The sequence below is a fragment of the Mesorhizobium sp. M2A.F.Ca.ET.046.03.2.1 genome (assembly GCF_003952425.1).
Lineage (GTDB): Bacteria > Pseudomonadota > Alphaproteobacteria > Rhizobiales > Rhizobiaceae > Mesorhizobium.
The window spans coordinates 1,541,204-1,650,989 of the sequence record NZ_CP034449.1 but is presented as its reverse complement, the minus strand read 5'-3'; the positions used below and the strand labels follow the sequence as shown (position 1 = coordinate 1,650,989).

119 protein-coding genes, 3 tRNA genes and 2 pseudogenes (2 of these 124 cut by a window edge) are annotated in these 109,786 nt (G+C 63.5%); 40 read left to right on the top strand and 84 right to left on the bottom strand.

What is annotated here, in order from left to right; genetic code table 11:
- Positions 1-73, bottom strand: partial view of a helix-turn-helix domain-containing protein gene (locus tag EJ072_RS07925; RefSeq protein WP_126079220.1) — the start only. 572 nt of this gene lie to the left of the window's left edge; only the first 73 of its 645 coding nucleotides appear in the window; it begins with the start codon at positions 71-73; its stop codon lies beyond the left edge, outside the window.
- A gap of 484 nt (positions 74-557) precedes the next feature.
- On the opposite strand from EJ072_RS07925, the gene EJ072_RS07920 reads away from it, so the two are divergent.
- Entirely contained in the window at positions 558-1,541 is a 984-nt protein-coding gene (locus EJ072_RS07920) for a zinc-dependent alcohol dehydrogenase family protein (RefSeq protein ID WP_126079219.1), read from the top strand.
- A gap of 150 nt (positions 1,542-1,691) precedes the next feature.
- On the opposite strand, the gene EJ072_RS07915 is transcribed toward EJ072_RS07920, so the two are convergent.
- The 4 genes from EJ072_RS07915 to EJ072_RS07900 form a co-directional block, all read right to left on the bottom strand.
- Entirely contained in the window at positions 1,692-2,078 is a 387-nt protein-coding gene (locus tag EJ072_RS07915) for a hypothetical protein (protein ID WP_126079218.1), read from the bottom strand.
- A gap of 80 nt (positions 2,079-2,158) precedes the next feature.
- Complete coding sequence (gene trxC / locus EJ072_RS07910; protein ID WP_126079217.1) at positions 2,159-2,608, bottom strand: thioredoxin TrxC; 450 nt, start codon at positions 2,606-2,608, stop codon at positions 2,159-2,161.
- A complete protein-coding gene (locus EJ072_RS07905; RefSeq protein ID WP_126079216.1) occupies positions 2,605-4,476 on the bottom strand; it encodes a heavy metal translocating P-type ATPase in 1,872 nt (623 codons plus the stop codon). Before EJ072_RS07905 ends, trxC begins: the two co-directional genes overlap by 4 nt.
- A gap of 8 nt (positions 4,477-4,484) precedes the next feature.
- Entirely contained in the window at positions 4,485-4,871 is a 387-nt protein-coding gene (locus tag EJ072_RS07900; protein ID WP_126079215.1) for a DUF302 domain-containing protein, read from the bottom strand.
- A gap of 141 nt (positions 4,872-5,012) precedes the next feature.
- Between EJ072_RS07900 and EJ072_RS07895 the strand changes: the two genes are divergently transcribed.
- The gene (locus tag EJ072_RS07895; RefSeq protein WP_126079214.1) at positions 5,013-7,694 is read left to right on the top strand and encodes a bifunctional acetate--CoA ligase family protein/GNAT family N-acetyltransferase; all 2,682 of its coding nucleotides are present in this window, start codon (positions 5,013-5,015) and stop codon (positions 7,692-7,694) included.
- Positions 7,695-7,808: 114 nt separating this feature from the next.
- Here the strand turns inward: EJ072_RS07895 and EJ072_RS07890 are convergent, their stop codons facing one another.
- A complete protein-coding gene (locus EJ072_RS07890; RefSeq protein WP_126079213.1) occupies positions 7,809-9,368 on the bottom strand; it encodes a bifunctional aminoglycoside phosphotransferase/ATP-binding protein in 1,560 nt (519 codons plus the stop codon).
- A 64-nt stretch (positions 9,369-9,432) separates the two neighbouring features.
- Positions 9,433-9,831 carry a cytochrome c gene (locus tag EJ072_RS07885; protein ID WP_126079212.1) on the bottom strand — a complete coding sequence of 133 codons (399 nt, stop codon included), beginning with the start codon at positions 9,829-9,831 and terminating at the stop codon, positions 9,433-9,435.
- Positions 9,832-10,006: 175 nt separating this feature from the next.
- Here EJ072_RS07885 and EJ072_RS07880 point away from each other — a divergent pair, with 175 nt between their 5' ends.
- Both EJ072_RS07880 and EJ072_RS07875 read left to right on the top strand, forming a co-directional pair.
- Positions 10,007-10,828 (top strand): universal stress protein, encoded by an 822-nt coding sequence (locus tag EJ072_RS07880; protein ID WP_348639280.1) that lies wholly within the window; start codon positions 10,007-10,009, stop codon positions 10,826-10,828.
- A gap of 353 nt (positions 10,829-11,181) precedes the next feature.
- Complete coding sequence (locus tag EJ072_RS07875; RefSeq protein ID WP_126079210.1) at positions 11,182-11,742, top strand: sigma-70 family RNA polymerase sigma factor; 561 nt, start codon at positions 11,182-11,184, stop codon at positions 11,740-11,742.
- A gap of 6 nt (positions 11,743-11,748) precedes the next feature.
- Here the strand turns inward: EJ072_RS07875 and EJ072_RS35885 are convergent, their stop codons facing one another.
- The 12 genes from EJ072_RS35885 to EJ072_RS07820 form a co-directional block, all read right to left on the bottom strand.
- A complete protein-coding gene (locus EJ072_RS35885; RefSeq protein ID WP_189343250.1) occupies positions 11,749-11,916 on the bottom strand; it encodes a hypothetical protein in 168 nt (55 codons plus the stop codon).
- 136 nt (positions 11,917-12,052) lie between these two features.
- On the bottom strand, positions 12,053-12,238 hold the full coding sequence (locus EJ072_RS07870) for a hypothetical protein (RefSeq protein ID WP_126079209.1): 186 nt from the start codon (positions 12,236-12,238) through the stop codon (positions 12,053-12,055).
- Positions 12,239-12,381: 143 nt separating this feature from the next.
- Positions 12,382-12,600: a hypothetical protein gene (locus tag EJ072_RS07865; protein WP_126079208.1), complete on the bottom strand. Its 219-nt coding sequence runs from the start codon at positions 12,598-12,600 to the stop codon at positions 12,382-12,384.
- Between the two features lie 59 nt (positions 12,601-12,659).
- Complete coding sequence (locus EJ072_RS07860; protein WP_245467251.1) at positions 12,660-13,574, bottom strand: class I SAM-dependent methyltransferase; 915 nt, start codon at positions 13,572-13,574, stop codon at positions 12,660-12,662.
- On the bottom strand, positions 13,571-14,563 hold the full coding sequence (locus EJ072_RS07855; protein WP_126079207.1) for a GNAT family N-acetyltransferase: 993 nt from the start codon (positions 14,561-14,563) through the stop codon (positions 13,571-13,573). The genes EJ072_RS07860 and EJ072_RS07855 overlap by 4 nt, the downstream gene beginning before the upstream one ends.
- Positions 14,563-15,624, bottom strand: coding sequence for a glycosyltransferase family 4 protein (locus EJ072_RS07850; protein ID WP_126079206.1), 1,062 nt, complete (start codon positions 15,622-15,624; stop codon positions 14,563-14,565). The genes EJ072_RS07855 and EJ072_RS07850 overlap by 1 nt, the downstream gene beginning before the upstream one ends.
- Before the next feature lie 15 nt (positions 15,625-15,639).
- Positions 15,640-16,575 carry a beta-xylosidase gene (locus EJ072_RS07845; RefSeq protein ID WP_126079205.1) on the bottom strand — a complete coding sequence of 312 codons (936 nt, stop codon included), beginning with the start codon at positions 16,573-16,575 and terminating at the stop codon, positions 15,640-15,642.
- Complete coding sequence (locus EJ072_RS07840; RefSeq protein ID WP_126079204.1) at positions 16,568-17,329, bottom strand: TIGR04290 family methyltransferase; 762 nt, start codon at positions 17,327-17,329, stop codon at positions 16,568-16,570. The genes EJ072_RS07845 and EJ072_RS07840 overlap by 8 nt, the downstream gene beginning before the upstream one ends.
- Positions 17,330-17,331: 2 nt before the next feature.
- Complete coding sequence (locus EJ072_RS07835) at positions 17,332-18,135, bottom strand: sugar phosphate nucleotidyltransferase (RefSeq protein ID WP_126079203.1); 804 nt, start codon at positions 18,133-18,135, stop codon at positions 17,332-17,334.
- Positions 18,135-19,235: a glycosyltransferase gene (locus tag EJ072_RS07830; RefSeq protein WP_126079202.1), complete on the bottom strand. Its 1,101-nt coding sequence runs from the start codon at positions 19,233-19,235 to the stop codon at positions 18,135-18,137. Before EJ072_RS07830 ends, EJ072_RS07835 begins: the two co-directional genes overlap by 1 nt.
- A 15-nt stretch (positions 19,236-19,250) precedes the next feature.
- Positions 19,251-19,847, bottom strand: coding sequence for a histidine phosphatase family protein (locus EJ072_RS07825; RefSeq protein WP_126079201.1), 597 nt, complete (start codon positions 19,845-19,847; stop codon positions 19,251-19,253).
- Positions 19,844-20,947: an inositol-3-phosphate synthase gene (locus EJ072_RS07820; protein WP_126079200.1), complete on the bottom strand. Its 1,104-nt coding sequence runs from the start codon at positions 20,945-20,947 to the stop codon at positions 19,844-19,846. The genes EJ072_RS07825 and EJ072_RS07820 overlap by 4 nt, the downstream gene beginning before the upstream one ends.
- A 154-nt stretch (positions 20,948-21,101) precedes the next feature.
- Here EJ072_RS07820 and EJ072_RS07815 point away from each other — a divergent pair, with 154 nt between their 5' ends.
- Entirely contained in the window at positions 21,102-22,835 is a 1,734-nt protein-coding gene (locus EJ072_RS07815) for a hypothetical protein (RefSeq protein ID WP_126079199.1), read from the top strand.
- Positions 22,836-22,852: 17 nt separating this feature from the next.
- Here EJ072_RS07815 and EJ072_RS07810 read toward each other — a convergent pair whose 3' ends face one another.
- From EJ072_RS07810 to EJ072_RS07770, 9 genes are all read right to left on the bottom strand, one after another.
- Complete coding sequence (locus EJ072_RS07810; protein ID WP_126079198.1) at positions 22,853-23,038, bottom strand: hypothetical protein; 186 nt, start codon at positions 23,036-23,038, stop codon at positions 22,853-22,855.
- An 80-nt stretch (positions 23,039-23,118) separates the two neighbouring features.
- Entirely contained in the window at positions 23,119-24,153 is a 1,035-nt protein-coding gene (locus tag EJ072_RS07805) for a UDP-glucuronic acid decarboxylase family protein (RefSeq protein ID WP_126083543.1), read from the bottom strand.
- A gap of 23 nt (positions 24,154-24,176) precedes the next feature.
- Positions 24,177-25,286 carry a glycosyltransferase gene (locus tag EJ072_RS07800; RefSeq protein WP_126079197.1) on the bottom strand — a complete coding sequence of 370 codons (1,110 nt, stop codon included), beginning with the start codon at positions 25,284-25,286 and terminating at the stop codon, positions 24,177-24,179.
- The gene (locus EJ072_RS07795; protein ID WP_126079196.1) at positions 25,283-26,377 is read right to left on the bottom strand and encodes a glycosyltransferase; all 1,095 of its coding nucleotides are present in this window, start codon (positions 26,375-26,377) and stop codon (positions 25,283-25,285) included. The genes EJ072_RS07800 and EJ072_RS07795 overlap by 4 nt, the downstream gene beginning before the upstream one ends.
- The gene (locus tag EJ072_RS07790) at positions 26,374-27,504 is read right to left on the bottom strand and encodes a glycosyltransferase (protein WP_126079195.1); all 1,131 of its coding nucleotides are present in this window, start codon (positions 27,502-27,504) and stop codon (positions 26,374-26,376) included. Before EJ072_RS07790 ends, EJ072_RS07795 begins: the two co-directional genes overlap by 4 nt.
- Before the next feature lie 2 nt (positions 27,505-27,506).
- On the bottom strand, positions 27,507-28,607 hold the full coding sequence (locus EJ072_RS07785) for a glycosyltransferase family 4 protein (protein WP_126079194.1): 1,101 nt from the start codon (positions 28,605-28,607) through the stop codon (positions 27,507-27,509).
- On the bottom strand, positions 28,592-29,884 hold the full coding sequence (locus EJ072_RS07780; RefSeq protein WP_126079193.1) for a TIGR04295 family B12-binding domain-containing radical SAM protein: 1,293 nt from the start codon (positions 29,882-29,884) through the stop codon (positions 28,592-28,594). The genes EJ072_RS07785 and EJ072_RS07780 overlap by 16 nt, the downstream gene beginning before the upstream one ends.
- The gene (locus EJ072_RS07775) at positions 29,881-30,954 is read right to left on the bottom strand and encodes an NAD-dependent epimerase/dehydratase family protein (RefSeq protein ID WP_126079192.1); all 1,074 of its coding nucleotides are present in this window, start codon (positions 30,952-30,954) and stop codon (positions 29,881-29,883) included. Before EJ072_RS07775 ends, EJ072_RS07780 begins: the two co-directional genes overlap by 4 nt.
- On the bottom strand, positions 30,951-32,057 hold the full coding sequence (locus EJ072_RS07770; RefSeq protein WP_126079191.1) for an SDR family NAD(P)-dependent oxidoreductase: 1,107 nt from the start codon (positions 32,055-32,057) through the stop codon (positions 30,951-30,953). Before EJ072_RS07770 ends, EJ072_RS07775 begins: the two co-directional genes overlap by 4 nt.
- Positions 32,058-32,246: 189 nt before the next feature.
- On the opposite strand from EJ072_RS07770, the gene EJ072_RS07765 reads away from it, so the two are divergent.
- Entirely contained in the window at positions 32,247-32,519 is a 273-nt protein-coding gene (locus EJ072_RS07765) for a hypothetical protein (RefSeq protein ID WP_042647258.1), read from the top strand.
- Positions 32,520-32,718: 199 nt separating this feature from the next.
- Here the strand turns inward: EJ072_RS07765 and EJ072_RS07760 are convergent, their stop codons facing one another.
- The 3 genes from EJ072_RS07760 to EJ072_RS07750 all read right to left on the bottom strand — a co-directional run bounded on the left by EJ072_RS07760 (position 32,719) and on the right by EJ072_RS07750 (position 35,052).
- Positions 32,719-32,958 carry a hypothetical protein gene (locus EJ072_RS07760; protein ID WP_126079190.1) on the bottom strand — a complete coding sequence of 80 codons (240 nt, stop codon included), beginning with the start codon at positions 32,956-32,958 and terminating at the stop codon, positions 32,719-32,721.
- Positions 32,959-32,999: 41 nt separating this feature from the next.
- Positions 33,000-34,178 (bottom strand): zinc-dependent alcohol dehydrogenase, encoded by a 1,179-nt coding sequence (locus tag EJ072_RS07755; RefSeq protein WP_126062618.1) that lies wholly within the window; start codon positions 34,176-34,178, stop codon positions 33,000-33,002.
- Positions 34,179-34,266: 88 nt separating this feature from the next.
- Positions 34,267-35,052: an SDR family NAD(P)-dependent oxidoreductase gene (locus EJ072_RS07750; protein WP_126079189.1), complete on the bottom strand. Its 786-nt coding sequence runs from the start codon at positions 35,050-35,052 to the stop codon at positions 34,267-34,269.
- A gap of 84 nt (positions 35,053-35,136) precedes the next feature.
- Between EJ072_RS07750 and EJ072_RS07745 the strand changes: the two genes are divergently transcribed.
- Complete coding sequence (locus EJ072_RS07745) at positions 35,137-35,406, top strand: hypothetical protein (RefSeq protein ID WP_245467250.1); 270 nt, start codon at positions 35,137-35,139, stop codon at positions 35,404-35,406.
- Positions 35,407-35,647: 241 nt separating this feature from the next.
- Here EJ072_RS07745 and EJ072_RS07740 read toward each other — a convergent pair whose 3' ends face one another.
- Positions 35,648-35,965, bottom strand: a complete 318-nt coding sequence (locus EJ072_RS07740) for a hypothetical protein (protein WP_126079188.1) — start codon at positions 35,963-35,965, stop codon at positions 35,648-35,650.
- A gap of 128 nt (positions 35,966-36,093) precedes the next feature.
- Between EJ072_RS07740 and EJ072_RS07735 the strand changes: the two genes are divergently transcribed.
- Complete coding sequence (locus tag EJ072_RS07735) at positions 36,094-36,588, top strand: hypothetical protein (RefSeq protein WP_126079187.1); 495 nt, start codon at positions 36,094-36,096, stop codon at positions 36,586-36,588.
- Positions 36,589-36,885: 297 nt separating this feature from the next.
- Positions 36,886-37,248, top strand: coding sequence for a response regulator (locus tag EJ072_RS07730; protein WP_126079186.1), 363 nt, complete (start codon positions 36,886-36,888; stop codon positions 37,246-37,248).
- Positions 37,249-37,280: 32 nt separating this feature from the next.
- Here EJ072_RS07730 and EJ072_RS07725 read toward each other — a convergent pair whose 3' ends face one another.
- Genes EJ072_RS07725 through EJ072_RS07715 form a run of 3 tightly spaced genes read right to left on the bottom strand, consistent with a single transcriptional unit; the run spans position 37,281 to position 42,278 of the window.
- Positions 37,281-37,670 (bottom strand): response regulator, encoded by a 390-nt coding sequence (locus EJ072_RS07725; RefSeq protein WP_126079185.1) that lies wholly within the window; start codon positions 37,668-37,670, stop codon positions 37,281-37,283.
- 23 nt (positions 37,671-37,693) lie between these two features.
- Positions 37,694-41,269 carry a CheR family methyltransferase gene (locus EJ072_RS07720; protein ID WP_126079184.1) on the bottom strand — a complete coding sequence of 1,192 codons (3,576 nt, stop codon included), beginning with the start codon at positions 41,267-41,269 and terminating at the stop codon, positions 37,694-37,696.
- A complete protein-coding gene (locus EJ072_RS07715; RefSeq protein ID WP_245467249.1) occupies positions 41,223-42,278 on the bottom strand; it encodes a chemotaxis protein CheB in 1,056 nt (351 codons plus the stop codon). The genes EJ072_RS07720 and EJ072_RS07715 overlap by 47 nt, the downstream gene beginning before the upstream one ends.
- A 336-nt stretch (positions 42,279-42,614) precedes the next feature.
- On the opposite strand from EJ072_RS07715, the gene EJ072_RS07710 reads away from it, so the two are divergent.
- Entirely contained in the window at positions 42,615-43,046 is a 432-nt protein-coding gene (locus EJ072_RS07710) for a hypothetical protein (protein WP_126079182.1), read from the top strand.
- A 37-nt stretch (positions 43,047-43,083) separates the two neighbouring features.
- Here the strand turns inward: EJ072_RS07710 and EJ072_RS07705 are convergent, their stop codons facing one another.
- Positions 43,084-43,659: a response regulator gene (locus EJ072_RS07705; RefSeq protein WP_245467248.1), complete on the bottom strand. Its 576-nt coding sequence runs from the start codon at positions 43,657-43,659 to the stop codon at positions 43,084-43,086.
- Positions 43,660-43,919: 260 nt separating this feature from the next.
- On the opposite strand from EJ072_RS07705, the gene EJ072_RS07700 reads away from it, so the two are divergent.
- Entirely contained in the window at positions 43,920-44,114 is a 195-nt protein-coding gene (locus EJ072_RS07700; RefSeq protein WP_126079180.1) for a hypothetical protein, read from the top strand.
- Between the two features lie 8 nt (positions 44,115-44,122).
- Complete coding sequence (locus EJ072_RS07695; protein ID WP_126079179.1) at positions 44,123-44,725, top strand: diguanylate cyclase; 603 nt, start codon at positions 44,123-44,125, stop codon at positions 44,723-44,725.
- Positions 44,726-44,885: 160 nt separating this feature from the next.
- On the opposite strand, the gene EJ072_RS07690 is transcribed toward EJ072_RS07695, so the two are convergent.
- Positions 44,886-45,089 (bottom strand): DUF2934 domain-containing protein, encoded by a 204-nt coding sequence (locus tag EJ072_RS07690; protein WP_126079178.1) that lies wholly within the window; start codon positions 45,087-45,089, stop codon positions 44,886-44,888.
- A gap of 148 nt (positions 45,090-45,237) precedes the next feature.
- On the opposite strand from EJ072_RS07690, the gene EJ072_RS07685 reads away from it, so the two are divergent.
- Both EJ072_RS07685 and EJ072_RS35880 read left to right on the top strand, forming a co-directional pair.
- Positions 45,238-45,552, top strand: a complete 315-nt coding sequence (locus EJ072_RS07685) for a hypothetical protein (protein ID WP_126079177.1) — start codon at positions 45,238-45,240, stop codon at positions 45,550-45,552.
- Between the two features lie 341 nt (positions 45,553-45,893).
- Positions 45,894-46,061 (top strand): hypothetical protein, encoded by a 168-nt coding sequence (locus EJ072_RS35880; RefSeq protein WP_189341784.1) that lies wholly within the window; start codon positions 45,894-45,896, stop codon positions 46,059-46,061.
- An 86-nt stretch (positions 46,062-46,147) separates the two neighbouring features.
- Here EJ072_RS35880 and EJ072_RS07680 read toward each other — a convergent pair whose 3' ends face one another.
- From EJ072_RS07680 to EJ072_RS07665, 4 genes are all read right to left on the bottom strand, one after another.
- Entirely contained in the window at positions 46,148-46,456 is a 309-nt protein-coding gene (locus tag EJ072_RS07680; protein WP_126079176.1) for a hypothetical protein, read from the bottom strand.
- A 163-nt stretch (positions 46,457-46,619) separates the two neighbouring features.
- On the bottom strand, positions 46,620-46,823 hold the full coding sequence (locus EJ072_RS07675; protein ID WP_126079175.1) for a hypothetical protein: 204 nt from the start codon (positions 46,821-46,823) through the stop codon (positions 46,620-46,622).
- A gap of 53 nt (positions 46,824-46,876) precedes the next feature.
- Positions 46,877-48,868 carry a protein-L-isoaspartate(D-aspartate) O-methyltransferase gene (locus EJ072_RS07670; protein WP_126079174.1) on the bottom strand — a complete coding sequence of 664 codons (1,992 nt, stop codon included), beginning with the start codon at positions 48,866-48,868 and terminating at the stop codon, positions 46,877-46,879.
- A 12-nt stretch (positions 48,869-48,880) separates the two neighbouring features.
- Positions 48,881-50,641 (bottom strand): thiamine pyrophosphate-dependent enzyme, encoded by a 1,761-nt coding sequence (locus tag EJ072_RS07665; protein ID WP_126079173.1) that lies wholly within the window; start codon positions 50,639-50,641, stop codon positions 48,881-48,883.
- Positions 50,642-50,782: 141 nt separating this feature from the next.
- Here EJ072_RS07665 and EJ072_RS07660 point away from each other — a divergent pair, with 141 nt between their 5' ends.
- The 4 genes from EJ072_RS07660 to EJ072_RS07645 all read left to right on the top strand — a co-directional run bounded on the left by EJ072_RS07660 (position 50,783) and on the right by EJ072_RS07645 (position 55,062).
- Positions 50,783-51,679: an alpha/beta hydrolase gene (locus EJ072_RS07660; RefSeq protein ID WP_126079172.1), complete on the top strand. Its 897-nt coding sequence runs from the start codon at positions 50,783-50,785 to the stop codon at positions 51,677-51,679.
- A 234-nt stretch (positions 51,680-51,913) separates the two neighbouring features.
- A complete protein-coding gene (locus EJ072_RS07655) occupies positions 51,914-52,102 on the top strand; it encodes a hypothetical protein (protein WP_126079171.1) in 189 nt (62 codons plus the stop codon).
- Positions 52,103-52,452: 350 nt separating this feature from the next.
- Positions 52,453-54,567 carry a catalase gene (locus EJ072_RS07650; protein ID WP_126079170.1) on the top strand — a complete coding sequence of 705 codons (2,115 nt, stop codon included), beginning with the start codon at positions 52,453-52,455 and terminating at the stop codon, positions 54,565-54,567.
- A gap of 231 nt (positions 54,568-54,798) precedes the next feature.
- Positions 54,799-55,062, top strand: coding sequence for a hypothetical protein (locus tag EJ072_RS07645; protein WP_126079169.1), 264 nt, complete (start codon positions 54,799-54,801; stop codon positions 55,060-55,062).
- A 27-nt stretch (positions 55,063-55,089) separates the two neighbouring features.
- Here EJ072_RS07645 and EJ072_RS07640 read toward each other — a convergent pair whose 3' ends face one another.
- From EJ072_RS07640 to EJ072_RS07630, 3 genes are read right to left on the bottom strand one after another with little or no spacing between them, the layout of a single operon-like run.
- Entirely contained in the window at positions 55,090-55,302 is a 213-nt protein-coding gene (locus EJ072_RS07640; RefSeq protein ID WP_126079168.1) for a hypothetical protein, read from the bottom strand.
- A gap of 59 nt (positions 55,303-55,361) precedes the next feature.
- Positions 55,362-55,961, bottom strand: a complete 600-nt coding sequence (locus EJ072_RS07635; RefSeq protein ID WP_126079167.1) for a hypothetical protein — start codon at positions 55,959-55,961, stop codon at positions 55,362-55,364.
- Positions 55,962-55,975: 14 nt separating this feature from the next.
- A complete protein-coding gene (locus EJ072_RS07630) occupies positions 55,976-56,704 on the bottom strand; it encodes a DUF4142 domain-containing protein (protein WP_126079166.1) in 729 nt (242 codons plus the stop codon).
- Between the two features lie 230 nt (positions 56,705-56,934).
- Between EJ072_RS07630 and EJ072_RS07625 the strand changes: the two genes are divergently transcribed.
- The 3 genes from EJ072_RS07625 (at position 56,935) to EJ072_RS07615 (ending at position 59,252) form a co-directional block, all read left to right on the top strand.
- Positions 56,935-57,327, top strand: coding sequence for a hypothetical protein (locus EJ072_RS07625; RefSeq protein ID WP_126079165.1), 393 nt, complete (start codon positions 56,935-56,937; stop codon positions 57,325-57,327).
- Complete coding sequence (locus EJ072_RS07620) at positions 57,324-57,920, top strand: isochorismatase family cysteine hydrolase (protein ID WP_245463192.1); 597 nt, start codon at positions 57,324-57,326, stop codon at positions 57,918-57,920. The genes EJ072_RS07625 and EJ072_RS07620 overlap by 4 nt, the downstream gene beginning before the upstream one ends.
- Before the next feature lie 396 nt (positions 57,921-58,316).
- On the top strand, positions 58,317-59,252 hold the full coding sequence (locus tag EJ072_RS07615; RefSeq protein WP_126079164.1) for a hypothetical protein: 936 nt from the start codon (positions 58,317-58,319) through the stop codon (positions 59,250-59,252).
- 176 nt (positions 59,253-59,428) lie between these two features.
- Here EJ072_RS07615 and EJ072_RS07610 read toward each other — a convergent pair whose 3' ends face one another.
- Both EJ072_RS07610 and EJ072_RS07605 read right to left on the bottom strand, forming a co-directional pair.
- Positions 59,429-60,517 (bottom strand): HWE histidine kinase domain-containing protein, encoded by a 1,089-nt coding sequence (locus EJ072_RS07610; RefSeq protein ID WP_126079163.1) that lies wholly within the window; start codon positions 60,515-60,517, stop codon positions 59,429-59,431.
- On the bottom strand, positions 60,517-61,260 hold the full coding sequence (locus EJ072_RS07605) for a Crp/Fnr family transcriptional regulator (RefSeq protein ID WP_126079162.1): 744 nt from the start codon (positions 61,258-61,260) through the stop codon (positions 60,517-60,519). Before EJ072_RS07605 ends, EJ072_RS07610 begins: the two co-directional genes overlap by 1 nt.
- 107 nt (positions 61,261-61,367) lie before the next feature.
- Between EJ072_RS07605 and EJ072_RS07600 the strand changes: the two genes are divergently transcribed.
- Together EJ072_RS07600 and EJ072_RS35875 are read left to right on the top strand one after the other, a co-directional pair.
- Positions 61,368-61,757, top strand: coding sequence for a response regulator (locus tag EJ072_RS07600; RefSeq protein WP_126062591.1), 390 nt, complete (start codon positions 61,368-61,370; stop codon positions 61,755-61,757).
- Between the two features lie 603 nt (positions 61,758-62,360).
- Positions 62,361-62,510, top strand: a complete 150-nt coding sequence (locus EJ072_RS35875) for a hypothetical protein (protein ID WP_189343249.1) — start codon at positions 62,361-62,363, stop codon at positions 62,508-62,510.
- 113 nt (positions 62,511-62,623) lie between these two features.
- Here EJ072_RS35875 and EJ072_RS07595 read toward each other — a convergent pair whose 3' ends face one another.
- Positions 62,624-62,884: a hypothetical protein gene (locus tag EJ072_RS07595; RefSeq protein ID WP_126079161.1), complete on the bottom strand. Its 261-nt coding sequence runs from the start codon at positions 62,882-62,884 to the stop codon at positions 62,624-62,626.
- A gap of 79 nt (positions 62,885-62,963) precedes the next feature.
- Positions 62,964-63,146, bottom strand: coding sequence for a DUF982 domain-containing protein (locus EJ072_RS07590; protein WP_245467247.1), 183 nt, complete (start codon positions 63,144-63,146; stop codon positions 62,964-62,966).
- A gap of 337 nt (positions 63,147-63,483) precedes the next feature.
- Here EJ072_RS07590 and EJ072_RS35870 point away from each other — a divergent pair, with 337 nt between their 5' ends.
- From EJ072_RS35870 to EJ072_RS07580, 3 genes are all read left to right on the top strand, one after another.
- Positions 63,484-63,645 (top strand): hypothetical protein, encoded by a 162-nt coding sequence (locus EJ072_RS35870; protein ID WP_189341621.1) that lies wholly within the window; start codon positions 63,484-63,486, stop codon positions 63,643-63,645.
- Positions 63,646-63,758: 113 nt separating this feature from the next.
- Positions 63,759-64,565, top strand: a complete 807-nt coding sequence (locus tag EJ072_RS07585) for a hypothetical protein (protein WP_126079160.1) — start codon at positions 63,759-63,761, stop codon at positions 64,563-64,565.
- Positions 64,558-65,307, top strand: coding sequence for a metallophosphoesterase (locus EJ072_RS07580; protein ID WP_126079159.1), 750 nt, complete (start codon positions 64,558-64,560; stop codon positions 65,305-65,307). Before EJ072_RS07585 ends, EJ072_RS07580 begins: the two co-directional genes overlap by 8 nt.
- A gap of 116 nt (positions 65,308-65,423) precedes the next feature.
- Here the strand turns inward: EJ072_RS07580 and EJ072_RS07570 are convergent, their stop codons facing one another.
- The gene (locus EJ072_RS07570; RefSeq protein WP_126062585.1) at positions 65,424-65,705 is read right to left on the bottom strand and encodes a hypothetical protein; all 282 of its coding nucleotides are present in this window, start codon (positions 65,703-65,705) and stop codon (positions 65,424-65,426) included.
- A 136-nt stretch (positions 65,706-65,841) separates the two neighbouring features.
- On the opposite strand from EJ072_RS07570, the gene EJ072_RS07565 reads away from it, so the two are divergent.
- The gene (locus EJ072_RS07565) at positions 65,842-67,053 is read left to right on the top strand and encodes an FAD-binding oxidoreductase (protein WP_126079158.1); all 1,212 of its coding nucleotides are present in this window, start codon (positions 65,842-65,844) and stop codon (positions 67,051-67,053) included.
- A gap of 130 nt (positions 67,054-67,183) precedes the next feature.
- Here EJ072_RS07565 and EJ072_RS07560 read toward each other — a convergent pair whose 3' ends face one another.
- The 3 genes and pseudogenes from EJ072_RS07560 to EJ072_RS07550 form a co-directional block, all read right to left on the bottom strand.
- Complete coding sequence (locus tag EJ072_RS07560; RefSeq protein ID WP_126079157.1) at positions 67,184-68,194, bottom strand: ATP-dependent DNA ligase; 1,011 nt, start codon at positions 68,192-68,194, stop codon at positions 67,184-67,186.
- Positions 68,188-68,619 (bottom strand): GFA family protein, encoded by a 432-nt coding sequence (locus EJ072_RS07555; protein WP_126083540.1) that lies wholly within the window; start codon positions 68,617-68,619, stop codon positions 68,188-68,190. The genes EJ072_RS07560 and EJ072_RS07555 overlap by 7 nt, the downstream gene beginning before the upstream one ends.
- Positions 68,620-68,666: 47 nt before the next feature.
- Positions 68,667-69,109 (bottom strand): annotated as a pseudogene (locus EJ072_RS07550) (PPC domain-containing DNA-binding protein).
- Positions 69,110-69,353: 244 nt separating this feature from the next.
- Here EJ072_RS07550 and EJ072_RS07545 point away from each other — a divergent pair.
- The 3 genes from EJ072_RS07545 to EJ072_RS07535 are packed head-to-tail and all read left to right on the top strand — an operon-like array spanning position 69,354 to position 73,226.
- Positions 69,354-69,920, top strand: a complete 567-nt coding sequence (locus EJ072_RS07545; RefSeq protein ID WP_189343248.1) for a (2Fe-2S)-binding protein — start codon at positions 69,354-69,356, stop codon at positions 69,918-69,920.
- Between the two features lies 1 nt (position 69,921).
- Positions 69,922-70,944, top strand: coding sequence for a xanthine dehydrogenase family protein subunit M (locus EJ072_RS07540; RefSeq protein WP_126079155.1), 1,023 nt, complete (start codon positions 69,922-69,924; stop codon positions 70,942-70,944).
- A 2-nt stretch (positions 70,945-70,946) separates the two neighbouring features.
- Positions 70,947-73,226, top strand: coding sequence for a xanthine dehydrogenase family protein molybdopterin-binding subunit (locus EJ072_RS07535; protein WP_126079154.1), 2,280 nt, complete (start codon positions 70,947-70,949; stop codon positions 73,224-73,226).
- Between the two features lie 230 nt (positions 73,227-73,456).
- On the opposite strand, the gene EJ072_RS07530 is transcribed toward EJ072_RS07535, so the two are convergent.
- Positions 73,457-74,080, bottom strand: coding sequence for an NAD(P)H-dependent oxidoreductase (locus EJ072_RS07530; RefSeq protein WP_126079153.1), 624 nt, complete (start codon positions 74,078-74,080; stop codon positions 73,457-73,459).
- Here EJ072_RS07530 and EJ072_RS35865 point away from each other — a divergent pair.
- On the top strand, positions 74,049-74,249 hold the full coding sequence (locus tag EJ072_RS35865; protein ID WP_189343390.1) for a hypothetical protein: 201 nt from the start codon (positions 74,049-74,051) through the stop codon (positions 74,247-74,249). The genes EJ072_RS07530 and EJ072_RS35865 overlap by 32 nt on opposite strands.
- 473 nt (positions 74,250-74,722) lie before the next feature.
- Here EJ072_RS35865 and EJ072_RS07525 read toward each other — a convergent pair whose 3' ends face one another.
- On the bottom strand, positions 74,723-75,202 hold the full coding sequence (locus EJ072_RS07525; RefSeq protein ID WP_126079152.1) for a MaoC family dehydratase: 480 nt from the start codon (positions 75,200-75,202) through the stop codon (positions 74,723-74,725).
- Positions 75,199-76,215, bottom strand: a complete 1,017-nt coding sequence (locus EJ072_RS07520; RefSeq protein ID WP_126079151.1) for an aldo/keto reductase — start codon at positions 76,213-76,215, stop codon at positions 75,199-75,201. Before EJ072_RS07520 ends, EJ072_RS07525 begins: the two co-directional genes overlap by 4 nt.
- Positions 76,216-76,374: 159 nt before the next feature.
- Here EJ072_RS07520 and EJ072_RS07515 point away from each other — a divergent pair, with 159 nt between their 5' ends.
- Genes EJ072_RS07515 through EJ072_RS07500 form a run of 4 tightly spaced genes read left to right on the top strand, consistent with a single transcriptional unit; the run spans position 76,375 to position 80,344 of the window.
- A complete protein-coding gene (locus EJ072_RS07515; protein ID WP_126079150.1) occupies positions 76,375-77,520 on the top strand; it encodes an acyl-CoA dehydrogenase family protein in 1,146 nt (381 codons plus the stop codon).
- Complete coding sequence (locus EJ072_RS07510; RefSeq protein ID WP_126079149.1) at positions 77,517-78,299, top strand: 3-ketoacyl-ACP reductase; 783 nt, start codon at positions 77,517-77,519, stop codon at positions 78,297-78,299. Before EJ072_RS07515 ends, EJ072_RS07510 begins: the two co-directional genes overlap by 4 nt.
- Before the next feature lie 27 nt (positions 78,300-78,326).
- Complete coding sequence (locus EJ072_RS07505; protein ID WP_126079148.1) at positions 78,327-79,475, top strand: dihydrodipicolinate synthase family protein; 1,149 nt, start codon at positions 78,327-78,329, stop codon at positions 79,473-79,475.
- An 8-nt stretch (positions 79,476-79,483) separates the two neighbouring features.
- A complete protein-coding gene (locus tag EJ072_RS07500; RefSeq protein WP_126079147.1) occupies positions 79,484-80,344 on the top strand; it encodes a sugar phosphate isomerase/epimerase family protein in 861 nt (286 codons plus the stop codon).
- Between the two features lie 124 nt (positions 80,345-80,468).
- On the opposite strand, the gene EJ072_RS07495 is transcribed toward EJ072_RS07500, so the two are convergent.
- Together EJ072_RS07495 and EJ072_RS36360 are read right to left on the bottom strand one after the other, a co-directional pair.
- Positions 80,469-81,239, bottom strand: a complete 771-nt coding sequence (locus EJ072_RS07495; protein WP_126079146.1) for an enoyl-CoA hydratase/isomerase family protein — start codon at positions 81,237-81,239, stop codon at positions 80,469-80,471.
- Positions 81,236-82,807, bottom strand: coding sequence for an acyl CoA:acetate/3-ketoacid CoA transferase (locus EJ072_RS36360; RefSeq protein ID WP_126079145.1), 1,572 nt, complete (start codon positions 82,805-82,807; stop codon positions 81,236-81,238). The genes EJ072_RS07495 and EJ072_RS36360 overlap by 4 nt, the downstream gene beginning before the upstream one ends.
- Before the next feature lie 113 nt (positions 82,808-82,920).
- On the opposite strand from EJ072_RS36360, the gene EJ072_RS07485 reads away from it, so the two are divergent.
- Positions 82,921-83,742, top strand: a complete 822-nt coding sequence (locus EJ072_RS07485) for an aldo/keto reductase (protein ID WP_126079144.1) — start codon at positions 82,921-82,923, stop codon at positions 83,740-83,742.
- Positions 83,743-83,788: 46 nt separating this feature from the next.
- On the opposite strand, the gene EJ072_RS07480 is transcribed toward EJ072_RS07485, so the two are convergent.
- The 7 genes from EJ072_RS07480 to EJ072_RS07450 all read right to left on the bottom strand — a co-directional run bounded on the left by EJ072_RS07480 (position 83,789) and on the right by EJ072_RS07450 (position 92,611).
- Entirely contained in the window at positions 83,789-85,393 is a 1,605-nt protein-coding gene (locus tag EJ072_RS07480; RefSeq protein WP_126079143.1) for a GMC family oxidoreductase N-terminal domain-containing protein, read from the bottom strand.
- Positions 85,393-86,889: an aldehyde dehydrogenase family protein gene (locus EJ072_RS07475; protein WP_126079142.1), complete on the bottom strand. Its 1,497-nt coding sequence runs from the start codon at positions 86,887-86,889 to the stop codon at positions 85,393-85,395. The genes EJ072_RS07480 and EJ072_RS07475 overlap by 1 nt, the downstream gene beginning before the upstream one ends.
- Positions 86,890-86,955: 66 nt before the next feature.
- Positions 86,956-87,987, bottom strand: a complete 1,032-nt coding sequence (locus EJ072_RS07470) for an alcohol dehydrogenase catalytic domain-containing protein (RefSeq protein ID WP_126079141.1) — start codon at positions 87,985-87,987, stop codon at positions 86,956-86,958.
- Positions 87,988-87,995: 8 nt separating this feature from the next.
- Entirely contained in the window at positions 87,996-88,937 is a 942-nt protein-coding gene (locus EJ072_RS07465) for an ABC transporter permease (protein ID WP_126079140.1), read from the bottom strand.
- 9 nt (positions 88,938-88,946) lie between these two features.
- Positions 88,947-90,452, bottom strand: coding sequence for a sugar ABC transporter ATP-binding protein (locus EJ072_RS07460; protein WP_126079139.1), 1,506 nt, complete (start codon positions 90,450-90,452; stop codon positions 88,947-88,949).
- Between the two features lie 7 nt (positions 90,453-90,459).
- Entirely contained in the window at positions 90,460-91,425 is a 966-nt protein-coding gene (locus EJ072_RS07455; protein ID WP_126079138.1) for an ABC transporter permease, read from the bottom strand.
- 73 nt (positions 91,426-91,498) lie between these two features.
- Positions 91,499-92,611, bottom strand: a complete 1,113-nt coding sequence (locus tag EJ072_RS07450; protein WP_126079137.1) for a sugar ABC transporter substrate-binding protein — start codon at positions 92,609-92,611, stop codon at positions 91,499-91,501.
- Positions 92,612-92,802: 191 nt separating this feature from the next.
- On the opposite strand from EJ072_RS07450, the gene EJ072_RS07445 reads away from it, so the two are divergent.
- Positions 92,803-93,513 (top strand): TetR/AcrR family transcriptional regulator, encoded by a 711-nt coding sequence (locus EJ072_RS07445; RefSeq protein WP_126079136.1) that lies wholly within the window; start codon positions 92,803-92,805, stop codon positions 93,511-93,513.
- Positions 93,514-94,026: 513 nt separating this feature from the next.
- Here the strand turns inward: EJ072_RS07445 and EJ072_RS07440 are convergent.
- The 11 genes and pseudogenes from EJ072_RS07440 to EJ072_RS35860 all read right to left on the bottom strand — a co-directional run bounded on the left by EJ072_RS07440 (position 94,027) and on the right by EJ072_RS35860 (position 101,593).
- A pseudogene (locus EJ072_RS07440) lies at positions 94,027-95,336 on the bottom strand (integrase arm-type DNA-binding domain-containing protein).
- A 214-nt stretch (positions 95,337-95,550) separates the two neighbouring features.
- A tRNA-Phe gene (locus EJ072_RS07435) sits at positions 95,551-95,626 on the bottom strand.
- 345 nt (positions 95,627-95,971) lie between these two features.
- The gene (gene yacG, locus EJ072_RS07430; RefSeq protein WP_126079135.1) at positions 95,972-96,181 is read right to left on the bottom strand and encodes a DNA gyrase inhibitor YacG; all 210 of its coding nucleotides are present in this window, start codon (positions 96,179-96,181) and stop codon (positions 95,972-95,974) included.
- Entirely contained in the window at positions 96,178-96,804 is a 627-nt protein-coding gene (locus EJ072_RS07425; RefSeq protein WP_126079134.1) for a Maf-like protein, read from the bottom strand. The genes yacG and EJ072_RS07425 overlap by 4 nt, the downstream gene beginning before the upstream one ends.
- A gap of 19 nt (positions 96,805-96,823) precedes the next feature.
- Positions 96,824-97,042 (bottom strand): translation initiation factor IF-1, encoded by a 219-nt coding sequence (infA, locus tag EJ072_RS07420; protein WP_006200926.1) that lies wholly within the window; start codon positions 97,040-97,042, stop codon positions 96,824-96,826.
- Between the two features lie 87 nt (positions 97,043-97,129).
- A complete protein-coding gene (locus EJ072_RS07415) occupies positions 97,130-97,579 on the bottom strand; it encodes a low molecular weight phosphatase family protein (RefSeq protein ID WP_281059477.1) in 450 nt (149 codons plus the stop codon).
- A gap of 100 nt (positions 97,580-97,679) precedes the next feature.
- Positions 97,680-98,165, bottom strand: coding sequence for a UPF0262 family protein (locus EJ072_RS07410; RefSeq protein WP_126079133.1), 486 nt, complete (start codon positions 98,163-98,165; stop codon positions 97,680-97,682).
- 2 nt (positions 98,166-98,167) lie between these two features.
- Positions 98,168-99,460, bottom strand: a complete 1,293-nt coding sequence (gene hisD, locus EJ072_RS07405; protein WP_126079132.1) for a histidinol dehydrogenase — start codon at positions 99,458-99,460, stop codon at positions 98,168-98,170.
- Between the two features lie 2 nt (positions 99,461-99,462).
- Positions 99,463-99,894 (bottom strand): DUF2948 family protein, encoded by a 432-nt coding sequence (locus EJ072_RS07400; RefSeq protein WP_126079131.1) that lies wholly within the window; start codon positions 99,892-99,894, stop codon positions 99,463-99,465.
- 91 nt (positions 99,895-99,985) lie between these two features.
- On the bottom strand, positions 99,986-101,278 hold the full coding sequence (murA, locus tag EJ072_RS07395) for a UDP-N-acetylglucosamine 1-carboxyvinyltransferase (RefSeq protein ID WP_126079130.1): 1,293 nt from the start codon (positions 101,276-101,278) through the stop codon (positions 99,986-99,988).
- Between the two features lie 138 nt (positions 101,279-101,416).
- Complete coding sequence (locus tag EJ072_RS35860) at positions 101,417-101,593, bottom strand: hypothetical protein (RefSeq protein WP_189343246.1); 177 nt, start codon at positions 101,591-101,593, stop codon at positions 101,417-101,419.
- A 222-nt stretch (positions 101,594-101,815) separates the two neighbouring features.
- Between EJ072_RS35860 and EJ072_RS07390 the strand changes: the two genes are divergently transcribed.
- Positions 101,816-101,890 (top strand) — tRNA-Thr (locus EJ072_RS07390).
- A 78-nt stretch (positions 101,891-101,968) separates the two neighbouring features.
- Positions 101,969-102,042: transfer RNA gene (locus tag EJ072_RS07385), tRNA-Cys, on the top strand.
- 66 nt (positions 102,043-102,108) lie between these two features.
- Here EJ072_RS07385 and EJ072_RS07380 read toward each other — a convergent pair.
- Both EJ072_RS07380 and EJ072_RS07375 read right to left on the bottom strand, forming a co-directional pair.
- Positions 102,109-102,855 (bottom strand): GGDEF domain-containing protein, encoded by a 747-nt coding sequence (locus EJ072_RS07380; protein WP_245467245.1) that lies wholly within the window; start codon positions 102,853-102,855, stop codon positions 102,109-102,111.
- Positions 102,856-103,119: 264 nt separating this feature from the next.
- Entirely contained in the window at positions 103,120-103,830 is a 711-nt protein-coding gene (locus EJ072_RS07375; RefSeq protein ID WP_245467244.1) for a thermonuclease family protein, read from the bottom strand.
- A gap of 204 nt (positions 103,831-104,034) precedes the next feature.
- Here EJ072_RS07375 and EJ072_RS07370 point away from each other — a divergent pair, with 204 nt between their 5' ends.
- On the top strand, positions 104,035-104,571 hold the full coding sequence (locus tag EJ072_RS07370; RefSeq protein ID WP_126079128.1) for a hypothetical protein: 537 nt from the start codon (positions 104,035-104,037) through the stop codon (positions 104,569-104,571).
- Between the two features lie 26 nt (positions 104,572-104,597).
- Here EJ072_RS07370 and EJ072_RS07365 read toward each other — a convergent pair whose 3' ends face one another.
- The 7 genes in view from EJ072_RS07365 to EJ072_RS07335 are tightly spaced (at most 59 nt apart) and all read right to left on the bottom strand, a layout consistent with a single transcriptional unit that may run on beyond the window.
- The gene (locus EJ072_RS07365) at positions 104,598-105,149 is read right to left on the bottom strand and encodes a hypothetical protein (protein ID WP_126079127.1); all 552 of its coding nucleotides are present in this window, start codon (positions 105,147-105,149) and stop codon (positions 104,598-104,600) included.
- Positions 105,146-105,721, bottom strand: a complete 576-nt coding sequence (locus tag EJ072_RS07360; RefSeq protein ID WP_126079126.1) for a L,D-transpeptidase — start codon at positions 105,719-105,721, stop codon at positions 105,146-105,148. The genes EJ072_RS07365 and EJ072_RS07360 overlap by 4 nt, the downstream gene beginning before the upstream one ends.
- Entirely contained in the window at positions 105,708-106,871 is a 1,164-nt protein-coding gene (locus EJ072_RS07355) for an AAA family ATPase (RefSeq protein ID WP_126079125.1), read from the bottom strand. Before EJ072_RS07355 ends, EJ072_RS07360 begins: the two co-directional genes overlap by 14 nt.
- Positions 106,868-107,455, bottom strand: a complete 588-nt coding sequence (locus EJ072_RS07350) for a TadE/TadG family type IV pilus assembly protein (protein ID WP_245467243.1) — start codon at positions 107,453-107,455, stop codon at positions 106,868-106,870. The genes EJ072_RS07355 and EJ072_RS07350 overlap by 4 nt, the downstream gene beginning before the upstream one ends.
- Positions 107,456-107,496: 41 nt before the next feature.
- The gene (locus EJ072_RS07345) at positions 107,497-107,994 is read right to left on the bottom strand and encodes a TadE/TadG family type IV pilus assembly protein (protein WP_189343245.1); all 498 of its coding nucleotides are present in this window, start codon (positions 107,992-107,994) and stop codon (positions 107,497-107,499) included.
- Between the two features lie 4 nt (positions 107,995-107,998).
- Positions 107,999-109,501 (bottom strand): pilus assembly protein TadG-related protein, encoded by a 1,503-nt coding sequence (locus EJ072_RS07340; protein WP_189343244.1) that lies wholly within the window; start codon positions 109,499-109,501, stop codon positions 107,999-108,001.
- A gap of 59 nt (positions 109,502-109,560) precedes the next feature.
- A protein-coding gene (locus tag EJ072_RS07335; protein ID WP_126079121.1) for a hypothetical protein crosses the window boundary here: on the bottom strand, positions 109,561-109,786 show its 3' portion. The gene runs 80 nt beyond the window's last position; 226 of the gene's 306 nt are visible here — the last part of the coding sequence; the start codon falls outside the window, past its right edge; it ends in the stop codon at positions 109,561-109,563.

Genomic DNA, 109,786 nt, shown 5'->3' with positions numbered 1-109,786 from the left:
CGAAGGCTGGCGCGGGGCTCTGATGGGGAAGATAGGACGGCAGGTCGATCTTGGCGGAGGCTTGAGCGTACATGGATGTGGTCCCAGTGAATTTGTGACAACAGCAATCGCCCAAATCCAGCCATGCCGAAATTCGGTTATGTCCCTACGGGAAACTACTTAGTGCGATCCCAGATCACCCTGCCGAGCCAGACATGTCGAGCAGGCCGCCTGGCACGTCCGCCAACTGGGTCCGCGATTGACCACGATCAAGGCCGGCATGACTTGACTCGGCATTGTTTGGCCGGAGCAACCAGGGGAAACCGACCATGAACTCCGAGATGATTGAAATCTGGACCGGGATACTCGGCCTTGCCTATCTTGCCGCGCAGGCCTTTATTTCGAGATGCTCCGTGCCAGGAAGCACGTCCGAGCAAGGCACGGTCATGCCCGGCCGTATCCGGACAGGATAAGGCGCTCGCGATAGGAAAGGATGCCGGACCAGCGCGGTTTCATTCTTTCGTGCCGTGGGAAAGCCGGTCCGTTCCAGTCTGTCTTCCGAGAAACGGGGAAGCGTGATGAAGGCAATGGTGCTGGAAAAGCCCGGTACGCTCCTGAATCTCGTCGACCGTCCGGATCCCTTGCCGGGGGCGGGCGAGATCAGGCTCAAGGTGGTGGCATGCGCGGTATGTCGCACCGACCTGCACGTCGTGGACGGTGACTTGCCATCGCCAAAGCTGCCGCTCGTGCCGGGCCACGAAATCGTCGGCATCGTCGATCTTGTCGGTGAAGGCGTATCGCGAGCCCGGCTTGGGCAGAGGGTAGGCGTTCCGTGGCTGGGGCACACGTGCGGACATTGTCCCTATTGCAACGCCGGCGCCGAAAACCTCTGCGACCAGCCGCTCTTCACCGGCTACACGCGCGACGGCGGCTTCGCCAGTCATGTCGTTGCCGACGAGCATTTCGCCTTCGAGCTCGATGCCGCCGCGGATCCGGTGTCGCTGGCGCCGCTCCTGTGCGCTGGTCTGATCGGCTGGCGCTGTCTCAAGAAGGCCGGCGATGGCCGCCGGCTGGGCATCTTTGGCTTCGGCGCCGCCGCGCATATCATCACGCAGGTCGCAATCTGGCAGGGACGTGAGATCTTTGCCTTCACGCGGCCTGGCGACATCCAGGCACAGGAATTCGCGCGCTCATTGGGCGTTGCCTGGGCAGGGGCGTCCGATGAATTGCCTTCGGTCGAACTTGACGCCGCGATCATTTTCGCGCCGGTCGGCGAACTGGTGCCGGCCGCGTTGCGGGCTGTCCGCAAGGGCGGCCGGGTGGTCTGCGGCGGCATCCATATGAGCGACATTCCATCGATGCCCTACAGGCTTCTGTGGGAAGAACGGGAATTGGTGTCGGTCGCCAACCTGACCCGCCGGGACCCCGAGGAGTTCTTTCCGATCGCGAGGGACGCCCGGGTGCGCACGCACACAAAGGTCTATCCGCTGGAGCGGGCGAACCAGGCGCTGGATGATTTGCGCATGGGCAGGCTGAGTGGCGCCGCCGTCCTTAAGCCTTGACGGTCCTGGACCGCGCGTTCGCCTAGCCGTGGCATCTGCTTTAGCCGGTTCGTCCCTGGCCGGCAGAGTCGGTCAGGGGCGGGTCGGGATGGCCGATGAAAACAGGCACGCAGCGCGACATTCTTCTCCCGGACGGCTTGCCGAGCTGCGCTATGGCTGCTCGACCCGGGCCACCTGGTAGGTGTGCATGGCCCCGTTGCGCTTGATCGAGACGTACTCGCCAGTGAGGAAGCGCTCCTCGCCGAGATGAAAGCCGACCTCGTCGTCACGATCGCTTTCGGCGTAATCGAAATACCATTGGCCACCCGGCTTGCGCCGCAGGCGGCCGACAAGATCGTCCTCGCCGGTGCGGAAGCGGCGGACGCGGCAGAAGCCCTTGTGCGATTTCCACTCCTCCGCGTCCAGCCGTCCCTCATTGGTGAGCGGTGCGAGCACATCGTAGCCTTCCTCGCGGTCTCCTTCCGGATGACCTTTTTCGCGTGCGAGAAGCAGGCGGATGTTCCTGAATTTCGGGGTGAGGTCGTGCAAGCTGGTCATGGCAGACTCCTTCGAGGCCATTCCTATCGCGGCGATCGGAGGTGACCTTGATCAAGGTCAAACGGGCATCGGCTCGCGGCTCAACTGGTGCCTGTCGGCACATGACCGCGAACCCAATTGACGATCTGGCCGGCACTCATCGCCCCCGATACGCGCGCGATTTCCCGCTGGCGGTGAAACAGGATCACGGTGGGGATACCGCGAATGCCCAGCCTCGCCGCGATGGCCTGCTCCTTGTCGGAATTCAGCTTGACCAGCCGGATGCGAGGCTCCAGCGCCTTGGCGGCGGCCTCATAGGCCGGCGCCATCATCTTGCAGGGACCGCACCACGGAGCCCAGACGTCGACCAGGACGGGCAGGCTGCCGCGCCCGATCTGACGGTCGAAGTTCGCTGCGTCGATGTCCTGCGGGACCCCGGAAAACAGCCGGGCGCCGCATTTTCCGCATTGCGCTTCGGCGCTGTTTCGGTTCGGCGGCAGGCGGTTGACCACGCCGCATTTGGTGCAAACCACCAGATTCTCCTGCGTCATGACGTTCTCCCATTTCGATCGTGGCCGAGACGCCCGTCGCCAAGGGCCCGCAGCGCATTGACGATGACGGCGACGTCTATGCCCTCTTGCAGCAGTGCTCCCGCCACCGGCGTTATATGCCCCATGGCGGCCGCGATCATCGCCGCGCCCGAGAGCCCCAGCCCGACGACGATGCTCTGCAGGGCGATCCCGCGCGTGCGCCTGGCGATACGCAATGCTTCCGCGACAGGTTCCAGCCTGTCGGTCAGCACGACCACGTCCGCCGCCTCGGACGAAGCTGTCCCGCCGCGGGCTCCCATGGCAATGCCTACGGTCGCCGCGGCAAGGGCAGGCGCATCGTTGATGCCGTCGCCGACCATCATCGTCGGCGCCGCAGCCTTTTCGGCCTCGACTGTCCCAACCTTGTCGGCCGGCGTGGCGTTGGCGAAGACGGCATCAAGATCGAGCGAAGCGGAGACCTTTTCGGCCGCCGCGCCGTCATCGCCAGTCAGCATGACTATCCGGGTGACGCCTGCCGAACGCAAAGCCTCGACAGTGCCGGGCGCATCCTCGCGTATGGCGTCTCCGAATGTGAAAACAGCGGCAAGCCGGCCATCGATGGCCACAAACACCCTGAGCACCTGCGTGTCGCGATACCGGCTCTCTCCGCTCTCCGCCCAGTTGGGCAATGGCCCGTTTCCAAGAACCAGCGGCCTCGATCCGGCCACGACCGACATCCCATCCACCTGACCTTCAAGGCCTTCTCCCCGATGCTCGCGGACATCACAGGGTTGGGAAAGCAAAAGGTTCCCATGGCGGGCAATGCGGACAATCGAATCCGCAAGAACGTGGTGCGAAGCCTGTTCAAGCGAGGCGAGCAGCCGCAGCGGTTCATCGGTTCCCTGGCCTGGAGCGACGTCGATCTCGATCAACTCGGCGCCGCCGAGCGTCAGGGTCCCCGTCTTGTCGAAGATCGCGGTGCGTATCTGGGCAAGCGCCTCCAGCGCCGCGCTGCCCTTCATGAGGATGCCGGCGCGGGCGGCACGCGACACACCGCCGATGAATGCGACGGGCGCCGCGAGGATCAGCGGGCAGGGCGTCGCGACCACCAGGACGGCGAGAGCGCGGATCGGATCACCGGAAAGATACCAGGCGATGGCGGCGATCAGCAGCGTGGCCGGAAGCAAGAGCAGGGCAAAACGGTCGGCAATGCGTATGAGCGGCGCCTTGGCGGTTTGCGCGGCGGCGACCATGCGCACGATCGCGGCGTAGGTGCTTTTGTCAGCGATAGCCGAGGCCCGCATGACAAAGACCTCGCCGACATTGACGGTGCCGCTGCGCAATGCGTCGCCGGCGCCGCGCCGCTCCGGCAGGGGCTCTCCGGTGACCGTCGACTCATCGACCTGGGCCGAGGCGTCGATCAGGACGCCGTCCACGGGCAGCAATTCGCCGGCGCGCACCAGAAGCTCGTCGCCGACCGCCACCTGGTCGATCGCGACAGTTTCGGTGCCATGTGCGGATTTCCGGTGCGCCACACGCGGCGCCCTGTCGGTCAGAGCCCTGAGATTCCGCTCCGCCCGGCCGCGTGCCAGATCTTCAAGCACGGTGCCACCGGCATACATGATGGCGACGACCACCGCCGCCAAGGCCTGCCCAAGCAGCAGCGCCGCCGACATCGAAACCAGCGCGATCGTGTCGACGCCGACCCGGCCGATCCAGAAATCTCGCAGGATCGAGATGGCAAGCGCCGCCACGACGGGCAGCGTTGCCGCTGTCCAGATCGTATCGGGCGAGGCGATGTCGATACCGTTTCGCCAGACGCCCAGTCCGAGCGCCAGGCCGAGAACGGCTATGATCAGCAGCGCGCGCCGCAGCACGGATTCGTTCATGACGGCTGTCAAAGCTCGTCGATCATTTCCCGCAGCAAAAGCCGGACATCCTTTGCCGTCGCGGCAAGTTGCGGGTTGTCGATCGCTCCCATCGCCACCATCGGATCGACCGCCGCCACCTCGGTCTTGCCGGGGGCGGTCTCGGTCGCGATCACGTTACAGGGCAGCATCGCGCCGATCTTGTCCTCGGCCTGCAGCGCGCGCCATGCGAAATGCGGATTGCAGGCACCGAGGATCATATATGGCTTGAAGTCGACGCCCAGCTTGACCTTCATCGTGTGCTGGACATCGATCCTCGTCAGGATGCCGAAGCCCTTGCCGGCAAGCTTTCTGGTGACGTGTTCGATCGCCGCCGCGAACGGCATGTCGAGGCTCTTGCTGAAGTAATAGCTCATCGGATCCTCCTTCCATGGCGATCTTCGCCAGCAGCGACAGCTTGAGGGCAGTAGCTAGCCGCCGGGGTCGGATGGCGCTTTGATCCAGCGCAATGAATGCTAGCCGCCTTCGGTGAATGTGGCGGCAAGGAGTTCTCCAGGATGACAATCCGAAATCTTGAATACGCGGTCTCACCGAAATCCGTCGTTGTCGTCGGCGCGACCGAGCGCGTTGGCTCGGTCGGCCGCGTTGTCTTCGACAACATCGTCGGCGGCGGCTTCGAGGGGGAGATCTGGCCGGTCAATCCCAAACATGCGCAGGTGGTCGGCCACCGCTGCTACGGCAGGGTCGCCGATCTGCCGGGGGTTCCCGATCTGGCCGTGATCGTGACCCCTCCCGAGACTGTGCCCGATATCGTGCGGGAACTGGGCGAGAAGGGGACGCGCGCCGCCGTCGTCATCACCGCGGGGCTCAATCACGCCAATGGTCTGCGCCAGGCGATGCTCGATTCGGCCAAGCCCTCGCTCATGCGCATCATTGGCCCGAACACCGTCGGGCTGATGGTTCCCCCGGCGAAGCTCAACGCCGGTTTCGCCCATATGGCGGCGCGGCCCGGGAACATTGCGCTGATCTCGCAGTCCGGCGCCATCGCCACGTCGCTGATCGACTGGGCGGCCGAGAACAATGTCGGCTTTTCCCGGATCATTTCCCTCGGCGACATGGCGGACGTCGATGTCGGCGACTGCCTCGACATGCTGGCGGGCGATTTCCACACGCGAGCAATCGTGATGTATCTCGAAACCATACCCAATCCGCGCAAGTTCATGTCGGCCGCGCGGGCGGCGGCGCGCCTCAAGCCGGTTATCGCGATCAAGCCCGGGCGGCACGAGCAGGCGGCCAGGGCGGCCGCGACGCATACCGGAGCGCTTTCGGGCGCCGACAGGGTGGTCGACGCCGCCTTGCGCAGGGCAGGCGTGCTGCGTGTCGATGATCTCGCCGAGCTGCTCGATGCCGCCGAGACTGTCGCCCGTCACGCTCCCCTCGAGCGGGCGCGGGTCGGCATCGTCACCAATGGCGGCGGGGCCGGCGTGCTTGCCGTCGACAAGATCGTCGATCGTGGAGGCGAGCTGGCCGAACTTGCGCCCTCGACGATCGAGCGGCTCGACCGGGCGCTGCCGCCGACCTGGTCGCATGCGAACCCGGTCGACATCGTCGGTGACGCCGCGCCGGAGCGCTACGGGGCGGCGCTCGAAGCCCTGGCGGCGGATCCGGGGACGGACGTTATCCTGGTCATGAATTGCCCCACCGGGCTCGGTTCCTCGCCGGACGCGGCCAGGAAGGTCGCCGAGCTTGGCGACGACGGCGAGATCGGCGGAAAACCGCTTCTCGCGTGCTGGCTTGGCGAGCATACCGCGCGCCAAGGCCGGCGCGTCCTGACGGAAGCCGGCATCGCGAGCTTCGAGACGCCGGAGGACGCGGCGATCGCGGCGTCCTATCTCGGCGAATGGTCGCGCGCTCAGCGGGCGCTGCTGCGGACTCCCCCGAGCCGGGGTGGCGATCAGGCCGATGGCAAGGCATCGGCGCACGCCATCTTACGGAAGGTGGCCGCCGAAGGGCGACGCATGCTGACGGAGCCGGAAGCAAAAGCGGCGATAGAAGCCTACGGAATCCCCGTGCCGCGAACCATCGTCGCCGGATCCGTCGTGGAAGTGGCCCAGGCCGCCGGCGAGCTTCTCGAAAGCTCTGAAGCAGTGGTCGTCAAATTGCTGTCGAAGGTGGTCTCGCACAAGTCGGATGTCGGCGGCGTGGTCCTCGACATCGCGACCGCGGAGAAGGCCGCGGAGGCCGCCCGGTCGATCGAGACGCGCCTGCGCACGCGGTCGCCGCAGGTGAAGGCGGACGGCTACACGGTGCAAGCCATGGTCGCGCGCAAGCATGCTCAGGAACTCATACTGGGCATGAACCTCGACCCGATGTTCGGCCCGGTCATTCTGTTCGGCGCCGGCGGCACGGCGGTCGAGGTCGTGAACGATACCGCGATCGCCCTGCCGCCGCTTGACGACGTGCTGGCCGGAGACGCGATCGACGCGACCAGGATAGGCCGCCTGCTTGCCGGCTATCGCGATCGCAAGCCGGCCAACCGAGGCGCGATCATCGCCGCGCTGAACGGCCTGTCGCAAATGATCGTCGACTTCCCCTGCCTCGTCTCCCTCGACATCAACCCGCTGCTGGCCGATGCCGAAGGCGTGGTTGCGCTCGATGCGCGTATCGAGATCGACCCGCGACGGGTGGATGAGCCGGCGCCGAACCCGGCGCTTGCCATAAGGCCCTATCCGTCGGGATGGAGCCGCGATCTCCAGTCGGACGGCATGACCTTTCACATCCGGCCGATCATGCCGGCGGACGTGGCGCTTTATCCCGCGTTCCTGGCGAAGATTTCTCCCGACGACCTCAGACTGCGCTTCCTGTCGCTGCGGAAGAACTTCCCGGACCAGATGCTGAAGCGGCTCACACAGCTCGACTACGAGCGCGACATCGCCTTCGTCGCTCTTGAAAAGGACACGGGAGCGCTGGCGGGAATCGGCCGGCTTTCCTGCGATCCGGATCACAGGAGCGGTGAATATGCGCTGCTCGTGCAATCGGACCTGCAAGGCCATGGCCTGGGATGGGATCTGCTGAAACAGGTCATCGACTATGCGAAGGCCGAACGCATCGGCCGCATCGAAGGCACGATCCTCAACGAAAATCGCAAGATGCTCACAATGTGCCTGGAGTTCGGCTTCTCGATCGCGCACCACCCGAGCGAGCCCGGCCTGTCGGTGGCGACGCTGGAAGTCCGCTAGAGCGTTTCACTGTTTCACGAACACGGCGAAAGGCTCTATCTCCTTGTTTTGACGCAATTCCCGACGGAAGACCGCGGACGCTTTTCCCGGAATTGCTCCAAACGGGTGACGGCTTTATGATCCGGTCTTCCTGAAGCCGGCCGCGGATGAAACGGCGCCCTCGACCGAGGCCACCATCTCGGCCGTGATTTCGGTCACCTTGCGGTTGGCCTCGATCTTGCGCCAGGACATCGGACCGGCATCGCGCTGCAATTGCCGCGAAAGGATGTCGATCGTGGCATCGGAGGGGCTGCCCTTGCGCTCGCTGACCCGACGCCAAAGCACCGACGGATCTGCCGCCAGCCAAAATCCCGCAAACGGAACGTTTGTCCCGGTCGCTGCGCGCTCGATCCTGTCGCGATCCTCCGGCCTGTCGAAGACCGCGTCGGCGACGACGCAGCCGCCTTCGGCAAGAATAAGCTCCGCGAGCCAGGCTATCTGGCGGTAGACGCGTTCCGATACGCCGGGCCGGTAGGCCTTGGCCGGCAGCCTCGTTTCGGCCGCCACGCCATGCATGGCCTTGCGGATGCGGTCGCTCTCGACGATCCGGGCGCCGGGCGGCGCGCCGATCTGAGCGGCGAGGGCCTCGGCGACCGTCGTCTTGCCCGAGCCGCTCAATCCGCCGATTGCGACGAGCCGAGGCGGCGTTTCGGCCAGCAGGGTTTGCGCGAGTTGGAAATAGGACCGCGCTTCGGCAACCAGCCTTGCGGAGTCCTGGCTGCCTTCCTCGACCTGCGTCGCGGTCACGTGAGCGCGCACCGCCGCCCGCACCGCCATGAGGAAAGGCAGGAGCACGAAGCCGTCCTCGTCATCGGCATCGTCGAGATAGCGGTTCATCACCAGATTGGCGAATTGCGGAAAACCGCGATGCCACAGATCCATCAGCAGGAATGCGAGATCGTAGAGGACATCGACGGTGGCGATCTGATCATTGAACTCGATGCAATCGAACAGGCGAGGCTCGCCATCGAAGACGCAGATGTTGCGCAGATGCAGGTCGCCATGGCAGCGGCGGACCTTGCCTGCCGCCTCTCGCCGGTCGAGAAGGCCGGCACGGCGGGCGAGGGCGTCGCGAAACGCTGCGTTGAGCGTTTCGATTTCCTTTCCGTTGAACACGTGGCTTGTCGCAAAGCCGGCCGCATTGATTTCGAGAACGCCGCCGATATTCGCCGACCCGCTGCCGGCATGGATCACTTCGGCGCCGCGGTGATAGTGCGCGATCATGCGGGCCACGCCCGTCATCAGCGCGGGTGTCAGTTCCCCCGCCGCGGCCATGCGATCCAGGAGCTTGGACTGGTCGAAGCGGACCATCTCGATGACGGCGTCGACCAGTTCTCCCGGCTCGTCTAGGGCAAGCCGGTCTCCCGCGCGCGCGACGCGGTGGACATCGAGATAGAGGCCGGGCGCTGTCATGGAGTTCAGCTCCACTTCCCTCTCGCACGCGGCGAGCCGCAACGCCGGCGTCGAAAAGTCGACATAGGGCAGCTTGACCGCCCGCTTCATCTTGAATGCGCGCCGCCCGACGAGGAAGATCCGGGAAATATGTGTTTCGATCGTCTCGACCGGACCAACCTCGCCATGGCTGGCAGGGTTCTTCAGCATCTCGACCACGACATCCTGGTTCTCGGTGATCATAAGTGCGTCCTTGACTTGGTTGCGTCATCCCTCGGCCTTGCCGAGTGAAGCTCTATGAGCCTCCCTAGCGTTGGAGCGTCTGGACATAACCTGTGAGGTTTTGGATGCGTTCCGTGGTTACGGCCTCCCCGCCATAGGGACCGTACTTCTTCACGTCGTCAGGCAGGAACTGATTGCCCCACACCGGCATGTCGCGCTCACCATGCGCCGGGACGAGACCGCGACCGTCGATCGTGGCGTAGACCCGCCAGTAGGGAAATTCCCCGCCATTGCGCTTCGTCAGCGTCGTCAGATCGGCGGGGCGCTTGCGCAGCTCATCGGCCAAGGGCCCGTCGCCCTTGCCTTCCACGCCGTGGCAGACCGCGCAGGAATTCAGATATTCCTGCTGTCCATTGCTCATCTGCTGCGCCGCCGCGGCGCTCAGCGTCAGCGCGAAAAGACCAATCGTCGTCCGGAATCTCATTGATCTGCCTCCAGCCATCGGTGTCAGGCTAAACCATGCGACGCGCACGCACGTTGACCGGGATCAATCTTGCGAGGGGGCCATTTGATTCAGCGCAAGGAAGGATTCCAACCGACTCGCTAAGGCTGCATTCCGTGTTTTCGAACAAGGAGCGGCCCCCATGCCATTCAAGACATTGCTCACGGTTACCGGGCCCGATTACGGAAACGATGATCTGAGGCTCTCGGCCGGTCTGTGCGAGGAAATCGACGCGCATCTTTCCCTGCTCGTCGTGGTCATTGCGGCGCCTCCGTCTGGCGGAGAATACGCAGCAGTGGTCTCGCCGGCCTGGCTCGCGGAGCGCGAAGCCGAAATGGAAACCCTGGAGAAGCGCAGTTCGGTGGTATCCAGGATGCTGTCGGAAGGCCCCGTATCGGCCGACCTCGGCAGCGAATACCCGGAGCAGTCCTGGACGGATGAGATCATCGGTCGGCGGGCCCGCTATGCCGACCTGACCATCGTCGGACCGGAGATGCTCGCAAGCGGCTTGCTTAAGGATAAGGTCCTTGCGGGCAGCCTGTTCTCGTCCGGGAAGCCTATCCTGCTGGTCCCTCAGGGAGCGCGCGCGACGTTGAAACCGAAACGCGTCCTTGTCGCCTGGGACGCCAGCCTGGAAGCCTCGCGCGCCGTGCGGGAGGCGCTCGATATCCTGTCATCCGCCGACGAGGTCCGCGTCGCCATGATCGATCCGATCGAAGACGAACGGCATCATGGAGCGGAGCCGGGAGCGGATCTGGCGGCCTATCTCTCCCGGCATGGCGCGAAGGTCGCGGTCGATCGCCTGCCGAGTTCGGGCCATTCTGTCGCCGACATTCTTCGCCAGCATGCCACCGACACCGGGGCCGAGCTCGTGGTCATGGGGGCTTACGGTCATTCCCGGCTGCGCGAGCGGATATTCGGCGGCGTGACCAAGTCCATGATCGAGGACCCGGGGCTGGCGGTTCTTATGGCGCGTTGAAGGCGCATTCGCCGATAGGCCAGATCTCGAGGCTGGTCTGCGCGAGCCCGGAAAGCTCAATCTCGGCAACATTCAACCGCCTATCGTTCTCGTCGTGACCCAGCAGTGGAACAGGCGCGGACAAGGCGCTCAGCTTTGCCTTTCAACTGTCGAAAGATGTCATTGCCGTCCGTGTGGCGCGCATGTCGAGTGACCGCCCCATTGCGGTGCTGCTCCCTGGAGCCCTTGGCCAAAAGTTTTCGGCCGAGCGACGGAAAACAGGAACGTTCCTTTTTCTCAGGCATTCTCCCTAGTCCGCATCTCATCCACTCCTGTTTGCTGGGCCCGGAAAATTGTTACCCAGAGAGCATAATTTGTCCAACCCTGACGCCGGTGAGGTCTCCGTCGTCGATCTTATTCCTGCCTTGCGGGCTTTTGCGCGGACGTTCTGTCGGGTGCCCGACGACGCCGACGATCTCGTGCAGGAGACACTGACCAAGGGGCTTGCCAACCTGGACAAGTTCGAGCCGGGCACGCGGCTGAAGTCCTGGCTCTTCACGATCATGCGCAACACGCATTACACGCGTGTCAAGGCAGCGGCCAGGGAGGCGCCCGGGCTGCTTGACTGCGCCTCCACCCGGCCGATCTCGGAGCCGTCGCAGGATTGGTCCGTCCAAAGCAAGGAAGTGCATCGAGCCATCCAGAAACTGCCGTCCCATCAGCGTGAGGTGCTGGTGCTGATCGGCGTGCTGGGCGTAAGCTACGAAGAAACTGCTGAGATATGCGGTTGCGCTGTCGGCACCGTCAAAAGCCGTCTCAATCGTGCCCGTGCCGGTGTTCTGGAGTTCCTCGGGGAAAGCTCGCCGCAGGCGCTGATCGAGCGACGACGCCAATTTTCGGACGACCATTGGGATACTGAAGGCGCAAGACGCTAAAGCAGCCTACCGGCGCTGAGTTGCTTTCAGGACTTTCGCCTCTCTCATCAGCGAGGCCCAATTCAGACCGAGCAGGGAAACAAGTTCAAGCGCCTGCGTTTCGGTGATGCCCGTCGTTGCGACCAGCCGCCGAATGAGTTCGTCCACTTCCGGAGTTCTGCCATCCTGCGCCATCGGGATGACTCCTAACCGGCTACAACGATTCACTTATGTTAATGTTCCACCGATCTTGCTGGCACGACGACCGCAGGCACTGCCAATGCCCTTCGGCCCGGTCTCGGAGGAATGCCGCATCCTCGCCGCGACGTCGTCAACCGCGCTCGGCCGTCATATCGCCTTTGCGCTTTTCGATCAGCGCGTTCTGCAGTTCGAGTGCAAGCCTGGTCTGCCGGTCAGGGACCTTCTCCCGCTCGATGGCGGTCAACAGGGACGCGATCTCCTGGTCCAGGCTCTGGATTGCCTGGGCGCATAGATCGCGCTGGCTCCGGCGAGACATCGCATTCTCTTAACAATAGAGGCCCCTTCAGATCTCACTGAGGCATACCCGACCAGCCTTTGCAAGGCGCTCGACGCAAGCTGTGGGATTTCGGCATCGCAGTCTTCGGATTTCGGGGCAAAAGGCGATCCGCGAGCATGCACTCATTCCTTCGGCAGACGGTTCGCCGCGTGATCCTGGTACTGATCGGATTTGATCCGGTTGCCGTCGAGGCCGCGTTGCTCCGTATGCTGCTTCTTGTCCCGGTTGGACAGAACCTCGTTCTCGCCGACCATGTCCTTTGCGAGTGTCGTCTTCGCTCCGGTTCCGGAGCCCTTGCCCTGGCTGCCGCGGCCCATATGCTTCTTACCGCTGGTTGCCATTGTTCTTCTCCTGGACTGCCCGCGTGAAACTGTTCGGCGACCGAACTGCCGCGCGCGCGTTATGTTCCGCCGGCAACGCGGATAAGGAAGACCGTGCCGTCCCAACTGCCGAAAGGCATTTCGCCATCGACCAAGACGTCCATGCCAAACGCATGGGCAAGACGGTTGATATCGCGGGAATCGATGTCTGGCGACGCCCGATACGAATAGTTGAGGATTGCCGCCATCCCTTCTGGCCGCAGCACGCGCGAGATCTCGCCGAAATGCCGCTCGGCGACACCGGCGAGCACCAGGTACGGAAAACTGTCGAGAGCCAGCACGCCGTCGAAGCTTTGATCGGCAAAGTCACCGAGATCCAGGCCCGAGGTCAGGCGGAATTCCACATTGGCGACGCCGGCGCATCGCCGGCGCGCGAGGGCGATCATCCGGGGCGAGATATCGATGCCGACGATACGTCCCGCCATGGCGCCAAGCGCATGTTCGAGGCGCCCGATGCCGCAGCCGATGTCCAATATGCGGTTGCGGGTGCCGAGCATGCCTTGCCGTTCCAGCCACAAGGCAATCTCGCCGGTTGTGGCCGAGAGGCTGTCCTCGTCGCCCAGCGACGACAGTTGCACGCTGGCGGCCGGAGATATGGCGGCCGCCCGATCGAATCCGCCGGCCAGCCGCTCGACGGTGATGGCGGCCGTTTCGCCGTTGACGCGGTCATGCGACACGCAGGCAGCGACCCTGCGGACGGCGTCGAAGGCGTCGGCCTTGTCACGCAGCATCGTGGCGATGCCTTCCAGCCAGCGTCGCCGGGGCACATGGCTCGGGCGCATGTCCAGGGCGACATCCGCCAGTTGCGCCGCGCTGGTCGTCTTGTCGACACAGACGGCCAGTTTGGCCAGCGCGTTGTCGACCGAAAGGCCGTCCGCCATGTAATCCTCAATCAGGCGCCTGGCGATCGCACCGGTTTGCCTCGCGGGGGTCACGGCGGCGCGCTCCGCATCCACACCTTTTGCGCTGTCCAGCGGTCGTTCGCGCCCCAGCCATATTTGTAGCCTTCACGGCCGCGCAGGAAATCGAACTCGCGCGCGCCTTCGTTGGCGGCTTCCGCGATGGCATGGCCGATCAGAATCGCGCCGGGGCTTTCCTCGGCATAGGCTGGATCGAAACCGCCGAGATAGGCATAGGCCCTGTCGCGGTGATGAAATCCGTAATAGGCACCGACGACGGCATCGCCGATCTCGATCGTCAGGCATCGCGCCAGGCCGTTATCGGCAAGCCGCGGCAGTGCCCTGCGATGAAATTCCACCGCCAGGTCGGACAGCACGCCCCCGCCATGACCGGCCCAGCGCGCGCCATGCAGCCGGATCAGCCGGTCGAGAAATATCTGCGGATCGGACTCGCCGCGCCTGACGACAACGGCTCCCCTTCGCCGGGCGGCTCGCTCGGCGCGGCGCAACTGACGTCTTCGTCTCGCCGGAACAGAATAGGCCAGGGTTCGATCGCCATCGAGCGGCAGCACGGGACAGGCGGCCTGCGCCATCGACCGGCGCTCTTGCGCATTCGGCAGCTCAAGGCTCAGCGACACGGCATCGGCCGGGAGGTCGGGCAGGATCCATTGCGACCATTCGAGCGAGAGCACCGCGTCGGCAATGGCGGCGCCAGCCTTCGCTTCCAGTTCCGGCACGCACAAGATGTCGAGGTAGTCGCTTAGAGAAATGCCGATGGGCAGCAGGCGCTGACCGCGATCATGCCTTTCGACATAGAGCGGCGCCAGGCCGGCGAGGGCGTCTCCACTCCACACTGCAATGGCCGCAAGGTCGCCGGGCGCGAATGTCCGCCACCACGGAATGAGCCAGGCAGGAGACTGGAACGGCGTGGCCGAGATGCTCCGCCGCCAGAGCCGCCACCAATGCGGCTCCAGGTCCTCGAATGCTCTCGCGTCACGAATGATCTCGGTGCGCAGACCGCCCATCAGCCGGTTCCCAGCAAGGCGCGACGGGTGCCAAGCTTCGCCAGCGCTTCGTAGGCATCCATGTAGGATGCGGTCATGCGCTCAAGCGAGAAGCGGCGACGCGCCTCCGCACGGCATGCCTCGTGGTCCAGGGCTCCGGAAGCGATAATGGCCTTCGCCGTCTCCTCGACGTCATTGACCAGGAACCCGGTCCTGCCGTGCTGGACGACATCGGGAAGGGCGCCGTTCGGGAACGCGACGACCGGTGTGCCGCAGGCGAGCGCCTCCATCGCGACAAGCGAGCTTGTTTCGGGAGCAAGGCTGGGAATGACCAGGCAGCGTGCGGTGTTGAGCAGCCGCCGCTTGGCGCAGAAGCCGAGTGGCCCGAGGAAACGCCGCTGGCGATCGAGCCGAGGGCGGACCTCGTCGGCGAAATAGCGCAGATGGGTTTCGTAGGGATAGACCTGACCGGCGATCGCCAGAGGCATGCCAGCGCGCTTGGCTGCCTCTATCGCGAGATGGATGCCCTTTTCGGGACAGATGCGGCTGAGCACCAGCGCGAAATTGCGCCGCGACCGAAGCTCGTTCAGCGCATGGACATCGACGCCGTTCGGGATAGGCCGTGCAAGTCTCGATCCTGCCGGCGCCGTCCTGTGCTGCGCCGGCGAGACCGCATGCAGCCACAAGTCCTCGCGTGACGGCGCCAGCACCTCGGGCGGGTACCAGCCGAGTGGCAGGTGCAATGTCACCAGGGTGGGACCGTCGTCAGGCAGATAGGCATCGAAATCGATCCCGTGGAGGTGAACGACGTCGATCGGCCAGCGCGCCCGGGCGGTCGCGATCGCATCGCGATGCGCCTGATGAGCTCGGTCCTTCGCCGCCTCATCGAGCACTCCCGCCTCGGCTGGTGTTTCCACCAGGACGCCGGCCGTGCTTGAGCCGTGGCAGGCGACGACAACCGAACGGTGGCCTTTTTCAACCAGCGCCCGATCCAGCGCCGACAGCACCTGCTCGGCCCCGCCGACCGCATCCGGCCCGACGGGCGCGAGAGGGTAGGCGACGTTGAGGACAGTCAGTGTCATCGTTGATCTGGGGCCTCACCAAGCCGCCGACACGCGCTGCGTCGGCGCCATCTCGTCGCCGATCGCGGGAGCATAGCGGCGGATCATCTCCGCGCAGAACTCGGCGAATTCCTCGGGGATCTGGGGTGGGCTGGTGTGGTGAGGCTGCAGGCCCCGATGTTCCGGCGTGAAGCAGAAGGTGACGGTGACGTTGAAGTCGGCCAGCGCTTCCATCTGGCGGTCGAACCAGTCCAGCGCATTCGGCCGAAAACTGTCGGCCCAAGACAGGCCGGTGCGCAGGTGGGTGACACCCAGACGTTCCATCCAGGCAACAGCGTCGTCCAACCGGTGATCCTCATAGTGGAACCACTGCACCAGGCCCATTTGCGGAGTGTGGCGCACGAATTCCTCGAGCGCCGGCTTGGGCGTGCCGTCCTCGCGAAGCAGGCCCATGTAGAAGTGCCTGTAATAGGACGAACCTTCCGCCTCCCGATGGCGCGTCGTCGCTTCCCAGGAGCGCGGCAGATCGTAGAGGCTGTACCACTGAACGCGCGGCGCAAGTCCGAGCAAAAGCTCCGCTGTCCGGCGCAAGCCCCAGACTTGCACCTCCTCGGCGCCAAAGGTCGACACACCGACCTCGCTGACCCAAACCGGAATGTCGGCGACCGTCGCGATCTCTCCGAGCTTGTGCGGCCACTCGTGGATTTGCCAGAGGTTCCAGTCGAGCGGGAAGCCATGCACGGCGACCGCGTCGACATGGTCGAGCACGCCGAACTCCTTCATGCGTGTCATGAACCCGGCATCGATCGGCGAAATGCCGCCCAGCACCTTTGTGATGGCAGGATTTTCCCGGCCGATGGCATCGGCCGCCAGGGTCGCCATTGTGGCAAAACGGCTCCAGTCGGGGTCGAGCTCAGGGTCCCAGTGCGATTTGTTGTTGGGCTCGTTCCAGATCATGGCGGCTTCAATCATGGGTCTCTCCTTTCGAAGGATAGACGGCGGCGCTGCCGGCCGGTTCGCCGGACGCGCGGCAGAAATAGACCTCGTCTTCCGGGTGGAGCAGGATCTCGAACCCGGCGCTGCGCAGCATCGCTTCGGTGCAGGCGCGGTTTGGAATCCACCAGTTGGTCGGGTCGTCCGCATAGCGATGCTCGATGAAGTGCAGCTTCGGAAACTCGGGCTGATCGAAGAGGTCGCGTGTCCAGAAATGGTAGTTCTGCTCAAGCGGCAGGACTTCGTTGCTGCCCCGCTGCATCGACTGGAAGATCATCAGGTCGCTCGCGACATGGCCGCGGATCAGGTCGAGCGCCAGCAACGGGTGGCGCAGGTGGTAAAGCACGCCCATGAACAGCACGATGTCGAAGCGCTCGCCGAGCGAGGCGACGTCGTAGACCGACAGTTCCCGGAACTCGATCTCGCAGTCGGCGATCTCGGCGGCGAAACGCGCCTGGGCGAGATAGGCTTGGTCGAAGTCGATTCCCAGCACGCGATCGGCGCCACGTTTCTTCATTTCGATCGAGTAAAAGCCGGCATTGCAGCCGATATCGAGCACCGACTTGCCCGAAAGATCTGTCGGAATGGCATCCGCGAATTTGCGCCATTTGATCAGCGGATAGTTGCCGAGGAAATGATCGGGAGCAGTCTCCACGCCCGCGAGCTCCATATTGTGGAACCACGGCCCCAATGCGTCGATGCGGCGGCGTATTTCCGTGCTGGAATGCAGCATGGCTAAGCTCCTTCGCCTGGAACGGTTGGCACTGCCGGACAGTCCTGCGATGCGAATGTCGGCAGGGTCCCGTCATCGATGGCGTCGTTGCTTTCGAGCAGCCTGAGCGCCGTGCGATAGCCGTTGAAGGTACCGACATCGACATAGGCCGTCCCCGCCTTGACGCCGTAAGCTTCGCCTCCGCCTGCGAGATAAGCGTTGACCAGCGTGCCGAAATACTCGTCGACGCCGTCGCGCTGGCGCCACAGGGCCGCCAGTTGATGAAAGATACGGCCCGGCATCTTGAAGGCGCCCCAGACCCAGTTTGTCGCGGCGTCAGCTTGCTTGACCTGGATCTGCTCGACCCGCCCGTTCTCGTCGAGGACGACGGCGTCGAACAGTTCCGGGCGATCGACCGGAAACATCAGGAAGGACAGCCGGTCGTCGGCCAGACGGCAGAAGCCGTCTTCAGGGAACCAGATCGTGTCCGGCAGGCCGATCAGGACCGTTTCGTCCGGCGTCACGAGCGGCGCGGCGCGGAAGATCGCGTCGCAGAGTCCGATCGGAGACGGCTGCGCCACGAAGATCGCCGCGGCGTCGCCATAGCCGGCGGCGTAATATTCGAGGATGTCCGACTTGCCGGAACCGATGATGAAGCAGATGCGGTCGACGCCGTTGCGCACCATGCGCCGCACCAGATATTCGCTCACCGCGCAAGGGCGTTCGGTCTGGCCGTCCAGGCGGCTGCCGACCGGCAGCAGCTCCTTGGAGAAACCCAGCGGCTGAATGCGGCTGCCACGACCGGCGGCAGGCACGATGCCAAACATCAGACAGCTTCCTCCATTGTGCCCCTCGACGTGGATGCAAAAGCGTCGTTCAGGATGCGGTCGAGTTCGGCGGCGCGATGCGCTGAGGTATGCTCGTCGAGGACACGCTCCCGGGCGCGGCGGCCGAGCGTTGCGATCTCATTGTCGGACAGGCCAAGCGCGGCAACGACGTCGCCGGTGCTGTGCGCCAACAGAATCTCGCTGCCGGGCGTGAAGAAACTGTCGAGGCCGGCCCAGTCGTCGGAGATGATCGCGGCGCCGCACGCAGCCGCCTCGAACAGACGGCCTGACGGGCACCAGCCCTGTCGCGCCATCGCTTCGCGGGTGACGTTGAGCGTCAGGCGCGAGGAGGAAAAGAAGGCCGGGTGGTCGGCGGGGGGCAGGTGCCTGACGAAATAGATGTTGCTGCTCCAGGGGAAGTCCTGCGGGTACTGCGCCCCGCCTATGACGAAACGGCGGTTCGGCAGTCGGGCCGCTGGAGCGACGAGCAGCCTTTCCACGGCCGCCTGCCGGTCCGCGGCATAGGTGCCGAGATAGGACAGGTCGCATGCGAACTCGGGCCTTGGCTGCGCCGGCCGGTGCCGGTCAGGATCGACATGGCCGTAGAGCGGCAGGACATGACGGGCGCCAAGAATGCTCTTCAGTGTGTCGATCGCCGGCCCTCCGGTATAGCTCAGGACCAGATCGAAATCGCGCAACCCCTTCGGCTCGAAATAGGCCGGGTAATCACCTCGCTCGATGCTCGCCAGCGTCACCGGTGTATCGAGATCGTAAAAGACCTTCAGGCCGCGGCAGCTGTCATTCGCGATCCGCGAGGCCTCGACGGCATCGGGACAATAGGAGGTGACGATGACGACGTCGGCTTCCCGTATCGCAGCCTCGGCCTCCTGGCGGATGTCCTCCCAGTCTGCGTAGAGAACGATATTCCCGCCCTTGAGCCGGTCGATGTCCCTGGCGCCGGCATAGTAGGGCGTATCGCGCTCGAAGAAGCTGATCGACCAGCCAAGCGGCGCCAGAGCGCCGATCAGTCCGCGCCAGAGCGTGGCGTGTCCGTTGCCCCACGAGGATGTGACGGTGAGGCCGAAAATGACCATGCGCATCGGTTGCCGCTCCCGTCAGGCGATTTCATTCAAACGGACCAGCTTCGACCCCCAGTCGCCGTGGACGACCGTTGTGATGGAGGCCGGCGCGATGTCGAAGCGGAAGCAATCGCCGAGCGGGAGGCCGAGGATCGCGCAGACAGCCGCCTTGATGACATCGGCATGGCTGACAAGCGCGATGCACTGACCCTGTCCATTCTCGCGCAGCGCGTCCATCAGGCCGATCATCCTGTGCTGCACGTCCAGCATGGTCTCGCCGCTCGGCGTGCGGGCGCTCTGGCGCTGGTCGTTCCAAAGCCGCCAGCTTGCGTCACCGTTGAGTTCCTCGAAGGTCTTGCCGGACCATTCGCCGAAGTCGATCTCGTCGAGTTCCTTGCAGATCGCGATCTTCTCAATCTCGCAAGCGATGGCGATCGGCTTCGCTGTTTCCAGCGTGCGCTCGCGCGGACTGCTCAAGATCGCGGCGAGCGGTTCGCGTGCCATGCGGCGAGCCAGATGCAACGCCTGCGCCTGGCCGGCTTCGCCCAGGCGAACGCCCTCGAGCCGCCCGGCCAGGTACGAGCCGACATGATCATGCGCCGCGTGGCGGATGAGAAAGAAGGTGGTGGTCATTCGGCGGCGTCCAGCATCGGCTCGTCATTGCCGGCGATGAAGGCGAGCGTGCGCAGGCGCGCCTCTGCGTCGGTGAACTGCTCCGGCGGCGACTTCATGAAGTAGCTGCTGGGGCCTGTGAGCGCGCCGGCAATACCGCGGTCGAGGGCAAGCTTCGCGCAGCGGACGGCGTCGATGACGACGCCTGCCGAATTGGGCGAATCCCAAACCTCCAGCTTGAGTTCGGCATTGAGCGGCACGCCGCCGAAGGTGGTGCCTTCGACGCGGATATAGGCCCATTTGCGGTCGGTCAGCCACGGGACATGGTCGCTGGGTCCGACATGGATGTTCCCGGCCTCGAGCGGGACGTCGATCTGGCTGGTGACGGACTGCGTCTTCGAGATCTTCTTCGATTCCAGCCGCTCGCGCTCGAGCATGTTGAGGAAGTCGGTGTTGCCGCCGAAGTTGAGCTGGTAGGTGCGATCGATGCGCACGCCGCGCTCGCGGAACAGATTGGCGAGCAGCCGGTGCACGATGGTTGCGCCGACCTGGCTCTTGATGTCGTCGCCGACCAGGGGAAGGCCGCGCTCCTCGAAGCGTTGGCGCCATTCCGGCCGCGAAGCGATGAAGACAGGGATGCAATTGACGAAGGCGCAGCCTGCATCGAGCGCGCATTCCGCGTAGAAATGGGCGGCCGCTTCGGAGCCCACCGGAAGATAGCATATCAGAATCTCGGCCCCGCTCTCCCGGAGTCGAGCGATCACGTCGGCAACCGGCTCGCCAGACTCCGGAATCTGGTCCCGGAGATATTTGCCGATGCCGTCGAGCGTCGGGCCGCGATCCACGCGGACCCCAGTCGGTGCAACGTCGGCGAAACGGAAAGTGTTGTTGGGCGCGGTGTAGATCGCTTCCGCCACATCGCGCCCAACCTTGTTTTCCGCAACATCGAAGGCGCAGACCACCTCGATATCGTCAACATGGTAGCCGCCGAGATCGGCATGCATCAGTCCGGGGATCGGCTCGTTGCCGTTGGCGTGGCGATAGTAGGAGAGACCTTGCACAAGCGATGATGCGCAATTGCCTACGCCGACGATGCCGATACGAACCTTCTTCGATGTCACGAAACCACGGCCTCTTTGGTTGGAGGTAAGTTCCTCGGCGCCGAACCGGGAGCGGCCGCGAATGTTCCTTCGCGCCGCGAAAAATTGCCGAGCCCGATTGCGGATCAAACAGGCGCCGCTTCGCGTTGGCGACCAGACAGCAGGCAGGAGCCGTATGATCGTCTTCGGCGACCACAAGCGAACGCATAGCGCAGAGCAGCTCAGGGAAGCTGTCCTGGCCGAGGCTGAAGCGATTGGCGATCTGCCTGCCGGCATCGAACGTCACGCTGCTCTGGTCGATCTTTTCGTTACCGCCTCGGAACTCTTCCAGGGCCTTGCCGACGCGGAATTCGACACCAGAGGTGCCGACGGCAGTTCGGCGAGGCAGAAGCTGGGTTCTGAAATCCTCGTCGAGCTGTCGCGGGAAGTGCTGCGGTCCTGGCAGCAGGGATTTGCCCGAAAAGGATCGCTCGATGCGTCGCTGCTGGCGAAGCTCGCCGCCATCGACTGCGGCAGCAAAATAACCACCGGGCCGGCCGAAGGCTATGCGCTGTACGCCCTCTATCCGGAAACCTATCTGCTTGCGGCGCTGCGGTCCGGTCTCGACGCAAACACCTGCGTCATCGGCATCCGCAGCATCGGGCTCGGCCTCGCGGCGATGGTCGCCGCCGCCCTGCATGCGCCGCCGCCAATCAGCGTGCGGCCGATCGGCCATCCGTTTAGCCGGCACATGAGCGCGGCGCCAGAACTTCTGGGCTCTTGGCGCGACAGACCGCGAGCCGAATTTGCCATCGTCGATGAAGGCCCGGGCCTCTCCGGCAGCTCCCTTTATGCCGTCATTGTCTGGCTGCGCCGGCAGGGCATCGACCAGGAGCGCATTCATCTCTTCCCGAGCCATCGCGGCGGGCCGGGCGCGCAGGCTGATGCCGAGACCGTCGCTGCCTTGTCGCAGTGCCAAAGCCATGTCGCGGACTTCGAAGATGTCTTTGACGGCGCGGTTGCCCCCGGGCTACGGGACTGGATAGGACATCTGCTCGGCAAGGCCGATGTTGAGCTTCAGGAAATCTCCGGCGGCGCGTGGCGGGAACATCTATCTGCGCCGGCAGACGCCTGGCCGCCTGCATTCCCGGCATTCGAGCGGCGCAAATTCATCGCTTCGGCCGGCGGCGAACGCTGGCTGATCAAGTTCGCGGGCCTTGGCGAGACAGGACAGCGCAAGCTTGGTACGGCCAAGGTACTCCACGAAGCTGGCTTTGGCGCTCAGCCTGCCGGACTCTGCCACGGTTTTCTGGTCGAGCGCTGGATCGATGCCGACAGGCTGGACCGGGAAGGGCCGGCAAGGGATCTGCTGATCGATTGGCTTGGGCGTTACCTCGGCTGGCGCGCCGCCAAGCTGCAGACCGACAAGACAGGCGCGTCGCTGGACCAGCTCGCAGGCATGTCGGTGCAAAACTGCGAGGAAGCGCTGGGGGAGAGGTTCGCGCACGCCTTGCAGAGCTGGTTTGCCGGCCAGCCGTCACCGGGTCCGACGCGCCGGGTCGAGATCGACGGACGGCTGCATGCGTGGGAATTTCTGGTCCGCCCGCACGGGAGCCTGCTCAAGACAGATGCGTTCGATCATTGCCGATCGCACGATCTTATCGGCTGCCAGGGCATAGAATGGGACATCGCCGGGGCAAGGGTCGAACATGACCTGTCCGCCGCCGAGCTTTCGAAGCTCGTGGGCTGCATCGAGCAGGCGACATTGATCGACAGAGCTTTGGTCGACTATTTGGAGCCCTGCTATCTCGCGTTTCAGCTTGGCCTCTGGACGATTGCAGGGCAGTCGACTGACGAGGAAGAGCGGATGCGGTCGACGCGCGCAGTTGAACGTTACAAAGACGGACTTGTCCGGCTTCTGGTCTGTTGAAAGCCAAGCCCGCTGGGTCAGTCGAGCCTGCGCAGCATATCGGCTTCCTGCTCCAGGATGCTTGCCACTTCTTCCCGTCGCAGATGCGTCATCATCAGGCTGACGCAACACTCGAGATAGGTGATGGAAGCTCTTCGCAGGAACGCGGCGGTTTCCGCCGCCGCCATCTGGTCGATGTCGTTGACTGATCGCTTCGGCTTCACAGCTCGTCCTCCATCGCGGTTGTCATGCCCAACCGCGATGTCGGGTGGTTGTTCCGCCCCGGTGAAAAGATGCCGCTGCTTTAGAGCTGCAGGTTCTGCAGCTTTCCCCCACCCGCCCTGTCGATTGCAGTGACGGGCGCGATCGCCAGATCGTCCACCCCTGAAAAGTAGACGATCGTCTGCAGCAGGCCTTGCCTGAGAGGCACCTCGGGCGACCAGCCGAGAAGCGCCTTTGCGCGGCCTATGTCGGGGCGCCGGCGGCGCGGGTCGTCCTCAGGCAGAGGCAGGAATTTCACGGGCGATCTGGTGCCGGTCAGCTCGCGCACCAGTCTTGCCAGCTCAAGGATCGAAAACTCCCCGGGATTGCCGAGATTGACTGGCTGGCGTGGATTGGGGTCGACATCCATCAGGCGGCGCAAGCCCTCGACCAGATCGGTGACATAGCAGAAGGAGCGGGTCTGCCGGCCATCGCCGAAGATCGTCAGCGGCCGCTTCTCGATCGCCTGCATGACCAGATTGGAGACGATACGGCCGTCGGCGGGGTCCATCCTCGGCCCATAGGTGTTGAAGATGCGCGCGACGCGAATATCCGCCATCTCGGCGCGCTGATAATCGAAGCAGAGCGTTTCGGCGGCGCGCTTGCCCTCGTCGTAACAGGCTCGCGGTCCGGTGCAGTTGACGTGGCCGACATAGTCCTCGCGCTGCGGATGCTGTTCCGGATCGCCATAGACTTCGCTGGTCGATGCTTGCAGGAAGCGGGCGCCGCTGCCGGCGGCGAGCTCCAAAAGGTTGAGAGTCCCGATCACACAGGTCCGCGTCGTGTGGATCGGGTCGGCCTGATAGCGAGGCGGCGATGCCGCGCAGGCCAGGTTAAAAACGCGATCGACAGGTTCACCGAGTTCCAGAGGGGTGCAAACGTCCTGCTCGATCAGTCGAAAGCGCGCCTGGCCAACCAGCGAACTGATATTCTCCATTCTGCCGGTGAGGAAATTGTCGACGCAGATCACGCGATAGCCGTCATGCAGCAGCGCCTCGCATAAATGCGAACCGAGGAAACCGGCACCGCCGGCAACAAGCGCGGTCCTTCTTTGTTCAGCCCTTTTAGATCGCCGCATATCGATGGTCTCCTGTCTGCCGCTCATGCCGCACTTTCGACGTCAAGATCGACCGCCGGACGCATCCCCACAGACGGCGTCAGCGCCGAAACGAATTCACGTGCCCTTGCCATGGCGGTATGTCTTGAAAGCACCGCCTCGCGCGCCCGTCTGGCCATGTCGAGCCTTGCCCGCTCGGATTTGGCGCTGAGGATCTCCTCGACATCTGCGGCAAAAGCTGCCGTCTCGATCGCCGGTCCCGGGAAGAAATCGTCGAGCCCGGGCCAGCGGTCGCTTATGATCGGCGTGCCGCAGGCAGCGGCTTCGAAAAGCCGCACGCTGGGCGACCATCCGGCCGCGATCATCGACGCCCGCGTAAGGTTCAGCGTATAGCGCTGGCGGCTGTAGAAGGCGGCATGTCCAGAAGGCGGCAGGTGCTCGATCCGCTCGACATTGTCCGGCCAGGCGATATCGGAGGGATATTGCGAGCCGGCGACGACGAAGCGGCGGTCGGGCAGGCGTCGCGCAGGCTCCAGAAGCAGCGCTTCCAATGAGGGCTGGCGATCGGCGCTGTAGGTGCCAAGATAGCCAAGGTCCCATTCGATGGCGTGTCTGGTGCGACGATGTCGCGTCGGATCGACGGAGCAGTAGAGCGCCTCCGCCCGGCGCGCGCCGAACTCGGACTCCAGCCGCTCCAGCGTCGGTCCGCCGGTGAAGGAGAAGTAGACGTCGAAATAGGGAATCTGCCTGCGGGCAAGATAGTCGCAATCGTCATCGGCAACCCGCGCCAGCGTCACCGGTGTGTCGATGTCATAAAAGCAGAACTGCCCCGTGCAGAGCGAAGCAAGATCGTCGATGATCACCCTGCCTTCCGGCACGAAGGAGCCTATCACCACTGCATCGGCGCGCTGCAGCTCCCGCCGGTGGTTTCGGCGCAGCTCCGAGACTGTCTCGTAGTAGCGCAAGTCGCAGAAATCGGGATCGCGCAGGTCCCGATGATGCGCGTACCAGGAGACGTCGCGTTCGAGGAAGGTGACGCGATGGCCGAGATCGTTGAGCGCGCGCAGCAATCCGCGGAAAGTCGTCGCATGGCCGTTGCCCCAGGACGAAGACAGGGAGAGCCCAAGGAAAACGATGTCGAGCGGTTTCGTCATTCCGCAGCCTCCATTGCGCGGCGCTCGAAATGCGCCTTGAAGATGTCGTCCACCAGCCGAGCCCTCAGCGTGTAGGTATGCTCGGCCCGAACGCGCCGCAGCGCTGCCGCGCCGATCGCCTCCGCCCGCTGTGGCGTCAGCGTGCGCATGATCTCGGCGACATCGGCCCCGTCGCGGGCGACCAGGATCTCTTCGCCGGGGGTCAGGAAAAATTCGATGCCGAGCCAGGCGTCGGTCAGAAGGCACGCGCCGGCCCCCGCCGCCTCGAAGACACGGGTCGCGGGCGAAAACCCGTTGGCCGCCATGCTGTCGCGGCTGATGTTGAGCACGGCCTTCGGCGTGACGTTGAAGGCGTTGTGATCGTTGGTGCCGACATGCCCCAGCCATGAGACATTCGGGGGCAGGGACTTGTCGTCCCAGCCGGAACCGCCCAGCAGGAAGCGCTGGCTGCCGAGCCTGCGGGCCGGGTCGAGGAAGAAGGCGTCGACGCGCGCCTCACGGTCGGGCAGCCGATTGCCGAGGAAGGCCAGGTCGCAGGCAAAGCGCGGATTTGCGGCGACCGGATGATGCGTCTCAGGATCGAGCGCGTTGTAGATCGGCACGCATTCCGCGGCGCCGAGCGCACGATAATCCCAGACGACCGGGTCGCCGCCGCCGTAAGTCAGCACGATGCCGATCCTCTTCAGTGCCTCATGCAACGGGTGTTCGGCGTCGTTGCGCAACTCGCTCAGGGTCGCCGGCGCGTCGACATCCCAGAAAACGGTCAGCGCGTCCGGGCGGGCATTGTCGAGGACTGCCCGCAGCAGCGCATCGTCTTCGAAGCCGACGCCGCTTGCCTTGACGACAACGTCTGCCTGCGCGGCGCGCGAGGCGACCTGCATCAGCGCATGCGGAGTCGGCTCGTAGACCACGACGCTGCACCAGTCCGGAGCTTCGATGTCGCGATGCTTCTGCCGGTCGTAGACGTCGGGCTCATAGAAGACGATGTCATAGCCGCTCTGCGACAGTGCCTTGAGCAGGCCGCGGTAATAGGTGGCGGCGCCGTTCCAGTAGGACGACAGAAGGCTCGATCCGTAAAAGGCAATCTTCATGCGGCCGCCTCCCTTGCAGGCTTGATTTCAGCCGCCGCGCGATTGCCGCATGCGGCGAGGATGTCGAACAGCTCGTCGCCGCGATGCCGGCATGTGTGCCGCGCCTGGATGGTCTCCAGGCCCGATGCGGCCAGCGCGTCCGCTAGCTGGCGATCGTTCAGCACGTCGCGGAGGTGGTCTCGCATCTCGGCGCCGTTTCGGGCGAAGAGGAAATCCGTTCCGGAGCGGAACAGGCCTTCGACATCCGACCATGGCGCAGACACAAGCGGAATGCCGCAGGCCAGCGCCTCGAACATGCGAATGGTGGGAATGCCCGGCAGGCTCTCCCGGTAGGGCCGGCGTGGGATGTGCATGGTGACGCGATGCCGGGCGAAGGCCTTCGGCACGTCGGCATTGGCGATCCAGCCTTCATAGCGCAAGCCGGTATCCGCGAGGGCCGTCAGCGCATCCGGCGGATAGCGCACGCCGTGCACGGTTCCCGACGGCGCGAGGGCGTGCGCGGGCTCGATCAGGAACTCGGCGATCTCGGCGCTGCGTTCGTCGTCGCCCCAATTGCCGATCCAGACGAGATCAGACTCACGGTCGATCTCGGGCAGCGGCTTGAACAGCCGTTCGTCCGCCGCCTCATGCCAGGTGAAGACCCGTCTGCCCCAGCCGGCACGAAGATAGCTCTCCCGCAGCACTTCGCCGAAGACCAGAACCCCGTCATAATGCTCGAGCTGAAGCACCGCGATCGCCTGCGTCGCCGATACGGCGCGATGATGGGTGTCATGGAACAGCAGCGTGAAATCGCCACCCCGGCCCCGAATGCGGCCGATGCGAGCGACGAGCTCAGGGTCAGTCCATTCATGAACGATGACGATATCTGCGCCGGCGAGCCAGGACTCATGCTGGAAACCCGCGTCGTAGGTCACCGCCATCAATTCCGGAAAATCCTTGCGGAAGCGCTCGACGGCGAAGGGGCCTTGCTGGGCGAGCAGGTTCGATCGGCTCCAGCCGTCGGCGGGCTCCAGCGCGATCACCTCATGGCCGCGCGCCACAAGCTCGCGCATGATGCCGCGCTGGAAGTGCGCGTTGCCGTGGTTCCAGTCGGAAACCGCCGAATGGGTGTAGAACAGAAAACGCATGGTCAACGCCCCGCTGCGGTCAGCGCCGCCCGATTGTAGATGTCGCGCATCATCCTCACTTGCTTGCCCAGCGAGAATTTGCGTGCCTGCCGCGCGGCGCGCCTGCCGAGCTTGCGCCGCAAGCTTTCGTCACGGGACAGGCTCTCGATGCAGCCGGCCAGCGCGTGTGGATCACGCGAGTTGAAGAACATGGCCGCGCCGTCCCAGATCTCGCGGTAGGTCGCGATATCGGCGAGCACCAGCGGCGTGGCCGAGAGCGCTGCCTCCAGGGCGGCCAGCCCGAAGGGCTCGTAGATGGAAGTTGACACGAAGATGCCGGCCCGCCTCATGCGGCGCCGAACCTCGCGGTGGTCGATTGAACCGAGAGAGACGCAGTGGTCGAAACGGGCGCGCTGTCCGTCGGGGCCGGCGAGCGGACCGGCGGCCTGAACGGGCCAGGCGCAGAGCGCGGCGGCGGCGTCGAGCGATGCCGCGTTCTTGCCCTCGTCCCACCAGCGCGCGGCAGCGAAGACAAAACGCTCGCGCCGTCCCGGCCTCGGGCCGGGCAGGGCGCCATTATGGACGACGCCCAAGCCTGCGATCGCGCCGTAGCAGGCTTGGAGCATCTCGGCATGGCTTCGGCTCGGAGCGATAACGACATCGGCGCGATCGAATCCGGCCCTGTTGCGATCTCGCTGCCAGGACCAGGCGTCCGCCGGCGCCTGCCCACGCACCGCGTGCAGCCAGGTGGCCACGCATGAATGCGAGACCGCGACGATGGGACATGTCAGATCAAGTCCGGCGGCTTGCGCCGGCGCATTGAGATGGACGAGATCGATCGCATAGGTCTTGGCAAGGCTTCGCAATTCGCCCGGCAAGCGGTCGAGATCTTTTTCATCGCGCGTCATCCAGTCCGGCGGGCTTTTCAGCCAAACCAGCGTGGCGAAAGACTGCGCCTCACGCGCCTGCTCCGGGGAAGGCTCCGGCCCCAGCCCGGCAAGCACGATGCTGTCGCCGCCGGCCGCCAGCTCGCGAGCCAGGTCGAGCGAGTAGCGCCACACCCCGCCGACGGCGTCGGTCGTCATCAGGATGCGCCGCGGACGATGGATCAGTGATTGCAGCATGAGGACTCCAACTCGGCCAGCGCATGCGGGCGCTGGTCCTGGATGTCGCTGAACGAGCGGAAGGAGGCGAGGTAGTGCTCATGCGCGCGCTCCCAGGCGAGGTCGTCGGGTTCGCCCCAGAGTTCGCGATAGCTGGGCGAGCTCGGATAGGGGTAGAGCGGCACGGGCTCGTTCGCCCAGACGCCATGATCGATGAGGTGCTTGCGCCAATAATCCACCAGCGCCGGGTCGTCCTCAACCACGCCGATCAGATTGGCCTGGACGAAAGGCACGTTGCGGCGGGCGTCGATAAGAAGCGCTGCGAGGTCCTCAGTGTCGAGGCGGCAGCGCTTGGCCAGCATCGCGCGGCCCTCGACGGTCAGGCTTTCAAGGCCTGCTTCGATCGAGACGCAGCCTGCCGCGCCGAGCAGCTCGAGCAGTTCCGGCTTCCACAGATCGATGCGCGTCTGGACGCCGAATTGAACGTCGCGATCGACCAGCGCTTCCAGCAGCGCCTTCTGCGGCAGGAAGATTTCGTCGATGAAATAGATGTAGCCGACGCCTTGCGCGATCAGCCCGTCGATCTCGGCGACGATGGCATCGTGCTTTCTGCGCCGATAGGCATCGCGAAAATCGATCTTGGCGCAGAAGCTGCAATTGTAGGGACAGCCGCGCGAGGCCTCCACCTCGGCGCCGGCGCCCTTCTGGACGGTATCGAACCTGTGGTGGTGGTGGCCATGCGCCGCGATCCAGTCGGACGGCCAGGTGAGCGCCAGGTGATCGACGAACGGGCTGACATGAACGCCGCCATTGCAGGCGAGACCGTCGCCCTGGAGGCTGGCCGTATGCGCGACCTTGCTCCAGTCGCTTTGCCGCGCGAGTTCAGCCACGACCTCCTCGCATTCGCCGCGCACGACGACATCGACGCCGAGCTTGCGCAAGGTGGGCGCCGGCGTCGCCGAGCCGTGCGGTCCGACCGCCACCGTGCGGCCGCCGCGCCCGGCGAGATGGTTGAGGAATTCTCCGGGAACACGCAGTTCCGGCGGCGCGCAGCGCCAGAACAGATAGGTCGGGGCGGTGGTCACCACCGTCATGTCCGGCGCGAATGACGCCACCTGCTCGGCCAGCGCCGCGTTGTCGAGGGCCTGCAATTGTCCGTCCAGCATCAGGACGTCGTGTCCATCGGCCTCCAACATCGCTTTGGAATAGCCGAGCTCCAGCGGCAGATGCGGCTGGCGGCAGCCGAAATAGATGCTGTGCTCATACGTCCAGAACGGATTGACCAGGGCTACCTTCATGCGACGTACCTCGTGGCTTCGGGGCGCGATTGGAGCCGATGCCGCAGCAGCCAGTTGGCGAGATCGCAGACGCCTTCGCGCCATAGGACATGCGCTTGCCAGCCGATCGTGGCTTGCAGCTTGCGCGTATCGGCGACGAAGTAGGGCTGATCGCCGGTGCGCTCGTGGTCGTGGCGGATCGCGATGTCGCTGCCGGTCATGTCGGCGATCTCCGCCAGCAGCAGGCGCAGGCTGACCGCGTTGCGCGGGCCGCCGCCCAGATTGAACGCCTGGCCTTTCAGGTCCTCGATCCTGGCGAGCACGCCGCGATAGGCGGCCACGGCATCGGACACATGCAGGATGTCGCGCACCTGCCGGCCGTCGCCGTAAACGGTGATCGGCCGGCCCGACAGCGCGCTGAGAAGAAAATGCGCGACCCAGCCCTGGTCCTCGGTGCCGAACTGGCGCGGCCCGTAGATGCAGCTCATACGCAGCACCGCCGTCGGCAAGCCATAGGACTTGGAATAGTCGAGCACATACTGATCCGCCGCGCCCTTCGAGCAGCCATAGGGCGTGCAGAAATCAAGGCCGACCTTCTCAGCGACGCCGCTCGTACGCACCTCCTCGTCGAGCGGTTCATAGTGATCGTCGGCTTGCCGAACCGCGATCTGGGGCAGGCTGCCATAGACTTTGTTGGTGCTGGCGAAGACCACGGGAGCTCCGGTGCCGCGGGCCGCTTCCAGCACGTTGAACGTCCCCTTGAGGTTTATGTCGAAGTCTTCAGCAGGATCGCTCAGGCTGGTCGTCACGGCTGTTTGAGCGGCCAGATGGAAAATCGCTTTGGCCGGCGCCAGTGCGGTGGCCAACGCGCTCAGATCGCGAATGTCGACGATTTCGACGATCAGCCGCTCGCCATGCTTTTGCGCCAGCCAATCGAGATTCTGCTCGACGCCTGGACGGCTGAGATTGTCGACGACCAGCACTGTCTCTCCATCGGAAAGCAGGCTGTCGGCCAGGTTGGAGCCGATGAAGCCGCTGCCCCCGATAACGGCCACGGGCGCCTGTCGGGCGGGGCGGTGCGTCTGGGTCATGAGACCAATCCTCGCTCTTCCAGCTCGCGCCGCATGTCGGCGCCCCGGTCGATGACGACGCTGTTGCGAACCCAGGCGGCGAATTCGCCGAGCGAATTTTCCAGTCGATGCTTCGGCTCGAAGCCGAGCAGCTCGCGCGCCTTGGCAATGTCGGCGAAGCAGTTGCGGATATCGCCGGAGCGCGCCTTGCCCAGGATTTCAGGCGGGCGCTTGGGAATACCCATCGCCCTGGCAAGCAGGCGAGCCACTTCGCTGATCGAATAGGCGTGGCCGCTGCCGATATTGATGGCATGGCCGGCGGCCTGGCGCTGTTCCAGAGCAAGCCGGAAAGCGGTGGCGACGTCGCGCACATGCACGAAGTCACGCTTCTGCTCGCCGTCCTCGAAGATCGTCGGCCGCTTGCCGCTGGCGAGACGCGAGGCGAAGTTGGCGAGAACGCCGGTATAGGGATTGGAAAGCGCCTGTCCGGCGCCGAAGACGTTGAAGAGGCGCAGCGCCACCGCATCGATGTCATAGGCCTGGCCGAAGATCAGCACCGCGCGCTCCTGCGCGTATTTGGTCAGCGCGTAGATCGAGGCGAGATCCGGCCGCTTCTCCTCGTCCGTGGGAATCGGCGACAGGGCCTCGCCCGATGCCGATCTGAGATCCCACAGGCCGTCCTTGATGTCAGCGTGCTTGCGTCGGGCATTATCCATCCGCTCGCCGTCCGCAGTCCGGTAGAGGCCTTCGCCATAGATGCTCATGGAGGATGCCACGACGATCCGTTCGACCGGATGCTTGATGAGTGCCTCGAGCAGCACCGCCGTGCCGAGGTCGTTGGTGCCGACATAGCGGGCGATCTCGTACATGGACTGGCCGACGCCGACCTCGGCCGCCAGGTGGATGACCGCGTCGATATCCGAAACCGCCTCGGCGACCGCATCGCGATCGCGCACGTCGCCCTTGATCAGCTCGGCTCCGGTCGGAAGGTTGATGGCTTCGGCGCCGTGTACCTGGTCGACAAGTGCATCGAGCAGGCGCACGCGATAACCATGGTCGGCGAGTTCCTGGGCGACGTGGCGGCCGATGAAGCCGCAACCTCCCGTAACCAATACTCGTTTCACGATGACTCCCTTGCGGATTTTGCTTCGGCGCCCCGAACTGCGCGGTAAAAGGTTTGTTCCCTGCATCAACAAAGTTCCCGCCGCGGGAGGTCACGCAGCTCGGACAAGGGCTGTGCAACCCGGTGGAACATTGCCCTTTGGCTGCTGTTAGGGCCGCTCACCAATCCCCGCTGCGAGAAAGGGAAATCCATGTCCGAGGCCAAGACGACCACCAATCACGACGAGATCCGGAAATGGGTGGAAGAACGCGATGGTCAGCCGGCCGTCGTTCGCACGAAAGGCAAGGGCGGCATTCTGCGCATCGATTTCGGCGAGCCCGAAGACACGCTGGAACCGATCGAGTGGGACGAATTCTTCCGCATTTTCGACGAGAACGACCTAGCCTTCCTGCATCAGGATGAAGCCGGCGGCGGAGGAACGAGCCGCTTCAACAAATTCGTCGAGCGCAGCCAGAAGGACTAGAGCAATTCCAGGAAAAGTGTCAGCGGTTTTCCGTTCGGAATTGCGTCAAAACAAAGAGATAGAGCGGCTCGCCGTTTCCGTGAAACGGCGAAACGCTCTAGTGGGTCGAGAAGCTGGCGTCGTGGCGCCGTTGGAGGGAGAGGAGGCCCTGCAACGGCGCCGCGGCAGGCGGTCAGGCTGCCGCATTTGTTCGTGCCGCTCAATCGAGCGGCTTGTCCGTCGGCCTGGGTGTCTGCCCGGTCTGGCGCCGTCGACCGGCGTTGCGGTTTGCAACAGGATTGTCGAGCGGCGAGGTCGAGGGCTCCCGTGCGCCTGAGGTCTTTGGGGCAGTCGGTCTCGCGCCCGCATCGCGGTCCTGCGCATCGCGATGCGGATGCGGAAGCCCCCCGGGATCGGGCGATTTCACCGCAGGCTTGGACGTGTCTTTCGGTTCAGCCATTTTCGAACCTTTCCTCGTTCAGCCGTTCGCTATCCGCGCGATCAGCCGTGCGGGCGCATCACCACCTTGATGCAGCCGTCCTGCTTGTCGCGGAATGTCTTGTAGAGATCCGGTCCTTCCTCCAGGCCCGCGCGGTGGGTGATGACGAAGGACGGGTCGATCTCGCCGCTTAGCACCTTCTGCAGCAGCGGCTCGAGATAGCGGTGAGTATGGGTCTGGCCCATGCGGAAAGTCAGCCCCTTGTTCATCGCCGCGCCGAACGGAATGTGATCCACCAGGCCGATATAGACGCCGGGCACCGAGATCGTGCCGCCCTTGCGGCAGCAATAGATCGCCTCGCGCAGCACATGCGGCCGGTCGGTGCCGAGATAGACGGTGGCCTTGGCCTTATCGAGCATGGAATCGGACGTTGCGGTGGCATCGGCCTCGGTGCCGACGCAGTCTATGCAACTGTCAGGGCCGCGACCGTCGGTCATGGCCATCAGGGCATCGTAAATATCGGAATTGCTGAAATCGAGCGTCTCGGCCTTGCCGTAATCACGCGCCATGGCGAGCCGTTCCGGCACTTTGTCGATGGCAATGACACGGCCCGCGCCGAGCATCCAGGCGCTCTGGATGGCGAACTGCCCGACCGGCCCGCAGCCCCAGATGGCGACAGTGTCGCCTTCCTGGATCCCGGCGTTCTCGGCCGCCATGTAGCCGGTGGGAAAGATATCGGACAGGAACAGCACCTGCTCGTCATCCATGCCGTCAGGCACCTTGATCGGGCCGACATCGGCAAAGGGCACGCGCAGATACTCGGCCTGTCCTCCCCAATAGCCGCCGACCAGATGCGAATAGCCGAACAGGCCCGCTGGCGACTGGCCCATCACCTTGGCGGCCTGCTCGGCGTTGGGGTTCGAGCGGTCGCAGAGCGAGAACAGGCCGTTCTGGCAGAACCAGCACTCGCCGCAGGAGATGTTGAAGGGAACGACGACGCGATCGCCCTTCTTGAACTTCGTGTGAGCGCGGCCGACTTCCACCACTTCCCCCATGGTCTCGTGGCCCAGCACGTCGCCCGATTTCATCGTCGGCATGTAGCCGTCCATCAGATGCAGGTCCGAGCCGCATATGGCGCAGCACGTGACCTTGATGATGATGTCGCGATCGTTCTCGATCGCCGGGTCGGCGACCTGGTCGCAACGAATGTCGCCTTTGCCATGCCAGGTCAGGGCTTTCATCGGTTGTTCCTTTGGGTTGTCGATGCTTAGCGGGCTACGAACCGAACTGGCGCTGGGCGGGAATGTTCCCGGATCAGAGCCCGCGTTTTCAGCCATTCTTCGCCGAACCCGGTTCGGCCATGTTGCGGTGCTGTTCGGCCAGCATGCCGGCCGGTGTGACATGGGCGGCGGCGGCCTGCATCTTGTTCTTCCAGCCGCTGACCACTTGCTCCTCGCCGGCCATCAAGGCGTCGTAGCCGTCCCTGGCCACATCGGCGGGATTGTCCTTCTCTTGCACCCCGATCTCGGTATCCATCATGTCGGCGCGCTCGAAGAAGCGCGTCTGCGTGGCGCCCGGCATCAGCACGGTGACGCTCACGCCGCTGTCCTTCAGCTCGTGACGCAGCGCGATGGCGAAGGAATCGATGAAGGCCTTGGTGCCGTTGTAGACCGCCTGGAACGTGCCTGGCGTGAAGCCGGCGATCGAGCCTGTGAACAGGATCCGGCCGCGACCGCGTCCGACCATCTTGCGGCCGAGCCGATGGGCCAAATAGACCGTGCCGGTGATGTTGGTGTCGATGACGCGGCGTGCCTCGTTCCAATCCTGGTCGATAAAGCCCCGGCCCAGGCCGCGCCCCGCGTTGAGGAACAGGAGATCGATGTCGCGGTCGCCGATCTCGGCGATCAATTTGTCGGCGCCATTCTCGCGTGCAAGGTCGGCCTCCACCGCATCGACCGAGACGCCGTGCGATCGGAGCGCCTCCGCGGCCTGCTCGATGGCCGGCTCATCGGCGACGATGACCAGATCGTAGCCGTCCTTGGCGCAGAGTTTCGCGAGCTCCCTGCCGATGCCGCTCGAGGCACCGGTGACCACCGCCAGTTTCCCGTTTCCCATTCGATCCTCCTGAGTGGTTCGGCCGAACATCCGGTTGGACCGAATGTTCCTTGGGATCGGAGGATTCCGCACGATGAAACTGCAATGCCTTCGGCCGAGGGAACCGCGTGGGCGCTCTGGCTGTTGGATCGGCAAGGAGCAATCGCCATGGGACTCTTTTCCGACCTGAACAAGAAGCTGACCGAAAACCTCTATGCCCATGGCAGCTATCTGAGCGATCCGAGCGCCGACCTGCCGCGGCGGGTGGAGGAGACGGTCGATCTGCTGATGGCCTTCGTGAAACCCGAGGCGCGGGAAACAGTGAAGCTGCAGATCCTCGGTATCATCCACGAGCATATCTTTGACGAGGAGTGACTCCGGCGATCGCTCGATCCACCGGAGACATAACCGTCAGGATGCGGTCATTCCGAACGGCGGGATCCGCGCTGCTTCTCGGCGTCGCGCAGCAGCCGCACAATGGCATCCACTGGAGAGGGGGCGGTCGCAGGCTGTGCTTTCCAGCGCCAAAGATGGCGAAACAGACTTCTCAAGCTGGGCATCGCAATAACCTCCTGCGTTATCAAACCTGGGACGGCGAATGATGTTCCTTCCATGGCTAGTGCAGGGCCGCGGCGAGCAGAAAGGCGACCGCGGCCAGGACAACCAGCGCCACGATGACCAGGACCGGCCCGTTCCTGCTCGGCTCGAGGTGTGGCGCGTTCTCCGGCGGTCGCATCGCGTTGGCAAAGCTCGACTGGTTGGTGAAGTTCGGTTTGCGCGGCTCGGCCGGCGCGGCGGACGTCGAGACAGCACCGGCTTCGGCGTCTGCTTCCTGCGGTGCCGCCGCCGGGTCGAATCCGGGTGTCTTGTCCTGCGTCCTGCCGGCCTGGATTTCGCCGCGGGCCTCGGCCGGTGTGCGTGGGTTGGGTGACATTCGGCGCCTCCTTTGTTCCCAAACCTTCATCCGGCCCCGCTGTTCCAACCGCGCCTTCTTGAAACTCGGAGGGAACTTTCCGGAGCAGGGCAGCTTTGTATTCTCAACACCAAGAGAAAGAGGCAGGAATGCAAGTTCTCGACACAGCGATACATGCCAGTCCCGGAACTGTGACGGTCGAATTTGTCGGCGAGGGCGGCGAAAACATCGCTGTCACGATGGTCGTGTCCAATCCGTTGCTTGACCACGGCGCCCTTGTTGATCGCGCCAAAGAGTTGATGGTTCAGTGCGCGGCTTTCGGCGGCCTGCCTGCACAAGACCGCTCGCAGGGGAACGCAGATGGCGGCCGGCCCGGCATCCAGCGGCAAAGCGATACAGGTGAGGGTCCCTACACATTCGAATATCGCGAGGGTGGCAATGTGAGGCGGCTCGAAGGCGTGGACTTGCCCAACCTGGAAGCCGTTCATGACGAAGCGTTGCGGTCGGCGATCGATCTGCTCGACGATGCGGCCGAACCCTTTCAGGACGGCTGGGCGGTTCGGGTTCGTGGCGGCGACGGCGCTGTCGTCGTGTCCGTCGATTTCGAAGAAGCAAGGCAGGAAAGGGCAACCGCCGCCATGTGAGGGAGGCGGCATCTGTGAAAGGTAATATGATGCGTTCCCTCATGTCACTGCATGCGCTTGCGAGTTCACGAGGCGACGGGCTGAGACCTGAGTTCCTTCGCCTGCTTGATGCCCGCGCGGCCTTGTCCCACCCCGACGTGATTGAACTTCAGCAGGAGACGGGGTTGAACCAGGCCGGTCCAAATCCTGTTGGGGAGCTCGAAACCGCTCCGAAGCAAAGCGTGGTGCGTTTCCCTGGCCGGCGGAGTACGATCAGTCGTGCGTCCGGCAGAAATGCGCCTGTCATAGGAGGTCGCCATGGCAACGCCCTTGGCACTGATCATTGAAGACGAATATCTGATTGCGTCGGACGTGGCGAATGGCCTGAAGGAGCGAGGTTTCGAGGCGGCCTGCGTGGCGTCCGAGCGGGCAGCCGCGACTTGGCTGGACGATCACAGGCCGGACCTTGCCATTATCGATATCCAACTGCTCGATGGCCAGCGCGGTGTCACCGCCGCCCGCCTCAAGGAAGCGGGCGTGCCTTTCGTCGTCCATTCGGGCTACGATCCGGAGTTCCAGTCGCCGATCTTCCACGGCGCGCCTTATGTGCCCAAGCCGGCGCCGATCCGGCATCTGGTCGAACTGGCGAGCCAATTGGTAGGGGATCGCACCGAGCAATAGATCAGGCCAATTCAACGAGCCCAAGCTGGACTTCAGCCCGACGCGGCATCACCTTTGCGGAACCGCGACACCGCCTCGATCAGCATCTTGTAGTCGACGGGCTTGGCTAGCTTCTGCGCGTCCCTGAATTGATCGGGGAAGACGGTGACGCTGTCATATCCGGTGAGAAAAATGAAAGGCACGCCGCCACGCGCCAGATGCTCGGCCAAAGGAAAGCTTCGCTCGCCGCGAAGATTCACGTCCAGCACGGCACCATCCAGGGCGATACTGTCCGCTTGATCCAGCGCTTGTTGAACCGTGGGCACCGGTCCGACCACGGTGCATCCGGCACCGCTCAACTGGTCGGCCAAGTCCTGCGCAAGCATGAACACGTCCTCAACCACCAGGACTTTAAGGTCGGACAAGAGTGTATTCGTGTTCATTCCCGGTACCCAGCGCGAGGATGTCAGCGGTCCGTGGCGGGTGCCAACGGTATCTGGATGTCGCACTCAAGCCCGGAGGGCTCGAACCGCAGGTCGACCTTCCCCCCAAGCTCATACTCTAAACTTTGCTTTATAAAGCTTGTTCCGAAATTCAGTCGCGTCGGCTCGTCTACGGCAGGCCCGCCGATTTCCTTCCATCGGATTGACAGCACACCCGATTTGTCGGTTCTCCAGGCCACTTCGACGCGGCCGTCCTCGGTCGAGAGCGCCCCATATTTCGCCGCATTGCTAGCAAGCTCGAAGAACACCATGCCAAGTGTCGCGGCCACGCTTGCGCCGAGCTGCAGTGATTTTCCGTCAATGACGATGTTCTGGCGAAGCTTGCTGCTGTAGGGCGTTAGAACTGCCCGCAGCAGCTGCTCGAGATCGGCATCGCGCCAGTTGTAGGAAGACAGCACTTCGTGCGTTCGGCCCATTGCCTGCAGCCGCTGCTGGAACGAGGAAAAGAAATCACCGATTGAACTCGATGTGCCAACCATGCGTGAAGCCAGCGCGGTGACTGTGGCCAGGATGTTCTTCACGCGATGTTGCAGTTCGTGCAGCAATCTCTCCTGGCTGCGCTCTGCCTCCTTGTGGCTCGATATGTCGACAAGGGTCGCGATGGCGCCGCGCACCTTGCCGTTTTCGTCGAAAAGCGGGTTGGCCGACATCATCACGTCGATGCCCGAACCATTCTCGTGCAGGATTTGCGCTTCGTAGCCGGGGATAGGTTTTCCGGTGCGAATCGCCTTTCGCAGAGGCTGCTCTTCAGCATCCACCTTAACGCCGTTGAGCGTCAGCGGCAGGACGGCGGGAACTGAAATGAGCTTGTCGCCGGTGGAGCGCTGCCCCATGAATTCCACCGCGCGGCGGTTGGCGCGGATCTCCGCGCCGTCGCCGTCTTCGGCGATGAAGATGCCGACCGGCACCAGGTCGAGCAGGGTCTCGAGGCTTTCGACGCGGTTGCGCAGGTCGTGCGAGAGCACGCCGATCTTTTCCTCCGCCCGCGCGATCTGCGTGACATCGACAAAGGTGACGACGACGCCGGCAATCACGTTGTCGACGGTGCGATAGGGCAGGACGCGCATGATGTAGCGCCGGCCGCTGTCGGTACCTTCGACCTGCCGCTCGATCGTGCCAAGCCTCAGCAGCACCTGCTCCATGTCGGCCTGCAGCCCGTCAGCGGGGAAGCGCGGCCGCACATGCGCCAGCGGCCGACCGACATCGCTCTCGACCAGGCGGAAAAGGTCGCGGGCGGTCGGAGTGAAGCTCTTGATGCAGAGGTCGCGGTCGAGAAACACGGTGGCGATCTGCGTGCTTTCGAGCAGGTTGGCCATGTCGTTGTTGGCGCGGCTGAGCTCGTCGACGCGAATGTTGAGCTCGGCATTGACCGTCTGCAGTTCCTCATTGATCGACTGCAGCTCCTCCTTCGAGGTTTCCAGTTCCTCGTTGGACGACTGCAGCTCCTCGTTGATCGACGACAATTCCTCGTTGGAGGATTTCAGCTCCTCATTGGAGGATTCGAGCTCCTCCGTGGTAATCTGCAGCCGCTCCTTGGTTTCCCTCAGCTCCCTTTCGAGCTGGCTGACATTGGCGCTTTCGACATCGTCGGTCGTGTGGACGGGCTCGTCCTCCGACTCCGCCTTGATGCCGCCGATGTCGCGGAAGACCAGCATGTAGAGCGGGTCCGCCGAGCCGTCGGAGGGCAACGGTTGCACGGCCAGGCTGATCGTCTGCCGGCCGCCATTGGTGCCGACGGTGATCTTGTTCTGGATCGCCACCTGTCCTGTGCTGGCCGCCTTGTGGAGCGCCGCGCGCAGGTCCATGCGAAGGCCCCGCCTTGCCATGGAAAAGACGTTGTGGTCGGGGGCGCCCGCGGCGAGCTCGAGATATTTGCCGGTACCGCCCGAACTATGCATCAATTCGCCACCAGCGTTGACCACCACATAGGCCGGCGCAAATCGCTCGACGAGAAGACGCTCCGCCACTTCCTGCAAGGTTCCGTTCGTCGCCCGCTGCCGTGTATTCGGCACGGTGTGCCTGGCGGCGGCGGCGAGCGGGAATTCGGGCAACCGCTGCGGGGTCATCCCGCCACGCTTCTGGAAGATGCGGCTCGCCTTGTCCACGGTGGAGAACAGGCGGGCGTGCCGCGTGACGTTCTCCGAGGATCCGAGAAAGAGATAGCCGTTGTTGCGCAGAGCGTAGTGGAAGATCGGAATGATTTTTTCCTGCAGTTCCGGGCCCATATAGATCAGGAGGTTCCGGCAGGTGATCAGGTCGAGCTTGGAGAAGGGCGGGTCGCGCAACAGGTTGTGCGAGGAAAACAGACAGACCTCGCGCAGATCGGCCGAAACGCGGTAAGTGCCGTCCTCGCGCGAGAAGAACTCCTTGAGCCGCTTCGGCGTTATGTCCGTGGCGATCGTTGCAGGATAGCGCCCGGCGCGGGCCACCTCCAGCGCACGCTCGTCGATATCGGTGGCGAAAATCTGCAGATTGGGCGAGGCGGCGCCCCGCGGAGCGCTCTCCTTTAAGAGCATAGCGATCGAATAGGCCTCTTCGCCCGTCGCACAGCCGGGCACCCATACACGGATCGTCTCGTCGGGCTTTCGGTTCTCGAAGAGCCGGGGAATGACCAGTCTTTCCAGCACATCGAAGGCGTGCTCGTCGCGAAAGAAGCTGGTGACGCCGATCAGCAGGTCCTGGAAGAGCAGATCGACCTGCTGCGGCTCGTCGCGCAGCCGCTCGTAAAAGGCGATCGGGTCGTCGATCTGCAGCACCTGCATCCGGCGCTGGATGCGGCGCAGGATCGTGTTGTCCTTGTAGCCGCTGAAATCATGGCCGGTGCGCACGCGAAGCAGCGCCGCGATGCGCGAAAGCTGCTCGGCGACATCGCGCTTGCGGCGGTCGCGCTCGCCATCGGTGTGGTTGGCGTGGCGGAAATAGCTGGTGAGCTTGCCCGCCATTTCCTCGGCCGGAAGCACCATGTCGACCAGGCCGCTCTGGACGGCGCTGCGCATCATGCCGTCATACTCGGCGCTTTCCTGCGCCAAGGTCAGGCCGCCGCGTTCCTTGACGGCTCTCAGCCCGATGGTGCCGTCACTGCCAGTGCCGGACAGGATCACTCCCGCCGCGTTCTCCGACTGCTCCTGCGCCAGCGAGGTGAAGAAATCGTCGATCGGCGTCCGTCTGGCGCGCGTCGTGGCCATTTTGGCCATATGGAAATGCTGGCCACGCACCGTCACCGATACACCGGGCGGCGTGACGTAGATCTTGTCGGGCTCGATCTCCATGTCTTCGGCCGCCGTCAGCGTCTCGATCGAGGTCGACCGCTGGATGATGCTGGCGAGAACGCTTTCGTGCTCGGCATCGAGATGTTGAATGACCACATAGGCAAAGCCGCTTTCGGCCGGCACTTCGGGAAAGAACCGTTGCAGGGCCGCGATGCCGCCGGCCGACGCGCCGATGCCGATAATCGGGAAAGGTGCCCCCTCCGTTGCGGCCTCGGGCGCGTCGTTAGCCTTCGCTCTTGTCGTGCCTGTCTTCCTCGCCGCCCGCGCCATTGCCGCCTAACCGTGCTCGCCTGCTCTCAAGGATGCGCTCGATGACGGCGGCATCCGCTTCGTATTCCCGCGCCCGCTGGCCGAACTGATTGGCCAGTTCGGAGCGACGCCGTGTCTTTTCCCGCTCGGCCATGCGCCGGGCAAACTCCGCCCGCTGCTGATGCGAGCGAAGCAGGCTCCACAGGATCTCGTCCGCTTCGATAGCCTGAGCCTCTATCACTGCGTCGGCGGTGAAGGCATGCCCGGTATGACACCGATAGCGGAGCATGTCACCGTCTTCGATCTCCCACAACGGCCCGTGGCATTCCGGGCATGTAAACACCGACAATTGCCCAAGTCGATCTTCGTCTTTCATGGTCGAATGCTCCTGCGCGGCGATGGCCGCTTCCAATCTTACCATCGGCGGTGCCGCAAAGGTCTCGCCCGGCGGCTCGGCAGTCAGCTTTGCAAGCAAAGCGCCGAGCTCGGCAGCAGGCAGGCAGTGGTCGACCTCGACATAATGCAGCGCGCTTTCCACCATGGAAGGTACCAGCGTATCTTTAGGATGCTGGACGACCGCCAGCCCGCCGACGGCCTTGACGGCCCTCAACCCGGCGGTGCCGTCGGACATCGCACCCGACAGCAGCACGCCGATGACGCTGGCGCCGTAGCTCAGCGCCGCCGAACGGAACAAAGGATCGATGGCCGGCCGGGCGAGGTTTTCGCGCGGGCCGCGCCGCAGCATCATATGGCCATCGTGAAGGAGAAGATGGAAACCCGGCGGCGCCACATAGATGCAGCCCATCCTGAACGCCGCGCCGTTCCTGGCCGGCTGCGCTTCGAGCCTCCCCGCGCGGTCGAGGATATCGGGCAGGTAGCTGACCTGGCCGATATGCACCACGACGAACACGGCCGCCGCCAGATCGGCGGGCAGATCGGCGACGATCCGCTTCAGAGGCTCGATCCCGCCGGCCGACGCGCCGATAACGATGATGTTGTGGTTGTTCGTTGGGCTTGTGGAACGGGCCATTCCGCGACGAGCCTCCATTGGGCTGTAAGAACCGCTCCGTTGCGGTGATGGCGCCATCGCGGTTCAGCGACCGGTCAGGTGTTTAACAATGCAATCCACGCGATGTTCCATCGCTGCCGGTTCAAGCGCCTGCCCGCTGTCCCAAAAGGTGGCTGGAACATAGGAGATCGCTGGCAGTTCGGGTTCGCTTCGGACGCCATACCAAGGCGTCTGTTGAAGACGGGTGGGCAACACCTGGTCGGCCCGCGCCTGCCCTCGCTGGCGTGGGCTTCAGGCCCCGGCAGAACCTGCCGCGCCGCCGTGCAGATGTCGCCGCCACAACCACAGGAGACAGCAATGAAGCATCAGACCTCATACGAACTTCAATCGGTGGCAATCGTCGATCGGCTCGGCTTGATTCCCCTTGCGACGAGAAGGCAGCGGATCGAGCGGTGGGCGGAATTGCTCGATCGCAATCCTCAGCGTTGCCTCTCGGCGCTGACGGGCACCGAATATGTCGATCCCGGCGTCCGTGAACGGGTGCGGGCGGATGGCTCGCCGCTCGCGGTTGCCTTCGATGATCCGCTGCTGCGCGCGGCCGGGTTGCAATCGGACACCTATGGCGAGGCGAAGCGCTTCTTCGAACTCTCCGATTGGCAATTGCATGATGTCGTCTGCAGCTGCCATACCGGCGCGACGATGCAGGCCAGCTGGGCCGCCGCGCGGGTGCGTCGGATTGTAAAGGGCAATCGGATCCTCGGATGGCTCAGAAGCCGCTTCGTGCAATAAGAGAGTTGCCGGCGAGCGCAGGTCGCCGGCGGCCCGATCAGTGCAAAAGAGAGGCTCCGCGCGACCAGGCTATCCTGCGCATAATGCTGTTCAGCCAGTCGGCGATCGATGAGGCCTCGGGCCTTTTGTCGATATCCTCAAGCGCCTGTTCCAGAGTGTGCTCGACAAGGCGGTCAGAGGCCCCGGCATCGTCCAGCAGCAAACGTGCGGTAAGCCGGAGCTTGGGCAGCAGCGCGACGACGTCCTCCGCCGCAGACACCGGCTGCGCGACGGTCGCTGGCTCTGCGGAGGGCTCCGGCGGGAACAACGCATCGACCAGGCTGATGCGGTTCGAGGACTTGCTCAGGCTGCTGGCGAAACGCAAATGTTCGGGGATGGCGATGTCGTCATATCCGCTGAAGAACACGAAGGGCACGTTGCGCAGCATCAGTTCGTCCGCCACCGGAAAAATCTTGCGGCCGTGCAGGTCGATGTCCAGGATCGCGGCCTCGGCTGCTTTGGCATGTCGTCCGGCCTGTTCCAGCGTCGCCACCGGTCCCAGGATGATCGCGCCCATGTCAGCGAAGAAGGTCGCGAGATCGCTGGCGAGCAGCCACTCGTCCTCCGCAATCAAGAGGTGAAGTCCCCTGAGGTTTCGCACACCCGAACTCCGTCAATGGCATTCCGACGTGGTGAGACCGCAGCCCTGGACCATGCCGCGCCGACATCGGCGCGCATGACAGGAGGCCGCAGGGAAGCCAGATGTTAGAACGCAGCGACGGGTGAACCGTTCCGGCCGTTCGCTGCATGCGCTTCGATCCGATCCGGCAGGCATGGAACCATTGCGCCGGCCCGCGGTTCGGCACGAGGCGGGACTTGGCCGGAACCAGGACCATGACATCGCACGGCGAAGCCTCCAAGGATGATAACGAGCGTGAGAATGCCGAACGGGTCCGCGACCTCGCGGAAAGAGCGGGAATTCCAAGCGGGTTGGCGCTGGCGCTGATCCTGAAATACGGAAACGATCCGCGCGTGCTCGATCGCGAGGCGGCAAAGCTGAAGCGGGACGCAGACAATGGCGATAGATAGGGGCAGCCGTGCTTGACGATCCGATGGTCCTCATCCTGATGTATTTCGTCTTGCCGGTCTGGCTGATCGCGGGGTTTGCCGATTGGCTCTGCCACCGCGCGACCCACATAGAATCCACCACCGGCGCGAAGGAATCGCTCATCCATCTCCTGATGTTCGCCGAGGTCGGGATCCCGCTGCTTGCGGCAATGTTCCTCGAGGTGAACGCCCTGGTGGTCTCCGTGATGATCGTCACCTTCTTTGTCCATGAAGCGACAGCGATGTGGGACGTGCGCTACGCGACCACGGCGCGCACGGTGAGCCCTATCGAGCAGCATGTGCACAGCTTCCTGGAGATGATCCCGCTGATGGGCCTGGTCATCGTGGTGGCGCTGCATTGGGGGCAATTCCTGGCGCTATTTGGCGCCGGAACGGAAGAAGCTCGCTTCGATCTGACCTGGAAACATCAGCAACTGCCGGTGACATATATTGCCGCCGTGATGGTCATTATCGTGCTGTTCGAACTGCTGCCCTATGTGGAGGAGTTCTTCAGAGGACTGCGCGCCAACTCGGGCCGGCTCGTTCCAGCCAAGGCAAAGCGGCACAAGGCCGGCGACACCGCCGCGCGATGAAGCGCCTCATCGTCTCAGCCATTCTGGTCGATAGCATGAGGCGAGGGCTGCTGGGCACCGCCAGCCGGACGCCCGCCATTCTGGCCAGCCCACAGCCAGAGGGCGACCAGAACGATCACCACAAGGCCAACTGCGAATATGATACGGCGCATCCGCGACCTCAGCCGCCTGGCCTGTTGGCGGCCAGGTCCGAGCCGACCCCAACAGCAGGATCGGGCGCCACCGGACCGCGCTCGGCCTCCGAACCTTCTGACTCGATCTCCTGAACGGCTTGATCCCAATGTTCCTGCTGGCGCCCCTCGGGGCGGCCTTCGCGTTCCCATATCTCGTGGGCGCGCTGCCTGATCCGTTCTTCCCTGTTCATGCCGGACTCCTCTCGCGGCTGAGCTCCCCTGCCGGCGCCTAATCCGGTGGGGGGAGGTTTGTTCCACCGAGGACTTTGTTTCGGCTGCCCGGGAGGCGGGAACTCCGTCCTCGCGCCGGTGTTTTCTTCCATCAACCGGAGATCAGTCATGAACAACATCCAGAACCATCGCGAGACGGGCGCCAGGAAATATCCGGCGAATACCGATCCGGATCCGAGCGACGAATTTTCCCAGGACGCCGCCAGCAACGAAAGACCTCACGTCGATCCAGGCCTTAGCCGCAAACAGGGCGAGGTCGAGGACAAGACCCACCAATCGGAAGGCCGCAATCCGCCGCGGCAACCGACGCCGAGCCCGGCGACCGAAAAAAGCTCAGGCGCCGGCCCTGCGGTCGCGGAGCATTCCAAGGACGCGAAAGCGCCCCGGAGCGGCCGTCAGCCCGGCGCCTATATAAAGGAATGATGGCGCCGCAGACGTCGTGGAACATAGCTATGACTTCTAAGTTCGGGGAAAGCCGCCGCCGACGATCCGGCGGCGGATCGTGAGGCTCTGGAACCGTCCGGAGCCGCCGCAACCACGGCGGATCGGCTATGAACACAACAGCGTCAAGCGAACATCTGCAGGCACGGGCAGCGGCGGTTGGGCTACGTCCACTCCGCCGGCGGGCATGGCTTCCTCTGACGGCAAGCGTCCTAGCGAGCCTCCTTTGCGTCCCGGCATCGGGCCACCAGGCGCCGGAGGGCTGGCAGTATGACCCTTCCTGCTGCGCTGGGGTGGATTGCTACCAGGCACCGCCTTCGGATGTGAAAGAGACGAAATACGGCTATCAGCTCTCGACCGGCGAGCTGATTCCCTACAGCGACCACCGCATAAAGCGATCGCGCGACGAAAACTTTCACGAATGCAAGCCGGGTGGCGATATGAAGTCGCAGCACTCCTTCTGCCTCTATGTCCCCGACCGCGGCATGTAGTGGGAAGTGCTCTAGCACGCGATCGCCCAAGAAGATGGGCCCGCTTCTGAGAAAGGCGGGCCCTTCGGCGTGAATGGGCTCCAGGCTTACTTGTTGCAGTTCTGGATATTGGATGTGGTGTTGCCGGTAGCGGTATTGTTGTCCGTGTCGTTGCCGGCCGCGTCCTTGCAGCGGTCGTTTGCGCCGTTGGACTTGGTGCTGTTCGTGCTGTTGGTGGCGTTTGGATCGATCGTGCCGTTGCTACTGCCCGTGCCTGTTGCGGCGCCGGTGCCAGTGGTGCCTGTGGTTGGGCCGGTGCCGTTGGTGCCGTCCCCGGTGCCCGAGCCGCTGGTTTGGGCCATCGCGGAAGTCGCCAGGACAATTGCAAGTACCGATGCGGAAAGAAGTTTGATCATGGTAATAATCTCCTGTTGATCGCCTGATTGCGATTAGAATCAACAAGAAATGCGCCCGGATGTTCCAAAGGTCGCTGATCGGGTGCAGATTTTGTTGATCAATGTTGATGTACGCCGGACAAATTTAACGATTATACTATGTTGATCGGTGTTGTTTCTGGATTTATTTGTTCGTGCGAACCTTCTGGCGCGGGTTGATGCCACCCGCGTCGGTGGTGTCATTCTCGACATCACCTTCGACAGTGTTCTCGCCGTGCTCCAGCTCGTCGCCTTCCTTGATGGTGCCCTTGGAGGTTCCAATGCCGGGATCATTGCCCAGATCGGCATCGCTCGGTTTTTTCGATTTCGGGTGCTGGTTTCCGCTCATGGTCGTTCCTCGTTATGTCTTTCGAACCGGAAGCGGCGCGGAATGTTCCGGCGTCAGACGCCGAACGGATAGGTTTCTGGCATGCCTTCAGCGGCGTGTTCGGGTCCGAGCGGCGTAACCGCGCTGGTCTCGTCGAACCAGACAAAGGCATCGAATTGCCGCGCCAGAGAAGCGTCGGCATAGTGGCTGTGCAGTTCGGTTTCCGGCCGGTAGATCACGCCGATGAACCGTTCCAGGCGGCGTTCGGTCAGCCGGTCGCGCAGCTTCGGGGCGCGTGTCAGGTCAAGCAGGAACCGGTCGATGCCGGCTTCGTGGCAGAGCCGCTCGTAGCTGTCCTCGCGCGATGGCCGCACCGACTTGATTTCCATCTCGCCGTCCCAGTCGTTCGCCGCCGCGACAGTGCCGGTGTGCGTGCCGAAACCGATGAGAGCCGCGGCATCGCCGAAGCGCTGCCGGCAGAGCTGGCCGATATTCACTTCCTCGCGCGAGATTCCCATTTCGGTGTAGCGGGCATCGCCGATGTGGGAATTGTGCGCCCACACGACGGCCTTCGCGTTCGGGCCATGCGCATCCAGCACATGGCCCAGCGTCTCGAACATATGCGTGTCGCGCAGATTCCAGGAGTGCGGTCCGCCATAATACATGACGCGGTAATACTGCTCCGCCGAAGCGACGAGCCGGGCATTCTGCGCGGCGTCGAACAGTTCCTCGCCGCCCCGGCCGGCATGATCGAGTTGCCTCGCCAGCATGTCGCGGCACTGCTCGAGGACCGCTTCCTCGCATTCGCGGTAGCCCTTGGTCAGCGCGGCGCGGCCGTAGGTCGACGGCTCGGTCTGCCACGGCGTAAGGCAGCCATAGCGTTCCCGCGCAACCCTTGCCGCTTCCGGGTCGACGCGGTCGAGATACTCCAGGACGGCGGCGATCGAACCGCGCATGTTGTAGATGTCGAGGCCGTAGAGACCTGCTTGCGGCTGCAGCGCCTTGACCTTGTCATTGTGCTTGCGCAGCCATTCCACGAATGCCGCGACATCGGTGTTGCGCCACATCCAGCTTGGAAAGCGCTGGAACGGCCGATTGGCGCCGGGCGAGGCGCCTCGACCGCGGACATAGCGGTCGATGGCCGCTGCATCGGGCCAGTCGGCCTCGACCGCGACGATTGCGAAGCCGTGCCTCTCGATCAGCCTTTTGGTGATCGCCGCGCGCGCCCGGTAGAATTCGGACGTGCCATGGCTGGATTCGCCGAGCAGGACGATCCGCCGGTCCGCGAAACGGTCGAACGGTTCGGCAAACGCAGGGTCGTCGAAGTCGGAAAGCGGCTCGGCGACCGCGGCGATCATTTCCGGCAGGCTGCGTTTGCGCGCCAGTGGCGTCGTGGGGACAGTCGCCGGGCGGCTTTCCTCCCGCCAGCCCTGTTCGCCGATCAACGGGGCGAAGCGCACGCCGCCGAAATCCTCCTCGCTATAGGTCGATGCGCCCGTGCGGGTCACCTTGAGCAGCCGCTGCTCGTCGGGATCGTCGCCCACCGGAATGACCAGCCTGCCGCCGACGTCGAGCTGCTGCTGCAAGGCCAGCGGTGCGCCCGGTCCGCTCGCCGCCACCACGATGGCGTCGAAGGGTGCTGCTTCGGGCCAGCCTTTGGTGCCGTCGCCGATCCGCACTTCGATGTTGCCGTAGCCTAGTCTTTGAAAGCGTCGCCGTGCGTCCTCGGCCAGTGGCGCGTGGCGTTCGATCGTGTAGACATGGTCGACGACGCGGCTCATGACGGCGGCGGCGTAGCCTGATCCCGTGCCGACCTCGAGCACCTGGTCGCCTGGGCCGATTTCCGCCATCTCCAGCATGAAGGCAACGATGTAAGGCTGCGATATCGTCTGCCCTTCCGCGATCGGCAGCGGTCCGTCCTCATAGGCGAATTCCTCATACCCTGGGCCCACGAAGACTTCGCGCGGAACCTCCCGCATCGCCGCCAGGATTTCCCGATCATGGATGCCGCGCCGGCCAAGATGCACATCGACCATCCGTCGACGCTCACGGGAAAGATCAAGCATCGCAATCGCCTTCTATTCGCCCGCCTCCATCATCGTCCTGGCAGGCTCCCGAGCGACGTTTTCCTCGATCTCATCGTGGCCTGGAGTCTGCGGCAGCGCCTTGCGGAAGTTCTTGGCGTAATCGGGCGGCATTTTTGGCGGCATCATCGGCTCGTAGGCGTCGACCAGCGCCTCGATGATCACCGGCCCGCTGGTGGCGAAAGCCTGGTCGAGCACGCGCTCGACCTCCTCCGCCCGCTCGATGCTGAAGCCTTTTCCGCCCATCGCTTCGGCGGCCTTGGCGAAATCGATCGGCTGCAATTCGCAGCCGAATTGCGGGTTGCCGAGGAACATCATCTGCTCCCAGGCGATCTGGTTCAGCATGTTGTTCTTGATGACCAGGATTTTCAGCGGAATGCCGTAGCGCACCGCCGTGGAGAACTCGCCGAGCTGCATGGCGAGACCGCCGTCGCCGACGATCGCCGCGACAGGCCGGCCCGGAAAGGCGATGCCGCCCGCGATCGCATAGCTCAAACCGCAGGACATGGAGGCGAGCGCGCCCGAAACGCCGAAAGCCTGTCCCGCGCGGAGATCGACATGGCGCGCGGCAAGTTCCGTGTTCTGGCCGGAATCGGTCGCCAGCACCGTATTCTCGGCAAGGCGCTCGCCGAAGGCGCGCACGACGCGTTGCGGCTTGAGCGGATGGGCCAAGCCATCTTCCGACTGGCGCATCATCTCGCGCCATTTCTGCATCGAGCTCTGCGCGGTCGCCAGGAATGCGCCGTCGCCCTTCTGCTTCAGCCGCTTGTTGAGGGCGCGCAAGGTCTCCGCCGCATCGCCGACCAGACCGGCCTCGACCGGGAAGCGCAGGCCGATGCGCTGCGCGTCGCAATCGATCTGGACGCCAAGGGCTTTGCCAGGCTGCGGATAGTACTCGATATAGGGGAAGGTCGAGCCGACGATGAGGACGGCGTCGCACGTCTCCATCGCCTCCTGCGATGGCAAGGTGCCCAGAATGCCGATGCCGCCCGTGGTGTAGGGATGGTCGTCCGGCAGCACCGCCTTGCCAAGCAAGGCCTTGACGATCGGCGCCTGCAGCAACCGGGCCGTTTCTTCGAGCTCGGCCGCCGCCCCGATCGCTCCGCGCCCCGCCAGGATCGCCACGCGCCGCGCGTCGTTGAGGATTGCCGCCGCTTTGTCCAGCTCCACATCCTGCGCGAGGCAATGCGGAGCGAACATGTCTTGCGGCGTGTGCGCCGGCCGGTTGCGCTTGGATCGCTTGGCCGCGTCGGCGGGCTGTTCCTGGATATCGCTGGCGATCGAGAGATGCGCGACGCCCTTGCGGGCGAGCGCCGTGCGGCAGGCGAGGCTTGCCACGTTTTCCATATGCGCCGCGTCCGAGACCTGGACGTTGTAGACGCTGACGTCGTTGAAGACGCGGGTAAGATCGACATCCTGCTGCGTGAAAGTCTCGATCAGGTCATGGAACTGCATGCCGGTGATCGCCAGCACCGGCGCCTGGTCGAGCTTGGCGTCGTAGAGGCCGGTGAGAAGATGCGTGCCGCCGGGCCCGGATGTTGCGAGGCACACCCCGAGCTTCCCTGTCCATTTGGCGTAGGCGCAAGCCATGAAGGCGGCCGATTCCTCGTGCCGCACCTGGACGAAGGATATCCTGTCCTGGTTCTTGCGCAGCGCTTCCATGACGCCGTTTATGCCGTCGCCAGGCAACCCGAACACGACTTCGACGTTCCAGGCAATCAAGGTGTCGACGAGAATTTCGGCTGCATTTTGCATGGCGAGGCTCCGCTGTTGGCTTTCCGAACCAGCGAGGCTGCGGTTGGTTCCCTCGCCGGATCGAGGCGGCTCAAGACCAAAAGGAACCCGATTGCGCAGGGTTGGGCGCCCACTGCACTGTGGGCGCATGAGGAGGCGTCCATGCAAGAACCTGTTTTCTGCGATACTTCGCTTTTGCGGGTCGCCTATCTGAGCGGTGGATCCGAGGATGGACCGCCTGTGCTGCTCCTCCATGGTTGGCCGGATGATGCGACGACTTTTGCGGATGTGGCGCCATCGCTTCAGGCCGCGGGCCTCCGAACCTTCGCGCCATGGCTGCGCGGATTTGGGAAGACCTCGTTCCACTCCGATCAAACGATGCGCTCAGGCGAGATCGCCGCCATGGCGCAGGACGCGCTCGATTTTGCCGACGCCATCGGCCTCGAACGGTTCGCGGTTGTCGGCCATGACTGGGGCGCGCGTATCGCCTATCTGCTCGCCTCCGTCTTTCCGCAGCGCATAACATGCTGCGCGGCGCTTTCGCTGGGGTGGCAGCCCGGCCCGCCTCCGACGCCGCCTTTGGAGCAGACGAAAGCCTTCTGGTATCAGTGGTTCATGGCGACCGGGCGCGGCGAAGAGTTCGTGCGGCAGCACGGTCGCTCCTTCGCGCGTTTCCAGTGGGACAGTTGGAGTCCCCCAGGCTGGTTCGACGACGCGCTGTTCGAACGGGTGGCGAGGTCCTTCGAAAATCCCGACTGGCCGGATGTCACGCTGCATTCCTATCGCGTGCGCTGGGGCGAGGCGGATCCCGACCCGCGCTATGCTGAACTTGCGCGCAAGCAAATTGAGGCGGAGGTCATCTTGGTGCCGACATTGGTCCTTCATGGCGACGACGATCGCGTCGTTCTGCCGGATTCCTCCGAAGGCAAGGAGCCGTATTTTACCGCCGGTTATGAGCGTGTGCTCCTGCCGGGTGTCGGTCATTTCCCGACGAGGGAAGCTCCTGGCCAGGTCCGGGAGAGGCTGGAGAGATTCCTGGTCGACTTCGGCAGGCAATAAAGCATGTCTCCCGAAGTGGGAACCGGTTTCGGGATAAAGACATGCGTAAGATCAAAAAACCTAAAGCGCATGGAGCGAATCTGAAAGATCGCGACGCGCTTTAGGCGACGTCGACTTCCGGGTTCGGGAAAGCTGCATCGAAAGGAGGTTCGTCGGTCCAGCGGAGAAGCGAAGCAGGAACCTTTTTTCCGTCAGTGGGTTAGTGGAGGCATTAACCCATGTTAGGGCGCGGCCGTGGCACGGAAGGTTCGTGAAGCACTGAGATCGGAACAGACGCTGTCCGAGACGACAACGCCGGAACGCGAGACGACCGTCGCGTTGGAGGCGCTGGGATCCAAGGAAGCGCCTTCCCGAATGCTGGAATTGGCGCGAAAGCTGGACGCCGCGATCGCGTTGCGTGCGCGCAAGGCCCGTCCCAATTGATTTTCAACTGACGACGCTCTGATCGCGCCGACCCGGAACAATCAGGGCCGGCATCCGTTCGCCTGTGAACCCTCCATGGGCAATCGGATGAAAAGCCTGATTCAAAGCCTGATGGCCGAGTTCCTGCCGCGCTGGTGGCGCCGAAAATCTCGCATCCCTGCGCCGCGAGAGATGCCCGTGCGTGCATCGTCGCGGGTAACGCCGGACCGTTCCCAGGCAAGCGGGGCAGGGGATGGGTCGGACGCCGTTCAAAAATAGTTCGAGCTGGGGATGCCCGCTCCACCGGCTGGAACATTCGCCCTGATTGCTCGTTCGGCAACATCATTCAGCGAGCACAAGGGACACCGACAATGCCGAAGAAAGCTTCCCCGGCCGACGCTACAGCCGTGGCTGAGATTCACGACCAGAAACTTGTCCGCGGCAGTGGCGGCGAGCTGCATCAGGTGGCCGAAGGCAAGGTCGAGGTGCAGACGACGGCGCTTGGCGCGCCGATCGCGGATGACCACAACACGTTGAAGATCGGCGACCGCGGTCCCACGCTGATCGAGGATTTTCATTTCCGCGAAAAGATCTTCCATTTCGATCATGAGCGCATCCCCGAGCGCGTCGTCCACGCGCGCGGCTACGGCGCCCATGGCTTCTTCGAGACGTATGAGTCGCTCGCCAAGTACACCAAGGCCGATATCTTCCAGCGGCCCGGCGAGAAGACACCCGCCTTCGTTCGTTTCTCGACCGTCGCCGGCAGCAAGGGGTCCTTCGACCTGGCGCGGGATGTGCGGGGCTTCGCCGTGAAGCTCTATACCAAGGAGGGCAATTGGGACCTCGTCGGCAACAACATCCCGGTCTTCTTCATCCAGGATGCGATCAGGTTTCCGGATATGGTCCATGCCGTGAAAGAGGAACCGGACAGGGCGTTCCCGCAGGCTCAATCCGCGCATGACAATTTCTGGGATTTTATCTCGCTCACGCCGGAATCGATGCACATGATCATGTGGATCATGTCCGATCGCGCCATTCCCCGGTCGTTCCGGTTCATGCAGGGTTTTGGCGTGCACACGTTCCGTCTTGTCAACGCCAAGGATGAATCGACCTTCGTCAAATTCATCTGGAAGCCGAAGCTGGGCATGCAGTCGGTGGTCTGGAACGAAGCCGTGAAGATCAACGGCGCCGATCCCGATTTCCACCGCCGCGACCTCTGGAACGCCATCCAGTCGGGCGATTTTCCGGAGTGGGAGCTCTGTGTCCAGCTCTTCGACCAGGATTTCGCCGACAGTTTCGACTTCGACATCCTCGATCCGACCAAGATCATTCCCGAGGAGATCATCGAGCCGATCCCGGTCGGGCGGCTTGTCCTCGATCGCATGCCTGAGAACTTCTTCGCCGAGACCGAACAGGTTGCCTTCATGACGCAGAACGTGCCGCCAGGCATCGACTTTTCCAACGATCCCCTGCTGCAGGGACGCAACTTCTCCTATCTCGACACGCAGCTCAAGCGCCTGGGCAGCCCCAACTTCACCCACCTTCCCATCAACGCGCCGAAATGTCCCTTCCATCATTTCCAGCAGGACGGTCACATGGCGATGCGCAATCCCGCCGGCCGCGCCAACTATCAGCCGAATTCCTGGGGCGAGGGGCCGCGTGAGTCACCCGAGCGGGGCTTCCGCTCCTTTGCCGATGCGGAGGAGGGGCAGAAGGTCCGGCTGCGGGCGGAGAGCTTCGCCGATCACTACAGCCAGGCCCGGCAATTCTTCCTCAGCCAGACCGAGCCTGAGCAGCGTCATATCGGGATGGCTTTGACGTTCGAACTGAGCAAGGTCGAGACGCCGGTCATCCGCGAGCGGATGATCTCCCATCTGCTCAACATCGACGAGACGCTGGCGACCACGGTCGCCGACAAGCTCGGCATCAAGACCATGCCGGCCCCTGCCGACGCCGCTGTGCCGACACGCGATGACCTCGAGCTGTCGCCCGCGCTCAGCATCATCAACAACGGGCCGGACAGCTTCAAGGGCCGCAAGATCGGCGTGCTCGTCAGCGACGGCATCGATTCCGGCTTGCTGCAAGCGGTGCGGGATGCGGCGCAAGCCGAAGGCGCCAAGGCGGAAATCGTGGCGCGCCGGGTGGGCGGTGTCGAGGCAGGCGATGGCAGCTGGATCGAAGCCAATCACATGATCGACGGCGGTCCTTCCGTTCTCTTCGATGCGGTCGTGCTGCTCGTTTCCGAGGAAGGCGCCGAGATGCTGTCCAGGGATGCTGCGGCAAAGGACTTCGTGTCCGATGCCTTCGCGCATCTGAAGTTCATCGGCTTCGTCGCGGATGCCGGACCTCTGCTGGCAAGCGCCGGGGTAGCAGCCGATGCGGATGAGGGGCTCATCGAACTCACGGGCGGCGATTCCGCGCGCTCATTCGTCGAGGCTTGCCGCAAGCTGCGGCTTTGGGCGAGGGAAGGTGCCGTCAAACTCTGATTTTCGCGGGAACATTTCGAGCGCCTGCCGGTTCGAAAGAAGATCGCCCTCCCTCCAGCGATCCAGGGTCCCATCAAGACCTGACAAGGCCCGTTGCCGCATGCAGGCAGCGGGCCTTCTCTATCTGCCGATATTCGGTTGCGGCGAGCCTACAAAACCGGGCCCGACGGGAACAAGCGGATGCCTGCGGGGTTGCTTTCGAGAGAAGGGAACTGTCAGCAGGAGGCCGCAATGAGCGAGGCCATGACCACCTCAAATCACGAAGTGATCCGAGCTTGGATCGAGGCGCGCGAAGGCCGACCTGCAGTTGTCGCGACGCCGGGGAAGGCTGCAACGCTGCGGGTCGATTTCGGCGCCGGCGACGAAGATCTGAGGCCGATCGAATGGGAGGATTTCTTCAAGGTGCTGGACGACAACAACCTGGCGTTCGTTCACCAGGACATGACCGCGGAGGGCAGCACCAGCCGTTTCAATAAGTTCGTGCCGCGCGAGTAGCCATTCGGGAGCAACGGATTTCGACTGTCACTGAGCCCCCGGCATCTTGCTGGCGTCCTGTGGATTCTTCGTGATGCCGGCAGCTGGCGAGCTATCCTGCGGCGCATTCCCGCCCTGGTTTTGTTCGGGCGTGCGCTTCCATGGCGCCGAAGATGAGCCGCTGTCGACACGAATGAAGACCCAGTAACATGCCAGCAGCACGATCAAGGTCAGTATGAGCGGCAAAACAACACGTCTCATGCCGATTCCTTCCTGGCCTTTGTCGAGGGCAAGCCGGTCCGAGTGTCTGGGTGTCTGGCTCAGGCTCCCCGCCGTCGCGCCGCCTCGCGCTCGACATCGTCAGCCGAATAATCGCCGGCAGCCGGGTCGAATGCTGTCCATCCGTCCGCTTGGTATTCACTGCGGCGGTCGGCGATGTCGACCGATGCGGAGCTGCGGAGAACTTCACGGGCTTCCGAAGCGAGGTCGTCCTCGACACGAGCCGTCACCAGCGTGCCGCCGCGGCGGACGCCTTCGGCATAGACATGCGCGTCCTGCTCCGGCACGCCGGCGTCGGTCAGGCTGCCGATGATGCCGCCGGCCGCGCCGCCCACAATCGCCCCGGCGACGGCGCCCGCGGCCGTCGCCGCCAGCCAGCCGGCCGCGACCACCGGCCCGACGCCCGGTATCGCCATCGCGCCCAGGCCCGTTGCCAGGCCGCCGGCGCCACCCACGACCGCGCCGATGCCGGCGCCGCTGGCGGCATCCTCGGCTGCGGGGGATTGCGTGTTCCTATGCCAGCCGCGGGCATTGTTGGCCATGATGCTGATGTCGGATGACGGAACGCCGGTGGACTCCAGCGCGCCCACGGCGTCGGCGGCATCGTCATAGTCGTCGAACAGGGCGGTGATCGTTTGCATGTCGGTTCTCCTGTCTACTGTTGGCCGGCAAAGACGTTGCCCTGGTAATCGAGCGCGACGGAGGTGCCTTTGCCGTCCTTCGTCGCCTGGCCGCGCCAGATGCCCTGTTCGTCCTTGGCGAGGGCGGAGACGTCCGCATAGCCGGCGTCCTGGATGCGCTTCTTCGCCTGCGCTTCGGTGAAGCTGTTCGCGCCGGGGACCGGAGCGGGTGGTTTGGGCGTCGATGCCGATTTGACCGCCGGCGTGCTCGCGCTGGCGCCTGCGATCTTCTCGATCATGTCCTGATGCATCTTCAGCGTCGGCAGCGTCTCCGCTGCGAAAGATTTGAGGGCAGGATTGTCTCCATCCTTGGCGTAGGCCCCGAACAGGCCGACGGCGTCGGCATGCGCCTTACGCTGCATCTCGACGTAAGGCTGGTCCAGCGAAGCCGTCGTGCTCTGCAATCGTTCCAGATCGCTCTTATGAGCGGCATCGGATTGCGCCGGCACCTGCAGCTTCTGCTCGCCGGCGATCTTCTGCAATTTGGCGTTCGCCGCGCCGTGATCGGTGATCATGCGCTTGGCAAAATCCTTGATCTGCTGATCCTTCGCATTGTCCTGCGCGATCTTGCTCGAATCCACTTCGAACATCCCGCCTATCGCAGCCTTGTTGACGAAGGTCTGCGCGTCGTCGGCCGCGAAGGCAGGGAGGGCAAGCATCAGCGCGGCGGTCGCCGATGGGATAAGGAATATCCGCATGCTCATGGGGCAAGGCTCCTTTGGTCTTGGTGGCACCGAACCACCGTTCCGGCCCTTTGTTCCCCAACGACCTCGTTTCCATGACGTAAAAAATCGCCCGGCCGTGGCGGGGCGGATCTTGGGTTGGATCCGCTTGGGTGCCGAAGGTGCCTGGACGACAAATCCGGCAGCGTCAGCCGCCACGCTGGCTCTGCAGCCGATGACGGCAACAAACCTCGTATCGGGCCAATCGTTCGATGAATTTTCCGGCGCACTGGCCAAAAACATCATTTGTTATTGCGACTTGGCAAATCGAGGCCGGTCGGCGCGAGCGCTTTTCGAAAAATGTGGCAAGCGCCTGCCTTGATGGAACGGAGGACTTTAGTCGGAGTTTAGCGGCAGACAACGCGATGGAGAAATCCAACATGGAATATGCTGCCGAAAATCTTTGTCCTGAAATCGCCGAACGGGAACGGTGCGCGGCCATGGCCGAGGCGCAAGCGAGGGAATTTGAACGCATCAAGATGTATCCCGTGGCACGCGCAATGCGCGCCTTGGCCTGCCGCATCAAAGAGTCCAGCCTGACACAGGAATTCGACACGCGAACTGCTCTCGCGATATCGCCGCGATTTGAGGGTCATATGCTTTGAGCGCGCTCTCACCGATCTCGGCGAAAGCCGTCCATATTTGCGTGGACATGCAGCAGATGTTCACGCCGCCGTGGCCATGGGCGGTCGATTGGCTGCCCGTGATCCTGCCACAAGTTCAGAGGCTGGTGCGCAAGCGACCAGAAGCCACGATCTTCACCAGGTTCATCCCCGCGCGAAATCCGGGCGAGGGCCACGGCCAGTGGAAACAATATTATGAGCATTGGGCGGACATGACGATCGCAAGGGCCGGCAAGGAGGCGGTGGACCTTCTGCCCGAGCTTGCCGTCCATATCCCGCCGGCGCGCGTGTTCGACAAGCCGATCTATTCGCCGTGGCTGAGCGGCGAACTCGCTGGTGTGCTTCAGTCCGAAGGCGTCGAGGAGGTCATCGTCAGCGGCGGTGAGGCCGATATGTGCGTTTTGGCGACCCTGCTCGGCTCTATCGATCTTGGCTATCGAACGATCCTCGCGGAGGACGCCATCTGCAGCGCGTCCGATGAGGCCTATGAGAACATCCTGAAACTCTTCACCAAGCGGTACTCCCACCATGTCGAGGTCGCGCCGGTGGAGGCAATTCTCGAATGCTGGCGATAGCGGAGAGGCGGCGCCCCCGACCAGCAGACTGCTTTTCGTTCGGAACATCTCGCTACTTTCTTAGTTCGGTCGGCGCCGGCGCGTTCCGCGTCCCGAATGCGCGGTCTTGGGCAGGCGTCCTATCGAAAGGCTCGCCCGTTCACCCCCTTTGCGGGCGAGCCTTCGGTCGGTCCAAGATTTGTGGGCCGTGATGGCGTTTGCGTCAGGCCCTGAGTTTAACAGCTGATTGAAAGAAGTAGATCAGGCGGAACGAAAGCGAGATCCAGGAATTAAATACAAGAATTCAAACACTACTTATAGGAGGACGAAATGGGACGAGGTATTCTGCTCTGGCTGCTCGGCGTTCCAATTCCGATCATCATCCTTTTGATGCTTTTTGCACGTTAGGAGCCCACGATGACCTTTTCCCCGGCCGACGAACCGGCAACGATTGAGACATCATCCTCCGCCGTCAATTGGGGGCCGATCGTGGCCGGCGCTTTTGCGGCAGCCACCTTGACCGTCATCCTCATGCTTGTCGGTTCCGGACTCGGCTTGGCGATGATGTCGCCATGGGGTAGCCCTTCCCTGACGACATTTGCGGTGTCGACCGCGGTCTGGCTCGTTATCGTGCAATGGCTGTCATCTGCGTTAGGCGGCTATGTCGCCGGGCGGCTCCGCACGAAGTGGGTCAACGTGCATACCGACGAGGTGTATTTCCGCGACACCGCGCATGGGTTCCTGGCCTGGGCCCTGGCTACGCTGCTCGTGGCCACGGTCCTCGGCTCGGCGGTCTCCGGAATTGCGGGGACGGGCGCCCAGGCGACGACTGGTTTGCTGAGCGGCGCGGCCGCCGGTGCGGCTTCGCAGGCTTCGTCGGCGCAAAATCCGTCCGCTAACGATCTCGCCGGCTATTTCGTGGACGCGCTCTTCCGGCCGGCCGGCAACGCGGCCGCGCCTACAGCGGCGGCAACGCCCCAAAACAACGCGGACGCCGCGGCACAGGCCGCGCGCATACTGACAATCAGCGCTGCGAACGGCGAAATGAGCGCGGATGACAAGGCCTATCTTGCCCAACTCGTGGCATCCCGCACGGGCCTTCCCCAGGCGGAGGCGCAGAAGCGGGTCGACGAGGTCCTGGCGCGTGCCGAGGACGCCAAGAACAAAGCCAAGGCAGCCGCCGACAAGGCCCGCAAGGCGAGCGCCGCCGCTGCACTGGTTGGCGCGCTGTCGCTGGTGATTGGCGCGTTCATTGCTGCGGTCGCGGCAGCGCTAGGCGGCAGGCAAAGAGACGAAGACGAGGCGGGCTATTTGCGCAGCGACTCCCGGACGGTTACGACCGCTGTCGGCTAAAGCATGTCTCCCGAAAGTGGGAACCGGTTTCGGGATAAAGACCTGCGTAAGTCAAAAACCTAAAGCGCATGGAGCGAATCTGAAAGATTGCGACGGCTTTAGAGTGGTTCGCCGCTTCACCGAAGCGGCGAACCACTCTATCTCTTTGTTTTCTCGCAATTTCCAGCGGAAGCCGCTCACACTTTTCCTGCAATTGCTCTAATGGCGCGAAGCGGGACGGCAGCCGTGAAATTGAGACCGCTCGGAGCGAACCGCAACTCCACCGTCGCTCCGAGCTCGTAAGGCAAGGTCCGCTCGAGCACCTCGAAACCGAAGCCTCGTCGCTCGGTCTGCTCCAAATCGTCAACACCGCTTTCAGCCCAGACGAAGCGGAGCAGATCTTCCTCCAAACGCCATCCGATGTCGATGCGGCCAGCCCGGTTGGAGCTGGCAAGCGCCCCGTATTTCAACGCGTTCGTCGCCAGTTCGTGGATGGCCAAGCCCATCGTCTCGGCAGCCTTGGGGGCGAGCGTCAATGGCGGCCCCTCGATCGTCAGGTTATCGCCCTCCCGGCCCCCGGCGGCGCGCAATTCCTCGGCGACGATTAATGCCAGGTTGATCTCGATCGACGGACGGCGTGTGATCGCCGCCTGCACGCGGGCGAAAGCGTTGATGCGCCCTTCCAGGTGAGCCGCGGCTTCGTCCAGGGATTCGCTTTTCTCCATCGTACGCCGCACGATCGAGCGGATCACGGCCAGCGTGTTGCGCATATGATGCTGCAACTCGGCGAAGCGAGCCTGCTGCTGTTCCTCGGCTTGCTTCCGGCGCGTGATGTCCTGGCCGACGCCGCCGATATGGGCGACCTTTCCAGCCTCATCGCGCATCGGAAAGCCGGAATCGCGCAGCCAGCGTATCTCGCTGTCGGCCGGCCGGCAGATGCGGTATTCGAAGGTTGCGCGTTCGCCGTCGCGTATGCGCGCGATCTGGCCCAGCACATGCTCGCGATCCTTGGGCACGATAAGTTCGATCCAGGTGGCGAAATTGTCGCCGGCCAGGGCCTTTTGGCGGCTCATCCCGTAAATGGCGTCGAAGGCCGGCGTCAGGTATTCCCACTGCAGCGTGTCGGCATTGCGGGCCCAGAGCACATCCGAGGCGGCTTCGGCGAAATCCCGCAGGGTCTCGTCGCTCTCACGCAGCCGGGCTTCGGCGCGCCCATGCCCGCGCAAGGCCGTCTTGACATCTGCCAGACCGCGTTCAAGCGGCTTGTTGGGCGGGCCCTTGGACATCACTCCTCGTTGGCGTCGAGATGCCTGCCCTCGCGATCGAGATGCAGATAATTGGGATTGAACAGCGCGACATCCTGCAGTGCCTGGAGGTTGGGAATGGTCAGCGTCCTGTCCTTCAGCACGATGAGGTTCGAGGCGCGCAGCTCCTGCAGCGTGCGATTGACGTGAACCGTCGACATGCCCAGCGTCTCGCCCAGTTCCGTCTGCGTCAACGGGAATTCGCAACTGCTGTCGCTTGTGCAGCCGGCGGCCTCCAGCCGGATGAACAGCTCGCACAACAGATGCGCCATCCGCTCGAGCGCATCGCGCTGGCCGAGGTTGACTGTCCACTCGCGCTGGATCGCCGCCGCGACCAGCGATTCCCACCACAGAGCCTGAGTGATGCGCGGATGTCCGATCATCATCTCGTCGAAGGCGGCGCGCGAAATCTCCGAGACCGCGACTGGCGTGATGGCGCCGATCGAGTGGTCCATTTCTTTCAGGATGAAGACGTTGAGGTCACAGAGATCGCCGGGGAGGAAGAAAGCAATGATTTGCCGCCGCCCGTCCTCGAGGGTCTTATAGCGGCAGGCCCAGCCCTCGTTGATCAGGTTGATGAACTCAGGTTTCTCGCCTTCGTGGATGATGTCTTCGCGCGCGGCGAAGCGTCGGACGCGTTGCGCCGCAATTCTGACCAGCATCTCCTTGTCGGCCTGCGAAAGCCGCGTGAATTTCTCAAGCTTGCGGATCAGAGGTCGCCTCATCCCAGTCCTCTTTCCCGTGATACACACAATGATGCGGCGGCGACCTTACCTATGTTAATGTCGGACCGCGTAAGACGGTCCAAATGACTCCGCTCGGGAGGCTTGCCATGAACGAGAAATTCGCCGGCGCTCGTGTTCTGGTCATGGAAGACGAGTATTTTCTGGCTGAGGATATCACAAAAGCCCTCTTGGGGCTCGGGCTGACGGTCATCGGACCCTTCGCGACCCGTGACAAGGCCTTGAACTCCCTTGACCTGGATTGCGTCGACGCCGCCATACTTGATCTCGATCTGGCCGGTGGCATCGACTTTGCCGTGGCGGACGCGCTGCTGGAAAGGCGGCTTCCGTTTGTGTTCGCCACCGGCTATGACGCCGCTGCCATCCCCCCACGCTTTGCTGAGATTCGCAGGTTCGAAAAACCTTGCGACGCAACGGAACTGGCGCACCACATTGTGGACATGACGCGCGAGTCGCTGCCGATCCCTTGCGATCGATAATGGGTTGGTGCGGACTAGATGGCCGTCAAATCGAAGCTCACGGCGTAACCATGCCTGACGGCCGATCGCGCAATCATGTTGCTCAATTGCGGCCTCTCGACCGAGCAATCCGGCATGACGGTCAAGATGGCCCTCGTGGCCGCGGCGACCGACACCGGCGTGCGCTGCGAGGAACGCGTTTCCATGTAGTGTTCTATAAGCTCGTTCAGCCGCACAGGATAATATTTGATCACGCCGCAACCTTCCCTTAGCCGCGCTTTTGTTATGTTTGCATTTGATAATTGCGCCCTGCCTCGCCACGCATTAACCCATGCGAGGGAGGCGGAAATTCTTTGGAAGCTTGGGCGCGGTCAAGACCCCGATCGCAAAAAGGGCCCGCCTCGCCTGGGGGTAGAGTTAGGCGGGCCCTCCGGCTCTCTTCGGTTGCCACCGTCTTGTAAGCCAGGGTTGAAATTTATCCGAGCCCGGAAAGAGTCGCTTTAACCTGCGTTATTGTCGGGGACCTGAGCCGGGCGCAGATATCTTCAGCGTCACCCGGCGGACCCGGTTGAGTGGCGCCTGGGGACGCCCGCGAGGCGCTCAGCCAAGCAACAAGAGAACAAAATGGTCTCCGCTGCCAATGGCTATGACTTTTCCGACATCAAGGCTGTTGCGCGCGAGCTCGTGCAGTCCGATCCGTCCGTGTCGATAGAGGACATAGTCCGCTCGCTTTACGAAGATCTCTACGAAGGCCAACCTGCCCGCCGGCGTTGATTGAAGCCGTCAAGCAAGCGTTGCAGCACCCGGCCAGCGGGCAAACAGGCGCAGGTGGTACCTGATGTGCGCCGCTCTTGTCCGCCCTGAGCTGCATCGGCCGCTGAGAGTTATCATGGCAGCGCTGGAGCGGTTTGGCGGCTGAAGGGAACATGCGGCTTCCCCCGGTGTTCGGCATCATGGATGATCTGCGCTCGCCTCGCATCCAGCTCGACCTGGAACATCTTCTCCAAACCCGGCGACGCGCGGAGCGTCTGATCGGCGAAACCGGTTCCGCTATCGCCAGAAGTCGGATTTTGCTGCAGCAGTCCCGACAGTTGCTGGCCAAGATCGGGCGAGACAGAAGCCTTGATCCGCCTTGGCAAAGTGCTCAAGGCACCCGGCCAGAAGCGCGCGGCCAGAAATAGCGTCAGGCTTGGTCGCCCAGGAAAATCCTGGCGTCCTTTGCGGCGTCTACGAAAGCCTGGCGCGCCACGCCCTGATGGCGTGATGCCGGGCGCGGGAGTTGGGCTTCGGCCAGGTATGCAGAAGGACGTCGGCCGCATCCAGCACAGTGACCACCACCCGATCACGATCGATCCGGCCGGGCTGCACGATTACCGGTTTGCGAAAACGTTTGATGCGTTTTGAGCGCATGATCGCTTTACCGCTGACCATTCGCCCAAAGAGAAGCGCTCAATCCCCGCCGCCATCAACAACCTATGTTAAGGCGGCGGCGCAATCATCGTGCAACATAGGTTGGCCTTTGTCCCTCACTTAGGCCAGGCCCGGCCTGCAATCCTGTGTCACGGACGAAAACGCAGGTCGGGCTTCATCCCTACGGGGTCAGGCGAGCTGCCAGCGTGTTCAAGCCACCAACGACTGATGTGCGGTCTCCGTTCCGAAAGCGGAACATTTGAACCTTTCACCGGTTAGCGCACCACCGGCGCCTCTGCTTGCGGGAGCACAGCCTTCAGTCCGGGAAGGAAGATCAATGTCAGGCACCGACTTGTGGTTCATCGTCGTCGCGGGCGGTCCCCTCATTCTCATGCTCGTGATCGTCTACGTTCTCCTTACCCGCCGCCGCCGCGGACCGGCAGAGCGGCGCGAGAGCGACCGGGCAACCCAGCGTCTGTACCGGGACGAAGGCGACTAGCGCCTCTGTCCTGGCGAAGCTCGTCGAAGCGTGACGTCAAGCGCGGAACAACGTCGGTCTGCCGCTGTTTACCGAAACATGGGAATGAAGATCGAAAGCCGGAGCAACGGTTGATGGCCAATGACGAGTTGCCGGGAGTGCTGGCGACGCTGCCGGTTATCGATGCAAAGGCGGAGCCGACGCTGAAGAGCGCGGAGGCGGAAGCGTTCTACACGAGTGCAATCCGCGAGCTCACCGCCACCGACATTCCTTTTCTGGTCGCCGGGACCTATGCCGTCAGCGCCTATACCGGTGTCGTGCGCCAGACCAAGGACCTCGACATCTTCTGCAAGCCCGGCGATTGCCCACGCATCCTCACCCATTTCAAGGATATCGGCTACGCCGTCGTGATCGAGGATGACCGCTGGCTGGGCAAGGTCTTCGAGGGCCCGCATTTCTTCGACGTGATCTTTGCGTCCGCCAACGGGACCATGCAGGTCAAGGACCAGTGGCTGGAGCATGCCCGCCAGGTCGAGCTGCTGGGCAGCCGGGTCAGGATCATCGGCCCGACCGAGCTTATCTGGTCGAAATGCTTCATCCAGGACAGGGGCCGGCATGACGGCGCCGACATCGCCCATACCATACTCAAGGCGCATGAGCAGATCGACTGGCAAAGATTGCTCTCCTATCTCGACACCCACTGGGAGGTGCTCTTGATGCAGTTGCTGAATTTCAGATGGATCTATCCCAGCGAACGCGACCACATTCCCGACTGGCTGCTCGACAATCTGCTCGACCGGCTCGCCAGGCAGCGGCAACTGCCTTCGCCGCGGATGAAGATCTGTCGCGGCCGGCTTCTGTCGCAGGTCGACTACGAGATCGACGTCAAGGAATGGGGCTTCGCCGGCGTCGGCGGCGTTGGAGAATTCCGCGATGGCTGAACAAAGCAGGACGGGCCGCAAAGCGAGCGGCAACGGCAAGGTCAAGATTGCCGCCATGGGCGACCTGCATGTTCAGGAAGATGCGCAGACTTCCTACCGCGACCTGTTCGGCGAGGTTTCCCGAGAAGCAGACGTCCTGGTGCTCACCGGCGATCTCACCAATCTCGGCAAGCCGAAGGAGGCCGAGCTCCTCGCGGAGGATTTGCGCGCCTGCTCCATTCCCGTGGTCGCGGTGCTCGGCAACCACGATTACGAATCCGGCTGCGTCGACCAGATCGCGGCGACGCTCCGCCAGGCCGGTGTCTATCTCCTCGATGGGCAAGCGACGGAGGTGATGGAAGTCGGCTTTGTCGGCGTCAAGGGTTTTGTCGGCGGCTTCGGCCCGAGGATGCTTGGCTCTTTCGGCGAGCCCGCGATCAAGGCCATGGTGGCCGAGAGCGTCAACGAGGCGATGCGGCTCGAGAACGCCATGCGGCAGGTCCGCGCCAAGCGCACGCTGGTGGTGCTTCACTATGCGCCGATCGCGGAGACGGTCGCCGGCGAGCCGCCGGAAATCTTTCCGTTCCTCGGATCGTCGCGGCTTGCCGAAACGATCGACAGGTTCAAGGTGAGCGCGGTCGTGCACGGCCATGCCCACCGTGGCACTTTCGAGGGCCAGACCCCCGGCGGCGCCAAAGTCTACAACGTCGCCATGCACATCACGAAGCCGACGGGCCGTCCCTACGCGCTGCTGGAAATCTGAGCCGGTCGGCTCTTAAAGCGCGTCGCGTCGAAGCGGATTCGCGCGACGCGCTTTAAGTCTTTGTTTTGATGCATGTCGTTCTCCCAAAACCGCTGCGCACTTTTGGGCGACATGCATCAGACCTCGTCGAACCGGTTGCCTTCCTTGGAAGGGTCCTTCGACAGGACGCGTTCTTCTTCGTCATCAGGCAAGGCTTCGTCGCTGTCCTGGAAGGGGTTGTCGTCATCCTCTTCCGGAAGGTCCCCTTCGGCTTCGGCATCATCCTGCGGATCACCGTTCACCGCGACGCTGTCAGGCAGGATCCTGCTGCCCTCCAGAGCGTCCCAGTCCTGCTGTTCGATGGTCGGCGCTTCGGTTTCGTCGGTCTTTGCAGGCCGCTGTTTGTCGCGCGGGTCCATGAGGTTCTCCATTTCTGAGCTTCAAGTGAAGAACCTCTCGCCGAAACAGTTGTTCCGCTTCATATCCAATCACGGCGCGGTTGCCCGGGAACAGCACCGGCGCCTTGTGACTTATCGTGCGGAACCGGGAACTTTCATGCCTCGCCAGCTCGATCTCAGAAGCGGCAAACCTGTCTGGTCTGCCTATCGCTCGCCCGCGGTGCCGGCGGAACGCCTGACCCGAGATGCAAAGACCGATGTCCTGATCGTCGGCATGGGCATTAGCGGCGCGATGATGGCCGAAGCTTTGACCCGCGACGGCCACGCCGTCATTTGCATCGACAGGCGTGGGCCGTTGCAGGGCTCGACGGCTGCCACGACGGCGCTCGTCGCGTTCGAGATCGATCAACCGCTGACAAGGCTGTCCAGGATGATTGGAGGCGATGCCGCTCGGCAGGCCTGGATCCGCTCGAGGCTGTCGCTGCTCAATCTGCGCGGACGCATCGCGGAACTCGATATTCGCTGCCGGTCGGCCGAGACGCCGTCGCTCTACTTGGCCGGCAATCGGCTCGATGCACCGGAGCTGCACAGCGAGGCCGAAGCGCGTCGTGAGGCAGGCATTGGAGCGTCCTTCCTGCCACGCAAGAAGCTGAGAGAAGATTTCGGGATAGAGCGCGCCGCAGCGATTCTGAGCCATGGCAATCTGGCGCTCGATCCACGCAAATTGACGTCCGGACTGCTGATGAGGGCGCTGCTAGGCAAAGCGCGGTTCTATGCGCCGGCGGAAGCAACCGCCATCGACGATACCCGCCTCGGCGTGACGGTGGCGACGCGACATGGGCCTGTGATCAAGGCTCGCCATCTTGTTCTTACGACCGGCTACGAGCTGCTCGATATCGTGCCGAAGATGCGCCATCGCATCATCTCGACATGGGCGATTGCCACCCGGCCGCAGCCGGAGAAGATCTGGCCGCTCGCCGCCCTGATCTGGGAAGCTTCGGACCCTTATCTCTATCTCAGGGCGACATCCGATGGTCGCGTGATCTGCGGCGGCGAAGACGAGGGGTTCACCGACGAGGAGAGGCGCGACGCCCTGACCGCGCAAAAGACGGACCGGCTTGAGGAGAAACTCGGCAAAATCTTCCCGCGACTCGACACCGCGGCGGAATTCGCCTGGACCGGCTCGTTCGGAGCCACCGACACCGGACTTCCGATTATCGGCAGTGTGCCCGGCCACGCGCGCGTTCATGCGGTGATGGGCTACGGCGGAAACGGAATCACGTTTTCACAGATCGCGTCCGAGATCGTCTCGGCTTCCATCGCCGGCAAGGAGGATGCGGATGCGAGCCTCTTCGCGTTCAAGAGATGATCCTCCAGGCTGTCTCCGACAGATTAATGCATGTCGCCCAAAAGTGATCTCGGTTTTGGGAAGACGACATGCATGAAACAAAAACCTAAAGCGCGTCGCATGAATCCGGTTTAACGCGACGCGCTTTAGGCTACGCGATCTGCTCGAACGTGCACTGCTGCGGCGCCTTGTCCGGCCGCCAGCGCAGCAACCTCGTGCCATGCCGGAAGCGCTCACCGGTGACATGGTCGAAACGAACCTCGACAACCAGGTCCGGCTTCACCGGCTCCCATTCACCGCTGCGCTCTGTGCTCCAGCGGCTCGGACCGCCCGGGGCCTTGCCGGTGAAGCCCGGCCCTCCGCGCAACGCCTCGAGCTTCGCCGTGAGCGCCGCGCGGTCTTCATTGGCGATGGTCGATGTGAAGCCGACATGATCGAGTTGCCCATTGTCGTTGTAGAGGCCGAGCAGAAGCGATCCGACCTGTCGTTTGCCGTTCAGATAGCGGAAACCGCCGACCACGCAGTCGGCGGTGCGCAGCCGCTTGACCTTGACCATCGCGCGCTCGCCCGGCCGATATGGCTCGTCGAGCATCTTGGCGACGACACCATCGGTCGGGCCGTGGCCGGCGCCTTGCAGCCATTGCCTGGCGGTGGCGACATTGGTGGTCGATGGCGACAGCTGGAGGCCGAGATTGGCCGCCTTGGACAGAAAAGCCTCCAAAGCCTCGCGCCGGGCGCGCAAGGGTCGTTCGAGCATGATCTTGCCTCCCGGGGCGACCAGCATGTCGAACAGGATCAGCCGCGCCGGCGTCTCTATGCTCAGCTTGCGGATACGGCTCTCCGCGGGGTGCAGCCGCATCTGCAGCGCGTCGAAGGAAGCGCGACCGTCGATCTCGATGACGATCTCGCCGTCGACGACGAAATCCTCCGCATCGAGGCTTTGCATCGTCGCCATCAATTCGGGAAAGTAACGGCCAAGCGGCTTTCCGGATTTCGCCCTGAGATCGACGGCCTTGCCGTCCTTGAAGGCAAGGCAGCGAAAGCCATCCCATTTCGGCTCGTATTGCCAGGAACCATTTCCCTCGGGCAAGGCTTCCGCCGTTCGCGCTTCCATCGGCGGCGTTTCCGATGGCAACGGCAAGCTCCGGTGCGCCGCTACCATCGTTCTTCCGTGTCATGGTGCGGCAGGTCGATGCCGCAGCAGACCCAGCCGAGCCGTTGCGAGGAACCGTAATTATGACGCGGCTCAAGCCCGGACGGATCGTCAAAGGTCCCGATATGCATCGCGACCTCGTACGGGTTCGCGTCGTAGGCAAGGGTAAGCGGCGTACCGCAAGACCGGCAGAAGCTTCTGCGGGCAATCGGCGAGGAGCGGCGATAGGCTGGTTCCGTGGTCAGCCACGAGAGGCCGGCGACAGGCGCCCAGCCAAGCACGGCGAAGGCGCTCCCGGTCGTGCGCCGGCACATATCGCAATGGCAGTAATGCACGCGCGGCTCCCCCGTCAGGCGGTAGCGGATGTTGCCGCACAGGCATCCGCCGTATCGCTCGACGGCTGCGTTTCGCGTAAAGACATCCGCATGTTCCATCAAGCTTGAACGCTCGATCGAAGATGCGGTTTCGGTAGCGCGAGATTTTACGCGTCGAGATCGATCAGGGCGATGCCGAGGCCGGGTCGTTTCGTACGCCGCAAATGGACGGGCGATTCCGTCACCGTGACTTCGAGGGTCGGCTTCACCACGCCTTCCAGCAGGTGCCCACCGCGGGTGGATCCGTCGCTCAGGCCCAGCACCGCATGCAGATGCAGGCTGGCTTGCCGCTGTCGTCGACGGCGATGTCGCCGATGGCGCTCAGCACCTCACACTGCTCGTCGACCGGTAGCTTGCGGTAGGATTTCGAGCCGAAATCGAACCATCCGACCGTTGCTCTCTCGAAGGCGCCGATCGCCGTCAGCGAGGCGCCGGTAATTCCCTTCTGCCCCGCGAAAGCCGTGAGGGAGGCGAAGGCTTCCTCGCCCGGATCGAGCACGACCACGAATATTCGTTGTCCAGAGGTTTCAGTGACCAGCTTTGATTTCATGATGCCCTACTGACGGAGAGATGGACTGGCACAGAACGCCTCGCCACGCCGCATGTTCCCGGCGAAGCCTCGCGGCACTCCGGTTGAGCAGGAGCCTCACAGTTTGGTGAAGTGTCGCGGTTCTGCGTTCAGCGCCGGAACAATGGAACCATCGAAAGGTTAGCGCACAAGACCAGCCAGCCAGGAGCGAGCCATGTCCCAGCCGTCAGTCGCATCAAACAACGGGTTCAGTCGAAGAAGGTTCATGGCAGGTACTGTTTCGGCGGCGGCAGCACCGTTGCTAGCATCGACCGCGCGGGCTGAGGCGCCAGTCATCCCCCAAACAAAATTGAGGCAGCCGGTCGTAACGTCGCTCAGGATCAACGAGCAGCCCTATGAACTTTCGCTCGACACCCGAACCAGCCTGCTCGACGCCCTCCGCGACCATGCCGGCCTTACCGGCACCAAAAAGGGCTGCGACCACGGCCAGTGCGGCGCCTGCACGGTGCTGGTCGACGGCAAGCGGGTGCTGTCTTGCCTGAGCTTCGCCGTGATGAACGAAGGCAAGGACATCACGACGGTCGAAGGGCTCGCCTCCAGCGACGGCAAGCTGCATCCGATGCAGCAGGCCTTTATCGACCACGATGCCTTCCAGTGCGGCTATTGCACGCCGGGCCAGATCCTGTCGGCGATCGGTTGCGTCAATGAAGGTCACGCCGAATCCGAGAATGACATCCGCGAATATATGAGCGGCAATATCTGCCGCTGCGCCGCCTATCCCAACATCGTCGCCGCCATCCTGCAGGCGCGCGACGAGACGAAGGGAGCCTGACATGCGTCCGTTCGTCTATGAACAGCCTGCCGACATCTCCGCGGCGGTCGCGATCGCGTCCCGGTTCACGACCAACGACGATCAACCCACGCGAGCAAATGCGCAGTTCATCGCGGGGGGTACCAACCTTGCCGACTACATGAAACTCGGCGTGGCGGAACCCAACCGCCTGCTTGATCTCAACCGGCTCAAGGAGTCTGGACTGAGGCAAATCCGGGTAACCGATGACGGCATCCGCTTCGGCGCCCTGGTGCGTATGGGCGAGGCTGCGGATCACCGAGAGGTCAAGGAGCGCTATCCCGTCATTGCCGACAGTTTGCGTTTGGCGGCAAGCGGCCAGATCCGCAACATGGCAAGCCTGGCCGGAAACATCCTGCAACGCACGCGCTGCGAATATTTCCGCGAGACGTCTTGGCAATGCAACAAGCGTGTGCCTGGCTCCGGCTGCGCGGCGATGGAAGGCTTCAACCGGCAGCATGCGGTTCTGGGGGACAGCGATGCATGCATCGCCACTTACCATGGCGATTTCGCCCAGGCGTTGATAGCGCTCGATGCTGTCGTCCATGCCGAAGGCTCGCGCGGCGCACGAAAGATCCCGTTCGCCAAGCTGCATCGGCAGCCCGGCGACACGCCACATATCGAGACCGATCTCGCCGCTGACGAGATCATCACTGCGATCGAAGTGCCCGCCATCCCGTGGGCACGGCGCTCGCTTTACCTGAAAATCCGCGACCGCGAATCCTATGCCTTTGCGCTGGCTTCGGCGGCCGTCGCGCTCGACCTGGACGGCGAGACCGTGCGCGAGGCACGCATTGCGCTCGGCGGTGTGGCGACCGTGCCCTGGCGTGCCGGCGCGGCCGAACAAAGCCTGCAAGGCAAGAAGCTCGACGAGACATCGGCAGAAGCGACGGCCGACGCCGCCTTCGCCCAAGCCCAACCGCGCCAGCACAACGCATTCAAGATCGAGCTTGGAAAACGAACGCTGGTGCGGGCGCTGCTTGAAACCCGAGACATGAAGGTGTGACCATGGACGCTGCCGCTCCCAGACCCAAGGAGAACATGGGCGAACCGCTGCCGCGCGTCGATGCACGGTTGAAAGTCACCGGACAAGCCCACTACCCCGCCGATCTGCCCACCGCCAACATTGCTTATGGCGCGCTGGCCACCAGCAGCATTGCCAAGGGCAAAGTGACGAAGCTTCGTCTCGACGACGCCCGCGCGGTGCCCGGCCTGCTCGACATCGTCACCTATGGCGACATGGACAAGGTGGACAAACCGAAATTCGGCAATTCCGGCGCGACTTCTATCGGACCGCTGCACGATCGGACGATCTTCCATGACGGTCAGATCGTCGCGCTCGCGGTTGCTGAGACATTCGAGGCGGCCGAAGAAGCGGCGCGGCTGATCCGCGCCGAGTACGAGGAAGAGAAGCCGACTGCGACTTTCGACAGCCCGGGGACGGCGACCATCCCTGCCGCCGGAAAGAGCCCTCTGTTCAAGGAAGATGTGAAGGCAGGCGACTTCGATGCGGCCTATGCCGATGCCGCGGTCAAGATCGACCAGCGCTATTCGACGCCCACGCAGCATCACAACCCGATCGAGCTGTTTTCAACGACGGCCTTCTGGGAAGGCGACCAGCTGACCGTTCACGAGCCGTCGCAGAATGTGACCGGCTGGAAGGTCGAGCTGGCAAGGCAGTTGAAGATCGACCCTGCGAAGGTGCGCATCGTCAGCCCCTTCATCGGCGGGGCCTTCGGCTCGAAGGGGCCGATGACTCCGCGCACGGCAATCGTGGCGGTGGCCGCCAAGCGCCTCGGACGTCCGGTGCGCTGCGTGACCAGCCGCATGCAGGCTTTTGGCACGCAGACCTACCGGGCCGAAACCCGGCACCGCATCCGCATCGGCGCCGGCAAGGACGGCCACATCACCGCCTTCGCGCATGAAGGCTGGGAGGTGACGTCGCGCCCGGACGCCTATGTCGTCGGCGGCACGTCGGCCACCGGCCGCATGTACGGCTACGGCTCGGTGCTGACCCATGTCTCGCTGGTGCAGGCGGACCGCAACACGCCGGGCTACATGCGCTCACCGCCTGAGACGCCTTATGTTTACGCGCTTGAAAACGCTATGGACGAGATGGCAGTGGCGCTTGGCATGGATCCGGTCCAATTCCGTCGGATCAATGAACCGAAGGCGGAGCCGATCGGCAAGAAGCCGTTCTCCAGCCGTTCGCTGATCCAGTGCTACGACCAGGCGGCGGAAGCTTTTGGCTGGGCCGACCGCGATCCGAAGGTCGGCGCGATGCGCGACGGCGACTGGCTGGTCGGCATGGGCTGCGCCACGGCGATTTACCCCACTGCCGTCGCGCCATGCGCGGCGCGCGTGCGCCTGACGGTCGACGGCGATGTGCGGCTGCAATGCGGTTCGCACGAGATCGGCACAGGCGTTCGCACGGTGGCCGGCCAGATGGCGTCGGAGCGTCTCGGCGTGAGCATCGATAGGATCAGCGTCGAAATGGGCGACAGCAGCCTGCCTCCGGCTCCGGTCTCGGGCGGGTCGATCTCCACGGCAAGTGTTTGCTCGGCGGTGCTCATGGCCTGCGACGCTATCCGCACCAAGCTCTACGCCGCAGCGACCGCGGAAGGCGGTCCGCTGGCCAGCTCCCATAATGAGGAATTCGAGCTTGCCGGCGGCAAGATCGTGGCGAAGAGCGGCGCGTCGGCCAAGGTCGGGGATGTCCTGAAAGCCATGCAGGTCGGCGCGATCGAGGAATATGCCGAGTTCGCCCCCAAGAACGCGACGCCGGAGGCGCTGAAGAAGCTCTATGCCGGAACGCCGGAGTTCCATGGCGGCGAGCAGGACGAGGATTCCGTGAAATACGCCTTCGGCGCCGAGTTCGTCGAAGTCCGCATCAACCGCTATACCAGGGAAGTCCGCGTGCCGCGCATCGCAGGCGCCTTTGCCGCCGGCCGCATCATGAACACCCGCACGGCGCGCAGCCAGCTGATGGGCGGCATGATCTGGGGCATCAGTCAGGCGTTGCATGAGGCGACCGAGGTCGACAGGCGCTACGCGCGCTATGTGAATCGCGACCTGCAAGACTACCTTGTGCCCGTCAATGCCGACATCAAGGACCTGCAGGTGATCCTGGTGCCGGAGGTCGACCATGCGGTCAACCCCGCCGGCGTGAAAGGCCTCGGCGAGCTCGGCAATGTCGGCACGGCCGCTGCCGTCGCCAGCGCGGTCTACCACGCCACCGGCAAGCGTATCCGCGACCTGCCGATCAGGATCGAGCAACTGCTCGTCTAACAGTCCTGCTACTCCTTCGGACGGGCAAGGCGCTCAGCCGTGCGTCCAGCTCCCGAAGATGATCCTCGGCACGCGGACTTGGTCGGCATTAGCGGCAACATGGGCGACGCTCCCGGCAGTTGGCGCTATAGGCGTTGTCCCGCACCTTCGGTCCAAGCGCCATTCTTCCTTTGCCGGTGCGGGCATCGGCGGAAATGCCGATGTCCTGGCCGGGCGATAAGAGTACGATATCACTCGCCGGCAGGCACGCCGGCATAGTTTTTGGTCTTGAAGAGCCCGGCCAGATGAGCGGCATTGGAAGCCGCCATCTTGATCATGCTGACGACTTTCTCCGGTGTCCCGGGAAGATCGACGAAGTTGACGTCGCCCATCGCTTCTCCAACCCAGTAAACGCCGCCATTGGCGGGAACGGTGAAGCCGACATCGTTGAGCGCCTGATAGCACTCGGCATGGCAGTGATGGGCGCCATCCTCATTGCCGACGATCGCCACCAACGCGACCTTGCCTGCCGCCGGCATGCGTCCGCTGTCGTCGGTCTCGGACAGGAATGCGTCCATCCGCTCCATCACGCGCTTGGCAACGGACGACGGCTGCCCCATCCAGATTGGCAGGCCAAGGATGAAGATGTCGGCGGCCAGGATCTTTTCCCGCAGCTTCGGCCAGTCGTCGCCTTCGCCCAGGTCGGAGAGCACGCCGGGCTTGATGTTGTGGACGAGCGCACGTGCCGTTTCGCATCCGACGTCATGTGCCGCCAAAGCGTTGGTCAACTCAGCAAGCATTCGATCGGTCGAGGACTCGTCATCGTCCCGAGGAATCTTGAGTGTGCAATTCAAGGCAAAAGCGGTGAGCGGCATCGAATCTTCCCGGCTGAATATGATGACCAACGCGAAGGGCAGCCACTGGTTGCCTCTTTCTGCGCAACAGCCAGCCGGAAAGAGTCAGGTGTTTTCATTGGCAAGGTGGGCGTGGCCGGAATGCCGTCGCGACCTCACGCGCCTCAAGCGCCGGTTCGGTTCCGGTTAACGGAGCCGAATGTTGCGGTTAGGCTGTTGAAGATAGTAACGAAAGAAAATCGCATTGAAAAACAAAGGTTTAGGAGCAGATACGCACAACCTTAAGTCGATGGTGCCAGAGGCGGAATCTTAGTGAAAAAAATCCTCGTTTGCTTTCAGATGCGTAGGGAAGGTCAGCCGCAGTTGCTACCAATAGAAATGGATAGGTTCGGTTCCCCAATAGAACCTGTGCGTCCCTTGCCACTGTATCTCGGATGGCGCGGTGATCGGGCCTCAGGGTTCGCTACGCGGAGGCAGCGTATCGGAGATTGAAACCGTCATCATCTTGGGACTGGCGGAGTGAGCATCAATCTTAGGCGATATTCGAAAGTCATGCGCAAGGAATGTCAGCCTTGCGCCTCATCTCGGTCGTAGAGTCAAGCTCCGTCGTTGCCTGAAAGCAGATCGCGTGCTTTGCCTCTATGGAGGTAGGAACGAATTCTCTCAAGCCATGTCACGTCGATAAATCATCAACTCGTTCTCGCCTTCCTGTACGGTCCGTCCCCACTGATTGCAAACGACGAACCGCAGACGAACAATCGCGCGGGCCGGATTGCGAGTGGCCCGCTTTTCCGCGACCGTCACCTCGGCTTTGATGATGTCGCCGGCGAGCACCGGGGCTGAAAACCTCCAGCTCCAGCCGAGCGAGGCCACGGCTCGGAACCGGGCGACGGCATTGTTCTTCAGACCATCGACAAGGGACAGCACAAGCAGACCATGCGCTACACGCGCCGGGAAGCCGTGCCGATGTGCCGCCTCGTCGCTCATGTGGATTTCGAACCGGTCACCGGTCATTTCCGCGAGCGCTTCTATGATGGCCGCGGTCACTTCTGTGGAAGGCGTTTCGAAATGGTCGCCGATCTCCACGTCCTCGTAGCTCAACCCGAGGCCTGTGAGCGATTTCCCTCGGACGTCGACACTCATGCCGGCACCGGCGCGTCTTCCCGCAACAGCCCGTTCTTCTTCAGGTCTTGCCAGAACTCGCCGGGGATCGGGTAACTGAACCAGGCAAGGTTCTGCTCGAGTTGCTGGACAGTGCGAGTGCCGGCGCAGAAGGACGGGATGGCCGGATGCGCCACCACGAACTGCAAGGCGGCGGCCGGCAGCGGCACGCCATGCGCGCGGCAGACCTCCTCGATCTTCGCCACTTTCTCCATGACGGGCTTTGGCGCCGGTGAATAATTGTACTTGGCGCCGGGAACGGCGCCCGTGGCCAGGATGCCGGAATTGAAGCCCCCGCCGACCAGCACCGCCGCGCCGCGCTCGACGCAAAGCGGCAGGAACTCGTCGAGGGCTTCCTGTTCGAGCAGCGTATAGCGGCCCGCCAGCAGGAAGCAGTCGAAGTCGCGCTGCTTCAGCGCCTCGTGGCAAACCTGCCATTCGTTGACCCCAACGCCGATCGCCTTCACGACGCCTTCGGAGCGCAGTTTCTCCAATGCCCGCCAGCAGCCATCCATCGCCTGCCGGAACACTTCCGGCTGCTCGTCGCCACGGGTGAACCGATCGATGTCATGGATGAACAGCATGTCGATGTGTTCAAGCGCCAGGCGCTGCAGCGAATCCTCGAACGACCGCATTGTGCCGTCGTAGGAGTAATCGAAATTCATGGTGTTCGGCGCGGCGTTTGACCACGGCGCGAAGTCGATCTCGGAGCGCTTCGCGGGCTTCAGCACCCGGCCCACCTTGCTGGCGAGGACGAACTCGTCGCGCTTCTTCCAGCGCAGCGAATGCCCGGCCCGCAGTTCCGAGAGGCCGTGGCCGTACATCGGCGCCGTGTCGTAGAAGCGTATGCCCGCGTCCCATGCGGTCTGAATCATGGCATCCGCGGTCTGCTCGTCTATGGGATGAAGGAAATTGCCGATGGGAGCGGTTCCGAACGCGAAGGCCGTGACGTTGAGGCCGGACCGGCCGAATACGCGCTTGTCAGATGGCTTCATGATATCCTCCATTAGTAACCATCTGGTTATTTCTAGTTAAGTTCGACCGAAGCCGCAAGCACTTGTAACGGCAACGCATGGCGATGCGAAGTCCGCCGCTTGACGCCGCCGACGATTCCAGCGTAGGAGTAACTAGATAGTTACATAGGGAGGTCGGCCGTGCCGCTGAGCGAAACGCAGCAGCAGGTGCGCGAGATGGCGCGCCAGTTTGCCGAGGATGTCATTCGTCCAGTTGCAGAGGCGCTTGATCGGGATGAGCGCTTTCCTGGCGAGATATATGAGCAGATGGGCGAGCTCGGTCTCTTCGGTATCGGCGTTCCGGAGGCCATGGGCGGTCCCGGCTTCGACACGCTTACCTATGCGCTGGTGATGGAAGAGCTGTCGCGCGGCTATGCGTCCGTCGCCGATCAATGCGGCCTCGTCGAGCTGATCAGCACCTTGCTTGTCCAGCATGGCAGCGAGGCGCAGCGGCAGCAGTGGCTGGGTCCGGCCATGCGCGCCGAGAAGAAGGCTGCCTACTGCATCACCGAGCCTGAAGCCGGGACCGATGTTTCCGGGATACGCACCACCGCCACGCGCGACGGGCACGGATGGCGGCTGGACGGCGGCAAGATCTGGATCCACAACGCGCCGGTCGCCGACGTCGGTTTCGTGCTGGCGCGCACCGACAAGGATGCGGGCCATCGCGGCATGTCGATCTTCATCGTCGACCTGCACGCCAAGGGAATAGAGCGCGGTCCGAAGGAACATAAGATGGGTCAGCGGGCCAGCCAGGTCGGCGCGCTCAATTTCAACGATGTCGTCCTGGGTCCCGAAGCGCTGCTGGGCGAAGAAGGTCGCGGTTTCCACATGATGATGAGCGTGCTGGACAAGGGGCGTGTCGGCATCGCCTCGCTGGCCGTCGGCATAGCGCAGGCCGGGCTCGAGGCAGCGGTCGACTATGCCCAGCAGCGGCGTCAGTTCGGCAAGCCGATTGCCGATTTCCAGGGCGTGCAGTGGCTGCTTGCCGACATGGCGAAGGACATCGAGGCGGCCCGTCTGCTCGTGCGCAGCGCCGCCGAGAAGATCGATGCGGGGGAGAATGCAACCAAGGCCTGCTCGATCGCCAAATGTTTCGCGGGAGACATAGCCGTGGCGCGCACCGCCGATGCCGTGCAGGTCTTCGGCGGCTCCGGCTACATACGCGGCTTCGAGGTCGAGCGCCTCTATCGGGATGCCAAGATCACCCAGATCTATGAAGGCACCAACCAGATCCAGCGCATGATCATCGCCCGCGAGCTCCTCAAGCATGGAGCCCGGGCGTGAGTGCCGGATCGCGTCATGCAGCCTTCGTCACGGGATCGAGCCGCGGCATCGGGCTTGCGACGGCATTGGAGCTCGCCCGGCGCGGATTCGGCGTGGCGCTCAACGGTCCGTCCGATGACGAGGAATTGAAAGCCGCCGAAGCCGCCGTCGCTGCGCTCGGCGGCCCGGTCGCGCGTGTCGCGGGCGACGTTGCCGATCTCGGCGGCCACGAAAGCATGCTCGAAGCCGCCGAGGCCGCCATCGGTCCCCTGTCGACGCTGATCAACAATGCCGGCGTGTCGGTCATTTCTCGCGGCGACCCGCTCGACGTGACGGAGGAGAGCTACAACCGCTGCCAGGCAATCAACACCAAGGCGCAGTTCTTCCTGTCGCAGCGTTGGGCTAGGCGGCTGCTTGCCCGCGAGCGCGATGACGGCCGCTTCTACAGCCTGATCAACGTCTCTTCCTCCAATGCCACGGCGGTGGCGGAGCCGCGCGCCGAATATTGCGTGTCCAAGGCCGGGTCCGCGATGGTCAGCCAGGTCTTCGCCGTCCGCCTTGGTCGCGAGAACATCGCTGTCTACGACATCAGGCCTGGCCTGATCGAAACGGCCATGACCAAGGCGGTCAGCGAGACTTATCAGCGCCGCATCGACGAGGAGGGGCTGACATTGATAAGCCGCCTCGGCAAGCCGGAAGATGTCGGTCGCGTCATGGCGACGCTCGCCACGGGCGAGCTGCCCTATACGACCGGCCATGTCATTGCCGTCGACGCGGGCATGCTGGTGCCGCGGTTCTGACTGCGGCGTATCGTCAGGGAGAACGCCATGATCATCCAACTGCCGGATAACACGGGCAGACTTTCCGACTACCGGCTTCAAGGCAAGACGATTCCGGCCGCGCGATTGCCCTCTGATGCGCCACGTACCGTGCTGTCGGCGGCCCATGTTGTGGCGGATCCTTTCAGCTTCAACGATCCCGGCGGTCCCGCCGCCATCGACTGGAAGGCCACGATGGCATTCAGGTGCCATCTTCACGGCCTCGGCCTCGGCATCGCCGAGGCGATGGACACCGCGCAGCGTGGCATGGGCCTCGATTGGCCTTCGGCCTTGGAGCTGATCCGCAGGACCAGGAGCGAGCTGCCCGACGCGCTCGTCTTCAACGGCGCCGGCACCGATCAGCTCGGACCGGCCGATGCACGCACGCTCGACGATGTTCGCCGAGCCTATTTCGAGCAGCTCGAGGCCATCCAGAAGGTCGGCGGCAGATTGATCGTCATGGCCAGCCGGGCATTGGCGGCCGTGGCGCGTTCGCCCGAGGATTATGTTTCGATCTATGGCGATGTGCTCGCGCGCTGCGACAGGCCGGTGATCCTGCACTGGCTGGGAGAGATGTTCGATCCGGCCCTCAAGGGTTATTGGGGAGCCGCCCGCTTCGAGGACGCGCTCGAGACGGTCTTGGCGATCATCGGAAACAACACCGCTAGGGTCGACGGCATCAAGATTTCCCTCCTCGACAAGGAGAAGGAGATCGCGATGCGCCGCCGTCTGCCCGCCGGCGTGAAGATGTATACCGGCGACGACTTCAATTATCCGGAGCTGATCGCGGGTGACGAACAGGGGTTCTCGCACGCTCTGCTTGGTATCTTCGATCCCTTGGCGCCGGCCGCCGCCTACGCCATCGATCGGCTCGGCCGGGGCGATAGCCAGGGGTTCCACGCCGCGCTGGATCCTACCGTGCCGCTCGCGCGTCTGATCTTTCGAGCGCCCACCCAATACTACAAGACGGGGGTCGTGTTCCTCGCCTGGCTGAACGGGTTCCAGGATCATTTCGTCATGCTCGGGGGCGCCCAGTCGATGCGGCCGCTGCCCTATTTCGTGGAAGTGTTCAAGCTGGCCGACGGCTGCGGCCTCCTGGCGGATCCCGAGCTGGCGGCCGCACGCATGCGCAAGCTGCTTGCCCTTTATGGGCTCTGACCGGAAACATGCGCGACTTCACGGCGAACCATTCCGCGCTGGCGCTCAATACGGCGACGCTCGGCCATAATCTGGACGGGCACGGCGCGGGCTGGCCTATCGAGCGTGTGCTTGATGCCTGCGCTGAGCGCGGCATACCCGGCATCGTCTTCTGGCGTCGCGAAATCGGCGACCGCGCCGTCGAGATCGGCGAGCGGGTTCGCGCGGCCGGCCTGAGTGTCGTCGGCCTGTGCCGCGCGCCTTACCTCACCGGCCCCATGGGGCTGCCCGGCCGCGCGGCGATCATGGACGATTTCCGCGCCGCGATCGACATGGCCGCGGGTCTCGGCGCCCCTGTTCTGACCATCGTTTGCGGCGGCGTCGAGCCGGGAACGAAAGGCATCGGCGAAAGCCTCAAGCTGGTCGCTGACCGTGTCGCCGAAGCTGCAGCCTACGCGGCGGCCAGAAGCGTTCGCCTGGCTCTCGAACCGCTGCATCCGGTTTATGGTGGCGACCGCTCCTGCCTGGTGACGATGCGCGACGCGGTCGATCTTTGCCTTGCCATTGATGCGTCCAACGTTGGCGTCGCGGTCGACGTCTACCACGTCTGGTGGGATCGCGCGCTCGCCGGCGAATTGCTGCGGGCCGGGCCGAAACGCATTTTTGGCTATCACCTGTGCGATTGGCTGGCGCAGACACGCGACGTGCTGCTCGACCGCGGCATGATGGGTGACGGCGTGGCCGACCTGAAGGCGATCCGCGCGGCGGTGGAAGCGGCCGGCTACGACGGGCCGTGCGAGGTGGAGGTGTTCTCGGCGCAGAACTGGTGGAAGCGTGACCCCGGGGACGTGCTGGACGCCTGCGTGGAGCGCTTCCGCTCCGTTTGTTGAAGACAGAAGCTGGACAGCCGGGCATCGCTCGCAACCGTACGGATATGCCACGTTCGAGGGCTGTTGAGTGGTCAGCCGCCGCCCTGCGAAACAGATTTCTACTGCGTTCAGATCGGGCTCGAGATCAATCTCTCGACCGGAGGCCCTTTTCCCGGAAGGCAGCCAGGCCCGCCCGAAGGTCGTCGCTGCCGGCGGCGATACGTCCGGCAAACGCATCCAGGACACGCTCCCGTTCCTCGCCTTCGGCAGCGTTGATGAGCATCTTGGCGAGCTCCGTGGCGGTAGCGGACCGGCCTGCGACGATAGCGGCAAGTTGTTCGGCCGCCGCGAGGCCGTCACCCTTGCCGACGACCTTGTCGACAAGCGACAATCTCAAGGCCTCGTCGGCGGAATAGACCTCGCCGAAGAGCGACATGCGGCGGATCAACTGGGTGCCGAAACGGCGAGCCGTGCGCTGGGTGCCCGACCAGCCCGGTGTGATCCCAAGGCCGGTTTCAGGCAGACCGATGCGGGCGTGGCTCTCGGCGATCCGATAGTCGGCGCAGGCCGCAAGCTCCAGGCCTCCGCCAAGGCAATGGCCGTTGAGGACGGCAATGACCGGTTGCGAAAGCCTGGCGAGAGCGTCGAAGCCGGCATGGCCGTCGCGGATCCAGTGGCGCGCGAACTCCGCCGGGTCGAGCGCGCTCCAGGCGGCGACGTCGCCGCCCGCGGAGAACGACTTCTCGCCCTCGCCGGACAGGATCAGCACCTTCGCCGCGGAACGCTCCACCGCCCTGCACAACGGCACGAGCGCATCGACCATCGCGGCATCGAGGGCGTTGAGCTTCTCAGGCCGGCGGATGGTCACTCGCGCGACCGCTCCGTCGAAGCTGAGGTCGAGGCGGGGATCGCTCACAGCCGCAACCCGATCGGCTGGTCGAGGAACAGCGCCGCCTCCATCAGCTTCAGTGCCGGCGAGACCACGAGAGGAGCCGCCGCCTGCCGCAGGACATCGCGCTCGAGGTCGAGCCCGGGGGCTATTTCGGTGACGACCAGGCCGTCGGCGGTCAGGCGGATGACGCATCTTTCCGTCACATAGGTGACGTCCTGGCCCTGGCTGACGGCGCGCGCGCCTGAGAAGCTGACCTGGTCCACCTTCGGGACGATCTTTGCGACCTTGCCTTCCTTGTCGATGACCAGCTTGCCGTTCTCCAGCCGCATCTTCGCGCCGGCGTTGAAGTTGCCGGAGAACACGATCTTGCGCGCCCGCGAGGTGATGTCCACGAAGCCGCCGGCGCCGGCGGTGCGATGCGGCGTCGAGGAAAGCCGCGAGACGTTGACGGATCCGTCGGAGCCGATTTCGAGGAACGACAGCAAGGAGCAGTCGAAGCCTCCGGCCTGGAAGTAGGTGAAAAGGTGCGGGGAGGCGACGAAGGCTTCCGCGTTGGAGGCGCAGCCGAACTTGAAGTCGAGCAACGGCACGCCGCCCACCGGCCCTTGCTCGATCACCCAGGTGACGGCGCCGTGCAGGCCCTCTTCGATCAGGATGCGAGGCACGTTGGCCGAGATTCCGAAGCCGATATTGACTGCCCAGCCCGCTCGAAGCTCCTGCGCGACGCGACGCGCGATGACCTTGGAGACATTGTATTCCGGGGTACGGAATGTGTGCAGCGGCCGGAACAGTTCTCCCGATATGGCCGGGTCATAAGCGGTCGCCGTGGTCTGCAGCTGGTCCGGCGCCTCGACGATGAAATCCACCAGGATACCGGGCACATGCACATCATGCGGCCGTAGCGTGCCCGGAGCCGCGACGCGCTTGACCTGGGCAATGACGATGCCGCCGCAGTTGCGCGCCGCAAGCGCCATTTCCATGGCGCCAAGCGTCGCGCCTTCCTGCTCGAAGGTGAGGTTTCCCTTCTCGTCGGCGGTAGTCGCGCGGATGATCGCCACATCCGGCCGGAGGGGAGGGAAGTGAAGCCAGGTCTCGCCGTTGAATTCGACGCGCCGCACGATCGGCGCCTTCCGGGCCGAAGCGTTCATGGCTCCGCCCTCGAGCATCGGATCGACAAATGTCTCCATGCCGACCTTGGTCAACACACCCGGACGCTGCGCCGCGCCCTCGCGTAGCATGTCGAACACGATCCCGGAGGGGAAGTTCCATGCCGCCACATCCTCGGCAAGGATACGCTGCCAGATCAGCGGCGGCTCGGCATTGGTCGGTCCTGAGGGATATGAGCCGCCGATGATGCGGCTGATCAAGCCCGGCAGGGCGATGTGATCGACCCCCTTGGTGCCGAACATGTCGCCGGCGGCAATCGGATGGATGGTGGTGATGTTGCGCGGCGCCCCTTCGCCTAGGAAACGTTTGCCAAGGGCTTCAAGCACGGCATCCGGGCAAAGCAGGCCGGACGACGAATTGACCGCTACCACCGCTCCGTCGCCTATCGCGGCGACAGCCTCCGCTGCGGACCTGACCTTGCTCACGCTACCTCTCCAAAGGCTTGGCAATAAGTAACTAGATAGTTATAAACGTGATATAGCCGCCTGCGGCTTGCAAGGCAAGCTCCGCGCCGACGGCAACCAGCGGGAGGATTTTTATGAACATCATGTTCCAGAAGGCGAACCAGCGGATGTTTGGAACTTTCCCTCTTAAGGGGGATACGCTGCGGGCTGCGATCGCGGCTGCGATCGATGCGGGTTACCGCGCATTCGACACGGCTCAGGCCTATGGCAATGAAGCCGACACGGGCCTGGCCCTGGCCGAGAGCGGCATAGCCAGGGACGAGCTCTGCATCACGACAAAGGTCACGGTTGAGAACTTCTCGCGGGAACGGTTCATGCCATCGGTCGAACAGTCCTTGCGGGATCTGAGGTTGGATCGTGTCGATATCCTTTTGCTTCACTGGCCGACGCCGGGAGGCGATATCAAGCTTTCCCTGGAACTGCTTCAGGAGGCGCAGGAGCGGGGTTTCGCCGGCACCATCGGCGTTTCGAACTACACAGCGGCGATGATGCGCCAGGCTAGGCAGATTACCGGCGTGCCGCTCGTCACGAACCAGGTGGAATTCCACCCGTTGCTTGACCAGCGCAAGCTGTTGGCGGCCGCGAGTGAAACGGGTATCCCTTTGTCTTCCTACTGCTCGGTCGCGCGCGGCGAGGTCTTCAAGCATCCGCTTTTCGCCGATATCGGCGCCGCATACGGCAAGTCGGCCGCCCAGGTCGTGCTGCGCTGGATCCTGCAGAAGGGTTTGCCGATCAACACAATGTCCACCAAACCGGACAACATCCGCTCGAATTTCGACGTGATGGACTTCACCTTGTCGAGTATCGACATGGGCCGCATCAACGCCATGAATGCCGTCGGTTATCGCGTTGTCGGGAAGCGGCTGATCCCATACGCTCCGGATTTCGACGCCTGAGCGCGCGAACCGGAAGAGCGAGCAGATCCGAGGTGACTGGCAAATCCTAGCGGTTGCCTCGGATCAGGTCCGACGCATGCTCGCCGATCATGATAGTCGCCGCGTTGGTGTTCGAGCCGACCAGGGACGGCATTGCCGAGCTGTCGCAGATGCGGATGCCATCCAGCCCGTGCACTCGCAGTTGAGGGTCGACCACGGACATCGCATCATTCCCCATCTTGCAGGTGCAGGTCGGGTGATACGAGGTGCGGCCGGAGCGTCGCGCATAGGCTTCATAGTCTGACTGCGAGCGCACATTCGTGTCAGGGAAACGGAGTTCCTTGATGAATTTTCGCAGCGAAGGCTGATTGAATATCTCCCGGCTGATCTTGATGCCTTCGACCGACACTCTGAGGTCGTCCGGGTCCGCGAGGAAATTGGGATCGACGACCGGATTGTCGCGCGGATCCGGCGAACGGAGCGTCACGCTCCCACGCGATTTCGGGCGCAGCGTGTAGCTGTTCAACGTGATGCCGGACGATCCCTTCGGGACCGAAGGAACGCCCGCTTCCGCGCCGGCTCCGGCCAGGAAGTGGAACTGCAGATCGGGAACCGCTCCGGCATGATTCCCCGAGGAATGCCAGAAGGCGCCGCCCTCGACGACGTTCGACGTTATCGGTCCGGTCTTGAACAGCATGTACTGAATGCCGGCCCACAGCATCCAGTGCGTCTTGTTGTACTTGTCGAGTGAATCGTGGCCTTTCAGCTCGGCCACGATGTCGATGCCGAAATGATCCTGGAGGTTCTGCCCGACGCCCGGGAGGTCCTGGATCGTTTCGATACCATGTTGACGCAGGTGATCCGCAGGGCCGACGCCGGACAGCATCATCAGCTTCGGCGTTCCGATCGCTCCCGAGGTGACCAGCACTTCGCTGTCGGCATTTATGACCTTCAGCGAGCCGCCGACCGAGCATTCGACGCCAACGGCCCGGCGGCCCTTGAAGACGACGCGGTGGACCAGCGCCCCCGTGATCAGCGTGAGGTTCGGGCGCGCCAGGGCAGGCTTGAGATAGCCCACGGCGGCCGAGCAGCGGCGGGCGTTGCGCGTCGTGGTCTGGTAGATGCCGGCGCCTTCCTGCTTCGCGCCGTTGAAGTCCGGATTATAGGGCAGCCCGTATTCCTGGCAGCTCTGGACGAAGGCGCGCGAGACGACGTTCGGATCGGGTATGTTCGACACCCCGAGCGGTCCGTCGGTGCCGTGGAGCCTGCCGGAGAATATGCTGTTGCCCTCGGAACGAAGGAAGTACTTGCGCACGTCCTTGAACGCCCAGCCGTCCGCGCCTTCCTCGTTCGCCCACCGGTCGTAGTCGGTCTCGTGGCCCCGGGTGTAGACCTCGGCATTGATCGACGAGCCGCCGCCCAGCACCTTTGCCTGCGCGTAGAGGATCTCGCGATTGTCCGCGTGCTTCTGCGGAGCCGTCACCAGGCCCCAGGTGAGCGGTCCGGTGGTCATTTTGGCGAAGCCGACCGGCATATGGATCAGCGGATGGCTGTCCTTGCCTCCGGCCTCGATTATGCAGACGCGGACTGCCGGATTCTCGGACAGGCGCGCGGCAAGAACGCAGCCCGAAGAGCCTGCGCCGACGATCACATAGTCGAAACCTGTCGTCATCACTTGATCCAATGGGCACGCTTCCTGATCTCGATGTGGACGGACTTCACCTGTGTGTACTCCTCCACGCCGTACATTCCGGCCTCTCTTCCCCAGCCGGACTGCTTGAAGCCGCCGAGCGGCATTTCCGGCCCTCCGGCCATGATCGTGTTCACCCAGAACCGGCCGGCGCGCACGCGCCGCGTCACCACCAGCGCCTTGTCTATGTTCTTTGTCCACACGCTGGCAGCCAGGCCATACACCGTGTCGTTGGCGAGGCCGATGGCCTCCTCGACCGTGTCGAAATGGAAGGACGACAGGACGGGCCCGAAGATTTCGTCGCGGGCAATCGACATTGCGGGCGTGACCCCGGAAAACAGTGTCGGCGCGATATACTGGCCGCCGCCGAAATCCAGCGCTTGCCCGCCGGCGACAAGCGTTGCCCCTTCGGCCTTGCCCTTGTCGATATAGCTCAGGATGGTCGAATTCTGCGCATCGGTGGTGATGGCTCCCACCTGCGTCTTCGTCTGCAGCGGATCGCCGACGACGATCCTGGCCATCTTGGCGGCAAGGATTTCCTCGAACTCGCGAGCGACCGAGCGCTCCACGATGACGCGGCTCGACGACACGCAGCACTGGCCCGTGTTGAAGCTTATGCCGAAGGCTGCGCCGTCCGCCGCGTCCTCGAGGTCGCTGTCCGCGAAGACGATGATCGGATTCTTGCCGCCCAGTTCCAGGCCGAGTTTCTTGAAGTTCGAATCGGCCGCCGCATGGACGCATGAGCGTCCGACGGATGTCGATCCGGTGAAGGACAGCATATCGACATCGGGATGCTCGCTCAAAGCCTGGCCAATCGTCCGGCCTGATCCGGTGACGACGTTGTAGACGCCGTCCGGCGCGCCGGCTTCGGAAAGGATCTCGCCGAGCATCAGCGTGGTCGCCGACGTGACCTCCGAAGGCTTGACGACGACGGTGCATCCGCTGGCAAGGATGAAGGGAATGCGCTCGCACAGGATCAGGAACGGGAAATTCCAGGGCGTGATGAGCCCGACCACGCCGACCGGCTCGCGCAGCACCATGCCGAAAAGGCCGTCGCCGAGACTGTTGAAGCTGTCGCCATGCAACAGCCTCGCGGCGCCCGCGCCGACCTCGAAGCAGGCAATGCAGTGATCGATCTCGCCGCGCGCCTGGGAGATCGGCTTGCCGTTCTCCAGGACCTCCCAATAGGCGATTTCGTCGCGGCGGCGGCGCAGGGTCTCGGCCGCCCTCAGCAGCACGCCGGCCCGGTCGGCGCCTGGCAGTCCGGCCCACCGGCGATCCTCGAATGCGCGGCGCGCCGCCGCGACGGCGGCATTGAGGTCGTCCACCGTGCATCTGGGCGTGAGCGTCACCGGCACGCCGTGGCCCGGCGACCGGCGCTCGAACAATGCGCCGCCCTTGCGCCAGGATCCGTCCGACCAGAACCCGAATTCGCGTGGTGCATCCGGCAGGGGTGCGCGGTCAGTGAAATCGAGCATGGAATGCCTCCGTTCTGGCGGTGCGCCGGCCGCCCACTGCTCCTGGCAAGCGGGTCGCGCCGGCGCCTAGTTCAATATGATTTGCGTCTTGAGATCCCGGGGCCGCTCGGCCAGGGTCTCGAAGGCGCGCTGGATGTCGTCGAGCGGAAAGGTCGCGCGTGTGAACGCCTCGGTTCGGAAGCGGCCATGCGACAAGAGCGTCAGCGCATCGTGCATGTCTTCGCCCATGCCGGCAACCGAGCCCTTGAGACTGTTCTCCTCGAGTATGGTGCGAAGGATATCGACCGGCACCGTGTCGTTGGGTCCGCTGAGGCCGAAGAAAGCGACATGGCCGCCCTTGCGGATGAGCTCGAAAGCGAACGCGTAAAGCCGCGGCGAACCGACGCTTTCGATCACAAGATCCGCGCCGCGCCCGCCGGTCCTTTTCAGCACCTCCTGCTTAAGCTGGGCGGGATCGGCGACCGCTGCGTCCGCCCCGGCTGCAAGGGCAAGGCGGCAACGGTCTTGCGACAGGTCGGCGATGATGATCGGCGCGGCGCCGCACAGGCGCATCATCTGGACATGCAGATTGCCGATTGGTCCGGCTCCGAGGATCACCACGGACTGGCCGAAACTCGCCTGCGCCTTGCGCGCGGCGCGCACCACGCAGGACACCGGCTCCGTCAGGGCAAGCACCTCGACCGGCACATCGTCCGGGGCCGGTATGACAAGCCTGGCCGGCACGCACACATATTCGGCGAAGGCGCCTTCGCGCCCGATGCCCACCTGCGTCATCGACGGGCAGTTGAGGATCTCGTTGCGGCGACACCAATAGCACTGGCCGCAGCCGATATTGATATCCGCGACGCAGGTCGTGCCCGGCTTGATATGCTTCACACGCTCGCCTGTCGCTGCGACCGTCCCGGCAAACTCGTGGCCCGGCACCAACGGCAGCCGGTCGGCCGCATAGTGACCGTTGAACATATGGATGTCCGTGCCGCATATGCCGGTCCGCTGGACACGGATCAAGGCGTCGTCAGGTCCCACCTCCGGAACGGCGACCTCGCGCAGATCGAAACGGTGCGGAGCGGTCAGGACGGCGGCGCGCATTGTTGCCATGGCTTGTCTCACTTCACCGTGCGAAGCTTGGAGCGGTCGATGGTCAGGGCGATGGCCGCGATCAGCACCAGGCCGAAAACCATCTGTTGCTGCGTCGCCGCGATGCCGAAATAGAGCATCGAGGCGCGGATGACCGCCACGATCAGCGTGCCGATCGCGGTGTTGAGCACACCGCCGACGCCGCCCGTCAGCGGTGTTCCGCCGACAAGCACCGCCACGATGGCCGGCAGCAGGAAGCCGTTGGCGATCGTCGGCGCGCCGCCCGACAGCTTGACGGAGAACAGCAGCCCGGCCACCGCGGCCAGCCCTCCGGATATCGCAAAGGCGAGGATTTTGTAGCGGGCGACGTTGAGACCGGACGCGGCTGCAGCCAGTTCGCCGGCGCCCACTGCCTTCAGCGCCCGGCCGAGGACCGTGCGCCGTTCTAAGAGCAAGCAGATCGCCAGCAGGCCGATGGCGATGAAGAGCTCGTGCGGCACGATACCGGTTCGACCGATCATCCAGCCGAACGTCTCGTTGCGCTGGGTGGCGTCCATGTTCAGGGCGCGGTTGCCGGAAAGCCATTGCGCCACCGAGAAGCAGATCCCGCCGACGGCCAGCGTGGAGATGAAGGATGGGACGTACATGCGGGTGGTCAGGTAGCCGGAGAGCGTTCCCAGCGTGAACCCGGCAAGGATGCAGAGCGCCGCCACCCAGATCCCCAACGGCGCCAGATAGACCGAGGCGACGACGGTGATCATGTTCGCCATCGACTGTGCCGACAGGTCGATGCCGCCGATGTAGATCGCGAAGGTCAGTCCCAGCGCCATGATGAACAGCGGCACGATATCGCCTGCGAGGCTCAGCAGATTGGCGGGCTTGAGAAAGCTCGGATCGGCGATGCCGACGATCGTGACCAGGACCAGGAGGGTGATCCAGGGGAAGTGCGGCTTGAGGCGTTGGATGTCCATGGAGGCCCCTCAGATCATGTAGTGCAGAAGGTCGTAGAGCGTCGGCTTGGAACCGGGCACGCAGTCGAAGCGCTTCTGGATCTCACCGTCCTTGATGACGACGATGGTGTGGGAGAGGCCGATCGCCTCTTCGAGCGTGTCGGCGACCAGGACAACGCCGACCCCGTCGTCGCACATCTCCCTGATCATGTCGTACACATCCTCCTTGGCGCCGATGTCCAGGCCTCGGGTCGGATGATCGAGCAGCATGATGTCGGAGCCGCCCGACCGCCATTTGGCAAGCACGACCTTCTGCTGGTTGCCGCCGGAAAGGTTGCCGCAGTCGGCATATTCGGAGCTTGCCTTGATGGCGAGCTTGCCGATCCATTTCCGGGCAAGGGCACGCTCGTCGGCCACGTCGAGCCAGCCCATCCGCGCGTAGTGCGGCATTTGCGAGAGCGTCATGTTCTCGTAGACATTCATGCCGGCCACGATGCCCTCGATCTTGCGCTCGCGCGGCACATAGCCGACGCCGCGCTCCACCGCTGCGCGGGCGGTCAGCCTGGAGACGGTCTCGCCCTTGATCTTCAGCGTGCCCTTGGTAGGCGTGCGCATGCCGTAGATTGTTCGAAGGATCGCTTCGCGGCCGGAGCCCTCGGTGCCGACCAGGCACAGGACCTCGCCGGCATGCAGCGTCAGCGAGATATCGTGAACCCGTCCCGGCAGGTCCACGCCCGACAGCTCCACCAGCGGCCTCGTCGCGTCGTAGGGCTTTTGCCGCTGCTCACGGTAATATTCCTTATCGACATGGCGGCCGACCATCTTGTGCTGGATCGCCTCCGGTGTCGCTGCGCCGCGCGAGACGACATCGACCACCTGGCCGTCCTTCATCACGTAGATTCGGTCCGAGAGCTCCATCACCTCGTCCATGCGGTGGGACACGAAGATGAATGAAGCGCGCGTCGTCAACTCCCGCACGAGCTTGAACAATAGCTTCACCTCTTCCTCGGCCAGCACCGAGGTGGGCTCGTCGAGCAGGACGACCAGATGACCCTGCACCCGCTCCTCCAGCGTCAGCACCTTGGCCAGTTCCACAAGCTGGCGCTGCGCGAAGGAAAGGCTCGAGGTGATGGTGCGCGGATCGATATCGAGCTTGACCTTTGCAAGCTGCTTCCCGGCGGCTTTGGCCATCGCCTTCCAGTTGACCACGCCGAAGCGCGAGAACTGGTCTTCATAGCCCAGGAAGATGTTTTCCATCACGGACAGGTTGGTGATCAGCGATTGCTCCTGAAACACCATGCCGATGCCTCGCTCCATGGCGTCGCGCGGGCCGCCGAACCGGACAGGCTTGCCATCGATGAGCATCTCGCCGCCGTCGGGCTGGTAGGCGCCGTAGATCACCTTCATGAGCGTGGATTTGCCAGCGCCATTCTCGCCCACCAGCCCGACGATCTCCCCCCGGCTGATGGAAAAGTCGACCGATTTCAGCGCATGGACGCCCGGAAACTTCTTTTCGACGGCTTTCAATTCATACATTGCGGCCTCACTTGACGAACGCGACCGCGCGCCGGTCCGTCGACAGGATGACCGCTATGATGACCAGCAGCCCGAGAACGGCGGCCTGCAGGAAATCGGGCAGGCCGATGACCACCATGCCGTTGTTGATGACGGCGACGATCAGGACGCCGACGAGCGTGTTCCAAACGCCGCCGATGCCACCCCAGAGCGCCACGCCGCCGACCACCACCGAAGTGATGGACATGAACATGAAGTTCGATCCGGTGACGGATTCGGCCTGGCCGAGCTTCGCCACCTGCAGGATCGCCGCGATCGCGTAAAAGAAGCCGGCAAGCGAGAAGCCGGCCATCCTCACATGCTGCACCCGCACGCCCGAGGCATGGGCGAGTTCCTCGCCGCCGCCGACCGCATAAAAGTAACGCCCAAGGCGGGTCTGAGATTGGATGAACCAGGCGAGGACGAGGCAGAGCCCCGCGACATAGACCATCAGCGGAAAGCCGAGGATGCGCCAGGTCAGCAGAGCGCGGAACGTCGGATCGTTGAATTTGACGATGTCGCCGCCGGTCAGCAGGATCGCGGCGCCCGTGCCGATGAATCCGAGCGCGAGGCTCGCCATGAAGGATGGTATCTTCAGCTTGACGTGGATGAAACCGTTCACCAGGCCGATCGCGGCCCCGACGGCGAGAATGACCGGGATTGCGATCCAGCCGCCCGACGCGAGCGTTCCGCCGAGCGCCAGCATCAGGAAGCAAAAAAGAACGGCCGTCAGGGAAACGACGCCCTCCATGGAAAGGTCGATAGAACCCATCACGATGATGAAGGTCACCCCGACCGCCACCATGAGCGCGGGCGCCGCCGCGATCGCGATGCGCGCGAAGTTGCGTTGCGACAGGAATGAGGGGTTTATCGCCGTGAATAGCACTATGAGCGCGAGAAGCACCATGAAGGGCGCCCAGCGGATCGCGTTCTCCCGCGTGAGGATGCGTGGCAACTCCGGCCTCCCGTCCAAGCGTGCCGTATAGGGGGGAGCGGCCCGTTTCAGGGCCGCTCGATCGAGCTTCGTATTACTTGTACTTGATCTGGCCGTTGCTCGGTCCCCAGAAATCCTTCCAATTGTACGAAGGAACGGCGTCCAGATATTTGGCCTTGAAGTCCGCCGCGTCCTTCTTGGTGACCAGGACCGTCGGGCCGTAGAATTCGCGGTGCTCCTTCGGCTCTTCCGAAGGCTTGAAGGCGCCGGTCGCGGCGTAATAAGCGAGCGCCGCCGTGATGCCGCCGCCCCAGTGCGGATTGGTGAAGACGGTCGCCAGGAGCTTGCCCTCCATCACCAGCTTCACGGCCTCCGGATTTCCGTCATAGGCGACGATCGGCATATTCTCGATCCCCTCGGCGCGCAGCGCCTCGATCACGCCATAGGCGATGTTGTCGTTGGCGCAGTGCACGCCGGTGATCTTGTCGCCGAAGCGCGTCAGGAAAGACGCCATCAGCTCCGTGCCCTTGGTCGTGTCCCAGTCTGCGGGCTGAGCATCCAAAAGCTCGATATCGGGAAAGTCCTTCAAGGCGTTCTTCAAGCCGTTCAGACGCTCGATTGCCGGGTTGTTGGCGGCAATGCCACCCAGATGCACGACGCCACCCTTGCCGCCCATGGCGTCGAACAGGATCCGCGCCGTCTGCTCGGCCGGCTTCTCGTCCGACCAGGTCATGTGCGAGACGTAATTGTCGCCGATGTCCCACGGGTGCAGGTCGTCGGTCTTGTTCCAAATCGTGGAAATGTAGGCGCCGGCGTCGCGCACAGCCTCGACCACCGGACGGGCGTTCGGGCTGTCATTGGCGTCGCAGGCGATAGCGCACTTGCCGCCGGTCTTGGCCAGGAACGCCTTGATGTCGGCCAGCGACTTTTCGGAGGAGCCTTCGTTGATCAGCGAGACGAGGGAATCCTTGGTCTTGCCGAGGGATTCCACGAGTGCCTCGCCGCCCGACACGATCGAGTTCCAGTAAGCCGAGGCGCGGTCGCGGTACGACCAGGCGATCGCCGGGTCGCTGATCGCCGCTCGGGCAGCGCTGCCGCCGAAGGCGAATGGCACGGCCATCGCCCCCATGCCGGCAGCCGTGGCGAGCAGGAAATTGCGTCGGTTGACGGTCTCGCGCTCGATGAAATCCTTGATGAAAGTCGACATGTTACCTCCCATTTGGCGACAGCCCGCAAGGGCGGGCCGTCTATTGAGCAACCCCGAGAAGCCAGGCCGTCCAAACCGCTCTCTTGGTCGCTGAATGCACCATCTAGTTACTTCCTGAATGTGTGAGAGTCAAGCGGCGGCACGGTGCGCGGCCTGTTGACTTCTTGGACAATTGAAATGACTTTCAGCGCATGACCGATCGTCGACAACACGCTGGAACTGGAACCAAGGGAGCGGCCAAAGTGGACGCAACGTCCGGAAAATCAGGCAATGTCGCCAAGAAGAAGCGGCTTCGGGATGCCGAAGCGACCAAGCTTCGTATTCTGGAAGCGGCGAAGAGCGATTTCGCCAAGAACGGCCTCGGCGGCGCGCGTGTCGATGTTATCGCGGCCAAGGCAAACGCCAACAAGCGTATGATTTACCACTATTTCGGCAGCAAGGACGGTCTCTTCCAGACTGTGGTGGAAAATGCCTATCTGGACATCCGCACGGCCGAGCAGAAACTTCATCTCGACGACTTGGAACCGAGGGATGCCCTTGAACGCCTCGTGCGGTTTACATGGCAGTATTATCTGAAGAATCCGGAGTTCATCACCCTGGTCAACAGCGAGAACCTTCACCGCGGCAAGCATGTGAAGAAGTCCGAGCTGATCAAGACCGCCAGCCGCAAATTCGTCGCCATGGTGTCGGGCATACTTGAGCGGGGCGTCAGCAGCGGCGACTTCCGCGGCGGTATCGACCCAGTGCAGCTCAACATCACGATCGCCGCGATCGGATACTACTATCTGACCAACAGGTTCACAGGCTCGATTATTTTCGAGCGCGACCTCATGGAGAAAGACGCTCTAAATGAGCGTCTGGAATTTAATATCGACACCATTATGAGGCTTGTGAGCGCATGATGCTTGCCTCGGAATGCTGACGTCCCCACGGCTGTGTCACCTGCATTTTGGCCGACCGCGTCACCCTTTTCAGGACCTGCTTTCCCATGTCGCCGATATCTTTGGTGGACTAGCGAGAGTTCGCGGCCGCGCGCAGATCCGGAGTATCCCGGCATGCCGCGCAGGCGTTCCGGCAAGAACAGACGACGCGTCGGCAGGTCCGGTGGTTTGCCTCGGCTGATGTCAAGGTGGGCTTCCTTACCCTGCCATCCAAGAACAGTCGTTCCGCTTCCGGCCCCAATTCGGACATCCGCCGATGCACCAAGCAGCGGCAGCTACCGCACCAGCACGCGGCCCGGTCAGGGATGGCTTGGGCGCCCTGCCAGATACCAGTAGGTTCGTCTGAGAATTGGGTTAGAGCGAATGAGCGCCGGAACCATACGGAACTATACGGGAAAGATCTCGATTTCTGCCCACGAAAAGCTTAACAAAATAAAATATTTGACGTCGTCCTCCGGGCCAACCATTTCGCTTTCAGAATTGCCGAGTGTTCGATCGGTAGGTTTTTCGGGAGTGGGATATTCGTCTCGCCGTTTGGTGACCTTTCGATGTTGGGTTCAAAATCGACCCTCCCGGTGGCGCATAGACAGCTGGCTTGGCGCGTCCTCCGATTGAGATCACCCGCACGCTGTTGCTCTCGAGTTCATCCAGATAGTCGGCCCACCATTGCATCATCTTGACGCGCTCTTCCCAGCGCTCAGCCCGGGCCGTCCGGATGCCATTTTCCGCATTCGTTCAGCAGAGTTGATGCTGTTGCTCGAAAACCATGCGCGGTAGCCTCTTATAGGCTCGACGAACGTCGTTGTTCTCAATGTGGGCCAGTTGCCGCTCTATGGCGTCGCGGCGTTAAGCGTGTTGTCGGAGATCGGACGCGAATCCGATCGAGCACTGGGAAAGAGCAGGGATCCACCGCCGGAGAGTTCTCTAAGCGAGGTCAGGACACTGACGGCCTGCCTTGAAAGGGGTACGCGGTGCGGTCGTCGCATTTTCATGCGTGCTTCAGGAATGATTCCACACCGCGCTTTCGAAATCGAACTCTTCCCATTCTGCCGCGCGCAGCTCGCCGGGTCGGGGAAACAGCATTGCCATCAGCTTCAGGGCGGCTCGGGTTGTTGGTTGTCCGTCGAATGCATCCACTGCCCTTAGCAAGCCGGCCAGGGCCTTAGGATCGGTGATCGCGGCACGTGGACTCACCGTTGGACTGATGAGCGCGCCCCTTAAAGCGATCGTCGGATCTGCCTCGGCGCGCGCAGTCGCGATTGCATATCGAAACACGGTACCGATGGTGGAGCGTAATCGCCTGCCGATTCATATCGACCGCGAACCTCCACGCGACGAAGGCAGTAAGGATGGTGGCCGGATCGATTTCCCGAATGCACTTGTCGCCGATTGTCGGATAGGCAAAGCCGAGGAGCCATTTTGACCTTGCTGATCGTCCGGTCGGCACGTCCCTCCTTCTTCAGCTTCTCAACATATTCGTCCGCAATTGAGCGAAAGGAGTCCTTTGCCGAATCGGCCTTCCGCAAGCTGCGTTCCTTTCCAGGATCTATGCCAGCCAGCAGGAGCCGTTTAGCGTCATCGCGCGCCTGGCGCGCCTCGGCTAGGGAGACAAGGGGATAGCCGCCCAGTGCTAGCAGTTTCTGCTTGCCGTCAAAGCGGTAGGCGAGCCTCCAGAGGCGAGAGCCTGTGGGCTGCACCCATAGTTGCAGCGCGCCCCCGTCTGATAATTTGACAAGCTTGGAAGCGGGGCGGGCGTTGCGGCATTTCACGTCGGAGAGGGCCATTTGTCAGGTCTCTCTTGGCTGTTTCGATACCATCAGGATGTCGAATACCAACGGAAATACCATCCCCCCCCGCCTCGTTGGACCAAATGCGCCCGAAGCGCTCCCGGCCCAGCTCAAATGCGCTATTTGACAGAAAAGTATCAACGATTTCAGGCACTTGCAGAATCCGCAGCGTAGAAGCTTCGGCGAAAGGGAATGTCGGGAGAAGAGGGGATGGTGCCCAGAGGCGGATTCGAACCACCGACACGCGGATTTTCAGTCCGCTGCTCTACCAACTGAGCTATCTGGGCCTGCGCCGGCTAACGGGATGCGCCCGCCGGGTTTCGCGAGGGCACCAGGCGGCGCCCCTTGAAAGCGCGTGGGTTATAGCACGGGAATCTTGGCTGTCCAGCGCCTAACGGGCGATTTTCCGGGGCAATTGTCGCAGCCGCGCAATGGGGTTCGAACGATGTCGGCAAAGGAGCAATCGCACTTGCCGGCAAAGCCGGGATCTGATTGCCCGCAACCACCCTAAGCATGTCTCCCGCAGTGGAAACCGGTTTCGGGATAAAGACATGCGTAAAATCAAAACCTAAAGCGCATGGAGCGATCTGAAAGATCGCGACGCGGTTTAGAAGGGGGCGTGCCGCTGGCGCTTAGCCCTCGTCCTTGGGGCCAGGCTTCGGGCTGTCCTCGTCTTCCTCTTCACGGCCGGGGATGACATAGGCGCCCTTCAGCCAGCGATTGAGGTCGATGTCCTTGCAGCGCGCGGAGCAGAACGGATAGTGCTCGCGCGAGGACGGTTTTCCGCATTCGGGGCAGGGCCGCTTCGGCCGAAGCGGTGTCACCTTGTCGTCCAGGCTCATGGCCGCGCGACGTGCCAGTTCTTGTGCGCCTTGAAGCCTTCGCCGGAAAGCAGCGCCACGCTCTCATAAAGCGGCAGGCCGACCACATTGGTGTAGGAGCCGACCAGCTTGACCACGAAGGAGCCGGCCAGGCCTTGCACGGCATAGCCGCCGGCCTTGCCACGCCATTCGCCGGAGGCGACATAGGCGTCGATCTCCTCGCGCGGCAGCCGCTTGAAGCGCACCCTGGTCTCCACCAGCCGCTGGCGCAGCTTGCCGCCGGGCGTGATCAGGCAGACGCCGGAATGGACGCGGTGCGAGCGGCCGGAGAGCAGGCCGAGGCAATTGATGGCGTCGTCGATCGTCTCGGCCTTGGGCAGGATGCGCCGCCCCACCGCCACCACCGTGTCGGCGGCGAGGATGAAGGCGGGCGCGTAATCTTCCTCGCTTTTCAGCGAGGCCAGCGCCTTCTCGGCCTTGTCCTTGGACAGGCGCTTGGCCAGCGAACGCGGATGCTCGGCGCGCTGCGGCGTCTCGTCGACATCGGCGGGCAGCACCCGGTCCGGCTCGATGCCGGCCTGCTGCAAGAGTTCGATGCGGCGCGGCGAACCCGAGGCAAGCACGAGCTTCTGCAGGATGCTCATCGTGCTTAACGCCGATTTGCTACTTGAAACGGTAGGTGATGCGGCCCTTGGTCAGGTCGTAAGGCGTCATCTCGACCAGGACCTTGTCACCGGTCAGCACGCGGATGCGGTTCTTGCGCATGCGGCCGGCCGTGTGGGCGATGATTTCATGTTCGTTTTCGAGCTTCACGCGGAACATCGCATTGGGCAGCAGTTCGGTGACCACACCTGGAAACTCGAGGACTTCTTCCTTCGGCATTCGATACCTTTGCTTGGATGGTAGTTCCAGCACCCGGCTGGAAATTGCGGCGGAACCTATATGATAATCGTGCGCTTGTGAACACGCTTAATCCGTGGCGTTTGCTGCCTCTGGAAGCAGGAAACGTCGGCTTATGCGCGTTTTCAGCCGCTCGCGCACGTCGCGATAGGCCGCCATGATGTGCTCGCGCGTCCCGCCGGTGTCGGTCGGGTCCGGCATCGGCCAGTATTCGACCTCGACGGCGAGTGAGCGGGTGAGCTCGAGCGCGGCGTGGTGCGCCTCCGGCGCCAGCGTCACGATCAGGTCGAAATAATCATCCTCCAGATCCTCCAGCGTCCGGGGTTGGCGCTCGCCAAGCGACAGGTCGTCCTCGGCAAGCACCGCATCGACGAACGGATCGCGCTCGCCGGCGCGCACGCCGGCCGAAGCGACGAAGGTGGTGGCAGGCAGCATGCGGCGCGCCAGCTGCTCCGCGATCGGCGAGCGCACGGCGTTCATGCCGCACAAAAACAGGATCGAGTGGGGCAGGACGGGCACTAGAGCATGATCCCAAAAAGTGGGAACCGGTTTTTGGAAAAGATCATGCTCCAACAAAGAGCTGGACCAGGACGGCGGTTCAACGAAACGTCATCCTGATCTAGCCCCGCCAGTGCAGCACGCAGACCAGCGTGAACAGCCGCCGCGCCGTGTCGAAGTCGATCTCGATCTTGCCGGCGAGCCGATCCATCAGGGTCTGCGAGCCCTCATTGTGCAGGCCGCGCCGCCCCATGTCGATCGCCTCGATATGGCTGGGCGTCGAGGAGCGGATGGCCTCGTAATAGCTTTCGCAGATCAAATAATAGTCCTTGACGATGCGCCTGAGCGGCGTCAGCGACAGGATGTGGGTGACCACCTCGGCGCCGTTCTCGCGGCTGACGGCAAAGACCAGGCGCGACTCGGCCAGCGAAAGCTTGAGCCTGTAAGGACCCGCGCCGTCGTCGTTGACCGGCCGAAAACTGTTCTCCTCGATGAGATCGAAGATCGCCACCGCCCGCTCGTGCTCGACGTCGGGCGTCGAACGTCCGATCGTTTCGTCGAGCTCGACGTCGGTCAGCCTGTGGCGGGTTTGGTCGCGGCCGGGCATCGCTACATGTTCAGCCGGATCGCGACGGAGCGGGCATGCGCATCGAGCCCCTCCGCCTTGGCAAGCGCGATCGCGGCGGGCGCCAGCGCCTTGAGCTGCTGCGGCCCGAGCTTCAGGATCGAGGTGCGCTTGACGAAATCGAGCACGGACAGGCCCGAGGAGAAACGCGCCGAACGTGCTGTCGGCAACACGTGGTTGGAGCCGCCGACATAGTCGCCGATCACTTCCGGAGTGTGCCGGCCAATGAACACGGCGCCCGCGTTGCGCATCCTGGAAAGGAAGCCCTCGGCATCGTCGAAGGCGAGCTCGACATGTTCCGCCGCGATCCTGTCGACCAGCGGCAGCGAGGCATCGAGCGTCGGCACCAGGATCACCGCGCCGAAATCGCGCCAGCTGGCGGCCGCCGTCTCGCCGCGCGGCAGGACTTGCAACTGGCGTTCGACCGCCTGCTCGACCGCCCTGCCGAATTCGGCATTGTCGGTGATCAGGATCGACTGCGCCGAGACATCATGCTCGGCCTGCGCCAGAAGGTCGGCCGCGATCCAGTCCGGATCGTTGTCGGCACGGGCCACCACCAGCACTTCCGACGGTCCGGCGATCATGTCGATGCCGACCGTGCCGAACACCTGGCGCTTGGCCGCCGCGACATAGGCATTGCCGGGACCGACGATCTTGGCGACCGGCCTGATCGTCTGGGTGCCATAGGCAAGCGCCGCAACGGCCTGCGCGCCGCCGACGCGGTAGATCTCCGAAACGCCGGCAAGGTCGGCCGCCACCAGCACCAGCGGATTGATGACGCCGCCCGACGCCGGCACGACGATGACGATGCGCTCGACGCCGGCGACCTTGGCCGGCACGGCGTTCATCAGCACCGAGCTTGGATAGCTCGCCGTGCCGCCGGGCACATAAAGGCCGACGGCCTCGATCGCCGTCCAGCGCGAGCCCAGCTCGACGCCAGCGGCATCCGTGTAGCGGTCGTCCTTCGGCTTTTGCCGCTCGTGATGCGAACGGATACGGTCGCGCGCGAATTTGAGCCCCTCGACGGTGGCCGGATCGGCCGCTTCATAGGCCTTGGCGATGTCGTCCTTCGACACGGCGATGCCGAGCGCGCCGAGATCGGCTTTGTCGAACTTCAGCGTGTAGTCGATCAGCGCCTTGTCGCCTTCGGCGCGCACGCGGGCGATGATGTCCCGCACCACGGCCTCGACATCGGCCGACACTTCCCGCTTGGTGGTGAGGAAGGCCGAAAAGCGCTGTTCGAAATCGGTATCGGACTGGCGGAGCGTGATGGCCATAGTCAGCCTCTGTGCACAGGTCGCGAGGTGGCTTCCCAGGCGCCGCCGACATCGGCAAGCCGTGCCTCGACGCATTCGACGTCGAGCATGATGGTGCCGCCGCCCGAAAACACCAGTTCGACGATGCCGGCCGGTTTGCTGATGGCAATGAAGCTGATCGCCAGCAGCGACAGCACTTCGGCGGGCTTGTCGCGTTGAATGCCGCTGGTCTTGACGCCGAGCACGCGGTCGAAATGCAGAACGCTCTGCCGCCGTTCATTGTGCTGGCGGAACAGGCCCGATCTCGCCTCCCAGACGAAGCGGTTCATGGTCAGCACGAAGCGCTTGGCCGCCGGCAGGTACTCCAAGTCGGAGACCTTCATCACGGCGTCTTGGACATGCGCCGAGACGATGCTCAGATCCTGATCGTCGAGCGCGATGAGCTTGAGAGCCATGCGGAATACGCACCTGAACGTTGACAATTCAACGTTCTGTTATGCGGTCTTTCCGCTCGGCGCAACCGCTGGGAAAGAATGCCGCGGTACGTCAGCCCGAAATGCGCTCGATCACCGCGCCGCAGCCCGAGAGCTTCTCTTCCAGCCGCTCGAAGCCGCGGTCGAGGTGGTAGACGCGGTTGACCGTCGTCTCGCCCTCGGCGGCAAGGCCGGCGATCACCAGCGACACCGAGGCGCGCAGGTCGGTCGCCATGACGGGAGCGCCCTTGAGCTTGGCGACGCCGTCGACGATCGCCGTCTGGCCGGAAAGCGTGATGTGGGCGCCGAGGCGGGCAAGCTCCTGCACATGCATGAAGCGGTTTTCGAAGATCGTCTCGGTGATGCGCGATTTGCCCTTGGCCATGGTCATCAGGCCCATGAACTGCGCCTGCAGGTCGGTCGGGAAGGCGGGGAAGGGGGCGGTGGTCACGTCGACCGGCGCAATGCCGGCGCCGTTGCGCTTGACGCGGATGCCCTCGTTGGTCGGCGTGATCTCGGCGCCGGTCTCGACGAGAACGTCGAGCGCCGTCTGCAACAGGTCGGGCCGCGCGCCTTCCAGCACCACATCGCCGCCGGTCATCGCCACCGCCATGGCATAGGTGCCGGTCTCGATGCGGTCGGGGATGACGCGGACACGGGCGCCGGACAGCGCCTCGACGCCCTGGATGGTGATGGTGGAGGTGCCGGCGCCGTGGATCTTGGCGCCCATGGCGATCAGGCATTCGGCGAGATTGACGATCTCTGGCTCGCGCGCGGCGTTTTCGAGCACCGTCTCGCCCTTGGCGAGCGAGGCCGCCATCATCAGCACATGGGTGGCGCCGACCGAAACCTTCGGGAAGACGTAACGATTGCCGACCAGGCGGCCATTCCGGGTCTTGGCCAGGACATAGCCATTGTCGACGTCGAGTTCCGCGCCAAGGACCTGCAGGCCCTCGAGGAATAGGTCGACAGGGCGCGTGCCGATGGCGCAGCCGCCGGGCAACGACACCTTGGCCTCGCCCATGCGGGCAAGCAGCGGCCCGATAACCCAGAAGGAGGCGCGCATCTTCGACACCAGCTCGTAAGGCGCGGTGGTGTCGACGATGTTGCGGGCGGAAAAATTGATCGTGCGCGAATAGCCTTTCTGCTGGCTCTCGCGGCGGCCGTTGACGGAATAGTCGACGCCTTGGTTGCCGAGGATGCGGATCAGCTGCTCGACATCGGCCAGATGCGGCACGTTTTCGAGTGTCAGCGTGTCGTCGGTGAGCAGCGAGGCGATCATCAGCGGCAGCGCCGCGTTCTTGGCGCCCGAGATCGGAATGGTACCGGCCAGCCCATTGCCGCCGACAATTCTGATGCGATCCATAAGAAAACGTCCCCTCGGCCAGAACAGGCCGGTTCAATCGGTTGATGCGCCCGGCTTAGACCATTGGCCGGCTTGGTTCAAGAAATAGGATTTTCCTAGAACCGGACCGACTATGGCCGGGCAGTATGGCTGATTTGGTCAGTCCTTGTGCATTTTTCCAGCAGCCGGCAAGCCTTCCGACCGCTGATCGGCGTCGCCAGCGCGCCGCGAACGCGTCTGCGCCTTGCGCTTCTGCAGATTGGCGCGCAGCGCCTCGGCCAGCCGTTCCTTGTGCACGGCTTCGCCCTTTTTCGGTGGATTTGTCTTCTCGCCCATCGTCCAATCCCTGACCGGTCAGCCGGCTGCGATTCCGCAATGGGTAGCATTTTGGCCCGGCAATGTCATGAAAGCAGGCCGTCCGGCGGTTTCACGCTGTGGATCGGCCGCGCATTAGCGTCCCAAACCGCTTAATGGCGGCCAAGAATCAGATCCGACGCTTTGGGTTTTTCTTGGCCTTGCGCTTGCCGGTTCGATATGGCAGAAGCGCCGCCATCGCAGGCTGCGGTAGCTCAGTGGTAGAGCACTCCCTTGGTAAGGGAGAGGTCGAGAGTTCAATCCTCTCTCGCAGCACCAGCCTTCCCTGTAATTGCCGCATCGGGCAGCGCCTGACGATGGTTCTGGCGCCAACCCATGGCAATGCCCCGCCTGCGAGGCCTCGTGGATGAATGGTTCACGCAGAGGACTGCAAATCCTTCAATCCCGGTTCGATTCGGGCGAGGCCTCCAGTTCCCGCGCACCCGCAGCCCAGCTGCGCTTACGGTGCGACCAAGAAGCAGACCGATCGCGCCGGTTCAGTTGGTGACGTGCGACAGCCGCAGGCCGGCTTCGTCGGGGGCCTCGGCCATGCCTTCCTCCGCGAAGCGGTACATGTCCTCGAAATCGAGCTCATGTTCGAAGACGACGCCCCCGACGCTGATCGCAAGCACGTCCTTGTCGCCTTTCGGCGCGAAATAGATTTCGCCGACCGCGCCGCGAATACGCTCGCCGATCTCCTTGGCGTCCTGGTCGCTCGCACCCGGCAGGAAGACGCCGAACATCGAGGTTCCGAGCCGGCCGATCAGATCGTCCTTGCGCACCGCGGATCGGATGGCCGATGCGATCAGGCGCAAGGCCTCGTCGCCCCATTCCAGACCGAAGCGCAGGTTGATCGACGCCAGATGTTCCGGATGGATGACGAGAAACGCGCCGGAGCGCGGACCGGCCGGTCTCGCCGCTCTCCTGTCGACCATCGATGTGAACACCTTGCCGTTCAGGCAGCCGGTCAGCTGGTCGTAAGTGCCGGATTTGGTGAGTTCCTGCCGGTAACGGCGGATCTCGATCTGTTGCCAGCCGGTGAGGGCAAACAGCGGCAGACCGATGACGATCGGCACGATGATGGCCGTGACTGCCCCACGGGCGAACGGCGTCAGGCTGTCGCTGAAAAGCATCAGGTAGTTCAGCGCCAGCGAAAGGGCGACGCAGCCGGCGGTGCCAAGCACGGCCAGCAAGATGAGGTGCTTCCACGTTTGAGCCGGCGCGGTCGGTGTTTTCGTGGTCAAGGGCCAATCTCCTGTTCGACGCATTGGCTTACAGGAGGTCCGTTGCAATTTCGGTTTCAGGGAAGCGTACAATTTGATGCAAAGTCGGCTTTTTTCTCCATGGGAAGCGCTGGATCCGGCCTGCGCATGCGACCGCAGCCCGCGGCTCGAGTGATGACCTGCCTGGCCGTTGGACCAGTTCTCGGTTTCTAGAATCGCCGAACCGCTCTGACCATTCTGCTTTCACGCAATTCCGCGACGGAAACCGGCTTTCCCGCGATTGCGCTATTGCGGTGGTCCGAAAATGCCCATCCTGGCTTCTCTCGCCACCGCTTCCGCCTTGCCGTAGATGCCGGTGGGAGCGGCCAGCGCCCAGCCATTGGAGACCAGCCAGGCGCCGACATCCTGCTTGCCGAGCGCGCAGGGCGCGGCGATCGCGAAGCGGTCGGCATCCGGTGGCAGCAGGCATTTCAGCGCCCGGCCGCGGAGCCAGGCGTTGAAGGCGGCCCGCGCCCGCTGGCCGCAGGGCCAGGCGGTGTTGTCGAACGTGCATGTCCTGCGGGGGTCCATGCCGATCGTGCCGCTGATGGCGACCATGCGTCCCATGGCCTCGAAGACCGCCGAGGAGGTCGCGACCGGACCGAAAAGCAGCGTCTCGCGCCAATCCCGCGGCATCGGCGTCTTCGGTCGCGGCGCGAGCCCGAGTTCGCCGAGCGGAGGGCGCGGCTCGATGCGCTCGATCCCTGACGGGTCGAGCGGCGGCGGCGCAATGAGATCCTCGGCGATCTTGCGTGCCGGCTCGCCCGGCCGCGTCTCTTGAACCGGGACCTGAGAGGCAGGCTTGAGGTCGCCGGCATCTTGGGCCGGCGTGACCGGCGGCGGGTCGGGCGGCAGCCAGCGCCTGCCCTCGGCGATCAGCAGTATGCCGGCGAGCAGCCCGAGACCACCGAGCATCGGCGCCAGCAGCGGGCGGCTGGGCGGTTTCGCCTGACTCACGCGCGGGCCTCCCTGGGATCGTGCCGACGGCCGCTGATGCTGCTCGAGCTCAACCCGTTAGCTCCTGTCGACACGGCGCCACCCCGACCATTGAGCCCTTCGCACATTAGACATGAGCGACATTCCTTGAAAAGCAAGGCGTTGCGTTAAGTCTCGCGCAACCAATGCGGCCTAGAATCGGCCATCGGATGTCGAGGGGATGACATGATGCGCAAGCCGATACTGCTTTTTGCCTTTCCGGCCCTGATGCTGTTTCTGCTAGCGGCGGAGCGGATGGCGGCGCTGCTTCTCGGCATTTATCCGGCGAGCCCCGCTGTGTGGCACGCCTGGCTCGAGCTGCGGCCGTTCTCGACCATGTTCTGGCAGCAGGCGCATGTCTATCTCGGCGGGTCGATGGCCGTCGACGCCGCTATCATTGTCTTTGCGGCAGGCGCTTGCTGGATGATTTGCCAGGCAAAGAGGTCGGCCGGCTTCTTCCTCGCCAATCATGCCGCGCTGATCTTCGCCGGGCTCATGATGGCGCAGAGCAGTCACGCGGAAACGGCGAGCACCGTTGCCGCGTTCGTTACACCCCATGGCCTCCAGTTCTCGGTTATGGTCGACCTAAGCTTGCAGAACTGCCTGGTGCTGTGCCTCGGTCTCGCGGCGTGCGCCTATTGCCACGTGGCATTCCTGCGCGAGGCGAAACTGCGCGCCGAGGCACGTTCGGTCCGCATGCTTGCGCTGCAGCGCGATCTGTAAGCGGCCGGCTCAGGCGGCCCGCGGGCTCAGTTGATCTTCTTGTAATAGACCTTGCCGTCGGGCTGCTGGATGCGCTGGTAGGACGGGTTGGGACCCGGGGGCGCGACCTTGCGCTTGAACGAGGGCTGCCCGTCGCCGGAGCTTTCATCGACCGCGGACGCATCCGCCACCGTTGTGTTGCCGAGCATGCTCGGCTCCGGAGCGCCGGGCGCCGGTTCGCTGGCCCCGACGGGCTGGCCTTGCTCCAGCCTGGCGACATTGCCGTTGATCTGGCCGAAATTCGCCTGCAACTGGCGGTCCAGCGTCTCGAACCGGCTCTGGAAACCGTTGTTGACGGTGTCGATGCGGGCGCCGATGCGCTGCTCGAACTGGCCGAGCTGATCCAGCCGCGCCTCGATCGCCTTGAGGTCGTTGACGCCGCGATAGAGATAGACCGCGGCCGTCACGTTGATGGCGGTGACAAGCAAAGCGCCGACGGCGATGACGCCGATCATCCTGGCCCGGCTGGGCTTTTCCGGAACCGCTTCCCGGTGACCGAGTTCGATTGCCGGAACGTCCGGCTCGCTGATCATCGTCATTCAACCACCACCTTTGCGCCCACCGCGACGCGTTTGAAGAGATCGATCACATCGGTGTTCGTGAGCCGGAAGCATCCGGACGTGCCGTCGAAACCGACGCCCTTGGGATCGTTGGTGCCATGGATGCGATAGAGCGTGTCGCGCCCGTCGCGCGAAAGATAAAGCGCCCTGGCGCCGAGCGGATTGTAGGGACCGGCCGGCACCATCGCCGGCAGTTCCGGCTGGCGCGCGCGCATTTCCTTGGGCGGGCGCCATTCCGGCCATTCGGTCTTGGAGGCGATTTTGACCGTTCCGGTCCAGCCGAAGCCGTCGCGGCCGACGCTGATCTGGTAGCGCAGCGCCTGGCCCTGGCCGGTCACCAAATAGAGCGCCTTTTCGTTCTTGCGGATGATGATGGTGCCCGGCTGCTCGCTGGTTTCAAAGGCGACCGCCTTGCGCAGGCTTGGGCCCATGGCGGGCAGCGGCGGCAGGCCCGATCCGGCTTGCGCCAGACCGCAGGCCGACAACAGCGTCAGCCCGGCGAGGCACGCGCTGGCCAAGTGTATCGCAGCGAAGCGCCTAGCGCTGAGCATTGTCCAGCCGCTCCTTGAACATGCGTTTCAAGTCCTTGTTGAAGCGCGCGCGTCCATCCACCTCGGAGGGCAGGATGGCGCGGTTCAGCGCGTCGGCCAGGAGCGCATTGTCCAGCGCCAGCGACTTGATATGCGGCGCCTTGAAGATCTTCTCCAGCTCGCTGCGCGAGAAGTGGTTGCCGAACCATTTGCGCTTGTGCTTGTTGGCGACCAGCGTGATGCTGACCTTGTTGCCGCGCAATTCGCGAATCTTCTTGTAGAGCCGCTTGCCTTGCCTCAGCGAAGCGACGTTGAGCTCGAAGACGATGAAGATCTCGTCGCTCGTGCGCAGCACGGAATCGTGCCACGGCGTCTCGATGTTGGGCAGGTCGATGACGATGTCGTCGAAGCGGTAGGCGACGAGGTCGAGCAGCCGGAAGACGAAATCGGAACCGTGCGGCTCGAACGGCAGCTGTGGCCGCTCGAAGGAATAGAGCGTGAGGCCCGAAGGCCGGGACAGTTTGATGACGTCCATGAGCTCGACATCGAGCCGGTCCGGCTGGCCGATGATGCCGGAGAGGTCGAACTGGTTGAACTGGTTGAGATAGGCGCCGCAATTGGCGCTCTGGAAGTCGAGGTCGACGAGGCAGGTCGCGGCCGCCCGCTCGGCCGACTTCGAGGCCAAGTGCTCCGCCGCCGAGATCGCCAGCGTGGTGGCGCCGGCGCCGCCGCTCGCGGCAATGAAGGTGATGATGCGGCTCTTGGTGCCCTGGTTGCCGGTGTCGTGGAAGGTGACGGCGTTGAGCAGCTCCTTGGCGTCGAGCGGCTTGTGCAGCCAGTCGGACGCGTTCATGCGCACCAGCACGCGCGTCTGCTCGGAGGTGAGTTCGTCCGATATCGCGATCAGCGGCACCGACGCCCAGGCCGCGCGCGCCTCGACGATCGCCGGATTGCCGAGCAGCGCGCCATTGCCGAGATCGAGGATGATGATGCCTGGACGGCTGTCGACAGGCGGCCCCTTAAGGAACTCCGCCGCGTCCGAGACCTTGACGTCATAGATCGCCAGCGCGTCGAGCCGCGTGGTGACGTCGCGCTTGAAATTCGCATCGGCGGAAAACAGCGCCACCTGCTTGCGCTTGGTCGGGAGAACTCTGGTGTCGATAGCGTTCATGGGTAGGTGCTCTTTAGATCCTCGCCCGTGACCGTGCTCAGCATGGAGGGCATGGTGATGTTGTCGAACCCGAGCAATCCGCCCAGGAAGAAGAACTGGAATTGATGATTTACGATGCTGACCGTGATGGTCGGTACCGGCCCGTTGGGACGTGTCCAATAGCCCAGGCCGGACGCCTGATATTGTATCCGAACCTGGGACTTCGTCAGCGTGGGCAGGAAGGTGTGCATTCCCGACCGGGTGCCGCTGCCCGTGTAAATGAAGTCAAAAACAGCTTGGCTCGCTGTGAGATTCTGGCATGTTGCGCCGGTGCCGCAGGTGCATGAGGCGGTTCCCGCGGCATTGGCCGTGCAGATGTAATTATATGTGTTGGCCGGAACCGCCTTGCCCACGTCCAGCGAGTCGCTTGGCGTTTTTGCCTCGAGGGAAAGCCCACTGGCGACCGGACTGGAGATTTGCGCCAGCCTCGCTCCTGCCTGCACTGCCTTGTCGGCGGCGTTCCATTGATAAAAGGCATAGCCGAAATCGACGAAGCCGAGCAGAAGGGTCAGCAGCAGCGGCATGGCGATGGCCGCCTCGACCATCGCTGCGCCGGACTCGCTTGCCCAAAATCTGCGTGGCAGCCTTACCATCCGAAGACGCGCTCTTGATGGAAGACCGACAGGGTCACGTCACCAAATCCAAGATAGGACCAGAATCCCAGATCCGGATATGGATACGATGTGCTGACCTGCACCACATCGACGTTGCTCGTCGGACTGAGATAGAGTTCGGTTCCGGTCCCGGCCTCGATCGCCGGAGTGGACAATGACTTGCTGATTGTGACCTCGCCCGTGGTCCATCCTGTGACCCTTGCGCTGCCGCCGGTTATGGCTCCGTTCACCGCAAGGTTTTTCGCATAACCCGAGCAAGTGTCCCAATCACTGCTGCAGCGCGCCATGTAGCGGGCAGCATCCCGAACACCGGCGTCGAGGAGCATCCGTGTGTTCAGCATGTTCGAGAATTCGTACACGCCGGCCGACAGCAGCACCACGAATGGCGTAACGATCGCCATCTCCACCAGGACTGCGCCATCGTCCTCGCTCCTGAAGCGCTTGATGAGGTGGTTGAGTTTGGCCAGCATGGTGCTACCGATAGAGCTGCGCTTCGTTGCGGAAGGCCTTGTCGACCAAGGTGTTATTCGCAAAGGCACCATCAACGTCGACGATCTCGATGCTGATAGGCTTCTCGCCCGCCGATGGATCTTCGGGGTCCTTGGTGTTGTCCGATTTCTGAACCGGTGTGTTGACGAACACACTGACGTAGCCGTCCGGCTTTAGCTGGATATGGCCGTTGATCTTGGCTTGGTTGGCTATGCAGTTGACGATTGCCATGTTGAGCAAACGGCGGTCGGGATCAGGAGTGGGCGCGGTTCCCTTGAAGCAGGATGGGTTGCCGGTTTCCTTCGTGGGCGCCATCGACTTGTCGCCGACAAGGTTGTTGGCGATCTCGTATTTGTAGACGTCAAATCGAGATGCCGGAGCGGTCTTGGAACCGGTCGGATTGGTGGCGCTGGGCACATTCGGGTAAGTCGTTCCGTGGTTGACCGACCAGTAGGTGCTCCAGAAGCTTTGGGCTGTGATCTTGTCCGACATGCCCTTGGAATCGTCGTAATTCGTTCCCGGAGGAAGAGGCAGCGCGGTGCCATCGGTCACTGGATCATACTTGCTGCAGCCGGTCTTCTGGCCTTTGCGGACATTACTCGCGGGCCGGTAGTTCCAGTCCTTGTTGTTCTTGGCGAGCGAACCGCTGTAGAGGTCGAAACGAGTGTTCAGCCCGGTGTTCACCTGCCCGAGGGTGACACCGGTCTTCGTAGTCAGAGCATCCCGGCTATAGCAGGTGCCGGCGGTGCCCATGGCGATGGCATCCCGCAATGACGACAGGTTGTTGTCGATCAAGCCAAAATTGCCCGGTCCCGGGTTCGAATCCACCTTCAGAATGCGGAATTCGCGGCCATACGTATCGCCAGAAGCAAAGGCCTGCTGAATTGTCTTGCTGGTGCCCGGCGTGGCCGTTTCGAACGGGTTGCACATGAAAAGCGGCACGGTTTCGCAGATCGATTGCTTGAAGCCGGCGACCGCCTGGGGCTGGATACCCATCGTGTTGCTGCCGCCATTGAAGCTGGCGGGGAAAATGGTCTCGAAGTCCCCGGCGCCTCCAGAATTAAGGGTTACAACAACAAGGCTGACCGCCGTGGGATCAGTACTTGCCCAGTTGACGCCGTCTGCATCAACACCATTTGCGCCGAGTCTCGTGCTGTCGCTGGCTGGTATTCCGGTCAGAAAGGTCACATCAATATCGGCACGGGCTATTTGATGGTCGCCAGCCGTCGAAAAAAGTGTGTGATTGGCGATGAGGTTATCGATCGCTCTGTTGGCGCGGGTAATGCTGTCCGACCTGCCATCGAGCTCCGCCGCGCCGGCAAGCGCCAGCGCGTCGACGCCCTTCTGCAGATCGCTGTGCAGCCCGTTGGCGCGGCTCATGTCGATCGCCAGCAATGCAAAGCCGACCAGAACCGGCAGCATAATGGAAACCAAGATCATCGCTATGCCGCGCTGATCGTTCCAGAATTCACGAATGGTCCCCAACATGACCCTACTCTCCATTCGTGTCGGGTGTCCTCGCGCGCCCGACGCGCCGCATCCTTCCGCTACTTCGCTGCGTTGGTTTCGCTCGACTGTCCGACATTGACTGTCATGTTCGTTGCCGACGCTGCCGATCCGCTCGGTGGAAGCTTGTATTTCTGAACGACCCCGACGGAACGTGCGCCATCGCCCTCGATCTTCGTGTTGTTGGAAGCCGGGTTATACGGATCGACCGTCTGCAGCAGCTGATTGGCTTTCTGCGAGTCGCCGGAAGCCAGTGTCATCGTGTCG

Bases quoted from the DNA above. Each gene is read 5' to 3' on its own strand.
- EJ072_RS07570 (WP_126062585.1), bottom strand. From the start codon at position 65,705: ATGGACCCGCGCGACAAACAGCGGCCTGCAAAGACCGACGAAACCGAA.
- EJ072_RS07345 (WP_189343245.1), bottom strand. From the start codon at position 107,994: ATGCTGGCCAAACTCAACCACCTCATCAAGCGCTTCAGGAGCGAGGAC.
- EJ072_RS07835 (WP_126079203.1), bottom strand. From the start codon at position 18,135: ATGTTTGGCATCGTGCCTGCCGCCGGTCGTGGCAGCCGCATTCAGCCG.
- EJ072_RS07530 (WP_126079153.1), bottom strand. From the start codon at position 74,080: ATGCCGCTCACCGCTTTTGCCTTGAATTGCACACTCAAGATTCCTCGG.
- EJ072_RS07735 (WP_126079187.1), top strand. From the start codon at position 36,094: ATGCAAGTTCTCGACACAGCGATACATGCCAGTCCCGGAACTGTGACG.
- EJ072_RS07760 (WP_126079190.1), bottom strand. From the start codon at position 32,958: ATGGCTGAACCGAAAGACACGTCCAAGCCTGCGGTGAAATCGCCCGAT.
- EJ072_RS07540 (WP_126079155.1), top strand. From the start codon at position 69,922: ATGCGTCCGTTCGTCTATGAACAGCCTGCCGACATCTCCGCGGCGGTC.
- EJ072_RS07410 (WP_126079133.1), bottom strand. From the start codon at position 98,165: ATGCCCGGCCGCGACCAAACCCGCCACAGGCTGACCGACGTCGAGCTC.
- EJ072_RS07675 (WP_126079175.1), bottom strand. From the start codon at position 46,823: ATGAGCGGAAACCAGCACCCGAAATCGAAAAAACCGAGCGATGCCGAT.
- EJ072_RS07520 (WP_126079151.1), bottom strand. From the start codon at position 76,215: ATGAAGCCATCTGACAAGCGCGTATTCGGCCGGTCCGGCCTCAACGTC.
- EJ072_RS07915 (WP_126079218.1), bottom strand. From the start codon at position 2,078: ATGACCAGCTTGCACGACCTCACCCCGAAATTCAGGAACATCCGCCTG.
- EJ072_RS07905 (WP_126079216.1), bottom strand. From the start codon at position 4,476: ATGAACGAATCCGTGCTGCGGCGCGCGCTGCTGATCATAGCCGTTCTC.
- EJ072_RS07825 (WP_126079201.1), bottom strand. From the start codon at position 19,847: ATGACCACCACCTTCTTTCTCATCCGCCACGCGGCGCATGATCATGTC.
- EJ072_RS07480 (WP_126079143.1), bottom strand. From the start codon at position 85,393: ATGACGACAGGTTTCGACTATGTGATCGTCGGCGCAGGCTCTTCGGGC.
- EJ072_RS07660 (WP_126079172.1), top strand. From the start codon at position 50,783: ATGCAAGAACCTGTTTTCTGCGATACTTCGCTTTTGCGGGTCGCCTAT.
- EJ072_RS07640 (WP_126079168.1), bottom strand. From the start codon at position 55,302: ATGAGACGTGTTGTTTTGCCGCTCATACTGACCTTGATCGTGCTGCTG.
- EJ072_RS07360 (WP_126079126.1), bottom strand. From the start codon at position 105,721: ATGCTCAGCGCTAGGCGCTTCGCTGCGATACACTTGGCCAGCGCGTGC.
- yacG (WP_126079135.1), bottom strand. From the start codon at position 96,181: ATGAGCCTGGACGACAAGGTGACACCGCTTCGGCCGAAGCGGCCCTGC.
- EJ072_RS07895 (WP_126079214.1), top strand. From the start codon at position 5,013: ATGACAATCCGAAATCTTGAATACGCGGTCTCACCGAAATCCGTCGTT.
- EJ072_RS35875 (WP_189343249.1), top strand. From the start codon at position 62,361: ATGGTCTCCGCTGCCAATGGCTATGACTTTTCCGACATCAAGGCTGTT.
- EJ072_RS07855 (WP_126079207.1), bottom strand. From the start codon at position 14,563: ATGGGCGGTCTGCGCACCGAGATCATTCGTGACGCGAGAGCATTCGAG.
- EJ072_RS07700 (WP_126079180.1), top strand. From the start codon at position 43,920: ATGACATCGCACGGCGAAGCCTCCAAGGATGATAACGAGCGTGAGAAT.
- EJ072_RS07730 (WP_126079186.1), top strand. From the start codon at position 36,886: ATGGCAACGCCCTTGGCACTGATCATTGAAGACGAATATCTGATTGCG.
- EJ072_RS07740 (WP_126079188.1), bottom strand. From the start codon at position 35,965: ATGTCACCCAACCCACGCACACCGGCCGAGGCCCGCGGCGAAATCCAG.
- EJ072_RS07460 (WP_126079139.1), bottom strand. From the start codon at position 90,452: ATGTATGAATTGAAAGCCGTCGAAAAGAAGTTTCCGGGCGTCCATGCG.
- EJ072_RS07585 (WP_126079160.1), top strand. From the start codon at position 63,759: ATGGCCAATGACGAGTTGCCGGGAGTGCTGGCGACGCTGCCGGTTATC.
- EJ072_RS07725 (WP_126079185.1), bottom strand. From the start codon at position 37,670: ATGAACACGAATACACTCTTGTCCGACCTTAAAGTCCTGGTGGTTGAG.
- EJ072_RS07745 (WP_245467250.1), top strand. From the start codon at position 35,137: ATGCCTTCGGCCGAGGGAACCGCGTGGGCGCTCTGGCTGTTGGATCGG.
- EJ072_RS07885 (WP_126079212.1), bottom strand. From the start codon at position 9,831: ATGAGATTCCGGACGACGATTGGTCTTTTCGCGCTGACGCTGAGCGCC.
- EJ072_RS07890 (WP_126079213.1), bottom strand. From the start codon at position 9,368: ATGATCACCGAGAACCAGGATGTCGTGGTCGAGATGCTGAAGAACCCT.
- EJ072_RS07635 (WP_126079167.1), bottom strand. From the start codon at position 55,961: ATGCAAACGATCACCGCCCTGTTCGACGACTATGACGATGCCGCCGAC.
- EJ072_RS07790 (WP_126079195.1), bottom strand. From the start codon at position 27,504: ATGCGTTTTCTGTTCTACACCCATTCGGCGGTTTCCGACTGGAACCAC.
- EJ072_RS07560 (WP_126079157.1), bottom strand. From the start codon at position 68,194: ATGGTAGCGGCGCACCGGAGCTTGCCGTTGCCATCGGAAACGCCGCCG.
- EJ072_RS07830 (WP_126079202.1), bottom strand. From the start codon at position 19,235: ATGCGCATGGTCATTTTCGGCCTCACCGTCACATCCTCGTGGGGCAAC.
- hisD (WP_126079132.1), bottom strand. From the start codon at position 99,460: ATGGCCATCACGCTCCGCCAGTCCGATACCGATTTCGAACAGCGCTTT.
- EJ072_RS07715 (WP_245467249.1), bottom strand. From the start codon at position 42,278: ATGGCCCGTTCCACAAGCCCAACGAACAACCACAACATCATCGTTATC.
- EJ072_RS07865 (WP_126079208.1), bottom strand. From the start codon at position 12,600: ATGGCAACCAGCGGTAAGAAGCATATGGGCCGCGGCAGCCAGGGCAAG.
- EJ072_RS07645 (WP_126079169.1), top strand. From the start codon at position 54,799: ATGAGCGAGGCCATGACCACCTCAAATCACGAAGTGATCCGAGCTTGG.
- EJ072_RS07650 (WP_126079170.1), top strand. From the start codon at position 52,453: ATGCCGAAGAAAGCTTCCCCGGCCGACGCTACAGCCGTGGCTGAGATT.
- EJ072_RS07785 (WP_126079194.1), bottom strand. From the start codon at position 28,607: ATGCTGCAATCACTGATCCATCGTCCGCGGCGCATCCTGATGACGACC.
- EJ072_RS07720 (WP_126079184.1), bottom strand. From the start codon at position 41,269: ATGGCGCGGGCGGCGAGGAAGACAGGCACGACAAGAGCGAAGGCTAAC.
- EJ072_RS07565 (WP_126079158.1), top strand. From the start codon at position 65,842: ATGCCTCGCCAGCTCGATCTCAGAAGCGGCAAACCTGTCTGGTCTGCC.
- EJ072_RS07475 (WP_126079142.1), bottom strand. From the start codon at position 86,889: ATGCTCGATTTCACTGACCGCGCACCCCTGCCGGATGCACCACGCGAA.
- EJ072_RS07870 (WP_126079209.1), bottom strand. From the start codon at position 12,238: ATGTCTCGCCGGAGCCAGCGCGATCTATGCGCCCAGGCAATCCAGAGC.
- EJ072_RS07685 (WP_126079177.1), top strand. From the start codon at position 45,238: ATGAACAACATCCAGAACCATCGCGAGACGGGCGCCAGGAAATATCCG.
- EJ072_RS07765 (WP_042647258.1), top strand. From the start codon at position 32,247: ATGTCCGAGGCCAAGACGACCACCAATCACGACGAGATCCGGAAATGG.
- EJ072_RS07355 (WP_126079125.1), bottom strand. From the start codon at position 106,871: ATGAACGCTATCGACACCAGAGTTCTCCCGACCAAGCGCAAGCAGGTG.
- EJ072_RS07370 (WP_126079128.1), top strand. From the start codon at position 104,035: ATGATGCGCAAGCCGATACTGCTTTTTGCCTTTCCGGCCCTGATGCTG.
- EJ072_RS07425 (WP_126079134.1), bottom strand. From the start codon at position 96,804: ATGAGCATCCTGCAGAAGCTCGTGCTTGCCTCGGGTTCGCCGCGCCGC.
- EJ072_RS07445 (WP_126079136.1), top strand. From the start codon at position 92,803: ATGACCGATCGTCGACAACACGCTGGAACTGGAACCAAGGGAGCGGCC.
- EJ072_RS07615 (WP_126079164.1), top strand. From the start codon at position 58,317: ATGACCTTTTCCCCGGCCGACGAACCGGCAACGATTGAGACATCATCC.
- EJ072_RS07610 (WP_126079163.1), bottom strand. From the start codon at position 60,517: ATGTCCAAGGGCCCGCCCAACAAGCCGCTTGAACGCGGTCTGGCAGAT.
- EJ072_RS07920 (WP_126079219.1), top strand. From the start codon at position 558: ATGAAGGCAATGGTGCTGGAAAAGCCCGGTACGCTCCTGAATCTCGTC.
- EJ072_RS07800 (WP_126079197.1), bottom strand. From the start codon at position 25,286: ATGACGAAACCGCTCGACATCGTTTTCCTTGGGCTCTCCCTGTCTTCG.
- EJ072_RS35870 (WP_189341621.1), top strand. From the start codon at position 63,484: ATGTCAGGCACCGACTTGTGGTTCATCGTCGTCGCGGGCGGTCCCCTC.
- EJ072_RS07465 (WP_126079140.1), bottom strand. From the start codon at position 88,937: ATGGACATCCAACGCCTCAAGCCGCACTTCCCCTGGATCACCCTCCTG.
- EJ072_RS07755 (WP_126062618.1), bottom strand. From the start codon at position 34,178: ATGAAAGCCCTGACCTGGCATGGCAAAGGCGACATTCGTTGCGACCAG.
- EJ072_RS07710 (WP_126079182.1), top strand. From the start codon at position 42,615: ATGAAGCATCAGACCTCATACGAACTTCAATCGGTGGCAATCGTCGAT.
- EJ072_RS07350 (WP_245467243.1), bottom strand. From the start codon at position 107,455: ATGGTCGAGGCGGCCATCGCCATGCCGCTGCTGCTGACCCTTCTGCTC.
- EJ072_RS35885 (WP_189343250.1), bottom strand. From the start codon at position 11,916: ATGGCGCAGGATGGCAGAACTCCGGAAGTGGACGAACTCATTCGGCGG.
- EJ072_RS07365 (WP_126079127.1), bottom strand. From the start codon at position 105,149: ATGACGATGATCAGCGAGCCGGACGTTCCGGCAATCGAACTCGGTCAC.
- EJ072_RS07900 (WP_126079215.1), bottom strand. From the start codon at position 4,871: ATGAGCTATTACTTCAGCAAGAGCCTCGACATGCCGTTCGCGGCGGCG.
- EJ072_RS07545 (WP_189343248.1), top strand. From the start codon at position 69,354: ATGGCAGGTACTGTTTCGGCGGCGGCAGCACCGTTGCTAGCATCGACC.
- EJ072_RS07400 (WP_126079131.1), bottom strand. From the start codon at position 99,894: ATGGCTCTCAAGCTCATCGCGCTCGACGATCAGGATCTGAGCATCGTC.
- EJ072_RS07840 (WP_126079204.1), bottom strand. From the start codon at position 17,329: ATGCTGCATTCCAGCACGGAAATACGCCGCCGCATCGACGCATTGGGG.
- EJ072_RS07775 (WP_126079192.1), bottom strand. From the start codon at position 30,954: ATGACCCAGACGCACCGCCCCGCCCGACAGGCGCCCGTGGCCGTTATC.
- EJ072_RS07340 (WP_189343244.1), bottom strand. From the start codon at position 109,501: ATGTTGGGGACCATTCGTGAATTCTGGAACGATCAGCGCGGCATAGCG.
- EJ072_RS07670 (WP_126079174.1), bottom strand. From the start codon at position 48,868: ATGCTTGATCTTTCCCGTGAGCGTCGACGGATGGTCGATGTGCATCTT.
- EJ072_RS07600 (WP_126062591.1), top strand. From the start codon at position 61,368: ATGAACGAGAAATTCGCCGGCGCTCGTGTTCTGGTCATGGAAGACGAG.
- EJ072_RS07605 (WP_126079162.1), bottom strand. From the start codon at position 61,260: ATGAGGCGACCTCTGATCCGCAAGCTTGAGAAATTCACGCGGCTTTCG.
- EJ072_RS07850 (WP_126079206.1), bottom strand. From the start codon at position 15,624: ATGACACTGACTGTCCTCAACGTCGCCTACCCTCTCGCGCCCGTCGGG.
- EJ072_RS07505 (WP_126079148.1), top strand. From the start codon at position 78,327: ATGATCATCCAACTGCCGGATAACACGGGCAGACTTTCCGACTACCGG.
- EJ072_RS07580 (WP_126079159.1), top strand. From the start codon at position 64,558: ATGGCTGAACAAAGCAGGACGGGCCGCAAAGCGAGCGGCAACGGCAAG.
- EJ072_RS07750 (WP_126079189.1), bottom strand. From the start codon at position 35,052: ATGGGAAACGGGAAACTGGCGGTGGTCACCGGTGCCTCGAGCGGCATC.
- EJ072_RS07845 (WP_126079205.1), bottom strand. From the start codon at position 16,575: ATGATTGAAGCCGCCATGATCTGGAACGAGCCCAACAACAAATCGCAC.
- EJ072_RS07795 (WP_126079196.1), bottom strand. From the start codon at position 26,377: ATGAAGATTGCCTTTTACGGATCGAGCCTTCTGTCGTCCTACTGGAAC.
- murA (WP_126079130.1), bottom strand. From the start codon at position 101,278: ATGGATCGCATCAGAATTGTCGGCGGCAATGGGCTGGCCGGTACCATT.
- EJ072_RS07780 (WP_126079193.1), bottom strand. From the start codon at position 29,884: ATGAAGGTAGCCCTGGTCAATCCGTTCTGGACGTATGAGCACAGCATC.
- EJ072_RS07450 (WP_126079137.1), bottom strand. From the start codon at position 92,611: ATGTCGACTTTCATCAAGGATTTCATCGAGCGCGAGACCGTCAACCGA.
- EJ072_RS07535 (WP_126079154.1), top strand. From the start codon at position 70,947: ATGGACGCTGCCGCTCCCAGACCCAAGGAGAACATGGGCGAACCGCTG.
- EJ072_RS07815 (WP_126079199.1), top strand. From the start codon at position 21,102: ATGATCGTCTTCGGCGACCACAAGCGAACGCATAGCGCAGAGCAGCTC.
- EJ072_RS07555 (WP_126083540.1), bottom strand. From the start codon at position 68,619: ATGGAACATGCGGATGTCTTTACGCGAAACGCAGCCGTCGAGCGATAC.
- EJ072_RS07500 (WP_126079147.1), top strand. From the start codon at position 79,484: ATGCGCGACTTCACGGCGAACCATTCCGCGCTGGCGCTCAATACGGCG.
- EJ072_RS07485 (WP_126079144.1), top strand. From the start codon at position 82,921: ATGAACATCATGTTCCAGAAGGCGAACCAGCGGATGTTTGGAACTTTC.
- EJ072_RS07690 (WP_126079178.1), bottom strand. From the start codon at position 45,089: ATGAACAGGGAAGAACGGATCAGGCAGCGCGCCCACGAGATATGGGAA.
- EJ072_RS07525 (WP_126079152.1), bottom strand. From the start codon at position 75,202: ATGAGTGTCGACGTCCGAGGGAAATCGCTCACAGGCCTCGGGTTGAGC.
- EJ072_RS07470 (WP_126079141.1), bottom strand. From the start codon at position 87,987: ATGGCAACAATGCGCGCCGCCGTCCTGACCGCTCCGCACCGTTTCGAT.
- EJ072_RS07680 (WP_126079176.1), bottom strand. From the start codon at position 46,456: ATGATCAAACTTCTTTCCGCATCGGTACTTGCAATTGTCCTGGCGACT.
- infA (WP_006200926.1), bottom strand. From the start codon at position 97,042: ATGCCGAAGGAAGAAGTCCTCGAGTTTCCAGGTGTGGTCACCGAACTG.
- EJ072_RS07630 (WP_126079166.1), bottom strand. From the start codon at position 56,704: ATGAGCATGCGGATATTCCTTATCCCATCGGCGACCGCCGCGCTGATG.
- EJ072_RS07590 (WP_245467247.1), bottom strand. From the start codon at position 63,146: ATGCGCTCAAAACGCATCAAACGTTTTCGCAAACCGGTAATCGTGCAG.
- EJ072_RS07805 (WP_126083543.1), bottom strand. From the start codon at position 24,153: ATGCGGCGATCTAAAAGGGCTGAACAAAGAAGGACCGCGCTTGTTGCC.
- EJ072_RS35860 (WP_189343246.1), bottom strand. From the start codon at position 101,593: ATGGGCGAGAAGACAAATCCACCGAAAAAGGGCGAAGCCGTGCACAAG.
- EJ072_RS07625 (WP_126079165.1), top strand. From the start codon at position 56,935: ATGAATTTTCCGGCGCACTGGCCAAAAACATCATTTGTTATTGCGACT.
- trxC (WP_126079217.1), bottom strand. From the start codon at position 2,608: ATGACGCAGGAGAATCTGGTGGTTTGCACCAAATGCGGCGTGGTCAAC.
- EJ072_RS07665 (WP_126079173.1), bottom strand. From the start codon at position 50,641: ATGCAAAATGCAGCCGAAATTCTCGTCGACACCTTGATTGCCTGGAAC.